This is a genomic window from Microbacterium sp. Leaf288 (genome assembly GCF_001422925.1).
In the GTDB taxonomy this organism is placed as follows: domain Bacteria; phylum Actinomycetota; class Actinomycetes; order Actinomycetales; family Microbacteriaceae; genus Microbacterium.
In genome coordinates, this window is record NZ_LMNI01000011.1 from 456,606 (window position 1) to 569,153 (window position 112,548).

The following is a 112,548-nucleotide window of genomic DNA, read 5'->3' on the forward strand; positions in this document are numbered from 1 at the left end:
GGATCCGCGGCGCGACCCAGCGTCGGTTCGCGCGTGCGGAAGCCCCGCACATCCTGACGGCCGAGGCGCTCGGTCGCCGCCTCGCTGTCTTCGGGATCACCCCGCCGCGCCGGTGACCCTGCCGTTCACATCGGGTGCTCTCACCGAGATCACCCGTCGTGTGCGTTCATAACGCGTGCGCTCGGTGAGAGCACGTGATGTGAACGAGCGATGTGGGGCGGATGCTGCGGCCGGCGGCATCCTTCTCAGGAAGGGTGGGCGGCGCGCTCGGCGGAGCGGATGACCGACTCGACGCCGAGCATGAAGAGCTCGCGGTCTTTCAGGTCCAGCAGCTGCGCGGACATCTGCGCGATGTGGGGGTGCTTGATCGGGTCGACGAGCAGCGGGCCTTCGAACCACGGGCTGGAATCCGCGGAGGCGGTGGTGGTGCGCTCGGCCCGCGCGCGGGCGACGCCGGCGGCGATCGAGAGCACGTGGGTCGCCATGAGTGCGTAGTGCTGCACCAGGGCGTCGCCGGTGAGGCCCGCGCGGGAGAATGCGTCGAGCATGAACTCGATGGCGTCGAGCTCTCCGGGGCCGTGGGTGGTGAGGACGATCGCCTCCTGCCCCACGGCGGGGTAGCGGGCGAACTCGGTCAGCGTCGCCGACGCGAGCTGGCGAAGGCGCTCCTGCCACTCGTCGGGGTCGGCGGTGACGGCGGCGAGGCTCCGCAGGGTGAGCTCGTCCAGCAGTGCGCTCATCAGCTCTTCCTTGCCGCGGAAATGCCGGTAGACGGCGGTCGGGTCGGTGCCGAGCTTCGCGCCGAGGTCGCGGATCGAGAGGGAGGCGGAGCCCGTTGTCTCGGCGAGCTCGAGGCCCGCCGCGATGATCGTGGACCGGTCCAGGCGCTTCGCGCCCGGCTTCTCGGGCGTCGCCCCGGTGCGTGCCGCCATGATCCCCGCTTTCTGCGTCGCGTCCATCGTGCCACGCGGTCGTGTCTCGGCGTCGTGACGTCCCGAGCATAGTCGGCCTGTCATCGGACGTGTCAACACTGTTGACACATCCGATGACAGCGGTCTATCGTCAAGCGATCCGTTCGACGACGAAGGAGAGGTCCCGTGGCCGCTGCCGTTCCTGCAGATGCAGACACCCCGTTCGCAGACACCGTGTTCATCCGAGGCGCGCTGTTCAGCTCCGACCTCGTGCGGGCGGGAAGCGCCGACGCTCTGAGCGGCGTGGCCGTCGCCGTGCGCGACGGGCGCATCGCGGCGGTGTGCGCCGAGGACGAGGCATCCGTCTTCATCGGTCCTGACACGGAGGTCGTCGACCTCGCGGGCGCGCTGCTCGCGCCGGGATTCCAGGACGCGCACGTGCACCCGATGTCGGGCGGCGTCGAGCTGCTGCAGTGCAACCTCACCGGCTCGGAGGACGCCGCCGACACGCTGGCGACGATCGCGCGCTACGCCGCCGAGAACCCCGACGCCGAGTGGATCGTGGGCGGCGGGTGGTCGATGGACCACTTCGCGGGCGGAGCCCCGCTGCGCGCCGCGCTCGACGCGATCGTGCCCGACCGGCCGGTGCTGCTCGCCAGCCGCGACCACCACTCCGCGTGGGCCAACACCGCGGCGATGCGCGCGGCCGGCGTCGACGCGGCGACGGCCGACCCGGCCGACGGCCGCATCGAGCGCGAGGCCGACGGGTTCCCCGCCGGCACCTTCCACGAGGGCGCGGCCGACCTGTTCGCCGAGGCGCGCCCGAAGGTCTCGGAAGACCTCGCCTACGCGGGCCTGCTGCGCGCACAGGACGACCTCATCGCGCAGGGCATCACGGGCTGGCAGGACGCCCTCGTCGGGAACTTCCCCGGGATCCCCGGCGCGCTCGCCTCGTACCGTCGCGCGCTCGCCGAGGGGACGCTCAAGGCCCACGTCGTCGGGGCCCAGTGGTGGGAGCGCGGTGAGGGGATCGAACAGCTCGAAGGGATGATCCGCACGCGCGACGAGATCGCCGCGCTCGGACGCGAGGACCGCTTCTCGCTGGGCTCGATCAAGTTCATGGTCGACGGCGTCGCAGAGAACCACACGGCCGCCATGCTCGAGCCGTACCGCGACGGGCACGGTCACTCGACCGATAACCGCGGCCTGTCGTTCATCCCGGCCGAGCGGCTGCGCGAGTACGCCATCGCCGCCGACGCCGCGGGTTTCCAGCTGCATTTCCACGCCCTCGGCGACCGGGCCGTGCGCGAGGCGCTCGACGCGGTCGAGGCGGCGGCGGAGGTCAACGGCGCGACCGACGGGCGCCACCACCTCGCCCACATCCAGGTGGTCGACGCGGTCGACGTGCCGCGCTTCGCCGCAGCCGGCGCCGTGGCGAACATGCAGCCGCTGTGGGCGTGCCACGAGGATCAGATGGACGAGCTCACGCTGCCGTTCCTCGCCGAGTCCGCCGCGTCGCGGCAGTACCCGTTCGGCGATCTGCAACGCGCCGGGGCGCGCCTGGCCGGCGGCAGCGACTGGCCGGTCTCGAGCGCGGATCCGCTGGCCGGCGTGCACATCGCCGTCAACCGGGTCGCCCCGCTGTCCGACGACGAGCCGCTCGGCGGCGCCCACCAGCGCCTCGACCTCGCCACCGCGCTCGCCGCCTACACGTCGGGCACGGCGTACGTGAACCACCGCGACCACGACACCGGCTACGTCCGCGCGGGCTACCTCGCGAACCTCGTGATCGTCGAGCCGAACCCGTTCACCGTGCCCGTCGAAGACCTCTACCTCTGCCGCGTGGCCTCGACGTGGATCGACGGCGAGCGCGTCTACGCGCGGGCCGACGCCGAGGGCGAGGCCGAGGCGGGCGCCGCGTCCGAGGCGGGCGCCGCGTCCGAGGCGGGCGCCGCGGCCGCAGCTGGGCCCACGCGACCCGAGGCTCCACGCCCCGCGCCAGCGGCGCGTGGAGAGGTCGTGGGGACCATCCTGTCCTGAGTCCCTCCACCACCCGACACCGCCGTCACACCCGAGGAGCACCATGATCCGCACCCGACGCACCCGTCGCCTGCTCGCGTTCGCGGGCATCGGCGTGGCCGGGGCGCTCGTCCTGTCCGCGTGCAGCGCCGACACGTCGAGCCCCGACGCCACCGCCGCCCCCGAGTGGGAGTACACCGCCCAGACGGCCGCGCCGTCGGGCGACATCGACTCGTACTCGTGGGTGAGCTACTCCGAGCCGTACTCGCTCGACTACGCCTACGCGTTCGACTACGCCGACAACCAGGTGCTCGCGAACGTGTGCGAGTCGCTGCTGCGGCTGAACCCCGACTTCACGCTCTCGCCTGGCCTGGCGGAGGCGTTCGAGCACCCGACGCCCGAGACGTGGGTCTACACGATCCGCGACGGCGTCACCTTCCACGACGGCACGCCGCTGACCGCGGCCGACGCCGTCGCCTCCCTGAGCCGGCACCTCGATCCGGAGGTGGGTTCGTCGTGGTACTCGGTGTACCAGAACGTCGCGTCGATCGAGCAGACCGGCGACCGTGAGGTGACGGTGACCATGAACGGCCCCGACTCGCAGTTCAACCTCGCGATGGGCGGTTCGGCGGGCGTCGTCGAGTCCGCCGCGACACTGACCGAGAAGGGGGCCGACTACGGCAACTCGACGGGGCTCGTCAACTGCACCGGCCCGTTCGCGCTCACCGAGTGGAAGTCGGGCGAGTCGGTCACGCTGACCCGCTACGACGACTACTGGGACGACACGCTGCGGGCTCGCGCCGGCGAGGTCGACATCCTCTTCATGACCGACCCCAACGCGCGCGTCAACGCGCTGAAGTCAGGCGAGGTCGACGGCGGCTGGATGATCCCGGCCGACGCGATCGGGCAGCTGCAGGACTCCGGCAAGGGCGACATGTACTTCGGCCTCAACACCGCGGTCGGCAGCCTCATCGTGAACAACCTGGAGGGTCCGCTCGGCGACGAGCGCGTGCGCCGGGCGCTGCTGATGGCGATGGACCGGCAGGGGATCCTGGATGCTGCGGCCAAGGGCTACGGCGAGGTCACGAACGCGCTCACCACCGAGTCGGTGTGGGTCGGCGCGAGCGGGGCGGGTCTGAATGAGGCGTTCGAGGGGCTCGAGGAGTACCCGTACGACGTCGAAGCGGCGAAGAAGCTCATCGACGAGGCGGGGGTCGCGGGCGAGGAGATCGTGATCGCCACCGCGCCGATCAGCAACGACTTCACCGTCATCTCGCAGGGCGCGGCCGCCGCCGCGCAGTCGATCGGCCTCACGGCGACCATCGAGACGGTGAGCCCGAGCGCGTACACGGCGCTGTTCTCCGACCCGAGCGCGCGCGAGGGCATCGACCTGTTCTACACGTCGTGGTACCTGTCGAGCCCGGATCCGCTCGAGATGTACAGCGTGCTGCGCACGGGTGAGTTCAGCAACTACGGGAACTGGAGCGACCCCGAGTTCGACGCCCTCGTGAACGAGGCCGTCACGATCGACGACCCCGCGGCGCGCAGCGAGGTCACCGCCCAGGCGCAGCGCATCGCGAACGAGCAGCTGCCGTGGCTGCCGCTGTTCCAGGGCCCGATGACGCTGTTCCTCGGCGACCGGGTGACCGGTGTCGCCCCGTCGGTGGCGTTCATGTACTACCCGTGGGCGGCGACCATTGGCTCCCGTTGACGTGAGCGCGGGCCCGGCGGTCGCCGCCGCGCCCGGCCAGGATCGGCGGCGGGCCGGGGGCGGCGCAGGAGCGATGCTCGCCGTCCGCCGGATCGCCGGCAAGCTGGGCGGCCTGCTGCTCACGCTGTTCCTGGCATCCGTGCTCGTATTCTTCTCGCGCTTCCTGGTGCCCGGCGATCCTGTGGCGTTCCTGCTGCGCGGCCGCAAGCCCAGCCCCGAGGCGGTGGCCCAGGTCACCGCGCAGTACGGTCTGGACCTGCCGCCGTGGCAGCAGTACCTCAACTGGGTGGCAGGGCTCCTGCACGGTGACCTGGGGCGGTCGCTGCAGTACCGGCAGGACGTCACGGTGGTGCTCGGCGAGCGGCTGCCCGTCACCCTCGGACTGGTCGTCATGGCGGGCACGATGATCGCGGTCGTCGGCCTCATCGCCGGCGCGATCGCCGCCCTCCACCGGGGCCGCCTCGCGGACCGCTCGATCCTCATCGGACTCACCGTGCTCGGCGCGATCCCGTCGTTCGTCGGATCCATCGTGCTCATCGCGGTGTTCGCGGTGCAGCTCGGATGGTTCCCGTCGTTCGGGTCGGGCGAGGGCTTCTGGGACACGGTCTACCACCTCGTGCTTCCGTCGATCGCCCTCGCGATCGTGTTCGTCGTGCTGGTGGGCAAGGTGACGCGTTCGTCGATGATCGACCAGCTCGATCGCGAGCACGTGGAGGTCGCGATCAGCCGCGGCATCAAGCGCGGCACGGTGATCCGCCGTCACGTGTTCCGCAACGCCGTCGGGCCGATCCTGACGGTGAGCGGGATGCTGGTGGCCGGCCTCCTCGTCGCGAGCTCCATCGTCGAGGCGGCCTTCGGCCTCGCCGGCATGGGCTCGCTGCTCGTGCAGTCGGTCGACCGCCTCGACTTCCCGGTCGTGCAGGCGATCGTCCTCCTCGTCGTGACCGCGTTCGTGCTCGTCAACGCCGTGATCGACGTCCTCGAACCCTGGATCGATCCGCGATCCGCCGCCGGAGCCGGTGCCCGATGATGACCACGACGCCCACCCTCGCCGTCAAAGTGCTGCGCGCACCGCGGCTGCCCCGCACCAGCCTGACGTTCGCGATCGCACTCGCAGTCCTCGCCGCGATGACGCTGGCCGCGATCTTCGCGCCGTTCCTCGCGCCGTACAACCCGGACGCCGTCGACTTCGCCGCGGTGAACGCGCCGCCGAGTGCCGCGCACTGGCTGGGCACCGACGGTCTCGGCCGTGACACCTTGAGCCGCCTCCTCTACGGCGCGCGCACCGCCCTGCTGGGCCCGCTCCTCGTGGTGATCGCGTCGACGGTGCTCGGCATCCTCCTCGGTCTCGTCGCCGGCTGGCGCGGCGGCTGGATCGACTCCGTGCTCGGTCGCCTGTTCGACGTGCTGTTCGCCTTCCCGTCCCTGCTCATCGCGATCATGGCGGTCGCGCTGTTCGGCAAGGGGCTGGTCGCTCCCGTCATCGCGATGAGCATCGCGTACGCGCCGTTCGTCGCGCGCCTCACCCGCTCGCTCATCGCCGCCGAGCGCACGCGACCCTACGTCGCGGCGTATCGCGTGCAGGGCTTCGGCGGCGCGTGGATCGCGCTGCGGCGCGTGCTGCCCAACGTCACCCCGATCGTCGGGGCGCAGTCGACGCTCAACTTCGGGTACGTGCTCGCGGAGCTCGCGGCCCTGTCGTTCCTCGGCCTGGGCGTGCAGCCGCCCACCGCCGACTGGGGCGCGATGATCAACGAGGCGCAGGCCGGGCTCATCGGCGGGCACTTCCTGCCCGCGTTCGTGCCGGCCGTGGCCGTCGTCGTGGTCGTCGTGGCCGTCAACATCATCGGGGAAGAGCTCTCCGACCGCATCGGTGGGGAGATCCCGGCATGAACGCAACCGAGACCTTCGCCGAACCTGCCGTCGCGCCGAATCCGGCCTTGCTCGACATCCGCGACCTCACGCTCGACCTGCCCGACGGCACGCGGCTTCTGCACGGCATCTCGCTGTCGGTGGCCGCGGGCGAGACCGTCGGCCTCGTCGGCGAGTCCGGGTCGGGAAAGTCGCTGACCGCCCGCACCGTGCTGGGGCTCGTTCCCGACCGCTCCACGATCACCGGCGAGGTCGTGCTCGACGGCGCCGGAGTGCTCACCGCCGCCGCGCCCGAACTCCGGCAGCTGCGTCGCCACGGCGCGGCGATGATCTTCCAGGATCCGCGGGCGGGCATCAATCCGATGAGGACGATCGGCGATCACCTCACCGAGGCGCTCCGCCTCGCAGAGGGATGGTCGACGGATGCTGCGCGCGCACGCGCCGTCGAGCTGCTCGAGGCGGTGCGCCTCCCGCGCCCCGAAGACCACCTGCGCCAGTTCCCGCACGAGTTCTCGGGCGGGATGCTGCAACGCGTCATGATCGCGGGAGCCCTGACGACGTCGCCGAAGCTCCTCGTGTGCGATGAGCCCACGACGGCCCTCGATGTGACCACCCAGGCGGAGATCATCGGCGTGCTCACCGAGCAGCGCGCGAGCCGTGGCCTGGGCATGCTCTTCATCACGCACGACCTCAACCTCGCGGCGTCGCTGTGCGACCGCGTGTACGTGATGAGCGGCGGGCAGGTCGTCGAGCAGGGCCGCGCGCACGAGGTGCTGCGCGACCCGCGCGCCGAGTACACGCGGCGCCTCGTCGCCGCGACCCCGACCCTCGTCGGCGCCGCGCCGGGCTCGACCGCGGACCACAGCATCGGAGATTCTGCGGAACACGCCGGGGCGCAGCATCCGTCCGCCGGCGTGTCGTGGATGACGTCCGATTCTGTGCACGACGACAGGGAAACGGATGCTGCGGCCACGGCCGCTCCCGCACGACCGATGCTCGAGGCGGCCGGGGTGTCGAAGACGTACGTCCGCCGGGGCAAGGAGCCGGTGCGTGCGGTGATCGGCGCGTCGGTCGCGGTGACTCGCGGCGGCGCGCTGGGGGTGGTGGGCGAGTCGGGGTCGGGCAAGTCGACGCTCGCCCGCATGATCGTGGGGCTCGAGGCCGCCGACCAGGGCGACATCCGCATCGACGGTCGCGAGCGCACCGCGGTTCCCCGCAACCGGCGCGAGCGGCTCGCGCACGCACGCAGCGTGCAGATGGTGTTCCAGGATCCGTACCTGTCGCTCGACCCGCGCATCACGGCGGGCCGCGCGATCGAAGACGCCCTGCGCCTGCACACCCGAGTGAGCGCGACCGAGGCACGGGCGCAGGTGCTCGAGCTGCTCGCCCAGGTCGGACTGGGGGAGAAGCACGCCGCCGCGCGGCCGCGGACCCTCTCGGGCGGTCAGCGGCAGCGCGTCGCGATCGCCCGCGCCCTCGCGATCGAGCCGGACGTGCTCGTGATGGACGAGGCGACGAGCGCGCTCGACGTCTCGGTGCAGGCGCAGGTGCTCGACCTCGTCGACCGCATCCGACGGGAGCGCGGACTCACCGTGCTCTTCATCAGCCACGACCTCGCCGTCGTCAGGCGCGTGTGCGACGAGACCGTCGTGATGCGCCGCGGCGAGATCGTCGAGCGCGGTCGCACGGCGGAGCTCCTGGCAGCCCCGCAGCACGAGTACACGCGGCTGCTCATCGACTCGGTGCCGAAGCCCGGCTGGGACGCCGAAGCGGCGGGTGCCGAGGTCGAGGCCGCGGGTATCGATGGCGGCGTATCGGACGCGGGTGCGGACGACGGCGATGCGGAGGCCGCAGCAGCGGAGACGGCGAAGGTCGAGGCGGCCAGGCAGGCGCGGTGAGCCGTGTCCGGCGCAGGACGCCGGCGCGCGGGAGGATGGAGGGGTGTTCAGCGTCGAGCTGATTCCGGATGACGAGATCGACCGCGTGGTGCGGGAGGACTGGGACCGGCTCCTCGGCGCGGATCTGCCGAGCTCAGGACGCAACCCGGCGCCCAGCAACCGCCCCCACGTCACGCTCGCGGTGCGGGAGCATCTCGAGCCGCCGGCCTTCGCCGGCATCGCCGAGATGCTTCCCGTTCCCCTCGAGCTCGGAGGAGTGCTGCTCCTCGGCCACCGGGATCGGTACGTGCTCACGCGCCAGGTCGTCGTGACCTCCGCCCTGCTGGAGATCCACCGCGTCGTGGCCGAGCTCGCCGGCAGACCCGAGCCCCGCTACTCGACCACGCGCATCGACCACTGGACGCCGCACATCACCCTCGCGCGTGGGCTGACCGCGGTACGACTGGCGACGGCGATGCGCACGATCAGCGCCCCGCACATCAGCGGGGAAGCCGTCGGTGCGCGGGTGTGGGATGCCGAGAACCGGCGCGTCATCACGATCCGGTGAGTGCGGCGCCGGCTGCGCGAGCGGTCAGTCCGCGAGGGCGAGCGCGCGGAACGGCTCCCGCGGCGCGGCGGGCGGCTGCGGGGTCCGTGCCGGCTGCTGCCGTGCGCGCATGGTGCGCAGGTAGAGCTCGTCGATGAGGGAGGTCGCGAGGCGCACGAGCTTCGCGATCTCGGCGTCGTCGCGATCGACCCACGCGCAGCGGGGCTCGTCGTCGACGGGGACGAAGCCGTCGTGCTGCTCCCACGCGACCAGCGTGCGCTCCGCGCCCAGCACGTGCTGCTGCCACCACACCTGGCGGAGGTAGCCCCGCGGGATGCTGCGCCACGCCTTGTTCGTCGTCTTGATCTCGGCCAGCGTGATGCGACCCGCGCTGTCGACACCGATGCCGTCGGGGGTCGCGAGGTGGCGCTTCTCGACGACCGCGTGGAAGAGCGCGGACGACGGCTGGATGCCGTGGGTCGCCGCGACCCACGCCGCGATCTCGGGCTCGCGGGCGCGTCCGTGCGCGGTGTAGGCGTTCCCCGAGAAGCCCGAGCCGAGGAGCTTCGCATCGGCCGCGCGGGCGATCGCCCTGTCGGAGGTGAGGGTGGCGACGTCCGTCGCGGTGATGCCCCGGGACCGCGCGCGCACCCAGGCCACCCGGTCGCGCGAGTCCGCGACGATGCGGGCGGCGACCTCCGGTGCCTGCGCCGCGAGCCCGGACGGGTGCGCGACGGAGGGAACGGGATTCACCCTTCGAGGCTACGCCGCGAACCCGACATCCGCCGCCTGCGACGCACCGCGGTCGAGGGCCCGCGGCGTGCAAGGGGGGTTGCGGTCGGCGGCCACGGTGGCATCCTCAGGGCATGGACACCATCACTTCAGGCGAGTTCCGCGCGTTCCCCGGTGTCGAGGACTGGCATCCGCGCGTGACCGGGGCGTTCGCGCTGTTCCGCACCGGCACGTTCGCCGCCGGGGCGCAGCTCTTCGGCGCGATCGCCGAACTGGCAGAGGCGGCCGACCACCATCCCGACGTCGACGTGCGATACACCTCCGTGCGCGTGCGGCTCATGACGCACTCGGCGGGCGGACTGACGCAGAAGGACGCGGCGCTCGCCGCGCAGATCTCGCAGGCCGCGCGCGAACTCGACATCCCGGCCGACACCGGGCGAATGCTCGACGTGATGCTCGCGGTCGCCACACCCGACCCCGGCGCCGTCGTGCCGTTCTGGAAGGCGGCGACTGGATTCTCGGAGGTGCGCGACGGCGTCCTGTTCGACAAGGACGGCCGCGGCCCGCTCATCTGGTTCCAGCCGGTCGACAAGCCGCTGCGGGGTCGATCGCACCTCGACGTCAACGGACCACGCGACGTCATCGAGAAGCGGCTCGACGCCGCGCTCGCCGCGGGCGGCGTCATCGTCGACGACTCGCACGCGCCCGAATGGTGGACGCTCGCCGACGCCGACGGTCACAAGGTCGATCTCTGCCCCTGGCGCACCTGACGTCGCCGGGGCGCCGGCCGGCGGCTGAGGCGTCAGAACGCTGCGGCGCCGGCCTCTGCGACGGTCTGGTCCTGCTCGCCCGAGCCGCCGCTGACGCCGACCGCGCCGACGACCTTGCCGTCGCGGCTGAGCGGCACTCCGCCGGCGAAGATCGCGACGCCGCGGCCGTGCGCGTTGGTGGTGTGGATGCCGAAGAACTGCTGCGTCGGCTGCGAGTTGTCGCCGAGGTCCTTGGTCGAGATGTCGAACGCCTTCGACGTCCATGCCTTGCTGATCGAGATCTCGATGCTGCCGATCCAGGCGCCGTCCTGGCGCACGTGCGCGACGAGGTTGCCGCCCGCATCGACGACGGCGATGTTCATGGGCTGGCCGATCTCGTGCTGCCGATCCAGGCGCCGTCCTGGCGCACGTGCGCGACGAGGTTGCCGCCCGCATCGACGACGGCGATGTTCATGGGCTGGCCGATCTCGTCGGCGCGCTTCTCAGCGGCTTCGATCACGCGGCGGGCGTCTGCGAGGGTCACGGACATGGGGAGTTCCTTTCATAGCGGGACGGATGCCTCGGGCCGAGGCGCGGTCAAGCGGTCCGGATGTAGCCGTTGGGGTCGAGCACGTACTTCTTGGCGGCACCCTGGTCGAAGTCGGCATAGCCCTGCGGGGCGTCTTCGAGGCCGATGGGGGTCGCGCCGACGGCGTCGGCGATGTGCACCTTGTCGTGGAGGATCGCCATCATGAGCTGGCGGTTGTACTTCATGACCGGGCACTGGCCGGTGGTGAACGACAGCGACTTCGCCCAGCCGAGGCCGAGACGCAGTGACAGCGATCCCACCTTGGCGGCCTCGTCGATGCCGCCCGGGTCGCCGGTGACGTAGAGGCCGGGGATGCCGAGGGCGCCGCCCGCCGCAGTCAGGTCCATGAGCGAGTTGAGCACCGTCGCGGGCGCCTCGTGCGAGGCATCCGATCCGTGTCCTCTCGCCTCGAAGCCGACGGCGTCGACGCCGCTGTCGACCTCGGGGACGCCCAGGATCTCGGCGATCTGGTCCTTCGGGTCGCCCTTCGACACGTCGACCGTCTCGCAGCCGAACGAACGGGCGCGGGCGAGGCGGTCGGCGTTGAGGTCGCCCACGATGACCACGGCCGCGCCGAGCAGCTGCGCGCCGACCGCCGCCGCGAGACCCACGGGCCCGGCGCCGGCGATGTAGACCGTGGACCCCGGCCGCACACCGGCGGTGTAGGCGCCGTGGAAGCCGGTGGGGAAGATGTCGGAGAGCATCGTCAGGTCGAGGATCTTCTCGAGCGCCTGGTCGCGGTCGGGGAAGACCAAGAGGTTCCAGTCGGCGTAGGGGACGAGGACGTATTCGGCCTGTCCGCCGACCCACCCGCCCATGTCGACGTACCCGTAGGCACTGCCGGGGCGGTCGGGGTTGACGTTGAGGCAGATGCCGGTCTTGCCCTCCTTGCAGTTGCGGCAGCGGCCGCACGCGATGTTGAAGGGGACGGAGACGATGTCGCCGACCTTGACGAACTCGACGTCGGGGCCGACCTCGACGACTTCGCCGGTGATCTCGTGACCGAGCACGAGCCCCGCCGGCGCCGTGGTGCGGCCGCGGACCATGTGCTGATCCGACCCGCAGATGTTCGTCGACACGGTCTTGAGGATTGCGCCGTGCGGCACCTTCCTGCCCACGTTCGCCGGGTTCACGCCCGGCCCGTCCTTCAGCTCGAACGTCGGGTAGTCGGTGTCGATGACCTCGACCTCACCCGGCCCCTTGTACGCCACCGCCCTGTTTCCAGACATCGTCGTCCTCTCCGTCGCTCGGCAGACGTGGTCGTGCGACTCTGTCGTTCTGGGGTTCGCGTCCGAGCATCGTCCTCCCGGGGGATCGGCGCAATGGGTTCCGATGTCGGGGCGCACGCGAAAGCGGGGGTGCCGAATCGGCACCCCCGCCTCGCCCAGCTCATCGACTCAGTCGACGTCGCCGTTCACGTGGTCGTGGTCGGGTGCGAGCCCCCCGCCACCGGGAAGGTTCACGGTGCCCTGGGGGCCGGCGGGAGCCGGGAACGTGAAGTTTCCCGGAACGTTCTTGCCGGGCACGCCGTTCACCGTCTCGGTGGAGTACGCGTACGTCATCACGGCTGCGGCGATCGCATCGGAGTTGACGTCGAGTGCGTCCAGCGCGAGGTTGTCGATGTCGTCGCACGCGAGGTGGTAGCACGGGTCGTACTGCTGGCCCGCCACACCGCCCCAGATCGCCTGCTGCTGCGCGGTCTTCGGCACCTCGGCGCCGGTGAACAGGCCGCCTGCCGGCACGCCGTTCAGGATGAACGCCTGGTAGTCGCTGCGGCCGCTGAACTGCGCGTCGTCGTACGGTACGCCCGCCCACGTGTAGTAGCTCTCGAACAGGTCCTCGATCTGGGTGGAGCCCTCGGGGATCGGCACACCGGCAGGCGCGTCCCAACCCGACTCGTCGCCGTCGTACACCATGAAGATGTAGTTCGGCGATGCCACCATGTCGAAGTTCAGGTAGAGCGCGACCTCGTCGAGGGTGCCCTCCGAGACCTGCTGGTCGACCCACGCGCGCGAGCCGAGCAGGCCGCTCTCCTCGGCACCCCACCACGCGAAGCGGACCGTGTTCTGGGGCTTGAGCTTCGAGATCTGCTGGGCGATCTCGAGGAGTGCCGACGAACCGCTGCCGTTGTCGTTGATGCCGGGACCGGCCAGCACGGAGTCGAGGTGCGCACCTGCCATGACGACGTTCGTGTCGTTGACGCCGGGCAGTTCCGCGATCACGTTGACCTGCGGACGCGACTCGGGCTCATCGACGACGATGTGCGCCGTCGAGCCCGCCTGGGCGAGCGCCGCGCCGTCGGCGAAGCTCGCGCCCACGACCGGGATGCTGAGTGGCGTCTGGTTGATGCCGAACAGCGTGCCCGTCACGAGCCCTTCGCGCAGCGGGGTATTGCCCTGGTTGAAGATGATCACGGCCTCGGCGCCGGCATTCTGCGCGTTGATCGCCTTCACGCCGAACTCGCACGTGCCGCGCTGGATGAGCGCGATGTCGTTCGGCCCCGAGAAGTCGAGACCCACGAAGTCCGACGCGTCGCACGCGCTCGTGACCGGGTCTCGCGGCGGGGTGAGGACGATGTCGACCGGGATGACGTTGCCCGTGACCTCGCCGTACCCGGTTCCGGTGAAGGTGCCGGAGCCGTACCCGGCGGCGACCGGCGTCAGCTGTTCGAGGACGGGCGGCGGCACGAAGGTGAACGGGAACTCGTCGAGCTCGACGTTCCAGCCCGCCGCCTTGAGTGTGTCGACCACGTACTCGACGCTCGCGGTGTAGCCCGCGGTGCCGGCCGCACGAGTCCCGCCGTTGGCACTCGCGATGGTCTGCAGCGCCTGCTCGTGTTCGAGGACCCCGTCGACGGTCACGCATGAGAGGAGCTTCTCGTACGTGTTGTTCGTGCGTGTCTCGCACGCCTGGGCGGGTGCCGCGAAAGCGCCGCCTGCCGGAACCAGCGCCAGGGCGGCGACCGCCGTCGTCGCGATCACCGCCACCTTGGCGCGCTTGGAAAGTGTTCTAGATGGGTACATCGTCTTCCCCTCCAACGCGGGCGTCATCGTTGACACCCGTCGCGAGGGAGCATATGCAAAGCGCTCTCCAGGGGGAAGTGAAGAAAGTGTGAGAATCCGGGCGGAGGCCTGCGCACATCGCCCGGAGACGCCTCTCCGTCTCGATTTGGCATTGGGAGCGGCATCCTCTACGCTTGTGGAAGCCGAAGACCGCCGGTCATCGACGTGCGTGCGAACGCATGAAGATCGAAGCTCTGCAACGCAGGGGCCCGCGCAGGTGTCACGAACGATTCTCCTGGATTCAGGAATCCCGCTCCGTGCGCTTGCGCCGGAGCTTTTTTGTTGCCGCGACGAGGATGACCGGGAGCCTTCGGCCGGCGCCCCGCCACCGCGGAGCGTCTCATTCACACAAGGAGTGGCCATGGCGCAGAAGGAAGCATCGGTCGCCGAGCTCACGAAGCACTTCGAGGACTCGACCGCCGTTCTGCTGACCGAGTACCGCGGTCTGACGGTTGCCCAGCTCAAGGAGCTGCGCAACAGCATCCGTCAGGACGCGGAATACGCCGTGGTGAAGAACACGCTGACCAAGATCGCCGCGAACAACGCGGGGATCTCGTCGCTGGACGACGACCTCAAGGGTCCGTCGGCCATCGCATTCGTGCACGGTGACCCGGTCTCCGTCGCGAAGGGTCTCCGTGCCTTCGCCAAGGCACACCCTCTTCTCGTGATCAAGGGCGGTTTCTTCGACGGAAACCCCCTGAGCGCTGACGAGGTCAACAAGCTCGCCGACCTCGAGAGCCGTGAAGTCCTGCTGGCGAAGCTCGCCGGTGCGATGAAGGCCTCGATGACCAAGGCGGCATACGTCTTCAATGCGCTTCCGTCGAAGGCCGTCCGCACGGTCGACGCGCTGCGCGAGAAGCAGGAGTCCGCGGCCTGACACCGGGCCTCGGCGTAGCAAAACCACAATCAAGGAGAAACATCATGGCAAAGCTCAGCACTGAGGAGCTGCTCGACGCGTTCAAGGAGCTCACGCTCATCGAGCTCAGCGAGTTCGTCAAGGCGTTCGAGGAGACCTTCGACGTCACCGCCGCCGCCCCGGTCGCGGTTGCCGCTGCGGGCGCGCCCGCCGGTGCCGCTCCGGAAGAGGCCGAGGAGAAGGACTCGTTCGACGTCGTCCTCGAGGCCGCCGGCGACAAGAAGATCCAGGTCATCAAGGTCGTCCGCGAGCTCACCTCGCTCGGCCTGGGTGAGGCGAAGGCGGTCGTCGACGGCGCTCCGAAGGCCGTCCTCGAGGGCGCCAACAAGGAGACCGCCGAGAAGGCGAAGGCCGCTCTCGAAGAGGCCGGCGCGACGGTTACCCTCAAGTAATCCCGCGCTGCTTCTGCAGCGAACCCACGAAGGCCCCGGATGCACGGCATCCGGGGCCTTCGTCGTGCTGTCGGCGGTCCGCCGCCGAGTGAGACTGCGCATTCTGCGAAATCCCTTTCTCACGAATCGGTCACGCTCCACCGTTGATTTCACCGCAGGGCTTGCGCTGCAGCATCCGTTCTGACAAGAATGAGAAAGCGCATTCCAGAAAGCGCATTCTCACCCTCGAAGACGAGACCGGAGGATTCGGTGACGACGACGCACCGCCCCAGAACGCGGCCCCCGCGGCGCGCACGCGGAGCATCCGCATGAGCGCGATCAGCGAGCTCGGCAAGCTCAAGACAGCGAAGGGCGACGGCAAGAAGCAGAACAAGGCCGCCTACCTCTTCCTCGCCCCGTGGTTCGTCGGGCTGGCGCTGATCACGATCGGCCCGATGGTGGCATCGTTCGGCCTGTCGTTCACGCGGTACAACCTGCTCAGCCCGCCGAAGTGGATCGGCTTCCAGAACTACGCCCGCATGTGGGAGGACGAGCGGCTGCACTCCGCCCTCCAGGTGACGTTCACGTACGTGTTCGTGTCGCTGCCGCTGCAGCTCGCCGTCGCGCTGTTCCTCGCGATCGTGCTCGACCGGGGCCTGCGCGGGCTCGCCTTCTACCGGTCGGCCTTCTACCTGCCGTCGCTGCTCGGCGCGAGCGTCGCGATCGCGATCCTGTGGCGCCAGATCTTCGGCGTCGACGGTCTCGTCAATCAGGTGCTCGCGGTCTTCGGAATCGAGGGGCAGGGGTGGATCTCGAACCCTGACACCGCCCTCGGCACGCTCATGATCCTGAACGTCTGGACCTTCGGCTCGCCGATGGTGATCTTCCTCGCGGGCCTCCGCCAGATCCCGACGATGTACTACGAAGCGGCCGACGTCGACGGGGCCAGCCGGCGGCAGCAGCTCTTCCGCATCACGATCCCGCTGCTCACGCCGATCATCTTCTTCAACGCCGTGCTGCAGCTGATCGGCACGTTCCAGTCGTTCACCCAGGCGTACATCGTCTCGGGCGGCACCGGCGGGCCGGTCGACTCCACGCTCTTCTACACGCTGTACCTGTACCAGCAGGGCTTCACGAACTACAACATGGGCTACGCATCGGCCATGGCGTGGTTGCTGCTGGTCATCATCGGCATTCTGACCGTCCTGATGTTCTGGACCTCGAGATTCTGGGTTTTCTACGATGACCAAGATTGACGACGCCGCCACGACGGCCCCGCTCGCGACCGAGACGATCGTCACCGGACGCCAGCCGCGCACCCGCCGGCGGAGCCCCTTCCGCAGGCCGATGACGAGCATCGTGCGCCACACCCTGCTCATCGCGCTCGCGCTCGCGATGCTCTATCCCGTAATCTGGATGGTCGTCAGCTCGCTGCGTCCGAACGACGAGATCTTCCGCGATCCGAGCATCATCCCCGACAGCTTCGAGGTCTCGAACTACACCGACGGCTGGAACGCGCTCGCCTACCCGTTCAACGTGTACATGTGGAACTCGGCGCTGATCGTGCTCGGCTGCATCGTCGGCAACCTGGTGTCGTGCTCGATGGCCGCCTACGCCTTCGCGCGGCTGTCGTTCACCGGCAAGCGGTTCTGGTTCGCGGTGATGCTCCTGAGCATCATGCTCCCGATCCACGTGATCATCGTCCCGCAGTACGTGCTGTTCTCCCAGCTGGGATGGGTCAACACCCTCCTGCCGCTGATCGTGCCGAAGCTCCTCGCCACCGACGCGTTCTTCATCTTCCTGATGGTGCAGTTCATCCGCGGCATCCCGAAGGAGCTCGATGAGGCCGCGCGGATCGACGGCGCAGGTCACCCCCGGATCTTCCTCCAGATCATCCTGCCGCTGATGGTCCCGGCGCTTGCGACGACGGCGATCTTCACCTTCATCTGGACGTGGAACGACTTCTTCTCGCAGCTGATCTTCCTCACCAAGCCCGAGCTGTACACCGTGCCCCTGGCGCTGCGGTCCTTCGAGGACGCGCAGAGCTCCACCAACTACGCCCAGATGTTCGCGATGAGCGTCGTCTCGCTCATCCCGATCTTCCTGATCTTCCTGTTCGGCCAGAAGTTCCTCATCAAGGGGATCGCGACGACCGGGATCAAGTGACGCTCGCGTCACGCACCGCTTCGCGGGCCGCCGGGCCCACCCTCATCACAACGCACCAACACCACTCACCGACTTCGGTCGAAAGGATGCAAGACATGCGACGCACCACAACCGCACCGCGCTGGTTGCTGCTGACCTCCGTCGGCGCAGCGACGATGCTGACGCTGACGGCGTGCGCGGGTCAGGCGGAGACCCCCGCCACCGGCCCGACACTGTCCGACGAGCCCGTGACGCTCAGCTTCACCTGGTGGGGCAACGACGTCCGCCACGGGATCACCGAGGAGCTCATCGCGGCCTTCGAGGCCGAGCACGAGAACATCACCATCGAGCCGCAGTACACCGACTGGGCGGGCTACTGGGACAAGCTCGCCACCACGGTGGCGGCCGGCGATGCGCCCGACATCATCCAGATGGACGAGAAGCAGCTCTCGACGTACGCCGCGAACGGCGTGCTGCTCGACCTCGGAACCCTCGGCGACCAGCTGCCCACCGGCGACTTCCCGGAGTCGGTGCTCGGCACCGGAGCGCTCGACGGCACGCAGTACGGCATCCCGGTCGGCATCAACACGTACACATATATGGCGAACGTGGATGTCCTCGAGAGCCTCGGCATCGATGTTCCCGACGACGAGACGTGGTCGTGGGACGACCTCAACGAGATCGCCGAGGAGGTCACCGCCGCCAGCGGCGGCGCGGTCGTCGGCTCGCAGTCGTGGGGCTTCGAGGACGGCGGCCTCAACAACTGGCTGCGTCAGCACGGCGAGTCGCTGTACGCCGAGGACGGATCGCCCGAGGTGACCGCGACCGAGAAGACGCTCGCCGCCTGGTGGCAGAACCTGCTCGATGTCACCGAGGCCGGCGGCACGCCCGTCCCCTCTGCGACGATCGAGCGCGAGTCGGCCGGACTCGCAGAGTCGTTCACGGCGACCAACCAGTCGGCCTTCGGACCGTGGTGGTCGAACCAGGTCGCGGCGCTGCGCGACGCGAGCGGTCAGAACCTCGTGCCGCTCATGGTGCCGACGCCGGACGAGGGCGAAGACGCCGCCGCGTACTACAAGCCGTCGATGTTCTGGTCGGCGTCGGCCAAGACCGAGCACCCCGCCGAGGTCGCGCTGTTCCTCGACTTCCTCGCGAACAGCGAGGAGGCGGCCGACCTGCTGCTCGCCGAGCGCGGCGTGCCGGCCAACGAGAAGATCCGCGAGTACATCACCCCCAAGCTCGACGAGGTCAACCAGGAGGTCGTCGACTTCCTCGACAAGATCGCGCCGCGCGTGGGAGACGCGCCCCCCGCCACCCCGCCGGGCGGTGGAGCCATCGAGACGATCATCGACCAGCACACCCAGCGGGTGCTGTTCGGCGAAGTGACGCCCGAGGACGCCGCGGCGAGCTTCATCGCCGAGCTGCAGCGGGCGCTCGACGACGCCGCCATCTAGCCGACGAGCGGGGTCGCGCCCATTCGAGCGCGCGACCCCGTCGTCCCCAGGACCGCGCGGGGCCGGACCGAAGTGATGAGGGGTCCGGTCCCGGGCGGGCACGCCGCCCGGGGACGGCGGACTGCGGCCCGGGACGAGCGCCCACGGCGGGCAGGTCGCCCGCCTGCATGTCATCGGTCCGAATGCGCCGCACCGGGTCCGAACACGCCCACTATTGAGAGAGGAGGGGATTCCTTGAGCGAGGTCACGTCGCGCCCGATCACGATGGCGCAGGTCGCACAGCACGCCGGTGTGTCGCAGGCATCCGTCTCGCGCGTCCTCAACGGCGTCGCCACCGTCGACCCCGCGATCGTCGCGAAGGTCAACCGCGCGGTCGCCGCACTGAACTACTCGCCGAGCGAGGCGGCGCGCAGCCTCGTGCGGGGGAGCAGCCACACCATCGCGCTGCTGGTGCCCGACCTCGAGAATCCGATGTTCCAGGGCGTGCTCAAGGGCCTCACCGTCGCGGCAGCCCGCGACGGCTACCGCGTGCTCGTCGCCGACAGCGCCGAGGCGGTCGGCGTCGAGGCCGACATCGCGAGCGAGGCCCGCAGCAAGTGCGACGCGCTCGTGCTGGTCTCGCCCCGCATGCCGGACGCCGAGCTGCGCGATCTGATCCAGCGCACCACGCCGGTCGTGGTGGTGAACCGTCGCGTCGACGACACTGCCGCCGCGCAGCTGTCGGTCGACTACGCCACTGCCGTCAAGGAGCTGGGGATGCACCTGCGCGGCTTCGGCCATCGACGTATCGCGTACGTCGCGGGCCCGGCCCTCAGCTACGCGAACGAGCAGCGGGCCCTCGGACTGGGGGAGCTCGCCCGGGAGTACCCCGACCTCGAGTTCCTCACCATTCCGGCGGGATCGAGCATGGAGGCGGGCTACGACGCCGCCGACGCCGTGCTCGAGACCGGGGCGACCGCCGCCATCGCCTTCAACGACCTCGTCGCGCTCGGGCTCATGTCGCGCCTGCGCGAGGTTGGCGTGGAGGTGCCCGAACAACTCTCCATCGTCGGGATCGACGACATCCCGCAGTCTCGTTTCGCCGCCCCTCCGCTGACGACCATGTCGGTCCCGCGGATCGAGATCGGGCGGCAGGCTTGGAATCGCATGCGTCAAGCGCTGGACGGAGAGAGCGCCGACCACCCCCTGTTCTATCGGCCCGTCCTGGTCGCGCGCCACAGCTCCGGTCCGGCGTCCCACGCCAGCGGCTGGGTGGGGCCTGCGCGTCCGGTGCTCCGGCTGGGGTCCACCGTCGTCGCCCAGTACGAGGAGGGCGTGAACGTCGACTCGGTGCTGTCGCCGCGGCCCTATCTCGACGCCGTGATCTCCCGCACGGGCACCCCGCTCACCGTGACCGAGCCTACGGACCACCCCCACCACCTGGGCGTGAGCCTCGCCATCGCCGACGTCAACGGCACGTCGTACTGGGGCGGGCGCACCTACGTGCGCGGCGAGGGATCGGTCATGGTGCCCAACCACGGACGCCAGCGCCGGGACCGCCTCCACATCGAGGGGCACGCGCTCGACGAGCGGCTCAGCTGGGTCGACGAGCACGGCACCACGCAGCTCGTCGAAGTGCGGGAGCTCCGCTCCGCCGAGCTCGCGAACGGCTGGGCGCTCCGCTGGCGCAGCCGTCTCAAGGCGACCCTCGACGCGATCACGTTCGGCTCCCCGGCGACGAACGGGCGCGACGGCGCGGGCTACGGCGGCATCTTCTGGCGTTTCGCCCCCGAGATCGCCCGCGTCTTCAGCCCTGCCGGCGACACCGAGCGCGACGTGCACGGCGCGGCGACTCCGTGGCTCGCCTTCACCTTCCCCGAACGGGGCACGACCGTCGTGCTGACCCAGGGCGACGAGCGCCTGCCGTGGTTCGTGCGGTTCGCCGAGTACCTGGGCGCAGGGCCGTCCGTCGCATGGGACGAGCCCCGGACGATCCCCGAGGGAGGGGAGCTCAGCCTCGAGCTGACGGCGTACGTGCTCGACGAGGAGCTCGCCGACGCTGCGGCCGTCGAGGCGGCCCTTCCCGCGCTGCGCGCCGAGGCGGGGCTGTGACCGGACGCCTCCGCGTCGGCGTCGCCGGCGTCCACGGCCACGGGCGCCGCCACGTCGACGCGGTGCTCGCCGCTTCCGACCTCGAACTCGTCGCCGTCGCCGACCCCCGGGGCGGCGGCGACGTTCCCTCCTCGACGCAGGTGTTCGCCGACGCCGTCGCCATGATCGACGCCGTCCACCTCGACATCGTCGTGCTCAGCACCCCGATCCCGACCCATGCAGGCCTCGCCCGGCTGGCGCTCGCGCGCGGCGCGCATGTGCTGCTCGAGAAGCCCCCGGTGCCGTCCGTCGCCGATCACCACGAGCTCGTGAGCGCGGCGGATGCTGCATCCCGAGCCGTGCAGGTCGGTTTCCAGTCGCTGGGGAGCGCCGGTGTGGCGGCGACGGCCGAGGCCGCAGCATCCGGGATCATCGGCGACGTGCTCCACTACGGGGCGGTGGGGCAATGGGCCCGGTCCGAGGAGTACTGGCGGCGCGCGCCGTGGGCGGGGCACCGCGTTCTCGATGGCCGGCTGGTCGCCGACGGCGTCGCGACCAATCCGCTGGCCCACGCGATCGCGACGGCGCTCGCGATCGCCGGTGCCGCCGCCCCCGAGGACGTCGTCGGGATCGACGCGGACCTCCGTCGCGCGAACGACATCGCGACCGACGACACATCGTCGCTCGTCATCGACCTGCGCGGGGGAGCGCGGGTGGCGGCCGGCCTCGCGGCGACCGCCGGGGAACGGCATGAGCCGTACGTGCTCGTGCGGGGCAGCCGGGGCTTCCTGGTGTACGTCTACACGCTCGACACCCTCCACGTCCATCGCGACGGAGCGGCGCTGCCACGCACCTACGCGTTCGAGCGCACCGAGCTGCTCGACAACCTCGTCCGGCACGTCCGCGGCGCGGAGGGGCTGCTCGCCCCGCTCGAGCGCACCGGTGCTTTCACCCGGGTGCTCGAGGAGATCGTCACCGGTCCGCCCCCGACGCCCATCGCGCCCGCGCTGGTGCGGGTCGAGGCGTCCGCCGGCGAGACCTTCCGCGTCGTGACCGGCGTCGAGGACGCCGTGGAGCGCGTGGCGTGGGAAGCTCGCACCTTCCGGGACCTCGCCGTGCTCTGACGCACGGTCCGAGGTTCAGGCGGTGCCGAGCGGGCCGACGCCGATGATCGCGGACGCGTCGTCGTCGACGGAGGCTGTGGAGTTGCGCACCACGAGCGGTGACGACTCGTACATGCGGTGGGTGGGGGCGTCGGGGTCGTCGAGCTGCCACATGAGCAGCTGCACGGCGGCGCGTCCCTGCTGGTGCGGCCGCTGCTGCAGCGTGGTGAGCGAGAACATCTCGGCGTAGGCGTGGTCGTCGATGCCGACCACGCTGAGCCGCTCCGGAACCCGGATCCCCAGCCGTCGCGCGGCGATGATCGCGCCGACCGCGACCTCGTCGCACACCCCCACGATGGCCGTCGGCCGCGTGCGGCGGTCGCCGAGCAGCTCGACGGCCGCGCCGTACCCGCCGGGCATCGTCACCTCGGACTGGACATGGCGAGCGGATGCCTCGAACCCTGCCTCGCGCATCGCAGAGCGATACCCGTCCAGGCGCCGGCCGTCGCCGAAGCTGGTGCGGCGGCCGTCGGGGTCGCCCCCGAGGAAGACGATCTCGTGGTGCCCCAGGCCGATGAGGTGGTCGGTGGCGATCCGGGCGGCGGCCTCGTCATCGATCGAGACGGCATTGGTGCCGATGTCGTAGCCGCCGACGGCGACGACCGGCTTGCCGAAGGCGACGAGCCGCTCGAGCTCGCGTGCGCTGGGCTCGATGCCGACCGCGATCAGCCCGTCGAACCTCTTGCGGGCGAGGAAGTGCTCGAACATCTCGCGGCGCGCAGCCGACTCGGGTGGCGCGCCGTAGAGGGCGAGGTCGTACCGGCGCTCGAGCAGCGCATCCTGGATGCCTTCGAGAACCTGGGCGAAGAACCACCGGTCCAGCGACGGCATGACGACACCGACGGTCTGGGTGCGTCCCGTCACCAGGCTCACGGCGCTCGTCGTGGGCACGTAGCCCAGGGCGGTCGCGGCATCCCGCACCCGCTGGCGGGTGGCTGCGGAGACGTACCCCGAGCCGGTGAGAGCCCGCGAGGCCGTCGACTTCGAGACGCCTGCCGCCCGCGCAACATCGGCGATGCCCGCCATCGGGTCCTCCTCGCGCGCCCGGGGACGCCGACGTCACCCGGGATCCTGGAACCGGTTCCAGGGGTCATCATGCCGTGATCGCGCACCTCGCACCAGTCCCGGTGGCGGTGTTTACCGAGTTGTGATCCCGGGTCATTGTGCGCTCTGGCGGCATCCCCTAGTTTGAGCATGGAATCGGTTCCCGATCTCACATCTGTGGAGCCCGAGAGGCGTGGCTCCGCGTACTCAAAGAGGAGGCAGACACATGACTGCACTGCGATCACGTCGTCGACACGGCTACATCGCGCTGGGACTGACGGCCGTCGCAGCACTCGCACTCGCCGGATGCGCCGAGGGCGGCGACGACGGCGGCGACAGCGGCTCCGTCGAAGGAGAGACCGTTCAGATCGCCGGCGGCATCACCGGCTCGGAGGCGGAGAACCTCCAGAAGTCGTTCGACCAGTTCACCGAAGACACCGGCATCATCGTCGAGTACACGGGGGACAAGGGCTTCGAGGGCAACATCGTCACGAAGGTCGCGGGTGGCTCCGCGCCCGACATCGCGATCGTGCCGCAGCCCGGCCTCCTGCGCTCTCTCATCGAGACCGGAGAGGTCAAGGAGGGCACCGCGGAGGTCGAAGCGAATGTCGACGAGTACTGGGCTCCGGCGTGGAAGGACTACGGATCGCTCGACGGCACGTTCTACGCCGCGCCGATGCTCGCGAACCTGAAGGGCTACGTGTACTACTCGCCCCAGAGCTTCGCGGAGTGGGGCGTCGAGGTGCCGACGACCTGGGACGAACTCCTCACACTCACCGACACGATCCGGGAGAAGACCGGCCAGCCCCCGTGGTGCGCGGGGTTCTTCTCCGAGGCGGCGTCGGGATGGCCGGGAACGGACTGGGTGGAGGACCTCGTCCTGCGTCAGGCCGGCGCCGACGTCTACGACAGCTGGGCCGCCGGTGACACCCCGTTCACCGACCCCGACATCGAGGCGGCGTTCGACTCGGTCGGCGAGATCCTGCTGAACCCGGACTACGTCAACGCCGGCTTCGGCGATGTCAAGAGCATCAACCCGACGGCGTTCGGTGACCCGATCGCAGCTGCGGTGGCAAACGGAACCTGCGCGCTCACGCACCAGGGCTCGTTCCTCACGGCGAACTTCCTCACCGCGCAGACCGCGGACGGACAGACGCCGACGATCGCACCGGACGGTGACATCTACGCGTTCATCCTCCCCGGCGTGAAGGAAGGGGAGCTCGCGGTCGAGGGCGGTGGCGAGTTCGTCACGCCGTTCTCGGACGACGCCGCCACGCAGCAGGTGCTCGAGTACATGTCGACGCCCGAGTTCGCCGACGCGCGCGTGGCGCTCGGCGGCGCGATCTCGGCCAACACCGGCGCCGATCCGACGCTGGCGTCGAGCGAGTTCCTGACCGAGGCGATGCAGATCGTCCAGGACCCGAACACCGTGTTCCGTTTCGACGCCTCCGACCTGATGCCGGCGACCGTCGGTTCGGGCTCGTTCTGGCGCGGCATGGTCGACTGGATCGACGGCAAGCCGACGCCGCAGGTCCTGAGCGATATCCAGGCGGGATATCAAGACTGATCCACCGCATCCTGGTGCCGGGTCCGCGCGGGCGACGTGCGGCCCCGGCACCGGGGTGATTCATCCGTCGAGGTCGACGGGGGAAGGCAGAACATGTCTCAGGCCACAACATCGGCGGCCGACCAGGAGCAGGGCGCGACGCCACCGGAACGCGGAGGAAGAAAACCTCCCTCGCGGCGGACCACGCGACTCGGCGTCGCGATCGGGTTGATCCTGATCGCAGCGCTGGTGATCTTCCTCCTCCTCAGCCCTCCCAACCCGGACGCGCGTCCGGTCTCGCTGGGCTTCTCGTACAACTCGTTCTTCCAGTGGCTGGGCAATCTCGGTCCGATCGTCCAGATCCCCATCGTCCTGGTCGTCTTCGCCGCGGTGGTCGGCATCCTGCTCGTGCTCATCGAGTTCGCTCCGCGCGCAGGCAGAGGCTACTTCTGGCTGCGGCTCATCTCGTGCTTCGCGATCCCATTCCTCGCGTTCATGCTGCTGCGGCCCTACCAGGGCGCCGTGATCTACGTGATCGCCATCGCCCTCGTCGCCGGAGGCCTGCTCTTCTGGGCGGACTACCGGGCGAGCCAGGGCGCCGGGTACATGTACCAGCTGACGCTGTTCATGGCGCCGGCCGCGATCGCGATCCTCGTGGGTCTGGTGTACCCGAGCATCGCGACCATCGTCCAGTCGTTCTTCGACAAGACCGGCGAGAACTTCGTCGGGCTGGAGAACTACGTGTGGGCCTTCACCAACCCTCAGGGGTTCTGGTCGATCATCAATACGCTCATCTGGGCGATCTTCGCCCCGATCTTCGCGACAGTCGTCGGCCTGGCGTACGCGGCCTTCATGGAGCGGGCGCGTGGTGAGCGGCTGCTGAAGCTGCTCGTCTTCATGCCGTTCGCGATCGCGCCGGTGAGCATCAGCCTCATCTGGAAGTTCGTCTACGACTATCGGCAGGGCGAGCAGATCGGCACCCTCAACGCGATCGTGGTGGCCTTCGGCGGCCAGCCGGTGCCATGGCTCGACATCTGGCCGCTGGTCAACACGTTCTGCCTTCTGTTCGCATTCGTCTGGGCACAGACCGGCTTCGCCATGGTCGTGCTCTCGGCGGCGATGAAGGCGGTGCCGGTGGAGCAGCTGGAGGCTGCACAGCTCGACGGCACGTCGGCCTGGCAGCGGTTCATCAACGTGACGGTGCCGGGCATCCGAACGTCGATCATCGTCGTCCTGACGACCGTCACGATCGCAGCCCTCAAGCTGTACGACATCGTGGCGGTGATGACAGGCGGACGGGCGAACTCGACAGTGCTGGGCTTCGAGATGGTCAACCAGCAGCAGCGGTTCCAGAGCTACGGCCACTCGGCGGCGCTCGCCGTGCTGATCTTCGTGTTCGTGACGCCGCTGATCGTCTACAACGTGTTGCAGCTGCGCAAGCAGAGGGAGGTGCGGTGATGACCGCCGTCGACTCCAAGTCCACGCCGCAGAACACCAAAGCCGAGGCGCGCAGGGTCGCGCGCGAGACGCGGCGCAACGAGGCGCTGGCACACAAGCGGCTGACCTCGCCCCTTGCCACCATCTTCGCCGTCGCGATCGCGTTCCTCTGGACGATCCCGACGCTCGGCCTGCTCATCACGTCGTTCCGGCCGGGCGCGGACTCGGCGACGACGGGCTGGTGGACGGTCTTCACCAACCCCGACTTCACGCTCGGCAACTATCAGGACGCACTGACATCGGGGGGGACCGCCCTGACGCTGGGCGAGTCGTTCCTCAACTCGCTCGCGATCACGATTCCGGTCACGATCTTCGCGCTCGCGGTCGCGTCTCTCGCCGCGTACGCGTTCGCGTGGATGGATTTCAAGGGCCGCGGCTTCTTGTTCGTCGCGGTGTTCGCGCTCCAGATCGTTCCGATCCAGATGGCGCTCGTCCCGCTGCTGAGCCTCTTCTCGAGGGGGCTCGAGATCGGGGACGTGCAGATCTTCCCGGGCCTCGAGATGCGCGAGGTCGATCACAGCTTCGCCACTGTGTGGATCGCCCACGTCATCTTCGCGATGCCGCTGGCGATCTTCCTGCTGCACAACTTCATCGCCGAGATCCCGTCCGACGTCATCGAGGCGGCTCGCGTGGACGGCGCCGGGCACGGGCAGATCTTCTTCCGGATCATCCTGCCGCTCGCGACGCCCGCGCTCGCGTCGTTCGCCATCCTCGAGTTCATCTGGGTGTGGAACGACCTGCTCGTCGCGACGATCTTCGCCCCGACGACATCGCTGCCGATGACGCAGACGCTGAACTCCTTGTCCGGCACCTGGGGCAACCAATGGTTCCTCGTTTCGGCCGGTGCGTTCCTCGTGCTGTTCGTGCCGATCATCGTGTTCCTCGCGCTGCAGCGGTTCTTCGTGCGCGGACTCATGGCCGGCGCGACGAAGGGCTGACATGACGGATGCTGCGACCCGCCGCGTGCGCCGGGTCGCAGCATCCGTTCGTCCGCACTCCGCTCGCTAACCTGATGGCATGGATGCCTCCGCCGACGTCTCCACAACGGTCGCCGTCGAGCGCGGGCTCAGCACAGCCGAGGTCGCCGAGCGCGTGCGGACCGGCCGCACCAACGCGTACGTCGCCGACACGAGCCGCAGCGTCTGGACGATCGTCCGCGCGAACGTGTTCACGCTGTTCAACGGCATCGTCTTCGCGTGCTTCTTCGTGCTCTTCGTGCTCGGGCGCTGGCAGGACGCGCTGTTCGGCCTCGCGGCGTTCGCGAACTCCATCATCGGCTGCGTGCAGGAGTTCCGGGCGAAGGCGGCGCTGGATCGGCTCGCCCTGCTGAACGCCCCCCGCGCGCGGGTGCGCCGCGAGGGGGCCGAGGCCGAGATCGCTCCGCCCGACGTCGTACTGGACGACATCCTGGTGCTGCGGGCCGGAGACCAGGTGCCCGCTGACGCGGTCGTCGTGGAGACGCGCGGGCTGCAGATCGACGAGTCCATGCTCACCGGCGAGTCGGACGCGGTCGACAAGAAGCCCGGCGACGACGCGCTCTCCGGCTCCATCGTCGTCGCGGGGGAGGGAGCCGCGCGAGTCTCGCGGGTCGGCGCCGACTCCTATGCGAACCGGTTCGCCGGCGAGGCGAAGCGGTTCTCGCTCGTCGCCTCCGAAGTGCGCACCTCCGTGAACCGCGTCCTGAAATGGATGAGCTGGATCATCGGGCCCGTCGGCCTGCTCGTGCTCAATGCGCAGATGATGGTCGCAGGCGGCTGGGTGCAGGCCTGGGAGAACGGCGGCTGGGTTCAGGCCGTCGTGAACACGATCGCGGCCCTCACGGCGATGATCCCGCTCGGCCTGGTGCTCATCACCTCGATCACGTTCGCGGTCGGCGCGGCGAAGCTCGCCTCCCGCCAGGTGCTCGTCAACGAGCTGCCGGCGGTGGAAGGGCTCGCGCGCGTCGACATCATCTGCCTCGACAAGACCGGGACCCTGACGGGCGGCGACATCGCCTTCGATGCGATCGACCGAATGCCCGACGGCGCCGGAGGCGGCGACGAGGCGCTCGCCTGGTTCGGTGCGGCGCCGGATGCGAACGCCACGGCCAGGTGTCTTCGGGAGCCCTTCCCCGTCGAGGCCCCGCTCCACGCCGTGGCGTACATCCCGTTCTCGTCCGCACGCAAGTGGAGTGCCGCGTCGTTCGCGACCGGGCCCGAAGGCACGTGGGTGCTGGGGGCGCCGGAGATGCTGTTCTCAGACGCGGCGACGGATGCGGCGACCGGCCTGGGGCGAACCGTCACCGCGCTCGCCTCGTCAGGGCGCCGTATGCTCGTGCTCGCGCACGCCGCGTCGCGGATCAGCGCGGAGGACGTCGAGGCCGAGCGCCTGCCGGAGGCGCTCACGCCCGTCGCCGTGGTGACCTTTCGAGAGCAGGTGCGCCCGGATGCCGCGGAGACCCTGGCGTACTTCGCGCGGCAAGGCGTGGGCATCCGCGTCATCTCGGGCGACAATCCGCGCACGGTCGCCGCGATCGCCCGCGCCGTCGGACTCGACGTCACCGACGGCTTCGACGCCCGTGGTCTCCCGGAGGACGACGCGGAGCTCGGCGAGGTGCTGGAGCAGAACATCGTCTTCGGGAGGGTGACGCCGGAGCAGAAGAAGCGGATGGTCATCGCGCTCCAGGCACGTGGGCACACGGTGGCGATGACCGGCGACGGCGTCAACGACGCCCTGGCCATCAAGACCGCCGACCTCGGTATCGCGATGAACTCCGGCGCCGCCGCAACCAAGGCCGTCGCGCGCATCGTCCTCCTCGACGGCCGGTTCTCCCATCTGCCCGATGTCGTGGCGGAGGGGCGTCAGGTCATCGCGAACATCGAGCGGGTCTCGATGCTGTTCCTCAACAAGACCGTCTACGCGACGGTGCTCGCGGTGCTGTTCGGCGTCCTCGTCCTCGAGTTCCCGTTCCTGCCACGGCAGCTGTCGATCACCGACGGCCTCACGATCGGCATCCCGGCGTTCTTCCTCGCACTGCTTCCCAACACGCAGCGCTATGTGCCGGGGTTCCTCCGACGCTCGCTGGCGTTCGCCATTCCGGCCGGCTCGATCATCGCCGTCGCGCTGACCCTCTACACGCTGGGCGCCATGCAGCTCGGCGTGAGCGAGCCGCAGCTGCGGACGGGGTCGACGATCATCCTCGCGATCGTCGGAATCTGGGTGCTGACGGTGCTCTCACGCCCGATCACGCGGTTCAAAGCTCTGGTGATCGGCGGGATGTTCATCGCCCTCGTCGCTGTGTTCACGGTGCCGGTCCTGACCGCGTTCTTCCAGCTCGTAGACCCGGGGGAAGAGGCAGCGTGGCTGGTGACGATCGTGACCGTGCTCACGATCGGCGCGATCGAGATCGTGCGGTTCTTCCACCGCCGCTACGTCGCTCGGTCGCTGGCCGCCGCCTGATCAGCCGGGTCCGCCGCTTGCGGGCGGCGGAAGTGGCGAGCGCCCGGCGGGAGCCAGAGCGCGAGGACGATCAGCACCTCGACGGCGAATTGCGCGGCCGCACTCCAGTCCCACTTGTCGGTCGTCGCGATCGTCACAGCGTTCAGGAGGATCAGAATCGCGAGGTAGACGGTCGCGAGGGTGCGCGACAGCCGGCTGCCCCGTGCGATGCCCGATGCGACGGCCACCAGCAGGAGGCCGAAGAGGATGATCCCGGCCCCGAGCAGGGAGACGGGGAGGACGTCCGAGCCTGCGACCTCGTAGCGGCTGAGGAGGACGAGGATTCCCAGCAGAACCGCCGCGAATGCGCTGATGTAGACCAGGACGACGGCGATCGTGACCACGACGGGGCGATGCTCAGGGGCAGGCTCGGCGCCTGCGGGCGCGGGCTCGGCGGACGGGTCGGCGGTCACGCGACCACTGTAACGACTCGCGGAGCGGTCAGCCGGTGCAGCCGAGGCGGGTCTGGATCGATGTCATCGCGTCGATCTCGGCTGTCTGGCCGTTCTTGATCGCGGTGGCGACCTCGAGGGCGCGCGGGTCGGTGCCGAGCTCGAGAAGGGCCTCCGCCATCGGGATGGCGCCCTCGTGGTGGCGGATCATCAGCGTGAGGAACTGACAGTCCGCCGCCATACCGGTCGCCGCCTCGAGTGCGGCGATCTCGTCGTCCGACGCCATTCCCATCGCGGCGTGGGCCTCATCGTCGGTCATCGGCTCGGCGGACGAGCCACCGTGCGCGTGGCCCGCGGCGGAGGCATCCATCCACTGCATCATCGGTCCGCCGGACTGGGGGAGCCCCCACCGCACGAGCCAGTCGAACATCTCGCCGCGCTGGCCGGCCTGACCGGTGGCGATGTCGTATGACAGCACACGCAGCTCGTCGTCGTCGGTCTTGCGATAGATCTCCATCGCCATCTCGATCGCCTGCGCGTGATGCACCTGCATGTCTCGCGAGAACCCGGCCTCAGGCGAGCTGGTTCCCGGACTGGACGCAGTCGCCTGTGAGCCGAACGTCGAGAAGCGCCCCACCGCGAACGCGAGGCCCGCGATGAGGATCAGTGCGACGGCGACGACGAACCATCGCCGGGAACCTCCCGCCGATGGCTCGTCCGACACGCCGCGGCCTACTTCTTGCCGGGAGCGTCGTACGCGCCGGTGCAGGCGGCGTTCGGCTCGGGGGCGTTGGTGCTCCTCCAGTACGCCTTGATGAATTCCTCGATGCGCTCGTCGACGGCGGAGTCGACCTTGAGCTGCGCGTTCCAGGCGCTGAGGGCGATGGGGGTGTCCATGTCGTTGTAGGGCGAGAGCACCGTGTAGGTCGAGGGCAGTTCGGCCTCGAGCTTCGCGATGTCGTCGTCGGACACCTGCGCGGGGTCGTAGGTGACCCACACCGCACCGTGCTCGAGCGCGTGGACGGCGTTCTCGTTCGGCACCGGCTCCGTGTACACGCCGCAGTTGAGCCACATGGCGTTGTGGTCGCCGCCGGCCGGGGGAGTCTGCGGGTACTCGACGGCGCCCTCGACGTGGTTGGCCGTGTTCGTGAAGGTCTCGACGCCCTCGATGCCGCTGCCGTCGCTGTCGCCGCGGGCGTACGACGGGGCCGGGGTCGGCGCGAAGACGATCGATGCGACGATCGCCGCGACGACCAGCACGGCGGCGGTCGAGCCGACGATCCACCACACGAGCTTGCCGCGCTTGCGCTTGGCGAGCTGCTTCTGGTACTCGGCGAGCTTCTCCTGGCGCTTCTGCTCGCGCTGCTGCTTGACGGTGAGGTCGATCTTCGCCTGGGTGGCGGGGTTGCCGCTCTGGCGCTTGTCGTCGGGGGTCGGGGTCATGCTCGTGATCTCTGCCAATCGATGAACAGGGGTCTGGGCGCCCGGCGCGAACCGCTCGAGGGCGGTTGACGGGTTGCCCTCATCCTATGCGAGTGCATGAGTCCGCCCCCTGGGAAGGAGCCGACAGCGGTGGTGCGAGAGGTGGGCCTGCGCAGCCGCGGGATTCCGCTTGCGGGGAGGCTGGAGGCATCCGTTATCATGGGTACTCGAATCGATTCGACCTCCACGGTCGATCGCGGACCCCGGTGCCGATCGGCAGCGCCGGACGACCCGCGTCATCTCGGTCCGTTGCTCCCTGCGCGCCCAGACCGGCTCAGCCGGTGTCGACGCCGTTCCGCCTCGCTCGCCGCCCGTCGAACCCCTTGCCACGAAACGAAGTCCACTGTTGCTCGACACCGCCTCCATCCCCACGCAGAAGCCCGAAGCCCACCTCCCCGCCGCGTCCAAGCCCCAGCCGACGTCGACGGGTGCCATCCGCACCCTCGGCAGCAACCCGGCCACCGCGCCGATCGTCCTCCACCCGGGCGACTCGATCCCGCACCGCCGCCGCGTCCTCTACATCGTGCTGCTCGGCGCGCTCACCGCGCTCGGCCCGTTCACGATCGACCTCTACCTTCCGGCGTTCCCGGTGCTCGAGGCGGACTTCCAGACCACGGCCGCGATGATCCAGCTGACCCTCACGGGCACGATGATCGGCTTCGCCCTGGGGCAGCTCATCGTCGGCCCGCTGAGCGACAAGGTCGGCCGGCGCATCCCGCTGCTGTCGGTGACCGCGCTGCACGTCGTGGCCAGCGTGGGGGCAGCGCTCGCGCCCACGCTCGAGCTGCTGTCGGTGGCCCGCGTGCTGCAGGGCGCCGGCGCCGCGGCCGGTGGCGTCGTCGCCGCCGCGATCGTCCGCGACCTGTTCGGCGGGCGCCGCCTGGTGGTCATGCTCTCGCGGCTCGCCCTCGTGTCGGGTGTCGCCCCCGTGCTCGCGCCGCTCGTCGGCTCGGCGCTCCTCGCGGTCATGCCGTGGCGCGGGATCTTCGTCGTCCTCGCGGTGTACGGCGCGGTCATGCTCGTCGCATCGATCGTCCTGCTCCCCGAGACGCTGCCGCCCGCACGCCGCCACGACAAGGGCGCCACGACGGTCTGGCAGCGCTACCGGAGCGTCTTCGGCGACCGCGTCTTCATCGGGGTGCTCATCATCGGCGGCATGACCTTCTCGGGCCTGTTCTCGTACCTGTCGAGCTCGTCGTTCCTCTTCCAGCTGAGCTACGGCCTCTCGGCGCAGCAGTACGGGCTGATGTTCGCCGTCAACTCCCTCGGCGTCGTCGTCGGCGTGCAGACCGCGTCGCGGCTGGCGGCGCGGTTCGGCCCGCAGTGGGTCATGGCCTGGTCGACCGCGGTGCTCGTGGTCGCAGCATCCGCCATCATCGTGACCGACCAGCTCGGCCTGGGCCTGTGGGGCACGATCGTGCCGCTCTTCGTCTTCATGACCGCGTGCGGATTCACGTTCCCGTGCGTGCAGGTGCTCGCGCTCGACCGCCACGGCAAGGCCGCGGGCACCGCGCAGTCGATCATCGGCGCGACGAACTTCGGCGTCGCCGGCCTCATCTCGCCGCTCGTGGGCTGGATCGCGAAGGACGCCGGCATCACCGCCACGACGATGGCCGCCGTCATGGTCGGGTGCGCCGTCGTCGGCGTGCTGGCGCTCTGGTTCGTCGTGCGCCCGCGCACGGTGGAGCGCCTCGCGCCCTGAGCCCGCGTCCGGCCGGCGGCCGCACGCGCCGACGAGACCGCACGATAGCACCGGGCTGCGTTCGAACCCGGTGCTATCGTGCGGTCCCGCGCGGACCGGCGGCGCCTTCGGACCGGTCACGGCGACGTGGTGCGGGGGGTGCCATGCGGCGCGCCCGGTCCGCAAGGGGGTGGCGGCGACGAGCCTTCCGGGCAGAATGGGGCGATGACGACAGTCCAGCGCCGCGTGGCCACGCCGGTCATCGCCTACCTCGCGGTGGGATCGACCCTGGTGGTGCTGTCGTGCCTCCTGGGCTGGTGGATCTTCGCACGCGGCGATGAGCCGTTCGCCATCGACACGGCGTGGAATCTGCTCGTGGCAGAGCTGTGGCATCCGGTCCTGACCGGGTTCTCGCAGGTCCTGGACTTCGTGGGCGGCGGATGGTTCAGCGTGCTCGCGGTGCCGATCGGCGGCGCGATCGCCCTCATCGTGCTGCGGCGGCCGTGGGCGGCCGCGTACTTCCTCGCCGCCGAGGCGGTTTCGGCGGCGGGGGTGCAGGTGCTGAAGCACCTCTTCGGCCGCGTGCGCCCCGAAGACATCCTCGTCATCTCGGATTACGGTTCATACCCGTCGGGGCATGTGGCCAACGCCGCCACGATCGCCGTCGCAGCGGTGGTCATCTTCCCGCGCGTCTGGGTGGGTGTCGTGGGTGCCGCGTGGGTCGTGCTCATGGCCTTCAGCCGCACCTACCTCCACGCGCACTGGCTGAGCGACACGGTCGGCGGGGCGCTCCTCGGCGCCGGCGCGGCGCTGCTCGTGGCCGCGGCGTTCGCCGTTCCGATGGCGCGGGAGGGGATGGATGCCTCGGCCAAACGCCGTAACTAGGCTGAGCGCATGACCGCCTCCGCGCCCGATTCGCCCCCGCCCGATCCGGCCGTCGCCGCCGCCGAGGCCGAACTCGCGCGACTTCGCGCCGAGGCCGAGGCCGCAGAGGCCCAGTTGAAGGCCGCCCAGGCCAAGGCCGCGCTCGCCGCCGCCGAGGCGGCGGCGGCGAAGGCCAGGGCCACTGCCGCACCCGCGCCCACCGCATCCTCATCTGAGGGCGAGAGCCGAGATGCGGAGACTTCGGGTGGAACTGCTCCTCAACTCGGCGCAGATCCTCAATTGAGGACAGCGGAGGCGGCGGAGGCTTCGCAGGCGCAGGGGCCCGCGCGAGCGCCCGCCTCGGACTCGACCGCGCGGGAACAGAATCCGAACGGATCAGCGACGCAGCCGACGCACGACGGCCCTCTCGCCGCATCAGAGGTCGAGAAGGTCACCGCCGGGTACACCTTCGACGCCGCCACCGCGACCCTCGATCTCGGCGCCCTTCTCAACGGGGACCCCGTCCCCTCGGCGCAGATCCGCATCCCGCTGCCGATGATGAACCGCCACGGGCTCGTCGCGGGTGCGACCGGCACGGGCAAGACCCGCACCCTGCAGGGCCTCGCCGAGCAGCTCGCGGCGAAGGGCGTGCCCGTGTTCGCCGCCGACATCAAGGGCGACCTGTCGGGCGTCGCGACGCCGGGGGAGCCGAGCGAGAAGCTGCTCGCACGCACCCGGGCGATCGGTCAGGACTGGAGGCCGGAGGCATCCGTCACCGAGTACTTCGCGCTGGGCGGCGTCGGCAAGGGCGTGCCGGTGCGCGCGACCGTGTCGGGCTTCGGCCCTCTGCTTCTCAGCAAGGTGCTCGGCCTGAACGACACGCAGGAGTCGAGCCTCGGCCTCGTGTTCCACTACGCCGATGCGAACGGCCTGGCGCTCGTCGACCTGTCGGATCTCCGCGCCGTGCTCACACACCTCACGAGCGACGAGGGCAAGGCCGAGCTCAAGGAGCTCGGCGGCCTGTCGGCGGCGACGGCGGGCGTGATCCTGCGCGAGCTCATCACCTTCGCGGATGCCGGAGCCGACGTGTTCTTCGGCGAGCCCGAGTTCGACGTGGCCGACTTCATCCGCACGGCGCCTGACGGCCGGGGCGTCATCAGCCTGCTCGAGGTGCCCGGTGTCATCGACAAGCCGGCGCTGTTCTCGACCTTCCTGATGTACCTGCTGGCGGAGCTGTTCGAGATCCTCCCCGAGGTGGGGGACGCCGACAAGCCGAAGCTGGTCTTCTTCTTCGACGAGGCGCACCTGCTGTTCAAGGACGCCTCGAAGGACTTCCTCGCGGCGATCGTGCAGACGGTGCGCCTCATCCGCTCGAAGGGCGTCGGCGTGTTCTTCGTGACGCAGACCCCGAAGGACGTGCCCTCCGACGTGCTCGGCCAGCTCGGCTCGCGCGTGCAGCACGCCCTGCGCGCCTTCACGCCGGACGACGCCAAGGCGCTGCGCGCGACGGTCGGCACCTACCCGAAGTCGGGCTACGACCTCGAGCGCGTGCTGCAGGAGCTCGGCACCGGCGAGGCGATCGTCACGGTGATGAGCGAGAAGGGCGCCCCGACGCCGGTCGCCTGGACGCGGCTGCGCGCGCCGCAGGGCCTGATGTCGCCGACGCCGGAGCCGGCGATCGTCGCGGCCGTGAACGCGTCGCCGCTCCTGGCCAAGTACGGCACGGCCATCGACCGCGAGTCGGCGCGTGAGATCCTCGCGAAGAAGATGCAGGCCGCCGACGACGCGGCCGCCGCCGAGGACGCCGCACTCGCCAAGGCGAAGGCCGATGCCGAGTACGCGAAGCAGAAGGCCGCGATCGACAAGCAGCAGGCCGCGGCCGACAAGGCGAGCGCCGCGGCCGAGAAGAAGGCCCAACAGGAGTACGAGCGCCTGCTCAAGAAGACGGCCGGCACGAGCCGCACGTCGCGGTCGGCCCAGAAATCGCCGATCGAGCAGATTCTCAACTCGAAGTCCACCCAGACGATACTGGGTGGGGTGATCCGCGGGATCTTCGGCACCGGCAAGCGCTGACGCATCCCGACCCCGGCGGATCGCTCCCGATCCGGAAGGTCTCGCGTGCGCCGCAGAGTGGTTCTCGTCGTCGCGCTGACGCTCGCCCTGGCGACGGCGGCGGTCGGCGTCTGGCTCGCGATCGCCGCGACGGCGGGGAACACGGTCCCCACGGCCACTCCACCCGCAGCTGGCGCGTCGGGCGGAGCCTCCGGCCGCGTGGGCCCAGCCGCCCCCTCGGCGTCGGCGTCGCCCGCGGCACCGGTGACGGCCGACGACTACTGCTACGTCGAAGCGATGATCTACTACCGGGTCAAGGAGCAGGAACTCGCGGAGACCCTGCTGCGCGCGCAGGGGATCGACGCCGGGGCGAGCGGATTCGCCACCGGCATCGCGGCGCGCGACGAGGACGAGCTCGAACGGCTGCGGGCGTGGTACCTCTCCTGGGCGGATGCGCGCCCGGCCGAGCCGCCGTCCGACGGCCCGTGCGGCGGGCATGGCACCGATCATGCGCAGATGCCCGGCATGCCGTCGTGGAGCACGCTCCAGGGTTTCGTCGACGCGGAGCACCCCGACGCCGAGCGCCGCTTCGCCGAGATCCTCCAGGTGCAGAATGCCGGGATGATCGCTCTGGTCACGCTCATCCTCGAGGGAGACCAGCATCCGTCGGTGGCGGAATCGGCCGAAGAGGTGCTGAAGCAGGCAGAGGCCGATCAGGAGACCCTTCAGGGCATCCTCGACTCGCTGCCGTGATCACCTCCGCTCGGGTTCGCGCGGATGCAGCGGTCCACAGCATCCGTGTTCCCCCTCCTCCGACAGGTCAACCGGGCTTCTGCATGACCGGGGAACGCGTTCCGGTCCTGTGCAAGCCCGGTTGACCTGTTGAAGGCGGTGAGGCGCAGCGTCACCAGCCGCTGAGGGAGCCGAGAGGAGCCAGCGCACGCGCCGCGTCGCGCAGCGCGCCGACGTGGCGGGCCGCAACGGAGAGGCGCGAGATCGACGTCGACAGCGTGACGGCGCCGACGGGTCGCGCCGCGTCGTCGTGGATCGGCACCGCAAGGCAGCCTCGATCGGAGGTGAGCAGGGCGACCTGCTCGGTGTAGCCGCGGACGGCGTACGCCTCATGGATCGCGCGCACCTCGTCCGCGGGCGGCGCGACGCGCCAGTTCGGCGCCTGCGGCAGCCGGCGGTCCGGGTGCGCGACCAGCCAGAGGTGACCGATCGCCGAGTGCGTCGGGTCAGCGAGGAGGGCGTCGGGGTCCGACAGGGGCCGCGTGGCGTCCTCATCGAGCACCATGAGGCCCGAGCGGTGGAACGCGAACAGATGCACGGCCTCGCCGGTGTCGTCGCGCAGCCGGTCGACGACGGCGGCGTGCTCGGGCCGGGTGCGCGCGCCCACGATCGCGGCGAGCTCCAGCACGCGCGTGCCGAGGAGGAACCCCGAGAAGTCGCCGCGGCGCACGAGGTACTCGTCGCGCACGAGCGAGTTGACGACGCGGTAGACCGTCGCGCGGGGCGCACCGACGGCACGGGCGATCTCGGCCGCCGAGGCGCCGCGATCGTCGCGCGCGACCTGCTCGAGGATCTCCAGGGCCAGGCCCAGGCCCTTCTCCGGCAGGCGGGTGTCACCCGCGAGGCCCGCGCCGCTCACGTTCGCGCCGGCCCGTCGATGCAGTCGGCGTCGGTCGGCCAGTCGTGCACGCCGACTCTGGCGGCGACACGCGGATGGCGCGCCATTCGGACCGACCCGGCCACCACGACCGCGGCGAGGATGCCCACGGACCACAGCAGACCCGCCGGGTTGTCGCGCAGCGTCGCAGCGAGGTAGAAGCCCAGCACGCACAGGAGCCCGGCGAGCGGCACGACGCTGAGCAGGACGGCCCGGACGGTGAGCTCGCCGATCCGTGCGAGGAACACCGGAGCCGCCGCACAGACCAGTGCATACGCGAGCACGAACCCGAGGATGGACGCGGGCGAGGTGACGATGCGCATGTCCTGCCGGCTGCCGCCCCACGCGAGGATCGCGACCGGCACCAGCGTGACCGCAGAAGCAAGCAGCACTCCGCCGATCGCCGGCACCCCGCGCCGCGACACACGTCCGAACGCCGCGGGCATCAGCCCCTCGCGGCTCATCGCGAAGACCAAGCGCGTCGCGGCGTTGGTCATCGCGAGCGCGCACGCGAGGAACGAGATCGCCACGATCACGTCGATGAGGGTCGCCATTCCGGTGACGGAGGCGAGGGATGCTGCACCCGGCCGCTCCGCGACGATCGACAGCTGTGCCGCGGTGCCGACGAGCATCACGAGCCCCGTGGCTCCGACGCTCACCATGATCGCGCGCGGGACGGCGGCGAAGGGGCGACGGGTCTCGGGGCCGAGCGCGGCGCCGCTCTCGAAGCCGACGAAGCCGATCAGGGCGAAGGCGACGCCCGTGATGATCGCCTCGAGCGACACGTCCGGGGCGCGGGGGATGAGCAGACCGATGTCCCAGCGGGTGAGGCTGAGCGCGGCGATGGAGAGCCCGAGCACCGTCACGACGGCGATCGATTCGAGCACGAGCAGAACGCGCGTCGACATGCGCAGCCCACGGGCCACGACGAGGGCGATCACCGCCCCGAACCCGGCGATGAGGGCGATCACGAGCCACGGGGGCGCGTCGCCTCCGCTCAGGATGTTCGCCAGTCGCGTCGACCCGGAGGCGAGCGTGTTCATCGCCACGGCGAGGTAGCCGATGCCCAGCGCCGCACCGGTGATGAGACCGGCGTGCGAGCCGAGCCCCCTCACCGCGAACGTGTAGAGGGAGCCCGTGCTCGCGATGCGTCGCGCGAACATGCCGATCACGAGGCCCACGCCCACCACGAGGGTGATCGTGATCGCGATGTCGAGGAAGGCGAAGGACCCGCTGCGCGCGAAGGCGGCGGCGGGATGGATCAGCAGCACGCCCGCGGGAGCGGTGGCGGCCACGGACTGCGCGATCACGTCGATCGTGTGCGCGTGGCGTCGATGGAGTCCTGCGAACGGAGAGCTGGCTCCGAGATCGTTGCGCGGGCGAGCCCGTTCGATCGCGTCCGCGAGTGCACTGCTCACGCGACCTCCTCACTTCCGGCGCTCGCCGCCGTGCGGCTGGCCGTGACGCTACCGGGTGCGCGTTGCCGGGAAAGACGGGGCATGTTTCGGCCTCGTGACGAGCCGTGGGACCGAAGGACGCCAGGCGCGCGCCCGCGTCTCACCAGGTTTTCGCCTGGCGTTCGCAGCACCGAATCATCGGGAAACGGCGGCGTCCAAGAATCGGCCTCGATGCGGGTGCGAGCCGCGTCATCGCCGTCGAAAGGAACCCTGTGACCGAACAACAGCTCTCCACCGAGGGGGACTCGCCGCCCTCGGACCCGCGGCCCTCGAGGCGGGGCCGCTTCCTCACTCCCCGCACGCTGGGCATCGGCTCGGCGCTCGCCGCGACCGCCGCGGCTGTCGCGCTGGTCTTCGCGACGCAGACCGCGGTTCAGGCGACCTCGTCACCTGAATCGCCGGCGTCCACCCCGATCGCCGCCGACAGCACCGACGAGGACGCCCCCGAGAAGGCGACGGAGGTTCCGAAGCCGACCACCGTCGCCGCCGCGTACGACGGCCTCACCGGTGCCGAGGTCGAGTACGTGCGCTTCCTCGGCGCCCAGGACGCCGCCTTCGCCGCGGGCAAGGACCTGTTCGGCGAGCCCGGCCTGCAGTTCCTCTCGACCGACGTCGCCGACCCGCAGGCGTACTCGGACGGGCACCGCCGGCTGCTCTCGCTGTACTACGACTACGCCACCAACGAGCTGGTGAGCATGATCGTCAACGTCACCAACGGCGCGATCGAATCGGTCGACCGTGCGTCGGGCACGCAGCCCGCGCCGACAGACGCCGAGACCTCGTTCGCGTGGGAGCTGCTGCTCGACGACGACGCGGCGCAGCCCGTGGTCGACGAGTTCGCCGCCCTCACCGGTGGCTCCGTCCTGACCCCGGCGTCCGCCGAGGTGCTCCTCACCGCCCACTCGTTCGTGACGGACGCCGGATCCTTCGGCGCCGAATCGTGCGGCATCGACCGGTGCGTGCAGGTGCTCGCCCAGGTCGACGGCGGCGCCTTCCTCACCACCAGCACGTACGTCGTCAACCTGTCGACGCGTGCCGTCCTGTCCATCTCATGACCATGGAGACACCCCCGATGAAACGAACCTCCCTCCGCCGGCTTCTCGGCGCGGGCACCGCGATGGCCCTCCTCGCGGGCGGCCTCGTGCTGTCGGCGCCGGCCGCGGCATCTGCGCAGACCGTCACCGAGGCATCCTGCTCCGGCGAATCCCTCGTCTCGGAGACGCTGGAGTCCGGCTCGAGCTGGCAGATGTGCTGGCGCCTCGACACCTATCGCGGCCTCGTCCTCGACAAGATCGCCTACCAGCCGCGCGATGACGCGGCGCCGATCCTCGTGCTCGACTCGATCGCGCTCGCGCAGCTCAACGTGCCGTACGACACCGGCGCCACCGAGTACAACGACGTCACCACCTACCAGGTCGGCGGTCGTCGTCTGCAGGCGATCGAGGCGGTCGACTGCCCGGTCGGCGAGGTCTTCAACGCGTGGGCCGACCCGACCCGCGGCGCCATCCCCGCGCTCTGCATCGGCGAGGAGGACTCGGGCCTCGCGTACCGCTCGAACATCGCCCGCGACGCGCTCTACGCGGCGCAGGGCACCGACCTCGTGCTGCACACGGTGTCGCGCATCGGCTGGTACGAGTACCAGACCGAGTACCGGTTCCACGACGACGGCGAGATCTCGGTGCGCCTCGGCGCGACCGGTGACCTGTCGCCCAACGACTACGTGAACGTCGTCAACCAGGGCTGGCCGATCGCGCCGGGCCAGGAGGACTTCGCCGTCAACCACTACCACTCGGCCTTCTGGCGCGTGGACTTCGGCATCGACTCGGGCGCGAACCAGGTCGTCGAGAAGTTCGCCACCACCCCGACGGGCGAGTACGGCACGACGGGCGACACCGGCCACACCGCGATCCTGGAGACGCAGCTCACCCAGATCACGAACGAGACCAAGACGATGGGCGCGAACCGCGAGGCGTACCGGGTCGTGAACCCGGAGAGCCTCAACGCGGACGGCCACGCCCGCTCGTACGAGATCATCGTGCCGCGCGACCAGGCCTACAACCTCAACCCCGAGACCGACTTCGACATCGCGTTCACGTCGGCGAAGTCGGACGAGGTCCACGCGAGCCACAACCTCATCCCGTCGAAGGCGGGCCAGATGGTCACCGACTACATCGCCGACGGCGAGTCGCTCGAGGACCCGGTGGCGTGGGTGAACGTCGGCTTCCACCACATCAACCGCGACGAGGACCAGAGCCCCATGCCGATCCACTGGCAGGGCTTCACCCTCTACCCGCGCGACTTCGCCGCGCAGAACCCCAACATCCCCGAGGGCCGCAAGTGGGTCAACGGCGACATGCGGGGCGTTCCGAACCCCAACATCACGCCGACGCCGACGGCGTCGCCCACGCCCACCCCGACGACCGAGCCGACGGGTGAGCCCACCCCGACCGCGACGCCGACCACGCCGGGCAACGGCAACGGCAACGGCAACGGCAACGGCAACGGCAACGGGAACGGGAACGGCAACGGGAACGGGAACGGCAACGGCAACGGGAACGGGGCTACGCCGGCCGCCGCGCCCGTGACGTTCGGCTCGGGCGAGGTCGCTCCGGGGGCCGCGCAGACGGCCACAGCCGGCGGCTTCACCCCGGGAGAGACCGTGAGCGCCGTGCTGCACTCCGACCCCGTCGACGTCGGCACGTTCGTCGCCGACAGCGAGGGCGTCGTGAGCGCGCAGTTCGTCGTCCCGTCGGCCACGCCGGCCGGCGAGCACACCCTCGTGCTGACCGGACAGACCTCGTCGGCGGTGGCGCAGGGCACGTTCACGGTGGCGTCCGCGTCGCCCGCGGCGGTGTTCGGCGCTCTCGCCACCACAGGAACCGACGCGAACCGCTGGGCGCTCTCGGGGCTCGTGCTCCTGGTCGCCGGGGCGGGCCTCGCCGGCACCTCGTGGTACCTGCGGCGTCAGCAGAGCCTGAAGGCTCACGCCTGACCCGCTCCCGCGGGGCGGCGCCCGGCGCCGTCCCGCGGGACCCTCCCTCGGCGCACCTCGCCGGGGACGAGGCATCCGACAGAAAGGGACCACTGTTGCGCAACCGCATCGCCGCACTCGGCGTCGTGCTGGCCCTGTCGACCGTGATCGTCGGCGGTGCCGCGGTCGCGCTCGCGCTGACGACGCCGAAGGACTCGGCTCCGCAGGCGGCAGCGTCAGGTGCGATGACGGATGCCGCCACCGCCGCCTACCCGACGCTCGAGGACCACTGCTACATCGAGGGCATGATCCCGCACCACGAGCAGGCGCTCGAACTGAGCGGCCTGGTGCTCGAGGCCGCCGGCGTGCGCGAGCGCACACGGGCGCTCGCCGAGTTCATCGTCGCGGACCAGACCGCCGAGATCGACACGATGCGCGCGTGGCAGACCGCGTGGCGCGGCGCCATCCCCGCCGACGGCGCGGCCGTCGGCCACCAGGGTCACGGCGGTGCCCCGGCCGCCGCCGGTGCGATCCCGACCGGCTGCGGCGACCACGCACACTCGGAGATGAAGGGCATGGCGACCGCCGAGCAGCTGGCCGCGCTGGCCGCGGCCGACGGGGCCGCCGCCGACCGGATGTTCCTCGAGCTGATGATCGCGCACCACGAGGGCGCGCTCGAGATGGCCGAGAGCGCAGTCCGCGAGGGGTCGAACGCGTTCGTCCGGAACTCCGGCAAGCATGTGCTCGTCGAACAGGAACGCGAGATCGCCGCGATGACGGCGCTGCTCGCCGAGGCGCCGTGATCTCGGTCGCTCAACAGGTCAACCGGGCTTCGACAGGCGATTCGCGCCGGGTCGGATCCTGCGAGACCGCGGTTGACCTGTCGAAGCGTGGCGGCGGCGCGCGGGGCGGCCGCAGGCGGGGCATGCTCGTGGCCATCGGAGCGGTTGCGGCTCCCGTCGTCTCCGCGCTCGTGGTCGCCGCCGCCTTCGGCGTCGCAACGGTGCGCCACGACTCGATGAGCCCGACCCTGCACAGCGGCGCCACCGTCGTGTTCGATCGCTGGAGCGCGCCCGCCCGCGGCGATGTCGTCCTCCTCGTCGACCGCGAGGGCTGGTCGGGCACGCCCGACACGCTCATCGTGAAGCGGATCGTCGGCGTCGGCGGAGACATCGTGGTCTGCTGCGAAGCGGGCAGCGGTCGGCTGCTCGTCAACGACCATCCGCTCGACGAGCCGTACGCCGGCGAGGTGCGTCCGGGTGGCGCCATCCCGTTCCGCGTCACCGTGCCCGAGGGGTCCGTCTGGGTCATGGGCGACAACCGCGCCGGCTCGGCGGACTCGCGCCTCTCGGTGTCCGAGCCCGGCCAGGGCGCCGTGCCGCTCGGCGACCTCCGGGGGACGGTGCGTCTCTGGTGGGGTGCCTGATCCCTTCACCTTTCGGACGACGGTGAAACGTGGGGCGCAGCATCCGTCATCCAAAGTCGAACCGGCTGCGAGGCGGGTGCTCGGCCCTCGAGAGCCGAGCGAGGCATAGCCTGGAGGCATGGCGACGAAGCCCCCGACAGCCGACATCGACGAGACCCGCGTGCACGTGTCGCGACCCAAGAAGGTCGCGGTGGGTGTGCCGGCGGTGCTGCACGCGCTCGGGATCGCGAACGAGCAGATGGGGGTCGCGCGCTCGGTGCAGACGCTGATGCGCGTCAACCAGAAGGACGGCTTCGACTGCCCCGGCTGCGCGTGGCCCGAGGAGGACAAGCGCCACATCGCGGAGTTCTGCGAGAACGGCGCGAAGGCGGTCGCCGAGGAGGCGACGCTGCGCCGCGTCGGTCCGGAGTTCTTCGCGGCGCACTCGCTCGACGAGCTGCGCGCCCACGACGACTGGTGGCTCGGGCAGCAGGGGCGCCTGACGCACCCGATGGTGCTCGAGGACGGCGCGACGCACTACCGCCCGATCTCGTGGGACGACGCGCTCGCCCTCGTCGCCGACGAGCTCAAGGCCCTCGACGACCCCGACGAGGCGGTCTTCTACACGTCCGGCCGCACCTCGAACGAGGCGGCGTTCCTCTACCAGCTGCTCGTGCGCGGCCTCGGCACCAACAACCTCCCCGACTGCTCGAACATGTGCCACGAGTCGTCGGGCTCGGCGCTGACCGAGACGATCGGCATCGGCAAGGGCACCGTGTCGATCGAGGACGTCCACGAGGCCGACCTGCTCATCGTCGCCGGTCAGAACCCCGGCACGAACCACCCGCGCATGCTGTCGGCCCTCGAGAAGGCCAAGCAGCGCGGCGCGACGATCATCGCGGTCAACCCGCTGCCCGAGGCCGGGCTCATGCGGTTCGAGAACCCGCAGACGGTGCGCGGCGTCGCATTCGGAGGCACGAAGCTCGCCGACGAGTTCGTGCAGATCCGGCTGGGCGGCGACCAGGCGCTGTTCCAGGCCATCGGCAAGCACCTCCTCGAGGCCGAGGCTGCCGAGGGCGGCGTTCTCGACCACGCCTTCATCGCGGAGCACACCAGCGGTTTCGACGCCTACCGTCAGGCGATGACGGATGCTGCGTGGCGCGACCTCGTCGTCGCCACGGGGCTGCCCGAGAAGGCGCTGCGACGGGTCGGCGAGGCCGTGCGCACGTCGAAGGCCACGATCGTCTGCTGGGCGATGGGTCTGACTCAGCACAAGCACTCCGTCCCGACGCTGCGCGAGGTCGTCAACGTGCTGCTGCTGCAGGGCAACATCGGACGCCCGGGCGCCGGCGTGTGCCCTGTCCGCGGGCACTCGAACGTGCAGGGCGACCGCACCGTGGGCATCTATGAGAAGCCGTCGACGGCGTTCCTCGACGCGCTCGACGCCGAGTTCGGGTTCGCCGCGCCGCGCGAGCACGGCTTCGACACGGTGCAGGCGATCCGGGCGATGCGCGACGGGCAGGCGCGGTTCTTCATGAGCATGGGCGGCAACTTCGTCTCGGCCACGCCCGACACCGCCGTCGTCGAGGCGGGGATGACGAGGGTGGGGCTCACCGTGCACGTGTCGACGAAGCTCAACCGATCGCACGTGGTCACCGGCCGCCGCGCCCTCATCCTCCCGACGCTCGGGCGCACCGACCGCGACCGCCGCGGCGGACGCGAGCAGCGGGTCACGGTGGAGGACTCGATGGGCGCGGTCCACTCCTCGCGCGGGCGACTCGCCCCGCCCTCGGAGGAGCTGCTCAGCGAGGTGGCGATCGTGGCACGGCTGAGCGCACTGGTCTTCGGGTCCGCGGAAGCCTCGGCAACGCCGTCACGAGCGGAGGAGATGTCGCGAGCGGAGGACGGCTTCGCAGCATCCGCTCCTCCGATCCCCGCATCCCCTCCGCTCGTCACCACCGAGCGGGGCAGTGGCAGGCCGCAGTCCGACCACGGGCTTCCCGAGCACGGCGCGGCGGAGGCCGAGCGTCCGGATCCGGCCGGGGTGCAGCATCCGTCCAACGTCCCTCAGGCGGACTGGGCGGCGCTCGAGGCCGACTATGCGCTCATCCGCGCGCACATCGAGCGGGTCGTGCCGGGCTTCGACGACTACGAGGAGCGCATCGACAAGGGGCGCACGCTGCACCTGCCGAACGGTCCGCGCGACGCGCGCCGTTTCGCGACCGTCGACGGCAAGGCGCGGTTCACGGTGAACCGGCTGGAGTATCCGGTGATCCCGCGCGGTCGGGTCCTGCTGCAGACCCTCCGCTCGCACGACCAGTACAACACCACGATCTACGGCAAGGACGACCGGTACCGCGGCATCCACGGGGGTCGTCGCGTGGTGCTCGTGAACGCGAAGGACATCGTGTCGCTCGGCTTCGCTGAGAACGACGTCGTCGACCTCGTCTCGGAGTGGACGCGCCCCGACGGCACGATCGAGGAGCGCCGCGCCGAGGAGTTCCGCATCGTCGCCTACCGCACGCCGCGGGGGAACGCCGCCGCGTACTATCCCGAGACGAACGTGCTCGTGCCCCTCGACTCGGTCGCCGACGTCTCGGGCACACCCACGTCGAAGTCGGTGATCGTGCGGCTCGAGCGCCGCGCGTGATCTGCGCGCCCGCGCCTAGGCTGGACGCATGACCCGAGCCGCTGTCGTCACCGTGTCGGACCGCTCGGCCGCGGGTTCGCGGACGGACGCGAGCGGACCGCTCGCCGTCGCCGCGCTCCGTGAGGCCGGCTTCGACTGCGCAGATGCCGTCGTCGTCCCCGACGGCGCCGACAGCGTCGAGCGTGCTCTCACCGCGGAGGTCGTCGCGGGCGTCAAGCTCATCGTCACGACCGGCGGGACGGGGGTCTCGCCGCGCGATCAGACGCCCGAGGGCACGGCGCGCGTGGTGACCCGTCAGATCCCCGGCATCTCCGAGGAGCTGCGTCGCCGCGGTGCCGCCGAGAAGCCCGTGGGCATGCTCACGCGCGGAGTGGCCGGCGTCGTCGACCCCCACGGGGCGCTCGTGGTGAACCTTCCGGGATCGCCCGGGGGCGTGGCATCCGGTATGCCCGTCGTCGTCTCGGTCGCCCGCCACGTGCTCGACCAGCTCGGCGGGAGCGACCACTGATGGCCGTGTCGACCGATGCCGTCCGGGTCGCGGCGATCAGCGCCGAGCCGCTCGACCTCGACGCCCACCTGCGCGCCGTCGACGACGCGCACATGGGCGCCGTCACGACGTTCGTGGGGCGCGTGCGCGATCACGATCCGGATGCCGCCACCGCCGTCGTCGCCCTCGAATACTCCGCTCACCCCGACGCCGCGGTGACGCTCTCCCGGCTGGCGGCGGCCGCCATCGGCTCGACCGGCGCCCTCGTCGCGGTGTCGCACCGGGTCGGAACCCTCCAGGTCGGCGATGCCGCCGTCGTGATCGCGGTCGCCTCGGCGCACCGGGCGGAGGCCTTCGCGGTCTGCCGCACACTCATCGAGACGATCAAGACCGACCTCCCGGTGTGGAAGCGTCAGGTCGAGTCCGACGGCACCGCGACCTGGCTCGGCCTCGGCGGCTGATCGCGCACGCCGGCGCCGCCCGCGTTCATCGTCGGATCCGCAGCAGCGGATGCGGGCGTCGACACGCCGGTGCGCGGCAGGCGGTGTCGGCGTGTCGCGTGCTCGGTCCGCAGGCGCGGATCCGCAGCAGCGGATGCGGGCGTCGGCACCCCGGCACCGCTCGCGCCCATCGTCGGATCCGCAGCAGCGGATGCGGGCGTCGGCACCCCGGCACCGCTCGCGCCCATCGCCGGATCCGCAGCAGCGGATGCGGGGGCCGACACGCCGGTGCGCGGCAGGCGGTGTCGGCGTGTCGCATGCTCGGTCCGCAGGCGCGGATCCGATTGTGTGTGCGAGGGTGCGAGGCTGCGTGGGCCGGAGGGTTGCTGGGGCGTAGCGGCTCGTCAGCCGCCGGCGAAGGGCGGCAGCACGTCGACGAGCTCGTCGGCGCTGAGAGGGCTGTCGTCGTCGACGCGCGAACCGCCGACGAGCACGGCGCAGCGGGGGAGGATCCCGCCGAGGCCCGGGTGGGCCGCCGAAACCGCGTCGCGCAGCGCGCCCAGCGTGGCCTCGGAGCGGCGCTCGGTGTCGAGGCCGGTCGCCTCCTGGGCGGCGGCGAAGTAGCGGACGACGGCCACTAGACCTCCCACTCGTTCGCCATCGCGGTGATCGCGGCGACCGCGGCCGCCGTGTCTTCGGGCGAGCCGCCCGCGCGACCGGCGACGAGTCCGGCGGCGAACGCGCTGAACGGGGCTGCCGGGCGTGCGACCCCGAGCGCGACGTCGCGTGCCAGATCGAGGATCAGCGCCACGGGAAGCTCTTCCGGCGCGAGGTCGAACCGCTCGCGCAGCGCGTCGGCCCACGCGTCGAGGGCCTCGGGCGGAAGGGTGCGGGACTGCTCGCTCATGACGGCTCCTCCGATGCGTGCTCGGCCCTCCTGCGGGCCTCCTCCAGATCCTCCCACGTGTCGACGTCGCGGGTCAGGTCGTCGGGCGCTGCGACGACCGTGATCGCGAGATCGTCGAGCAGCGCGCGGACGGGGGCGTCACGACCGGCATCGGGAAGAACGGATGCCGCGGCCCGCAGCGCGCTCGTGCGATAGGCGCCGATCAGCCACTGCGGCCGGCTCGACGCGTCGGCCAGGCAGAGGCCGTCGCTGTCGGCGGGGAGGAGCAGGATGTCGTCAACCAGCCGCCGCACCGCGGCGCCGACGCCGGGGAGGTCGCATGCGAGCAGGAGCGTCCACGTCGGGTCGTCCTCCTCCCGCCAGGAGGCGAGTGCCGCGACCACGGCCGCCGCCGGTCCGGTGAACGGCGGGTCCTCGCGCACCCAGGTGACGGGCAGCGTCTCATCGAGGACAGGTGCCACCACCGTGAGCGGCCGGGCTGCCGCATCCGCCGCTGCTGCCACCGCTGCCGCCAACAGGGTGCGTCCGCCCACATCGAACAGCGGCTTCGCCGCACCGTCGACGCGAGACGCGCGGCCGCCGGCCAGCAGGATCGCGCCAAGGCCGCCGAGAGTCGGGGTCATGCCTCGCCCGGGCGGTGCCAGTCGCCGCTCTTGCCGCCGGTCTTCGTCACGATGCGCACGTTCTCGATCGAGGTGCCCTTGTCGAGGCCCTTCACCATGTCGACGACCGCCAGCGCGGCGACCGAGACCGCGGTGAGCGCCTCCATCTCGACGCCGGTGCGGTCGGCGGTGCGTACCGTCGCCTCGATGCTCACCCCGTCGTCGACGATCGCGAGGTCGACCGTGGCGCCGTGCACGCCGATGACGTGCGCGAGGGGCAGGAGCTCGGGGGTGCGCTTGGCGGCCTGGATCCCCGAGATGCGGGCGACGGCGAGCACGTCGCCCTTCGGCACCGAACCGTCACGCAGCGCGGCGACGACGTCGGGAGCGCACCGGACGAACCCGCGCGCGGTGGCGGAGCGCACCGTCGGCTGCTTGAGGGTCACGTCCACCATGCGGGCGTGTCCCGCCTCGTCGAGGTGCGTGAACGTCGGCTGCTCGGTGCTCATGAGATCAGCATGACATCGACGAGGTCGCCCGCCGCGACGGCGTCCACCTCCGCCGGCACGACGGCGTACGCCTCGGCGCGGCCGAGTCCGCCGGCGAGGTGGGATCCGCCGGAGGTCGCGGGGATCACGCGCCACGCGCTGGGGTCGGTGCGGTCGATGATGACGGGAAGGTACTGCCGCCGCCCGGGCGGCGTGCGCCACTCGGTGGCCGCGGGCAGCGTGAGAACGCGGTGGTCCCGCACGAGCCGACCCTGCATGAGCAGCAGGGCGGGCCGCACGAAGACCTCGAACGACACGGCGGCGCTGACCGGGTTTCCGGGCAGACCGAACAGCAGCGCGCCCGAGGGCAGGCGGCCGAAGCCCTGGGGCTTGCCGGGCTGCATCGCGACTTTCGAGAACGTCATCGTGCGCGCGAGCGTCGTCTTCACGACCTCGTAGGCGCCCGCGCTCACACCGCCCGAGAAGACGACGACGTCGGCAGGGTGCGCTGACCGCGGATCGGTCACCTCCGACAGCACCGCGTCGAGGTCGCCCGGCTCGTCGGGAACGCTGGCGCGCCGCACGACCTCGGCGCCCGCGTCGGTGGCGAGGGCGGCGAGCAGCACGCTGTTCGACTCGGGGATCTGCCCGCGGCGCAGCGGCGCCCCGGGCTCGACCAGCTCGCTGCCGGTCGAGATGACCGCCACACGAGGTCGCCGCGAGACGGCCACCTCCGCGACGCCGCACGCCGCGACTGCCGCGACCTGCAGCGCGCCGAGCACGACGCCCGCGGGGAGCACCTCGTCGCCGGTACGCGCGTCTTCTCCTGCACGGCGCACGTGCGCGCCGACCGCGCGCGGCGCGCGCAGCACCGAGATCGACCCCAGTGAGTCGGCGAGTCCGCCGACCGTATCCTCGAAGGGCACGATGGCATCGGCGTCGGACGGGACGGGCGATCCCGTCATGATGCGGGCGGCCTCACCGGATGCGAGCGGGGGATCGGCGGCGGTCCCGGCAGGCAGGTCGGCGACGACCTGGAGGCTGACCGGGGCGTCGGGGGCGGCATCCATGACATCCGCGAAGCGCACGGCGAAGCCGTCCATGGCGGAGTTGTCGAACACGGGGATGTCGACGGCCGCCCGCACCGGCTCGCTGAGCGTGCGGCCGTGGGCGTCCGCGAGAAGGATGCGCTCGGCGGGCAGCGGCCGGGCGGCGGCCAGCACGTCGGCGAGCTGCTCCTCGACGGCGCGGAGCCCGCTCACGCGCCCACCGCGCTGATGTCACGGCTGTACGCGTCGATGCCTCCGGCGAGGACGGATGCCTCGACCCCGGCGTCACGCAGAGCCGCCGCTGCGCGCTGCGCGCGCATGCCCACCTGGCAGACGACGACAACGGCCGGCGCGCCGACCCGCGACGGGTCGGCGAGCACGTCGCCGAGGGGCAGCAGCATCGAGCCCGGGATGACGCCCCGCTCGGTCTCGAAGGGCTCGCGCACGTCGAGCAGCACGGTGCCGGCGCGTTGGGCGGCCAGCGCCTCCGCAGGGGAGAGCTGCGGGATGGCGGGGCGCGGTGCCGCATCGCCGTGGCTCGATGCCGGTGCCGTGGGTGCAGCCGCAGTGCCATTCGACGCCGGTCGCAGCGGCACCTCGTCGGTGCGCCCGCGGAGTGCGTCGATCACGAGCACCCGGCCCAGGAGCGGCTCGCCGACCCCGGTGATGAGCTTCACGGTCTCGGTCGCGAGGATCGACCCCACCTGCAGGCACAGGGAGCCGAGCACGCCGACCTGCGCGCACGACGGGGCTTCGCGCCCGGCGTCCGGCGGGTACAGATCCGCGAGTCCGACCGGTCGCTCACCCTCGGGCGGGGCCGACCAGAAGACGGTGACCTGCGCGTGGAACTCCTGCACGACACCCCACACGAGCGGCACGCCCAGCTGCTCGCAGGCTGCGGCGACAGCCTCGCGAGTCTCGAACGTGTCGGTGCCGTCGACCACGATGTGCGCGTCCGACAGGAGCTGCGCGGCGTTGCCGGGCGTGAGCAGCGCCCGCACCGGACGCACCACGGTAGTGGGTGAGAGGTCTGCGGCGATGCGCACCGCGGAGTCGACCTTCGGTGCCCCCACATCGCTCACCCGATGCATGACCTGGCGCTGGAGATTGGATGCCTCGACCAGGTCGTCGTCGATGACGGTGATGGTGCCGACCCCCGCGGCCGCGAGGGCGAGCACGACGGGGGAGCCGAGACCGCCGGCCCCGACGACCGCGACGTGCGCCGCGGCGAGCCGGCGCTGGGCGATCTCGCCGAAGCCGGCCAGCACACGGTGACGGGCGGTGCGCGTGCGTTCGGCGTCGGTCAGCTCGGCGACCGGCTCGACGAGCGGGGGAAATGCCATGTCCTCAGGCTAGCCGCGCCCGTCGCCCGAAGGCCGGTCGTCCGGCAGCTCCGATCTGTCCTTCGCCGGTCGGCCGGCCCGCCGGCGGGGCGCAGCTCAGCGGTGTTCGCAGGCGTCGAGCATCTCGAGCGACCAGTCGTCGACGATGCCGAGTCTCGCCGCGAACGCCGGGTTGACCTGCGCTGTGCCGGTGTACCAGAGCCCGAAGCCGACCTGACGGACGGCGATGTAGTCGTCGACGCGCGAGAGGTCGACCGAGCGGCGCGTCTCGTACCCCGTGCGCAGCGCGTCGACGTAGGCGGGGTAGTCGTCCTCGAGGCGGTACTCCCAGAGCGCGACCGCCAGCTCGTACAGCCGCGGGCCGGTGCCGCAGTCGTCGAAGTCGATCAGCTTGACGCGCCCGCCTTCGAAGAGCGCGTTGCCGAGGTGGAGGTCGGCGTGGATGAGGCCGACGCCGTCGCCGGCCGCGAAGACGTCTGCCATGCGCTCGGCGACGGCCTCGAACCGTACGCGGACGGGCGTCGGCAGCAGCCGCCAGCACTCCGCCGCGGGGATGCCGCCGTAGATCATGCCGTCGCCGAAGAACGTGTCGTGGTCCCACACGATCCGCACGAAATCGCTCGGTGGCTCCCACCCGTCGGCCTGGTCGTGCAGCGCCGCCATCGCCGCACCCAGCCGCCGCAGGTGCACAGGGCGCGCGGAGTCCTCGTGGATGCGGCCGTCCATCCAGCGCAGCACCGAGCAGACCCGCGTCTTGCCCGCCGCGGTGGCGGTGACGGTGACCGCCCCGTCGTCCGCCGGCAGCACCTCCGGCACCTCCAGGTCTGTTTCGTCACGGATGCTGCGCAGCCACGCGATCTCGGAGGCGATGGCACTCGCCGAATCAACGCCATCGCCGTGGCGCTGGGGTCGATGCACCCGGACGAGGTGGCGGCCTGCCGTGCTGTCGTGCCGGAACGTCGTGTTCTCGCCATGCGTGACGAAGGTCAGCCGCCCTTCGGGCAGCGGGTACTCGCGAAGCGCCGCCAGCGCGACCTGCCGCATCGCGGCGATCTGCTGACGGCGGGAGAGCATGGCACCTACTGTGCTCCGCGACGGTTTCGCCGGCAAGCACGTCATGGGGCGACGCGCGGGGCCGCGCGACGTCATGTTCCGTCGCGGGGGACGGGAGCGCGGCCTAGCCTGCGTTCATGGGTGACGTGGTGGGTGTCGTGTCGCGGACGGGCCGGGCGGTCACGCGGGTCGACCAGCGAGAGCCGCCGGTGCTGGAACGAGTCTGGGCCGAGGCCCTCCCGGAACTCTCCCGCCCGGTCGCTCCCGTCCGCACCCCGCAGCCGCGGGTGCTCGTCCTGAACGACGATGTCGCCGGCGAACTCGGCCTCGATCCCGACGACCTGCGAACGCCCGAAGGGGTGCGCTTCCTGACCGGTGAGTCGCTCGGGTCGGGATCCGTCCCCGTGGCTCAGGTGTACGCGGGACATCAGTGGGGCGTCTTCAAGCCGATCCTCGGCGACGGTCGCGCGGCGCTCCTCGGTGAGCGGCGTGACCGCGCGGGACGACTGCGCGATGTGCACGTGAAGGGGATCGGCCCCACGTCGATGTCGCGGGTCGACGGGTTCGCCGTCGTCGGGCCGATGCTTCGCGAGTTCCTCATGACCGAGGCGATGCACGCGCTGCGCGTTCCCACCACGCGGGCGCTCGCCGTGATCGCCACCGGTGCGCCTCGCGACCACGACGCTCGCGTGCTGCCCGGCGCCGTGCTCGCACGCACCGCGGCCAGCCACGTGCGGTTCGGCTCGTTCGAATACGTGCACGCGCAGGGCGACTCCGAGCTGTTGCGCCGGCTCGCGGATCACGTCATCGCACGCCACCACCCGGCGGCGGCCGACGCCGATCATCCGTATCGAGCGCTGCTCGACGGGATCGTGGACGCGGTCGCCGCCCTCACGGCGGACTGGATGCGCACCGGCTTCGTGCACGGCGTGCTCAGCACCGACAACGTGCTGGTGTCCGCGGAGACCATCGACTACGGACCCTGCGCCTTCCTCGACGCGTACGACCCCGGTGCGTACTTCAGCTCCATCGACGAGTTCGGCCGCTACGCCTACGACAGGCAGCCCTCGATCATGCGATGGAACCTCGAGCGGCTCGGCGACGCCCTGGCGCCGCTGCTTGCCGACGATCCCGTGGCCGGGAATCTCGTCGGCGCGGAGATGGTCGACACGTTCGACGCGCGCTATCGGTCGCACTGGGCCGCGGCGTTCCGGCGGAAGCTCGGCTTCGACGATCGGATCGACGCGCACCTCGCCGCCGAGCTCGCGCAGGCGGCGCTGGACCTGCTCGCCGACCACGAGGTCGACTTCACCGGGTTCTGGCGCGATCTCGCGGCGGCTGCCGAGCAGGATCAGCAGCCGCTGCGCGATCGCTTCCTCGGTCGGGTGCCCGCGCTGGACGCGTGGCTCGCCCAATGGTCGGCGCTGGCGCCGGATGCCGCCCTCATCCGGGCGACGAACCCGCTGTACATCGCCCGCAACCACATCGTCGAGGAGGCGCTGGAGGCAGCGACGGACGGGGATCTCACGCCCTTCCAGCGGTTGCTCGACCTGCTGCGCGACCCGTACACCGAGCGATCCGGGAGCGCCTACCGCCGCTTCGCGCGGCCCGCACCCGACGGCACACCGCGGCACCGCACCTTCTGCGGCACGTGACCTCCGGCTCGACCCCGCCGAGACTGTTCGGCGGCCGGCCCGCGCCGGAGCCGCATGTGCGGAGATACTGAAGGGCTGTATCCGCATCTGCGGTGCTAGCGTGAGAGCGTGAGCAGCTACAAGATCGCCGAAGCGGCGCGCCTTCTCGGCGTGAGCGACGACACCGTCAGGCGGTGGGTCGACGCGGCGACGCTGCCGACGACCGGGGCATCGCCGATCGAGATCCCCGGCGACGCCCTCGCGGCGCACGCGGTGGGGCTGGCCGCGACGCCGAAGGACCCGGCCGACGTGCTCTCCAGTGCCCGCAACCGGTTCGTCGGACTCGTCACGCGTGTGCAGATCGACGGCGTCATGGCGCAGGTCGACATCCAGTCCGGACCGCATCGCGTGGTCTCGCTCATGTCGTCCGAGGCGGTGCGCGAGCTGGAGCTCGAGCCCGGCTCCCTCGCCGTCGCCGTGGTCAAGGCCACGAACGTCATCGTCGAAATCCCGAAAGGCTGACATGCCGCGCTCCGCGCTTCGGCGCACCGCCGTCGTCCTCGCCTGGCTCGCGCTGGTGCTCACGGGCTGCGCGACCGGCGCCGATCAGGGTCCGGCGGCGACGTCCGCACCGACGACCTCGGCCGAGCCCGAGCTCGCCGGAGATCTCACGGTGTACGCGGCGGCATCGCTGAAGGCCGCGTTCGATGAGCTGGCGACCCAGTTCGAGGCGCAGCATCCGTCCGTCGACGTCCAGCCGATCACGTACGACGGCTCGTCGACGCTCGCGACCCAGATCATCGAGGGTGCTCCGGTCGACGTGTTCGCGTCGGCCGACGAGAAGAACATGCAGAAGGTCGTCGACGAGAAGCTGGCGTCCGGCCCGCAGCTGTTCGCGACCAACACGCTCGTACTGGTGGTGCCTGCCGGCAACCCGGGCGGCGTGGAGAGCCTCGACGACCTCGCGAACGCCGAGCTCACCATCGTGCTGTGCGCCGCGGAGGTGCCGTGCGGGGCGGCGGCCGCGACGCTGCTCTCGAACGCGGGCGTCGCGGCGAGCGTCGACAGCTACGAGCAGAACGTGACGGCGGTGCTCACCAAGGTCGCCGCCGGTGAGGCGGATGCGGGTCTTGTCTACGTGACGGATGCGGCGACCACCGCTGATGTCGACGCGATCGAGGTCGACGGCGCCGACGACATCGTGAACCGCTACCCGATCGTGGCTCTCTCCGCCGCGGCGGACCCCGAGGTCGCCGACGCCTTCGTCGCGTTCGTGCGGGGAGACAAGGGCCAGGAGGTGCTCGGGGCCCTCGGATTCGGGGCCCCGTGACCACCACCGAAGCGGCGCACGCGCCCGCACGCGAGGAGCGCGCGGGGTTCGTGCCGCGTGTGCTCGCCGTACCCGCGGTGATCGGGCTCGCACTGCTGATCCTGCCGCTGGGCGCGCTCGTGCTGCGGGTCGAGTGGGGGACGCTGTGGAGCGACGTCACCTCGCCCGAGGCGCTGTCGGCCCTGGGACTCTCGCTCGCGACCGGCGCGGCGGCCACGGTGGTGTGCGTCGTGCTGGGGGTGCCGCTCGCGCTCCTCATCGCCCGGAGCACGGTGCGCACGGCAGCCGTACTGCGGGCCCTGGTGACGGTGCCGCTGGTGCTGCCGCCCATGGTCGGCGGTGTGGCGATGCTGTTCCTGTTCGGCCGGACGAGCTGGCTCGGCGGGATCCTCGCGGAGTGGGGCATCCGCATCCCGTTCACGACGACCGCCGTCGTGATGGCTCAGACCTTCGTCGCGCTGCCCTTCCTCGTGCTCGCACTCGAAGGAGCATTGCGGTCGACGGGGGTCGGCTTCGAGCAGGCGGCGGCAGGCATCGGGGCGGGGCGCTGGACGATCCTCGCCCGCGTGACGCTCCCGCTCGCCGCCCCGGGGCTGGTCGCCGGCATCGTGCTGTGCTTCGCGCGTGCGATCGGCGAGTTCGGGGCGACCGCGCTGTTCGCGGGGAACGCCCCCGGCGTGACGCAGACCATGCCGCTCGCGATCTACACCGCCTTCAACGGCGCGGGCGTCTCGCAGGGCACGGCCGTCGCGCTGTCGCTGCTGCTGCTCGTGACCGCCGTCGGCGTGCTGCTCCTCGTGCGCGCTTGGCGAGCAGAGGCGCCGCGATGAGCGCGGTCGTATCGGAGCGAGGGAGGGATGCCGCGCCCGGCGCCGCAGCGGGCCTCGACGCCCGCGTGGTCGTGCGTCGCGGCGGCTTCGCGCTCGAGGCCGTTGTGCAGGTGCCGGGCGGATCCGTGGTCGCCCTCATGGGTCCGAGCGGCGCCGGCAAGTCGACGCTGCTCGGGGTGCTCGCGGGGCTGACGGGGTTCGACGAAGGTCACGTGCGTCTCGGCGGTCGCACGCTCGACGAGTCTCCCGCACGCCGCACACCGCCCGCCTCGCGCGGCGTGGTGCTGCTCGGGCAGGATCCGCGCCTGTTCCCGCACCTCAGCGCGCGCGACAACGTCGCGTTCGGGCTGCGCGTGCACGGCGCGACCAAAGCCGCCGCCGCGGACGGAGCCGTCGACTGGCTCCGGCGCGTCGGCCTCGAGGATCTCGGTGGGCGCCGTCCCGCGCAGCTGTCGGGGGGCCAGCAGCAGCGCGTCGCGCTCGCGCGTGCACTCGCGACGGCGCCGGCCGCGATCCTCCTCGACGAGCCGCTGACGTCGCTCGACACCGAGACCGCGGGCGACGTGCGCGCCCTCCTGCATCAGCAGCTCGCCGCGACCGGTACCACGGCGGTCGTCGCGACCCACGACGCGGTCGACGCGGTGGCGCTTGCAAGCCGCCTCGTCGTGCTCGAGGACGGCCGCGTCACGCAGTCCGGTCCCGTCCGCGAGGTGCTCGCGTCGCCGGCGACGCGGTTCGCCGCGGCGGTGGCGGGGCTGAACCGGGTGGTCGGAACGGTGGATGCTGCGGACTGGCGTGCGGGGAACCTCGTGCTGCCGCTACCCGCGGGGGCGCAGCATCCTTCGCTCGCGGCCGTCTTCCGGCCGAGCGACGTGCGGGTCGTCGACGGGGCGCCGAGCGGTGCGGCGGAGTGGACCGCGCACATCGTGCGGCTCGAGCAGACGCCCGCGGGCGTGCGGGTGCGCACCGCCGATCCCGACGTCGCGGTGGACGTCACCGCCGACCGCGCGGCGGGGCTCGCGCCCGGGGATCCGATCACTCTGCGGGTGGACCCGGCCGACGTGCGATTCGTGGTCGAGGCCTGAGCCGTAGACTCGGCCGGTGATGCGAATCCGTCCCTTCCGGCCGGGTGACGAGCCCGCCCTCGCCGAGATCTGCCTCAAGACCGCGGACGCCGGCGCCGACGCCACCGGCCTGCTCGACGACGACGATCTCTGGGCCGAGATCTTCGTGCTCCCGTACGCGGCGCGTCACCCCGAGTTCGCGTTCGTCGTCGAGACGGACGACGAGCGCGTCGTGGGCTACGTCGTCGGCGCGCCGGACTCCGCAGCCTTCGAGGATTGGTTCCAGACCGAGTGGTGGCCGCGGTTCGCCGAGCGGTGGCCGAAGCCGCAGGGGGACCCCCTGCCGGCAGGCGTCTCCCGGCAGGACGGCATCGTCCGCTACGCGTACGCGCGCCGCGGCGGCGCGCAGCCGTTCGGCGACGCGTACCCGGCGCACCTGCACATCGATCTGCTGCCCGAGACCCAGGGGCAGGGGCTCGGCCGCCGCCTCATCGAGACGCTCGAGGCGGCTCTCCGTGACGCAGGCGTGCGTGGCCTCCACCTCGTCGCGTCGTCCGACAACACGGGTGCCATCGCGTTCTATCCGCGCGTCGGCTTCGACCCGCTGCCGTCGCCGGAGGGCACGCAGGTCTTCGCGACGCGTCTCTGACCTACGCCCTCGGCACCCCGCCGTCAAGCCATTGGGGAGGCCGGAGGGCTCCCGTAGTCTGCGGGCGTGGACGATGTCTCGGCGCCGACCGGCCGTGAGCCGGAACTGATCGCTGTGCCGCGTGCGGACGGCTCCGCGCCGCGCGCGCTCGTGCTCGGGGCCACCGGCTACATCGGCGGGCGTCTGGTGCCGCGGCTGCTGAACGCCGGGTACGAGGTCCGCGTGCTGGCGCGCGACCCTGCCCGCGCCGCGGCCTTCCCCTGGGGCGACCGCGTCGAGATCGTCCGCGGAGACGCCACCGACGCGGCATCCGTCGGTGAAGCGGTTCGCGACGTCGACGTGCTGTACTACCTCGTCCACTCGATGTCGGGCGGCACGAAGTTCGCCGACGCCGATCGTCGCGCTGCCCAGACGGTCGCGCAGGCGGCGACCGAGGGGACGGTGGGCCGGATCGTGTATCTCGGCGGGCTGCACCCCGACGACGTCACGCTGTCGCCGCACCTGCGGTCGCGCGTCGAAGTCGGCGAGACGTTCCTCTCGAGCGGGGCGCCGACGATCGTGCTGCAGGCGGGCGTCGTGATCGGGTCGGGATCGGCGTCGTTCGAGATGGTGCGCCACTTGACCGAGGTGCTGCCGTACATGCCGGCGCCGAAGTGGGTGCGCAACCGCATCCAGCCGATCGCCGTGCGCGACGTGCTGCACTACCTGCTGGGCGCTGCGCGTCTGCCCGCCGACGTGAACCGGGCAGTCGACATCGGCGGGCCGGATGTGCTGCGGTACGGCCAGATGATGAACGGCTACGCGGTCGAGGCGGGGCTGCGGCAACGGCCCATCGCCGCGCTGCCGGTGCTGACGCCACGGCTGGCGTCGCACTGGGTGAACCTCGTGACGCCGATTCCCCGCTCGATCGCGCGCCCGCTCGTCGAGTCGCTGCAGAACGAATGCATCGTGAAGGACCACGCGGTCGACGCGCTGATCCCGCCACCCGAAGGCGGACTCACGCCCTACCGGACGGCGGTGCGGCTCGCGCTCGGCCGGGTCGAGGCCGACGCGATCGAGACCAGCTGGCAGGACGCCGAGGTGCTGGGCGCGCCGAGCGACCCGCTGCCGAACGACCCCGACTGGGCGGGACGCGTCGCATTCACCGATGTACGCACCGCGCACACTCCCGCATCGCCCGCTGCGCTGTGGGCCGTGATCGAGGGGATCGGCGGCGAGAACGGCTGGTACTCGTCGCCCCTGCTGTGGGCGATCCGCGGATGGATGGACCGCCTCGTCGGCGGCATCGGACTCGCGCGCGGACGACGCAGCAAGGGGCGGCTCGCCGTCGGCGACGCCCTCGACTTCTGGCGCGTGGAGGCTCTCGACCCGGGACGGATGCTGCGCCTGCGCGCCGAGATGAAGGTGCCGGGGCTCGCCTGGCTCGAACTGAAGGCGTCGCCCGACGGCGATCGCGGCGGCTCACGCTACGATCAGCGCGCCGTGTTCTTCCCGCGCGGGCTGGCGGGGCGCCTCTACTGGCTCGCGGTGGTGCCGTTCCACGGGTTCATCTTCGCCGGGATGGCGCGGCGCATCACCGCGACGGCGGAGGCCGCGGCCGAGTCCGCCCAGCCATGACCGCGTCGGTTCAGCCGACGAGGAGCGGTTCGCCCGACACCAGCCTCTCCAGCACCGAACCCGTCGGCACGTCGTCGTACTTGTAACTGAGCTTCTGCACGATCGAAGCTCCGGCGACGAAGCGGAGGGGATCGGGATCCCACGGCTGCATCATCCCGAGCTGCAGAAGGTGGCTCGCGGCGCTCGACAGCGTGGGCGCAGCATCCCACTGCCCGTGGAACTCGGGGACGAGGTCGAGGAGCACCTCGAAGATGCGGTGGTACAGGAAGTAGTCGGGGATGCCGCCGTCCTGCTCCCACCACGCCTCGAGCGCGAGCCGCTGCAGCCGGATCAGCGGCGTCGCGGGCACGGCGGCGATGAACCAGTTGCCGATCTGCCGGTGCGTCCAGCGCGGGTAGAGCGCACCGGCGGTGAGAAGAGGAGCCACCGCGTCAGGCAGGGGCGCCGGCGCCCAGCACGTCGCGTCCACCCAGATGCCGCCGAGTCGGTCCAGCACGCTGATGCGGACGAAGTCGGAGAAGTGCGCGGGGTGGTCCTTCTCGAGGGCGTCGGCGACCGCATCGGGGATCTCCACGAGCCCCCGCGCGGAGCGGCCGTCCAGCACCGTAAGCGGCGTCGGGAGATCGGCGTGCACGCGCGTCATCTCGCCGACGCACGCCTGCACCAGCGGTGGGGCGGTGTCGAGGGATGTGTTCCAGAACGTGTAGAGGTCGAGCGCGGACGGATCGACGCGCTCGCCGTCGCTCTGGGCGATGAGGCGGCCGTCCCTGCGGGTGCCGGGCTGTTCGGGGAGCCCCGCCGCCACGCGCAGCTCGGGCAGGCGCGGGCGCAGGAAGTCGGTGAACGTGCGGTATGCCGCGATCGCGGCGACGGGGTCGACCGAGTCGCGGAACCTGTCCGCGCGCCGCAGCTGCGCCTCGAGCCCCTGCAGCGGGTTCGGGATGCCGTCGCTCACGGTGCGAGCCTATGCGCCGGCGCCCGCGGAAGCCGGGATCACGCGACCAGGCGTCCGTCCTCGATCCGCACGACGCGGTCGACCTGGCCGTCGGGTACCGCCACGTGCGAGATCAGCACCACGGCCTGGTCATCACGGACGGCGCCGAGCAGATCGGTGAGCAGGCGATCGGAGGCATCCGGGTCGACGCCCGCCGTCGGCTCGTCGAGCACCAGCACGGGGAAGCCTCGCAGGAGCGCCCGCGCCAGCGCGATCCGCTGCGCCTGCCCTCCTGACACGAGCGCGCCGCGCTCGCCGACGCGCGCTCCGAGACCCCCACGCTCGCGCAGCCACGGTCCGAGGCCGACGCGATCGAGCGCGGCCTCGAGCTCGGCGTCCGTCGCGGTGTCGCGCGCGAACAGCAGGTTCTGGCGGATGTCCTCGTCGAAGAGCATCGGATGCTGCTCGCACAGGCCGACGGTGAGCCGCACGTCGTCGGGCGAGAGGTCGTGCACCGAGCGGGCGCCGATGTCGTAGCCGCCCTCGGTCTCGAGGAACCGCACGAGCGCGTGCGCGAGGGTGCTCTTGCCGGCGCCGCTCGATCCCATGACGAGGACGCGCTCGCCGGGCCGGATGGTGAGGTCGATCTCGTGCAGCGCGGGCTCGGCGGCGGCGGGCCACCGCACGCTCGCGGCCTGCAAGCGCATGCCGTCGCCGAGCGCCGGGGCGTCGCCGGTGGGCTCGACGGTCTCGGGAGCGAGCTCGGCGGGCGGGGCCGCCGGCAGCGAGTCGGCGATGCGCTCGGCCGACGCGCGCACCTGGCGCCACGCCGACGCCGCCATCGGCACGGATGCGAACACCTCGAACACCGCCATCGGCACGAGCACGGCGACCGCGAGCGACGGGCCGGTCAGCGAACCCGACGCCGCACCCGGCGCGGTGACGAGCACCGCGGCGATCGACGCGGCACCGGCGAGCAGCGACACCAGGGCGGCGGTGCCGGCCTGCGCTCCCGAGCGGCGGACGACGGCGCGCCGCAGGTCGGCGTCGGCCCGGGCGATGCGATCCCGGCTCTGCGCCTCGGCGCCGAACGCCGTGAGCACGTCGAGGCTGCCGATGTGGTCGAGCACCGCGTCGGCGAGGCGGGCGCGCAGCGGCGCGATGGCGCGCTCGGCGCGGGCTCCCGACATCCATCCCCACAGCGTCGCGATCGCGGCGGCGACCACGAGGCACGCGAGCAGGGTCAGGGCGGCCGGCCACCACACGAACGCCACCAGCACGACGGCGCCGAGCGCGACGAGCGCCGACGAGACGAGCGGCTGCACGACCCGCAGCGGGAGGTTCTGCAGCTCGTCGACGTCGTCGACGAGGGCCCCGAGCACCGAGCCACGGCGGGTGCGGGCCAGTCCGTCCGGGGCCAGGGGGACGAGTCGGCGGACGAGGTCGGCGCGCGTCGAGGCGAGCTGCCGCAGGGCGGCGTCGTGGCCCGTGAGTCGCTCGAGGTAGCGGAACGAGGCCCGAGAGATCGCGAAGAACCGCACGCCCACGACCGCGGCAGACAGGTACAGCACCGGCGGCTGCTCGCTCGCGCGCACGATGAGCCAGGCGCTCACCGCGAGGAGGGCGACCGCCGAGGCCTCCGACGCGAAGCCGGCGGCGAGTGCCCACCAGAACCGCCGCGCGGGAGGCATCGCGCCCCTCAGCACCGACCCTGACGTCGCGGCCCGCGCGATCATGCGAGCACCTCGCTCGACTCGAGCCGCACGACGTGGTCGGCGATGGCGCGCGCCGACGTGCGGTGCGAGACCAGCAGGACCGTCGCGCCCTCGTCGGCGAGGAGACGGATGCCTCGCCACAGCCGGCCCTCCGTCTCGGGGTCGAGCGCCGAGCTGGGTTCGTCGAGCGCGATCACCGGGGCGTTCCCGCGCAGGTGCCGGTAGAACGCGCGGGCCACCGCGACGCGCTGGGCCTGGCCGCCCGACAGCCCCGCGCCCTGCACCCCCAGCTCCTGGGCGGGGTCGAGCGCGCCGGCGCACGCGAGGTCGAGCGCACGCCGGATCGCCGCCGGATCGGGTGCCGCGTCGCCGAGCGTGACGTTGTCGGCGATGCTCCCGGTGAGGAGCCCCGGCCGCTGGCCCGCCCATGCGAGCCACGCGGACGGCGCGAGGGCGCGCACGTCAGCGCCGTCCCAGGAGGCATCCCCGTCGAACATCGCGGCGCCGCGCAGTGCGGCGAAAAGGCTGGACTTGCCGGCGCCGCTCGGTCCCTCGATGAGCGTGACGGTGCCCGGCCCGGCCGTCAGGTCGACGGGCGGCAGCATCCGCTCTCCGCGCGTGACGCGGACGCCGTCTAGTACGAGGTGTGCGCCGGGTGCAGGCGTTTCGTCTCGCGCGTTCCTCGCTCGCTCAACGACCGGGGGGAGGGGCGCCGCAGAAACGGCCCGGGCCGCATCCAGCACGTCGAACACGTCGTCGGTCGCGGCGACGCCCTCGGACGCGGCGTGGAACTGCACGCCGACCTGGCGCAAGGGCAGGTACGCCTCGGGCGCGAGCAGCAGCACGAAGAGGCCTACGGCGAGCGTCAGTGCTCCGTCGATGAGCCGGAAGCCGATCGACACGGCGACGATCGCGACGGCGATCGACGCGAGGAACTCGAGCGCGAACCCCGACAGGAACGAGACCCTCAGCACCCGCATCGTCTCACGGCGGTACTCGCCGGTGACCCGTTCGATGGATGCCGCGGCCCGGTGCTGCCGACCGAACACCTTGAGCGTCGAGAGCCCCTGCACGGTGTCGGCGAACCGCGAGGCGAGACGCTGGAGCGTGCGCCACTGCCGGTGCTGCACCGAGCGCGTGGCGAGGCCGATGAGCACCATGAAGATGGGGATCAGGGGGAGCGTGAGCAGGACGGTCAGCCCGGAGATCCAGTCCTGCCACCACATCACCGCGAGGATCAGCGGTGTCGCGACGACAGTCTGCACGAGCTGCGGAAGGTAGCGGCCGAAGTACGCCTCGAGCGCGTCGAGGCCTCGTCCCGCGGTCACCGCGAGGGCGGCAGAGTTTCGGGCGCTGAGCCACTCGGGACCGAGCACGCCGATCGCCTCGACGAGCCCTGAGCGCAGCTGTCCCTGCACCCGAGCGGCCGCGCGGGCGGCGACGGCCTCGCGCGCCCAGAGCAGTGCGGCACGGAGAGCGACCGTGATCGCGAGCGCGCCGAGCGTCGCGGCGAGCTCGGCCGACGGCATCCCGTCGATGGCTCCGGTGACGGCACGCGTCAGCAGCCACGCGAACGCGACGATCACCGCGGTCTGCGCCGCCGCGATCGCGGCGATGGCGACGAAGAAACCGCGAGAGGCGCTCGCGTACCTCAGCAGCCGCGGGTCGACGGGCTTGCCGTTCACGCGAGGCGGGGCATCCGTCTCACTCATTCCTCTTCGACCCTACCCATCCGTCGCCCTGTCGCCGACGCGCTCGCCGGTGGCGCCGGTCGGCGAGCTGACGCGGGAGGACGGATGCCTCGGCCCGAGGCATCCGTCACCCGCACGTCAGTGCGCGGGCGCCGCAGCCGCCTTCTCGATGCGGGAGCGTGTGACGCGCTTGCGGAAGATCCAGTACGTCCAGCCCTGGTAGGCGAGCACCAGCGGCAGGAAGACGAGGGCCGCCCACGACATGATCGTCAGCGTGTAGTCGGTGCTCGACGCGTTCTCGATCGTGAGAGAGCCCGCGGGGTCGCCGGTCGAGGGCATCACGTACGGGAACAGCGCGAACCACACCGCGAGCACCGCGGTCACGATCGTGAAGGCGCCGAACCCGAAGGCCCAGCCCTCGCGCCCGCGGGCGTTCGAGATCCAGGAGGCGATGAGGAGCACCGCCGCCACCGCCGACAGGATCGCGGTGACCATCGCGAAGTCGCGGCTCTCGGAGAACGCCATGACGACGGTCCACACCAGGAACGCCGCGGCGACGACGATCGTGAGGAGCCCCGCGCGTCCGGCGAGCCGGCGTGCGTCGGCCGCGACCTGGCCGTCGGTCTTCAGCGCGACGAAGTACACGCCGTGCGTGAAGAACAGCAGCAGCGTCGTGAGGCCGCCCAAGAGCCCGTAGGGGTTGAGCAGGGTCAGCAGCGAACCGGTGAATTCGTGGTCCACGTCCAGCGGCACACCCTGCACGATGTTCGCGACGGCGACGCCCCAGAGGAACGCCGGCACCGCGGAGCCGACCACGATCATCGTGTCGAAGCCCTTCTTCCAGCGGAGCGAATCGCGCTGGTGACGGTACTCGAACGAGACGCCGCGCAGGATGAGCGCGAGCAGGATCAGCAGCAGCGCGAGGTAGAAGCCGCTGAAGAGCGTCGCGTACCACTCGGGGAACGCGGCGAACAGGCAGGCGCCGGCGACGATGACCCAGGTCTCGTTGAGGTCCCACACGGGGCCGATCGTGTTGATGACCTGGCGGCGGCTGATGTCGTTCCTGCCGAGGAACGGCAGCGACATGCCGACGCCGAAGTCGAACCCATCGAGCACGAAGTAGCCGACGAAGAGGAAGCCGACGATCCAGAACCAGAGGTAGGCGAGATCCATGATGTGCTCCTGCAGCCCTTAGTAGACCGTCGTCGGGGTGTCTTCGACCGCCAGGTCGCGCGCATCGGGCGCTCCGGGCTCGGGGAGGGGCTCCGGGCCCTTCTTGGTGGTCTTCAGGATGAGGCCGAACTCGACCACCGCCAGCGCCGCGTAGATGAGGGTGAACGCGGTCAGCGAGATGAGCACGGTCCATCCGGGCACCGAGGGTGAGACGCCGTCCTCGGTGAGCATGAGGCTGAACACGATCCAGGGCTGGCGGCCCATCTCGGTGAAGACCCAGCCCACGAGGATCGCGAGGAGTGAGGCCGGCCAGGCCCAGATCGCGAGGCGCCAGGCCCACGCGGGAACCTCGCGCTTGGCCTTCTTGCGGGTGAGCCAGAGGCCCACGACCGCGACGAGCGCCGCGACGCCGCCGAGGCCGATCATCCAGCGGAACGCCCAGTACGTGACCCAGAGGATCGGCGCGAAGTTGCCGTCGACCTGGTCGGCGAACTGCGGGAACAGCTCGGTCGTGTAGAGGTTGTTGAGGTCGTTGATGCCCTCGACGCAGCCGTCGATCGAATGCGTCGACAGCAGCGCCAGCAGGTACGGCACGCGGATCGAGAAGAGCTCGCTCGTGCCGTCGGGCGTGCCGAGCGTGAAGATCGAGAACGAGGCGTCCGCCCCGCAGGCGCTGTCGAACATCGCCTCGGCGGCCGCCATCTTCATCGGCTGCGTCGCCACCATCACGAGGCTGAGCTGGTCGCCCGAGATCGCGACGCCGGCGAAGGCGGCGATCAGGCCCCAGAGGCCGAACTTGAGCGACGAGCGCATCATCTCGACGTTCTGCTTGCGCAGCAGGTGCCAGGCCGAGATCGAGACGATCACGCCCGCGGTCATCATGAACGCCGCGAAGAGGGTGTGGGGCAATGCAGCGAGCGCCACCGGGTTCGTCAGCACGGCCCAGAAGTCCGTCATCTCGGCGCGCGAGCCGTCCTCGGCCATCTTGAAGCCGACCGGGTTCTGCATGAAGGCGTTCGCGGCGAGGATGAAGTACGCCGAGAACCATGCGCCGATCGTCGCGATCCAGATGCTCGCCAGGTGCAGGGCCTTGGGCAGCTTGTCCCAGCCGAAGATCCACAGCCCGATGAAGGTCGCTTCGAAGAAGAAGGCCATGAGTCCTTCGAAGGCGAGCGGGGCGCCGAACACGTCGCCGACGAACCGCGAGTAGGACGACCAGTTCATGCCGAACTGGAACTCCTGCACGATGCCCGTGACGACGCCCATGGCGAAGTTGATCAGGAAGATCTTCCCGAAGAACCTCGTCAGGTGCAGCCACTTCACGTTGCCGGTGCGGAACCAGGCGGTCTGGAAGATCGCGACCGTCAGCGCCATGCCGAGCGTGAGGGGGACGAAGAGGAAGTGGTACAGCGTCGTGAGGCCGAACTGCCAGCGCGCCAGCAGCAGAGGGTCCAGCAGATCCACGATGCGATTCTCCGATCGTTCCGGACTGGGTCTGATCACCGTAGCATGTGGTCAGACCACACGGGCGACGAATCCCCAGGGGCGCCCGGTCGTCCCAGATTCCCAGGAATCCGGGACGGAGGCGAGCGTCCCCGCCGTGAATAATGAGGTTGCAGCGGCGCCCGTCGTCCGCGGCGCGACTACCCTCGGAGACATGGCGAGCCGGGCACAGCGATCGGAGCCGGACGCGTGAGTGCGATCCCGGTGACGATCGGGCGACGGATGCCTCTTCCCGCGGCATCCGCGGACCTCGGCGCGTTCGAGGGAACGGCGCCGGTGGCTGCGATCGGTGCACCACTGGTCGACACGCACGGGCGTGTGCATCGCGACCTGCGGATCTCGCTGACGGATCGCTGTTCGCTGCGGTGCACGTACTGCATGCCCGAGCAGGGCAACGAGTGGCTCGCGAAGACGAGCATCCTGACGTTGGACGAGATCGTGCGCATCGCGCGGGTGGCCGCGGCCGACGGCATCACGACGTTCCGGCTCACCGGCGGCGAACCGCTGCTGCGCACCGACATCGTCGACGTGGTCCGCCGGCTGTCGGCGATCACGGGACCGGACGGCAGGCCCGTCGAGATCGCGATGACCACGAACGGCATCCGGCTGCCCGAGCTGCTGCCGGGACTGGTGGAGGCCGGGCTGACCCGGCTCAACATCTCGATCGACACGCTGCGCCGTGATCGGTTCCACGCCCTGACCCGCCGGGACCGGCTGGACGATGTGCTGGACGGGATCGCGGCGGCCGGAGCATCCGGTCTGCGGCCTCTCAAGCTGAACGCGGTGGCGATGCGCGACGTCAACGACGACGAGCTCGTCGACCTCGTCGAGTTCGCGATCGCGCATGATGCGCAGATGCGGTTCATCGAGCAGATGCCGTTGGACGCCGGCCACACGTGGGATCGGTCGCGCATGGTGACGCAGGACGAGATCCTCGCCGCGCTGTCCGCGCGGTGGACACTGACGCCGGTGCCGGGTCGGGGTGGGGCGCCCGCGGCGCGGTGGACGCTTGACGGCGGTCCGCATTCGGTAGGGGTGATCGCGTCGGTGACGGCCCCGTTCTGCGGCGACTGCGACCGACTGCGGCTGACCGCGGACGGGCAGCTGCGCAACTGCCTGTTCTCGACAACGGAGTACGACCTGCTGCCGCTCCTCCGCGCGGGCGGTGATGACGGCGAGGTCGATGGGATGCTGCGCTCCTGCGTGCACGGCAAGCTGCCGGGGCATGCGATCAACGACCCGTCGTTCCTGCAGCCTGCGCGGGGCATGAACGCGATCGGCGGCTGAGATGGGCCGCATCACCACGCGCACCCCCGTCACCCGCATCGTGCTGAACGACGGAGACGTCGCGGTGCGCCGCCGCGCCGACACGCTCGTCGTGGAGGAGCCGCTCGAGATCCGCATCGCCGGTGAGCCGCTCACCGTCACGATGCGCACGCCCGGAAACGACCTCGACCTCGCCGCCGGATTCCTGGTCTCGGAGGGCGTGATCTCGGCTGCTGCAGACCTGCGTTCGGCGATCCACTGCGGCGGGCCGGGCACCGCGGCTGTGCCGTCCACCCCTCTGCTCACGATCGGCGTCGGTCCCACGCAGCCGACGACCTCGAGCGAGAACACGTACAACGTCCTCGACGTCGCGCTCGCGCCCGAGCTCGCACCGCTCGTCACCGACATCGCCCGCAACTTCTACACGACGAGTTCGTGCGGCGTGTGCGGCACGGCATCCATCGAGGCCATCGAGAAGCAGTCGCGCTACGACGTCGGGACGGATGCCGCAGCCGTCGACGCGACCATGCTCGCCGGTCTTCCCGACGCTCTGCGCGCCGGACAGACGGTGTTCGACAAGACCGGAGGTCTGCACGCCGCCGCGCTGTTCGACGCCGCGTCCGGTGAGCTGCTCGTGCTGCGCGAGGACGTGGGCCGGCACAACGCCGTCGACAAGGTGATCGGGTGGGCGCTGCTCGAAGACCGCCTGCCGCTGAGCGCAACGGTGCTGCAGGTGTCGGGTCGGGCGAGCTTCGAGCTCGTGCAGAAGGCCGTGATGGCCGGCATCCCGATCCTGTCCGCCGTGTCGGCACCGTCGTCACTGGCCGTCGAGCTGGCCGCGGCCTCGGGGCTCACGCTCGTCGGGTTCGTGCGCGGGTCGTCGATGAACGTCTACGCGCGGCCCGACCGGGTGCGGGTCACTGCCGCGGTGCGCTGACCGCGCCGGGCATCAGCCGCGCGAAGCGGCGAGCTGCACGACGCACTGCGTCGGGTCGCACGACGGTGCGATGCCCTCGACGCGCAGCGGGCCGCCGGCCTGGGCGAGCACGCTGTCCATGAGTCCGATGTGCACGCTGCACAGCACGCCGCGGTGCTCGGCGGCCGGCACGTGCGGGCAGGGCGTGAGATCGACCGTGAGGTCGCGCTGGTCGACGAGAGGGTCGAAGCCGGCATCGCCGAGGTCCTCCACCAGCGCGTCGAGCTGGTGCAGCGCGTCTGCGCCGAGTTCGGCATCCGTGTCGGATCCGTACACGCGACGCAGCAGATCCCCGCGACGAGCCGCTTCCTCCGCCCGGCGGACGGCGACAGGGCTCGATGCCTCGTCAGAGCCGGTGGCCGCTGAGTACAGCACGCGCGGGCGTCCGCGCGTGGTGCGGTGCTCGGTCTCGGCGATCACGTACCCGGCGTCGATGAGGCGCTGCACGTGCTCGCGCACGGTGTTGGCGTGCAGACCGGTTGCCTCGACCAGCTCGGAGATCGCCCGCTGCGGGCGCTCCTGCAGCAGGTGCATGATCTCGACGCGGGAGTAGCTCGAGATCATGCTGTACCCGGTCGTCATGGACCCATTATCGCGGGGCGCCACCACGACCGGGTGCCCGCAGGCTCACCCGTGTCGGATCAGAACAGCTGGCCGAGGATGAGGATCGCGATGAAGAACACCGCGACGATGCCGACGATGATCGCGAGCGTGCGGCCGGAGAGCTTCGCGACGCCCCAGCCGACCAGCACGGGGATGGCGAAGAGGAACAGCGCGACGATCCACCAGAACGCGGAGTAGGCGCCGCTGGTCGCGTCCTCGAGGCGTCCGCCGAACAGCGACTGCGTCGCCGGGTGCGTCGCGAAGCGGACCGCGATCGAGATGGGAACCGCCACGAACACGAAGACGACGAGTCCGATGAGCCAGCCCCAGAGGGTGGAGCTTCCGCCGCCCGAGAGGACGCCGCCGTGGAGCTCGGGTTCGGGCTTCTGCTGCTGCTTGCCTGATGCCATGGGCATGACTCTAGTGGCGCGCGGTGGCGGGGCATCGCATGATTCGCATGATGATGTCGCCCGGACATGGCGCTGTCCGCCGGCGGGGAGGGGCGGACAGCGTCGGGGCGCCGGGGAGAACCGCCATGGGGGGAGCGATCTCCGCGCTCACCATCCACGATCGCCGTCCGTCAGGGGGTGAAGCGTCGGGGCGCGCGGTCGCGGGGTCTGAGAGAGAAGCTACGCCCGCCGCCGGTGTTCGCAAGGGGGATTGCCTGTGCGTCCCCTGAGTGCTACTCGGCCGCGCCGATCGCGGGTGTTCGCGCGCTCGTGGTGGGATGGGACCGACATGAGCGAGCCGCCTCCTCCCCTCGATTCCGCCACCGCGATCGCCGCTGCCGTGCGGCAGGGGGAGGTGACCGCGCAGGAGGTCGTGGAGGAGCATCTGGCCCGCATCACGAGGGTCGATCCCGCACTCAACGCGCTCACCGTGGTCTTCGCCGACCGTGCGCGGACCGCGGCCGCTGAAGTGGATGCCGCGGTCAAGGCGGGTCGCGACCCCGGGCCTCTCGCGGGCGTGCCGATCTCGGTGAAGGAGAACATCGACCTCACCTGGTCGGCGACGACGAACGGCTGGCGAGGACTGACCGACGCCGTGCCGGCGCGAGACGCCACCGTCGTGAGGCGGTTGCGGGGTGCCGGGGCGGTGCCCGTCGCGCGGGGCAACATGCCCGACTTCGGGATGCGGTGGGACACGGACAACGACGTGTTCGGTCGCACCCTGAACCCGTGGAACCGCGCTCGCAGTGCCGGCGGGTCCAGCGGAGGAGACGCCGTCGCCGTGGCGACCGGGATGAGCGCCATCGGCCTCGGCAACGACTTCGGCGGCTCGCTCCGCCTCCCCGCCTACGCGGCAGGCGTGGTCGGACTCCGCCCGTCGCAAGGGCGTGTGCCGCGCGCGGCGGTGCGTGAGCAGCCGGTGGCGCTCACGCTCCAGCAGTTCTCCGTGAACGGGCCCCTGGCGCGTCGCGTCGACGACGTCGCGCTCGCACTCGGGGTCCTGCAGGGAGGGGATGCCGACGACCCGGTGTCGCTCGCCGCGCCCGCGGTGCACCCCGACGCGGTGCCGCGCCGCGTCGGCGTGGTGCGCGATCCGGCGGGCCACGAGGTGGACCCGGAGGTGGCGGCCGGAATCGACCGGGCCGCGGCATCCCTCGCGCGTGGAGGCTGGGAGGTCGTCGACGTCGGCGTCCCTCTGCTCGAGGAGGCGGCCGTGCTGTGGCGGCGGCTGTCGTGCACCGACATGCTCATCTCGCTCGACCCCGCGGCCCTCGGTCTGCCGCTCGGGCGTTCCGCCACGGCATTCCTGCGCGACAGCACGGCGGCGGCGCGCCCGTACGAGTCGGCGCGCGAGTACGCGCAGGCGTGGGCACGGCGAGCCGCGATCGCGGCGGAGTGGCGACGGCTGCAGGTCGACGTGCCCGTGATCTTGGGACCCGTGTCGACCTCGCGGATGCGCGAACCCGACTACGACCTGGGTGGTCAGGAGGCCGCGGACCGCGCGTGGCGCGATCTGTGGCTGACGGTGGTCGTCAACTTCCTCGGACTGCCCGCGCTGGCCTTGCCCACGGGTCTCGGCGCCGACGGCATGCCCACCGGCGTGCAGCTCGTCGGCCCCGCGTTCGGCGAGGAGGTGCTGTTCGAGGCGGGGCGTGCGGTCGAGGCCGGAGTGCCGGCGCTTCCTCCGATTCCTTCGCCGGTCTGACGCGACCTCTGGCGCCCGCAGGCGCCCCTGCGCCAGGCTGAGGCAGGCCCGCCGGGGTGCGGGCCGGTATCAGCGGCATCCGTCCGTCCTCCTCCGAGACGGAGCCGAACGGAGGACCCATGTCTCGCACGCAGGCGTCGCCGGTCACGCTGCCCGATCTGCGGGGGCGCACCGCACTGGTCACGGGCGCGAGCGACGGCGTCGGCGTCGAGATCGCGCGCGGCCTTGCAGCGGCGGGCGCCGATCTCGTGCTGCCGGTGCGCAATCGCGTCAAGGGAGAGCGGGCTGTCGAACGCATCCGGGAGAGCGCGCCCGACGCGCGCGCCGAGCTGGTCGACCTCGACCTCGCGCGGCTGGACTCGGTGCGCGCGCTCGCCGCCGCGGTCCTGGCCGAGCGGACGCCCCTCGATCTGGTCGTGCTCAACGCCGGCATCGTGCTGCTCGGCGACCGTGTGCGCCATATGAGCGCCGATGGTTTCGAACTGCACTTCCAGACGAACTTCCTGGGGCACTTCGCGCTCACGACGGCGCTGCTGCCGCTGCTGCAGCAGCGGGGAGCGCGCGTCGTCGTGCAGCTGAGTCTGGCCGCCGGCGTGTCGCGCCTCGCCTGGGACGATCTGCAATGCGAGCGACGCTACTCCCCGCTGCGCGCCTACGGCGCGTCGAAGGTGGCGCTGGGACTGTTCGGCTGCGAACTCGCCCGACGCGCGGCGGCGGGAGACGGGGGCGTGACGGTGCACCTCAGTCATCCCGGCGTGGTTCCCGACACCGGGATCGCGCCGGCCATGCGCGCCCGCGATCGCGGCGGTCTCGGACGCCGACTCGCCGACGGCCTCGGCAATACGCCCGCGCAGGCCGCGCAGCCGGCGCTGCTGGCCGCGGTGACGAATGCGCCGGCCCCAGGCTTCTTCGGCCCTACGGGAGCGCTGCACTTCGGTGGGGCGGCCGGCCCCGTGCGCCCGTATCGACGGCTCGCCGACCCTGTCGACGGTGCGCGGATGTGGGCGGTGGCCGAACAGCTGCTGCAGGACCGCAGCGACGCCGTGCGCGCCTGACCCGGAGCGTCGCCTACGGTCCGGGCGTCTCGGGCGTCTGCGGGAACGGCGGTTCCTCCGGGTGGGGCGCCAGCGGCTCATCGGGCCAGGGCGCCAGCGGCTCATCCGGCGGCAAGGGGATGCTGGGGCCGGGACCCGGGTCAGGGCTGCCCGGTCCGGGAGAGCCCGGTCCGGGAGGCATCTCACCCGGAGGGGTCTGGCCCGGCAGCGGCTCGGGGGTGGTGGGGTCGGTCATGAGGTCTCCTGGGAGGAACGAGGGCCGCGCATCGTGCCCTGCATCGACCCCAGCCTGCGGCGCGGACGACGACGCGGCGAGGCCCTTGACCGCGAGGCGATGCGGGTCTACGGATCAGCGGCCGGGATCGAACCGCGCGTGCGCCAGCCGGTGCAGCATGAGCGCGACGTCGAGGCGTGTGCGCCCGCGCGCTGTCGACGGGTCGTACCCGAGCCGCGTCGGAAGCTCGTGCAGCCGTGCGCCCATCGTGGAATGGTGCACGCCGGCGTCGGCGGCCAGCGAGCGCTGAGAAGCGCCGTTCGCCAGGGCGCGCAGCATCCGTTCGCTCCACGCGGTCGCGAGCAGCGCGTCGATCCCGAGCACGTCGGGATGCGGCGATGCGCGCAGGTCCTCGGTCTCGGCGAGCTGCAGCAGCGGGCCGAGGTCGGCGGCGCGCACGACGGGCTCGTCGTCGTCGGCGAGGCGCAGCGCGACGAGGGCGGAGCGCCACGACTCGCGCAGGTCGGACAGCCCGGAGGCTGCCGTCCCGATGCCCGCTCGGGGTGCGGGCGCGCGATCGTCGGGCGAGAGAGCGGCGCGCGCGAGGCCGAATCGCGTCGCGACCACCGCGTGGGCGAGAGGACGGTCGAGGCGCACCGTCGGCGGCACGGCGACCGCGTGGATCGCGGTGTGGGCGCCCAGCGACAGCCGGGCGGCCGCCTGCTCGCGCTCCTGTTCCGAGGCGTCGCCCGCCAGCAGCACCTCGACCGCGCGACGCGTGGGCGCGCTGGTGTCGAGCCGCACCGACTGGATCGACAGCGCGATCGCCAGCCGTTCGAGCACCATGGCGTCGTTCGCGTGAGCGGCCCCGGCGCGCTCGAGCCACACCGTCGAGCCGTCGGCGGAAGGGACAGCCGGCCAGTCGTCGGGACGGCCCGGCGCCAACTCGGCACCATCCACGCCGAAGCGGCGCCCCTCCGCCTGACCGGCGCGCACGTGCCCGATCGGCGCGCCGCTGAGCACGGCGGCTCCGCGCAGCATCCCCTCGGGGCCGACGCGGCCGTCGACCAGCGCATCGAAGTACGCGATGACCTTGAGCGTCTCGCTCGCCTCGGGATCGAGGGCGCTGAGCCTGCCCACGAGTTCCTTCATCGGCATCCCCCTCGACGCTGCTGAGCCCCACCCTACGCGGGCGGGGGTTCAGCAGCGTGGCTCAGGCGTCGAGCATGCGGGTGAGCCAGCGGTTGCGCGTCTCGATCATCGCCATCGAGATCTGGGCCTGCGGGGCGAACCCGTCGAACCCGTGGAAGCCGCCCGGCCACACGTGCAGCTCGGCGATCCCGCCGGCCGCCCAGATGCGCGACGCGTACGCGACGTCCTCGTCCCGGAACACCTCGGCGCTGCCGACGTCGATGAAGGTGGGTGGCAGATCCGAGAGGTCTTCGGCGCGGCCGGGAGCGGCGTAGATCGACACGGCGTCGGTGCCGCGGCGGTCGCCGAGCAGCGCGTTCCATCCGGTGAAATTGCTCGTGCGGTCCCACACGCCGATTCCCTGGATCTGCAGGGCCGACACCGACTCGTTGCGATCGTCGAGCATGGGGTAGATGAGCAGCGAGGCGCGCAGCGGCGGGCCCTGGCGGTCGCGGGCCAGCAGCGTCACTCCGGCCGACAGGCCGCCCCCCGCGCTCGCCCCGCCGACGATCAGCCGCGTCGGGTCGATGCCGAGCTCGTCGGCGTGCTCCGCCGTCCACACCAGGCCCGCGTAGCAGTCCTCCACCGGCACCGGGTCGGGGAATTCCGGCGCGAGGCGGTACTCGACGCTCACCACGACGGCGTCGTGGCTGGCGATATAGGGCAGGAAGGCCTGCACGCCCATGAAGCGGTTGCCGATCACCATGCCGCCGCCGTGGATGTGGTAGATCCCCGGCCCCGTCGTGGTCTGGCCGGGGCGACGGTAGATCGACAGCACGATCTCGCCGCCGTCGTGGCCGGCGATCGTGCGCTCCTCGTGGACGGCGCCGACGGCAGCGACCTGCTCATCGAGCGTCGGGTCGGCGGGCATCTCGCGCATCAGCGGGATCATGTCGGGCGTCAGTGTGGGCTTGATGACCTCGGCGATGAGGTCGAGCGCGGCGTGGAGCTCGGGATCGAAGGGTGGTGCGGTCAGTTCGGGCATGGGGTCTCCGTCGTTCTGGTCCGCCGCGGCGCTGCGGCGTACGTCGATCCTCACTTCATGGTGACGGATGCCGCGACCGCCGTGTGCGGCGGTTTCAGGGCGCTGAACCCGCCAGGTGCGCGGCCGCTCCTGCGCAGGACGCCGCGGGGGCTCCTTAGGCTGGAGGGGTGGCATCCGTTCTCAACATCTCGGCGTACCTCTTCACGCGCATCGACGACACCGGCGAGCTGCGCCCGCTGCTGCGAGAGCGCGCGGTCGCTGCCGGATTGAAGGGCACGATCCTGCTCGCCGAGGAGGGGATCAACCTCTTCCTCGCGGGTGACGCCCAGGGGGTGCGCGGCTTCGTCGCTGAGCTGCGGGCGGATCCGCGCTTCGCCGCGCTCACGACGAAGGACAGCTGGTCGGACGCGCAGCCGTTCGGCAAGATGCTCGTCAAGGTCAAGCGCGAGATCATCCGCATGGACCACCCCACCATTCGCCCCGAGGGCGATCGCGCGCCCGCCGTCGCTCCCGCCACGCTGCGCCGTTGGCTCGACAGCGGTCACGACGATGACGGCCGCGAGGTCGTGCTGCTCGACACCCGCAACGCCTTCGAGGTCGACTACGGCGCCTTCGACGGCGCTCTCGACTGGCGCATCGAGAGGTTCACGCAGTTCCCGGATGCCGCGGCCGCCGCAGCGCCCGACCTCGCAGGCAAGACCGTCGTGAGCTACTGCACCGGTGGCATCCGATGTGAGAAGGCCGCGATCTACCTGCGCGAGGCGGGCGTCGAGGCCTACCAGCTGGACGGTGGCATCCTCGGCTACTTCGAGCACGTGGGCGGCGACCACTGGAGCGGCGACTGCTTCGTCTTCGACGAGCGGGAGGCCCTGACGCCGGGGCTGGCGCCGCGAAGGGGAGCCGTCGCGTGACCGCGCAGGAACCGGTGGCCGCTGCTCGTCCCGTCAGTCGCGCCGCGGTCCTGGTCGCGCTCGGGGTCGACGTCGTGCTGGTGATCGCGTTCGCCGCCATCGGTCGCGCGAGCCATGACTCCGACGTCTGGACCGGCCTCGGGCAGACCGCCTGGCCGTTCCTCGCCGGCCTGGGCGTCGGCTGGCTCGTCACGCGAGCGTGGCGTGCACCGGCGGCGCCGGTGCGCACCGGCTTGGGCGTCTGGGGGATCACCGTCGCCGGTGGGATGCTGCTGCGCTGGGTGTCGGGTCAGGGCACAGCGCTCGCGTTCATCATCGTGGCGGCGCTCACGCTGCTGGTTGCGCTCGTGGGCTGGCGGGTCATCGTCGCGATCGTGCGTCGCGTGCGCCGGCGCTGATCGGAGCGGTCTCAGGCGGTCTTGCGGAGGCCGGTCTCGATCACGATCCGGTTGCCCTCGATCACGCCGGGGCCGTCGCCGGGGAGAGGGGCGGGTGCCGGCGTGATCTGCTCCGCCTCCCACACCGCGCGGGCGTTCTCCGCCGTCGGGTAGAAGAACTCTTCGACCCCGAGCAGTCCGCCCGACGAGTGCGACGGCGTCTCACCGCGCCGGCGACGGCGGTGCGTGTCGAACGCGAACCACAGGAAGTACACCGGCAGCGCGATGACCGCGGAGACGAATCCCCACACCATCGCGTCGCCCACGGTCATGACGACAGCGTACGTCGCGTCAGCGGTGAGCGGAGGCCTGGAGGGTCACGTCGGGAGGGAACTCGGCGAACCACGCCTCGAACGGCACCGGGGTGCCGTCGCCGGGCACCTCGTCGACATACGCGGTGGCAGCGCGCACGATGCGGCCGTCGGTCGCCCGCGCGACCACGGTGACGGCGACGTAGCGCTGGTCGTCTGCGAACCGCCCGCTCACGGTGCCGGTCGCGGCGCCCGGCGGTGTTCGTGTCGATGTGCCGCCGGGATCGGGCGCGCCGGTGAGCCCGTCGACGCTGAACGAGCCCGTCTCGTCCCCCGGCGAGAGCGTCGCTTCCGGGGCCTCGGGCACGGTCACCTCGATGGCGTCGATCAGCGCTTCGCCCTCGATGGTGAAGTAGCCGACGACCGCGGTCTGACCCGACAGGAGGGTTGCGACGGCGGTCGAGGAGCCGATGACGGTGCCGTCCTCGGCGTACGCCTGTGCGTCGAGGAAGGCGTCGAACACATAGTCGGCATTCGGGTTGTCGACCACGACGACGTACCACCAGATGTCGCCGAAGTCGTGCCCGAACGCGGTCTCCGTCACCGTCGGCCGCTGGGGCGTCGGGAACTGCGCGCCGGGGTCGGGCTGGCCATCCGTGCCCGGCGCGGCGACGCCGGGGATGGCGTAATCGTCGTAGTAGCCGTCGCCTGGGTTCGAAACGACGTCATCGCCGGAGGAGGTGCCGAACGGTCCGAGCCACGCGACCGCGATCACGATGGACACCAGGCCGCCGAGGACCGAGGTCACCAGCGCGCCGACGCCGAAGCCTTTGCCTCCCTGGTGCCGGCTGAGGAGAGCGACCAGCGACAGTACGAACGCCGCGAGGAGCAGCAGGGGAGCGAGCAAGCCGGAGCTCGACCCGAGCCCTGCACCGGCGAAGAGCAGGAGCACGCCGGCGCCGGCGAGGACCAGCGCGACGATGGCGAGCGCCTTCGGTCGGCTGTCACGGACTCCGGGCACAGGGTACCCGGCTCCACCGGGTGCCGTCGGAGAGCCTGGCGCGGCAGGGTACGCCGAGGTGGTGGGGTAGCCGGGCCCGACGGGGTGCCCGGATGCCTGGGCCGCGCCGTCCCGCGCGTAGGGCGGGAGCAGGTGCTCGGCTCCGCGCGGATCCGTGCCGGCGAGCGCGTAGCCGTGCGGCGCCGCGTAGCGGCCCGGGGTGCCCGACGCCGTGGGCGGGGGTGCGGCGTCGCCGGGTTCCGGCGCCGCGTACGCCGGGACCGCGTACTGCGGGGCGTCGAGGTCGGGTGTGCGATAGCGCCGCGGGGTGGGTGCGCCGTCCGGAGTCGACGCGTCGGCGGGCGCGCCCGGAGTCGCCGTGTCGGCGTCGCCCGGAGGCAGGGGATCGGGCATGAAGCTCCTGTTCGCGGTCTCCTGGGTGCCCAACCTAGCGAAGGTGCGTGCCCGTGGTCGGGCGCCTGAGCGCGCCGGCACGACGACAGCGCCCCCTGCGCAGCCCTGGACGGGCGACGCCGGAGGCGCTGTCGGTGGCTTCGCGGTGTCAGCTCAGGCCGTTGTCGGCGAGCCAATCCTTGGCGATGTCTTCGGACGAGCGCTGGTCGACCGTCGATTCGACATTCAACGCGACGAGGCCCTCGGGCGTCAGCGCGGCGCTCACCGCGTTGATCACGTCGGCGATCTCGTCGGCGATATCGGCGTTCACGACGGGCACGACGTTGGACGCCAGGAAGAGGCCCTTCGGGTCTTCGAGCGTCACCAGCTCGTCGGTCTTGATGCGGGGGTCGGCGCTGTAGACGTTCGCGACTTGAATGTTGCCGGCGACCAGCTCGTCGACGGTGGTGTCGGCGGTGGCGCTGAAGGTGACGTCCACGTCGTACAGATCCTTGAGACCCTTGGGGCCGTAGGGACGCTCCTCGAGCTCGGGCGCACCGCCGAGCACCAGGCCGTCGATGCCGGCGAGGTCGGCGATCGAGGTGATTCCGTTCTCCTCGGCGAAGGCGGCCGTGACGTTGTACGAGTCCTGATCGGTGGCAGGCGACTGGTCGAGGACCGTCAGCCCGTCCGGCAGGGCGCCCTCGAGGGCTGCGTAGACGTCATCGGGAGTAGTCGCGGTCGTGTCGGGCTCGAAGTACTGCAGCAGGTTGCCGGTGTACTCGGGGAACAGGTCGATCGAGCCGTCCTCGAGCGAGGGGATGTATACGTCGCGCTGTCCGGTGTTGAAGTTTCGCTCGACGGTGAAGCCGGCGCCCTCGAGCGCCTGCGCGTAGATCTCGGCGATGATCTCGTTCGAGTAGTACGCCTGCGAGCCGATGACGATGGTCGACGAGTCAGCGGTGTCGCCGCTGTCGCTGTCGTCGCCGAGGGGGTCGCTCGAGGCGCAGCCCGCGAGGGCGAGCGCCGCGATCGCGGTTCCGGCCAGGGCGACCGCGAGGCGGGTTCGTGCTGTGGACATTGTCGTACCTCCGGTGTGGTGGGGGATCAGTGGGAGACCTGCAGCGAGCGGACCGTGTCGGTGCGGGCGGCTCGTGACGGCCGACGGCGAGGGCCGTCGGTGTGAGGGACGGCGAAGCGGGCGAGCAGGGCGAAGAGCCCGTCGAGAACGAGGGCGAGGACGACGACGATGATCGAGGCCCCGAGGATCTCGGCGAAGTCGCGCAGCGCGATGCCCTGGAGGATGTAGAACCCGAGGCCGCCCACCCCGATGTACGCCCCGATGGTCACCGTGGCGACCACCTGCAGCGTTGCGGAGCGGAAACCACCGATGAGAAGAGAGAGTCCGAGCGGCACTTCGATCCGGAACAGGATCTGCCGCTGGGTCATTCCCATCGCGCGCCCGGCGTCGATCACCGATCGGTCGATCGCCTCGATGCCGGCATACGCTCCGGCGAGGATCGACGGGATGGCGAGCACCACGAAAGCGGCGACGGCGGCCTCGGTCTTGAGCGAGACCCCGAACAGCAGGTAGAGAAGCACGACGAGCCCGAGCGCGGGCAGCGCGCGGGCGGCCCCCGACAGGAACACCGCTACCTCGCGACCCTTGCCCGTATGACCGATCATCCAGCCGACGGGGACGGCGATCACGGCCGCGATCGCCACCGAGCCGAACGTGTACGCGAGGTGCTGGGCGATCGCGGTCGGCAGTGGCAGGGAGCCCGCCAGCCGCGCGGGGGAGAAGATCCAGGCGAACGCCTCGGCGAGCAGGTTCATGCGGTCACCGCCCGGGGCCGGGCGCGGCGCGGCGCGGCGATGCGCCGGGTCCACGGCATGAGGGCGCGCCCCGCCAGCATGAGCAGGAGGTCGATGACGACCGCGATCACGACGACCGCGACGACCCCGGCGAACACCTCGGCGATGATGCGTCGCTGCGACCCGTTCGTGAACAGGTAGCCCAGGTTCTGAACGCCGATGAGCGCTCCGACGGTCGCCAGCGAGATCGTGGACATCGCCGTCACGCGCAACCCTGCGAGCACCACAGGGCCGGCGAGGGGGAAGTCCACCGTCCAGAAGCGTCGCCAGGCGCCGAAACCGACCGCGACCGCGGCGGACCTCGTGCCGGTGTCGACCGAGGCGAGCCCGTCCGTGACGGATCGGGTCAAGATCGCGACGGCGTAGATAGTGAGCCCCACCACGAGGTTCAGCTCGGATTGGTAGGGGATGCCGAACAGTGTGGTGAGCAGCGCGAAGAGCGCGAACGACGGGATCGTGTACAGCAGGCCGACGACGGTGAGCACGGTGCCCCGCAGCCTCGTGTACCGGAAGGCCAGCCACCCCAGAGGCACCGACAGCACGAAGCCCGCGATGATCGCGATGGCGCTCTGCCGCAGATGATCGAGCGTCAGCGCCCAGATCAGGTCGACGTTGTCGGCGACCCAGCTCACGGCTCGTCCTCCACGAGCACGCCCTGTGTGCGGCCGGCGTCGTCGACGAGCACCGTGCCGCGTGCGGTGCGCTTGGCGGGCAGCGCCCGCGTGCCGCGCTCGACGCCGATGAAGTCGGCGACGAAGTCGCTCGCCGGGTTGTCGATGATCTCGCTGGGGCTGCCGATCTGTGCGATGCGCGCGCCCTTCTCGAGGATCACCACCTGATCGCCGAGCAGGAACGCCTCGTCGATGTCGTGGGTGACGAAGACGATCGTCTTGTCGAGCTCCTTCTGCAGGCGGAGCGTCTCTGTCTGCAGTTCGCGGCGGACGATGGGGTCGACGGCACCGAACGGCTCGTCCATCAGCAGGATGTTCGGGTCGACGGCGAGGGCGCGCGCGACGCCGACGCGCTGCTGCTGACCGCCCGAGAGCTGGCTCGGATACCGCTTGGCCAGACCGCGCTCGAGGCCGACGACATCCATGAGCTCCAGGGCCCGCTCGCGCGCCTTCGCCTTCGGGACGCCGTTCAGCACCGGCACCGTCGCGATGTTGTCGACGACCGAGAAGTGGGGGAGGAGGCCGGCGTTCTGCAGCACGTAGCCGATGCCCCGGCGCAGCGCGACGGGGTCGCGCTCCGAGATCGGCTCGTCGTCGATCGTGATGACGCCGCCGGTGGGGTCGACGAGCCGGTTGATCATGCGCAGCAACGTGGTCTTGCCGCTGCCGGACGAACCGACGAGCACCGTGGTCTTGTGTGCGGGAATGAGCACACTGAAGTCCTCGACGGCGGCCGTGCCATCGGGGTACCGCTTCGAGACCCCACGGAATTCGATCGCCATGCTGCCCTTTCGGCCGGGGTTCCCAGATAACCACAGGCCGCGGACATGGCGGCTCGGACTGGACAGACGCCGTAACCTGCGCCATCCTTCCGTCTGCAGGCGCCGCAGGCAATGGCTTCGCCGCTGTCACCGGCGGCCGCTACCGTGGGGCGCATGACTGCTCGGGAGTACGACCTCATCGTCATCGGCGGCGGTCCTGTCGGCGAGAACGTCGCCGACAGGGCGACCCAGGGCGGCCTGTCGGTCGTCGTGGTCGAGAGCGAGCTCGTCGGCGGCGAGTGTTCGTACTGGGCCTGCATCCCTTCGAAGGCGATGCTGCGCGCGGGCGACGCGGTGCGTGCCGCGCAGCGCGTGAAGGGCGCCGCCGAGGCGGTGACCGGAGACGTCGACGTGGCCAGGACCCTGGTGCGCCGCGACGAGCTGGTGCACAACTGGGACGACACGTCGCAGGTCGAGTGGCTCCAGGGTGCGGGCATCGATCTCGTCCGCGGGCACGGGCGCCTGACCGGCGAGCGCGAGGTCACCGTCACCGGTGCCGACGGTGGTGAGACCGAGCTCGTCGCCCGCCACGCGGTCGTGGTGTCGACCGGTTCGGCGGCGCTCCTGCCCGACATCCCGGGGCTGCGCGGGGTCGCACCGTGGACCAGCCGCGAAGCCACTGGCGTCCACGACGTCCCGGCCTCGTTGGCGGTGCTCGGCGGCGGCACCGTCGGAACCGAGATGGCGACCCTGTACGCGTCGTTCGGCTCCACCGTGACCGTGATCGCCCGTTCCGGCCTGCTGCGAGGCGTCGAGGCCTTCGCGGGCGAGGCCGTCGAGAAGGCACTGACGGAGGCCGGGACCACCGTCAAGACGGGCGTCGAGGTCGAGCAGGTCTCGCGTGACGACGCCGGCGATGTGGTGCTGGCGCTGTCGGACGGGTCCGAAGTGCGGGCGGCCGAAGTGCTGGTCGCCACGGGCCGGGTGCCGCGGACCGAGGATCTCGGGCTCGAGGCGGTCGGGCTCGAGCCCGGTTCCTGGCTCGACGTCGACGACACGCTGCGCGTGCGCGGCGTGGACTGGCTCTACGCCGTCGGCGACGTCAACCACCGGGCGCTGCTGACGCATCAGGGCAAGTACCAGGGCCGCGCTGCGGGCGATGTCATCGCCGCGCGCGCGAAGGCCGCCGACGTCGACGACGCCCCGTGGGGCAGGCACGTCGCCACGGCCGATCACACGGCGGTCCCACAGGTGATCTTCACCGACCCCGAGGTCGCCGCGGTGGGGCACACCGAGAAGTCGGCGCGCGAGGCAGGCCTCCGCATCCGTGTCATCGATTACGACCTGTACTGGATCGCAGGTGCGAGCGAGGTCGCCGACGACTACCAGGGGCGAGCGCGGGCGATCGTCGACGAGGAGCGCCGTGTGCTCGTCGGCGCCACGTTCGTCGGGCAGGACGTCGGCGAGATGCTGCATGCGGCCACGATCGCGATCGTCGGCGAGGTGCCGATCGAGCGCCTGTGGCACGCCGTGCCGTCGTATCCGACGATCAGTGAGGTGTGGCTGCGCTGGCTCGAAGAGTACGGCCGCTGATCCCGTGAGGAGGACCGCCATGCGACCCGAGCCACTGCCCGCCGGTCCCGGCCAGGAATCGGTCTGGGACTACCCGCGCCCGCCGCGTCTGGAGCGGGTCGGGCGCCGCGTGCAGATCCGGCTGGGCGGCGAGGTCATCGTCGACACCGACGACGTCATCCGTGTCCTCGAGACGAGCCATCCACCGGTCTACTACCTGCCGATCCAGGCGTTCGCCCAGGGGGCGCTCAAGCCCGGCGAGGGGTCGTCGTACTGCGAGTTCAAAGGTGGCGCCGCCTACTTCGATGTGCACGGAGGCGACCAGGTGCGCCCGCGCGCGGCGTGGACGTACCCGCGCCCCTCCGCGGGGTTCGAGCAGCTCGCGGGTCGGGTCGCGGTGTACCCGCGTGAGATGGACGGCTGCACGCTCGACGGCATGGAGGTCGTGCCCCAGCCCGGGCGCTTCTACGGCGGGTGGATCACTCCCGACGTCGTCGGTCCCTTCAAGGGTGAGCCGGGCTCGCTGGGCTCGTGAGACACCCGGATGCGGCGACATCCGTCCTGAGAACTGCACAGCGAACGCTCAGGCCGGACTCTTGTTCACCGATATATCGCTAGGTATCGTCAGGGTGTCGGCACACGCTCGTTCAGGAGGTCGTCATGAGCGGTTCGTTCCAGGGATTCGGTTCGCGTCCATCAGGGCAGGGCTCGGGGCTTCCGAGCAGCTTCTGGGATGCGATGGACCAGTTGAAAGACACATTCGAGAAGAGCTTCTCGCCGCGGGCCACGAAGGGAGACGTGCGCGCAGCGGTGCTCGCGATCCTCGCCGAGAAGCCCATGCACGGGTACCAGATCATCCAGGAGATCGAGGAGCGCAGCGACGGCGCGTGGAAGCCGAGCCCCGGCTCGGTGTACCCGACGCTGCAGATGCTCGCCGACGAAGGACTCGTCGCCGCGGAGGAATCGAACGGCAAGAAGACCTACTCGCTCACCGAGGCGGGTCGTGCGGAGGCGTCGGCCGCCGAGGGGCAGTCGGCCCCGTGGGAGGCGGCCGGGTCGCGCGACGCCGGACGCACCGCGCTTCCGAAGGCCGGCGCGAAGCTCGCGCAGGCGGCGGCGACGGTCGGTCGCAGCGGCACGTCCGAGCAGGTGGCCAAGGCCGTCGAAGTGCTCGACGACGCGCGGCGTAAGCTCTACTCGATCCTGGCTCAGGACTGACGGCCGGCGTGCGGGAAGACGGCGTCGGCCCGGGTCCGCGGGTTCGGCGGGGCACGCGATCCCGGGAGACCGGGATCGCAGGCACCCCTAACCGCTGAACAGCACCGTCCGAGGAGCTTCGATGGCCGACGTCGGGAACCCGCGCGCCCGCTACCGTCGGATCCTGCGCTTCGCCGGCCGGTACATCGCGCAGGCGTGGTGGTACGAGCTCGTCCTGCCCCGGTTCGGCTTCGGCGCGCTCGCCGCGCGCGGCCGCACGCAGCGCCTCCAGAACATCGCCCGCCGGTTCCACGTGCTGGCCGTCCAATACGGCGGGCTCATGATCAAGGTGGGCCAGTTCCTCTCGTCGCGGCTCGACGTCCTGCCGCCCGAGATCACGAAGGAGCTGGAGGGGCTGCAGGACGAGGTCCCGCCGGTGGCCTTCCCGGCGATCCGCGCCCTCGCGGAGGCGGAGCTGGGCATCCCGCTCGGCCGGGCGTTCGAATGGGTCGACGAGACACCCGTGGCCGCAGCATCTCTCGGCCAGGTGCATCGTGCGCGACTGACGCCGGCCGACGCGGCCGAGACCGGGTTCGCCGGCGTCGTCGTCAAGGTGCAGCGGCCCGGGATCGAGGAGATCGTCGACGTCGACCTGGCGGCGCTGCGCCGCGTGGCCGGCTGGCTCACCCGTGTGCGGATCGTGCGCGATCACGTCGACCTGCCCGCGCTGGTGGAGGAGTTCGCGCACACCAGCCGTCAGGAGATCGATTACCTTCACGAGGCGCAGAACGCGGAGCGCTTCGCGACGGACTTCGCGGGCGACCCGCGCGTCACGGTCCCCGAGATCGCGTGGGAGCGCACGACGCGCCGCGTGCTGACGCTCGCCGACGTCACCGCGATCAAGATCAACGACGTCGACGGACTGCGGGCCGCGGGCATCGATCCGGCGGAGGTCGCCGTCGAGTTCGCGAACGTGATGTTCGACCAGCTCTTCCTGCGCGGCTTCTTCCACGCCGATCCCCACCCCGGGAACATCTTCGTGACGCCGGTCACGAGGGCCGCCGGCGACACCCGGCACTCGTGGACTCTCACCTTCATCGACTTCGGCATGATGGGCGAGGTCCCCGACAAGCTGCGCCACAACCTGCAGCGGCTCATGATCGCGGTCGCCTCGCGCAACAGCGCGCAGATGATCGACAGCATCCGTGCCGTCGGCGTGCTCCTCCCGTCGGCGGACACGGTCGAGCTCGAGCGCGCCATGACCGCGCTGTTCGGACGCTTCGGGGGCATGGGGTTCGCGGAGCTTCAGGAGGTCGACCCGCGCGAGTTCCGCCAGTTCGCCAAGGAGTTCGGCGACGTGATGCGGTCACTGCCGTTCCAGCTGCCCGAGAACTTCCTGCTCATCATCCGCGCGGTCTCGCTCACCAGCGGCATGTGCAGCTCGCTCGACCCCGCTTTCAACGTGTGGGACGCCGTCGAGCCGTATGCCGCGCGCCTGCTCCGCGACGAGCGCGGCAACGCAGCGAAGGCGATCGCGCAGGAGGCAGTATCGACCGCCGGCGTCATGGCCCGGCTGCCGCGTCGCCTGGACGACATGGTGACGCGCATAGAGGACGGGCGCCTGGTCGCCGACGTCCCCAAGCTCGACCGGTGGCTGCGCCGTCTCGAGCGCCTGATCCGGCGCGTCGTGGCGGCCGTGCTGTTCGCCGGGCTGCTGATCAGCGGGGCGGTGCTGCGCGCGGAGGACCTCACGATCGGCACTGTGCTCATGATCGGCTCGCTCGTGCCGCTGCTGTACGCACTGTTCGCAGGCTTCTCCGGCAGGCGCGGCCCGCAGGGCTGAGCGCGCATCGGCAGGTCGAGAAGTCGGGCGACGGATGCTGCGCCCCGGCGTGTCAGCGGCCGTCGAGGTCTGCGATCGCCGACTCGACCTGCGCCAGCCGAGAGTTCGGGTCGCCGGTGACCTCGATCACGCGAGCGCCACCGAGCAGGTCGGGGTCGTCGGAGAGCTCGAGCAGCGCGTCGTCCATGGCCTCGCGCAGCTCCGGGTCCTCGTCCTCGGGCACCCGGATGTCTCCGCCGAGCGGCAGGAGCACGAGCAGGTCCACGTGCGCCATCGCGGCCACGGTGAGGTCGACGGCTCGGGCCGGGTGACCGCCGGGGCGCGACGGGCGGCCGAGCTCGTCGAGGGCGGTGAGGTACGCGAGGAAGTCGAGCGGGCCCCGCTCGGCGATGACCTTCGCGCCGTGCTCGAACTCGGTGAGGCGCCGGGCCGAGATGCCGAGCTGGGCGAGGAACATTCCCGCATCGGGCTCGTCGCCTGCCTCATCCAGGAGTTCGTAGGGGTCCGACAGGACCTCGTACTCGGGGTGCGTCGCCGAGAAGGCGCCGATGAGGGTGCTCTTCCCGCTGGCATGGGTGCCCGAGACCACGATCCGCATGATCGGAGCATACGGGTGGCGCGCGTCCGGCTGGGCAGGCTCCCCACCCGCTACGGTGGCACGCAGGAACTCGTCCTCGGGGGTGCGTGTGGTCTGGGCGGTGGTCGTGCGGGTCGCAGATCTGTTGGTGCAGCTCGCCCTGATCTGGCTCGGGCTCCAGATCCTCCTCGTGGATGACATCGAGCCCACCCTTGACGCGCTCGCCGCATGGTGCGCGCTCGGCGGGCTCTACTGGCTGGCATCCGTGATCGCCGTCGGCGTGAGTGCGAAGCGATCGCGGATCGCCGCCCCGCGGTGGATCGGTCGGTTCGACGCCCATCCGGTCGTCGCGGCGATCACCGTGTCTGCGACCTTCCTCGCGAGCATCGTCGGAATCGTGGCGGCCATCGAGATCGTCGTGCTGCGGGGCGACCCGGACTGGGCCGGCTGGGTGGAGCCGGTCGGCGTCCTCGCGATGCTGCTGTCGTGGGGGCTGTACCACTGGGGCTTCGCGCGCATCTACGACCGCCGCTACCGCCTCGCCGCCAGTCCGCCGCTGATCTTCCCCGGCACCCCGAACCCGCGCCTGGCCGACTTCGTGTACTTCTCGTTCACGAACGCGACCACGTTCTCGGTGTCGGACGTGCAGGTGGTGACGACGCGGATGAGGTGGACCGTGGTGTGGCACACCACGACCAGCTTCTTCCTCAATGCGCTCATCATCGTCCTCGCGTTCAGCACCATCATCAACGCCGACCTGACGGCTCCCTAGACTTTCGAGCACGGGCGCCCGCGCACGGCGCCCTCGACAGGTGAGCAGAGGAGCGGCGATGCAGCTGGGAATGGTGGGCCTCGGCCGGATGGGCGGCAACATCGTCCGGCGTCTGATGCGGGACGGTCACGAATGCGTCGTGTACGACGTCAGCCCGGATGCGGTGTCCGCTCTCGCGGGTGAGGGCGCGGTCGGATCCGAGAGCCTCGCTGACCTCGTGTCGAAGCTGGAGGCACCGCGCGCCGTCTGGCTCATGATCCCCGCAGGGCTCACGGGCAAAGTCGTGGACGAGGTCGCCGCGCTGCTCGATCCTGGAGACATCGTCATCGACGGCGGCAACTCGAACTACCGTGACGACGTGCGCCGCGCGGCCGCGCTGCGCGAGAGCGGCATCCACTACGTCGACGTCGGCACGAGCGGCGGAGTGTTCGGCCTCGAACGCGGGTACTGCCTCATGGTCGGCGGGCCCGACGAGGCGTTCGCCCGCATCGAGCCGATCCTGCGAACGATCGCTCCGGGGAACGGCGACGTCGAGCGCACGCCCGGCCGCGCCGGAGGCTTCGCCCCCGAGGAGCTGGGGTACCTCCACTGCGGGCCGTCCGGCGCCGGCCACTTCGTCAAGATGGTGCACAACGGCATCGAGTACGGGGTGATGGCGGCGCTCGCCGAAGGCCTCAACATCCTCGAGCACGCGGATGCCGGCGTCCAGGAAGCCGAGCACTCCGCCGAGGTCGCACCGCTCGAGGAGCCCGAGTTCTACCAGTTCACGATCGACACCCCGAAGGTCGCGGAGCTGTGGCGCCGGGGTTCGGTGATCTCGTCGTGGCTTCTCGACCTGACCGCGGCGGCGCTCCAGGGCAACCCCACCCTCGACGGCCTCGCGGGACGCGTCTCGGACTCCGGCGAGGGCCGCTGGACGGTTAAGGCAGCCGTCGACACGGGGGTGCCGGCGCCGGTGCTCGCAGCATCCCTGTTCGAAAGATTCGCCTCGCGCGGCGAGGACCATTTCGCCAACCAGGTGCTCTCGGCCATGCGGCTGCAGTTCGGCGGCCACCAGGAGCTGCCCGCCGGCGACGTGCTCGAGGCGGGCTCGCGCAAGTCGGAGTCGTCGAGCGGCGGTCAGCCCGAGACCGGCGGTGCTTCGTGACGAAGGCCGACCTCAAGAGGTCGATCGCGGCGTACACCGCCCCCCGCGGGTCGTTCGAGATCGTCGACGTTCCACCGATGCAGTACCTCCTGGTCGACGGTCACGGCGACCCCAACACCTCGGACGAGTACGGCGAGGCGGTGGCGGCGGTGTTCGGGGTCGCCTACAAGCTGAAGTTCCTGAGCAAGGCCGAACTCGGCCGCGACTACGTCGTGATGCCGCTCGAGGGCTTGTGGTGGTCCGACGACATGGCGGCGTTCACGTCGGAGCGCGACAAGTCCCGGTGGAGCTGGACGATGATGAGCCTCGTCCCGGAGTGGCTCGACGGCAGCCATTTCGAACGCGCGCGGGATGCGGCCGTCGCCAAGGGCACGTCACCCGCCCTGGAGCGGCTGCGCCTGGCGGAGCTCGCCGAGGGCCGGTGCGTGCAGACGCTCCATGTCGGGTCGTACGACGACGAAGCGCCGGTGCTCGCCGAGATGCACGAGCGCTTCATCCCCGACGCAGGGCTGCGCATGCGTGGGCTGCACCACGAGATCTACCTCGCCGACCCCCGCCGCACGGCCTCCGAGAAGCTCCGCACGATCCTGCGTCAGCCCGTCGACCCCTCGCGCTGACGTTCAGGCGGTCGGCGGCTTCGCGGCGTCGGGCGCGTCCTGCGCCGAGTGGCCGTGGGCGCCCTCCGCCGTGCTGCCCGGACCGCGCGAGATGAGGTTCGTCGCCCATCGTTCGTTGAACCCTGCCAGGAATCCGACGGCGCCCCAGAAGAACCAGCTCGCGATGTGATCATCGGGGACGGTGAAGATGCCCGCGAGCAGGCCGCTCTTCAAGAAGAACACCACGGCCGCGGCGAAGAACCAGCCGAGGAAGATGCGGTAGATCGCCGCACCCCGGGCGGCCGACTCGATTGTCAGATTGTGCATCCGGTGCATGCGCAGCATGACGCTCACGCAGGCGCCCGCCGCGCCTGCTCCGACGGCGACCAGCACATCGCGCAGAGCCTCGCTCTGGTCCGCCGGCATCGGCCCATGGCGCCACAGCGTGATGACCGCCACGCCGCCCGCGCCGATGAGCAGGAGGAGGAAGAACGTCATCGTGACGCCGCCGAGCAGGCCTCGCGCGTACCGTCGGCGGGCGATCTCGCCCTCTCTGCGCTGGAGGAAGTCTGCCGCGTAGATGATGCGGCCGTTCAGCGCGGTGAGCTCCGAGGTGTGTGGGCCCGGTCCGTCGAGGCCGATCGCGGCGATTCTCACCGCTTCGTGCACGAGTTCGTCGAGCGTGGCGACGTCTTCACCGCGCAGGACGAAACGGCCGCGCAGGATGATCTCGTCCAGCCTGCCGAACTGCTGCGGGGCGCTCACGGCGACGATCAGGGCCGCCTTCTGGAACTGCGCGTCGTCGACGTGGAGGAGCCCGATCGGCTTCTTCCGCGAAGTCGCTCTCTTGCGTGCGGCCGCGCGTGAACGCGCAGCCTCCCGCATCCGTCCGATCTCGAGGGCGATCCACGACCTGCCCTCGGGGATCTTGATGCCGACGGTGGGTGGCGCCGGCAGCGTCGCATCAGCCACGATCGCTCTCCCTTGGCCTCGCGGCGCGGGTTGCGCCGCATGCTGTGAGGAGAGCGCTCACGCACCTCGTGATACCCCGACGGATAAACGGATGCCGCGACCCGGCCGGTCGCGGCATCCGTTTCTCGTCTTGATTACGCCGTGGCGCCGGCGCGCTTGGGAAGCACCCAGCCGGCCCGCGGGAAATGGCACGTATAGCCGTTGGGGATGCGGATCAGGTAGTCCTGGTGCTCGGGCTCGGCCTCCCAGAACGGGCCCTCGGGCTCGATCGTGGTGACGGCCTTGCCGGGCCAGAGACCCGACGCGTCGACGTCTGCGATGGTGTCGCGCGCGACCTCGGCCTGCTCGGGGGAGAGCGGGAAGATCGCGGAGCGGTAGCTCGAGCCGATGTCGTTGCCCTGACGGTTCAGGGTAGACGGGTCGTGGATCTGGAAGAAGAACGCAAGGATGTCGCGGTACGAGGTCTTCGTGGGGTCGAAGACGATCTCGACCGCCTCCGCGTGACCGGGGTGCTTGCGGTAGGTCGCGTGCGCGTTCTCGCCTCCGGTGTAGCCGACACGGGTGTCGAGCACGCCGGGCTGGCGGCGGATGAGGTCCTCCATGCCCCAGAAACAGCCGCCGGCGAGGACCGCCGTCTCGGTGCCGGGGGTGCGGGTGATCTCGCCGGTGTCGAAGGGACCGCTGGTCATGATGCGTGCTCCTGGTTCTCGGTGGTGAAGAGGTGTCGGTAGGCGCCGTAGCCCTCGTCCTCGAGCGACGAGGCGGGCACGAAGCGCAGTGCGGCCGAATTCATGCAGTATCTCAGGCCTCCCGCCTGGCGTGGGCCGTCCGGGAAGACGTGCCCCAGATGGCTGTCGGCGCCCGACGAGCGCACCTCGGTGCGCGGCAGGAGCAGCTTCCAGTCCTTCTTGGTCGAGACGGCGTCGGGCTCGATCGGCTTGGTGAAGCTCGGCCATCCGGTTCCGCTGTCGTACTTGTCGGTCGACGAGAAGAGCGGCTGGCCCGAGACGACGTCGACGTAGATGCCGGGCTCGTGGTTGTTCCAGTAGGCGTTGCGGAAGGCGGGCTCAGTGCCCTCCTCCTGCGTGACGCGGTACTGGGTGTCGGTGAGGCGGCTCAGCGCCTCGGCGGTCTTGCGGTACTCGTTGCTCACGATTCCTCCAGGTTCGACGCGGCTGGCTGCGGCGTCACAGAGGAGAACGGATGCCTCACGGGTTTTGGTCCCGCGAACCTGGGAGCGCGCCGTGAGTTCCGTTGCACGCCCCCAGCTGCGATCGAATGCGGGCGATCGGGAAACGAATGCATCCTGACCTTTCGACCTACGACGCCGGCTACGTCGCGCTCGCCGAGCGGCTCGGTGGGACTCTTCTCACCGGGGATCGGCGCATCGCCTCGGCCCGCGTCGCGGGCTGCCCCATCGAGGTCGTCGGCATCTGAACCGGGCTCAGGCCGAGCCGAGCTCGCCGCTGAGGCGGCGGTGGAAGCGCGCCGCAGCATCCGTCATCCCGTGCAGCTCGACGGTCGTTCCGCGCGCCTCGTACTTCGTGACGATGGCGTCGAGGGCGGCGACCGTCGAGGCGTCCCAGACGTGGGTGCGCGAGAGGTCGATGACGACGTGGGGCGGGTCGGCGGCGTACTCGAACTGCGTGGTGAGGTCGTTGCTCGAGGCGAAGAAGAGCTCGCCGTCCACGCGGTAGCGGGCGGTGTCGCCGTCGACCTCGCGCGTCACGGTCGTGAAGTGCGCGACGCGGCGGGCGAACAGCACCATGGCGGCGAGCACGCCGAGGATCACGCCGACGGCGAGATTGTGCGTCCACACCGTGGCCACGACGGTGACGAGCATGACGAGGGTCTCGCTGAGCGGCATCCGCTTCAGCGTCGACGGACGGATGCTGTGCCAGTCGAACGTCATGACCGACACCACGATCATCACGGCGACGAGCGCGGCCATCGGGATGAGCCCGACGATGTCGCCCAGAGCGACGACCAGGATCAGCACCCACACGCCCGCCATGAACGTCGAGATCCGCGTGCGACCGCCGGACGTCTTCACGTTGATCATCGTCTGGCCGATCATCGCGCAGCCGCCGGTGCCGCCGAAGAACGCCGAGGCGATGTTGGCGACGCCGAGTCCCCACGCCTCACGGGTCTTGCGCGAGTGGGTGTCGGTGATGTCGTCGACGAGCTTCGCGGTCATCAGCGACTCGAGGAGCCCCACCAGCGCGGCGGCGAACGCGTAGGGCGCGACGATCTGCAGCGTCTCCCACGTCAGCGGGACGTTCGGGATGAGGAGCTCCGGAAGGCTCCGGGGCAGCTCGCCCTGGTCGGCGACGTTCGGCACCGCCGAGAGGCCGAACACCACGACGACCACCGTCAGCACCGCGATCGCGATGAGCGGTGCGGGGATCGCGCGCGTGATGCGCGGCCAGACGAACAGGATGCCGAGACCGGCGGCGACGAGCACGTACACCGCCCAGGGCACGTCGACGAGCTGCGGCACCTGCGACAGGAAGATCAGGATCGCGAGGGCGTTCACGAAGCCGACCATGACGCTGCGGGGGATGAACCTCATGAGCCGGGCGACGCCCAGCACCGCGAACAGCACCTGGATGAGGCCGGCCAGTGCGATCGTGACGATGAGGTAGTCCGAGCCGTACTCGCGCGCGACGGGTGCGATCACCAGCGCGACCGCGCCCGCGGCGGCCGTGATCATCGCCGGGCGCCCGCCGGTGAACGCGATGACGACGGCGAGCACGAACGATGAGAACAGTCCCACCCGCGGGTCGACGCCCGCGACGACCGAGAACGCGATCGCCTCGGGGATGAGGGCGAGCGCGACGACGAGGCCGGCGATGACCTCGCGGGTGACGAGGCGAGGGCGCCTCAGCGCCTGCAGCACGGTCGGCTCGCTGCGGTAGCGATCGGCGGAATCGGCGACGGCGGACACGGGCGCTCCTCGGGTTTCGCGCGCACCGTTGCGCCCGCACGGGGTGGATGAGGGGAGGGATGCCGCGACCCGCGCGGCCCTTCGACTCTAGCCGCGCACCCGACGACGCCAGCGATCTCAGGGGTCTCCCCGTCGGTCGCGCAGAGTAACGTGGAGACCGATGTCGGCCTCCGTGTTCACAGGGCATCTGCCCGGTGATCGGGCGTACCGCCGGCTCATCGCGGGACTGTTCTTCGCCGGCGTCGCGACGTTCGCGCAGCTGTACTCGCCGCAGGCGGTGCTGCCGCTGATCGCCGCCGAGTTCGCCGTCCCGCCCGCGACCGCGGCGCTCACGGTGTCGGTGACGACGCTCGCGCTCGCCGTCACGGTCATTCCTTGGTCGGCCGTTGCCGACCGCGTGGGCAGGATCCCCGCGATGACGGTCGGAATCATCGCCGCGACGGTGTTCGGCCTGCTCGCCCCGTTCAGTCCGGACTTCGGCACGCTGCTCGCGCTGCGCCTGCTCGAGGGTGTGGGTCTCGGCGCGGTTCCGGCGATCGCGCTCGCCTACCTGAGCGAGGAGGTGGATGCTGCGCACACGGCGGCCGCCGCGGGCAGCTACATCGCCGGCACGACGATCGGCGGGCTCGCGGGCCGGATCGTGGCGGGACCGGTCGGCGACTTCGCAGGCTGGGAGATCGGGGTCCTCGTCGTGGCCGTCGTGTGCGCGGTCTCGGCGGTCGCGTTCCTGATGCTGGTGCCGAAGGCGCGCGGATTCATCGCGCTGCGGCATCGCCCGCACCCTGGGTCGTCGCTGCTGCACCGGCTGACAGAGAACCTGCGGTCGCGGCGGCAGCTCGCGCTCTACGCGCAGGGATTCCTGTTGATGGGCGGCTTCGTCGCGCTCTACAACTACCTCGGCTTCGCGCTCGCCGAGCCGCCGTACTCGATGCCGCACTGGGCGGTCAGCCTGCTGTTCCTCGCGTACCTCGCCGGCACGGTCGCGTCGCCGGTCGCGGGAACGCTCGCGTCGCGCTTCGGGCGCCTCCCTGTGCTGCTGGTCTCGAGCACCGTGATGGCGGCGGGAGCGGCCCTCACGCTCGTGCCGGCCGTCCACGTCGTCCTGGCGGGCCTCCTCGTCTTCACCGCCGGCTTCTTCGCCGCGCACGCCGTCGCGTCGGGCTGGGCGCCGGTCGCGAGCACCCCGGACGCGAGGGCGCAGGCCTCGTCGCTGTACTACCTCGGCTATTACGGCGGCTCCAGTCTGTTCGGCTGGGCGTTGGGCCTCGTGTTCGTCGCGGCGGGATGGGACGGCGTCGCGGTGGCGGTGCTCGCCCTGATCGCGACGGCCGTGCTCCTGGCGGTGGCGTGGCTGCGGCCGACGCCGTGACGCGTGCAATGAGGGAACAGCGGATGCCGCGGGCCGAGGCATCCGTGGCCGGATGGTGGAGTGCTGCCGCGGTCCCGTCAAGGGGGTGTCAGCTGTTCACCTCGCCGACCTAGAGTCGCTCGAGTGGTGGACCGAGCCCGCGCCCAGCCCGACCACTCGGGCTTTCGCGCCGATATCCAAGGACTGCGTGCGATCGCAGTCGGGTCTGTCCTGCTCTATCACGCGGGCCTGCCGTTCCTGCCGGGCGGCTACGTCGGAGTGGACGTGTTCTTCGTCATCTCGGGCTTCCTCATCACGTCCCACCTCCTGGGACAGCTCGAGAGCCACGGCACGCTGAGATTCGGGGAGTTCTACGCGCGACGTGCGCGTCGGATCCTCCCGGCGTCGTTCGTCGTGCTCGCGCTCTCGGTGGCCGCCGCGCTCATCTGGTACCCGCCGCTGCTTATGAAGGACCTCTGGGCGGCGGCCGTCGCCACGGCGCTGTACGTGCCGAACTACTTCTTCGCCTCCGCGAACTCCGACTACCTCGCCGAGTCATCGAACCCGTCGCTGTTCCAGCACTACTGGTCGCTCGGCGTCGAGGAGCAGTTCTATCTCCTGTGGCCGGTGCTGCTCGCGCTGGTGTGGGTGCTGGTCCGGTCGCGACGAGCGCTCGTGGGTGTGCTCATGGCGGTGGTGGCCGCGTCGTTCGCGCTCTGCGTGTGGCTCACGTTCGCCGCGCAGCCGTGGGCGTTCTTCTCGCTCCCCTCGCGCGCGTGGGAGCTCGGCGTCGGGGGACTCGTCGCCGTGCTGCTGCAGCGGCGGCCCGGGATCGTGGGGGAGCGATGGGCGGCACCCCTGGGCTGGGCGGGCATCGCGGCGATGGCGGCATCCGTCTTCCTCTTCTCGTCCGAGACGCTCTTCCCGGGCGCGGCGGCCGCGCTCCCTGTGCTCGGCACGGCTGCCGTGATCGCGGCGGGCGAGTCGCGCCGCGGACCGACACGGATGCTGTCGGCCCGGGGCATGGTCTTCCTTGGAACGATCTCGTACTCGCTGTACCTCGTGCATTGGCCGGCACTCGTGCTTGCCGGAACCGCGCTTCCGGGGGAGCAGCCGCTGTGGACGACGCTCGGCATCGCCATCGCGTGCGTGCCCGCGGCGTGGCTGCTGTACCGGTTCGTGGAGGATCCGGTGCGCCGGACGCCGCTGCTCACGAAGCGGCGGGCCCGCGTCACGCTGGTGGGCGCGCTGGCCGGCTCGCTAGCGTGCCTGGGGCTCGCCAGCGCCGCGTATGCGGTGGCAGACACCCGGTCGCTGCACGCCGAGCGCGCGGCGTCGAGCACCGTCATCGCCGACGCTCCGCGCGGCACCGACTTCGTGCCCGACAACCTCGCGCCCGCGCTGCGGGACGCGCGCGACAGTCTTCCCGAGGTCTACGACGACGGCTGCATGCTGGGCATCGCCTCGATGGACGCCGAGGGCTGCGTCTACGGGGATCCCGCGGCGCCACGCATCGTGCTCTTCGGCGACTCGCACGCCGCGCAGTGGTTCCCGGCGCTCGAGGGCTTCGCGAGACCGGCGGGGTACTCCGTCGAGGTGCACACGAAGAGCTCCTGCCCCGTCGCCGACATCGCGTCGCTGCGCCGGGGTGCACCGTACCCGCAGTGCCCCGAATGGCGCGATGCCGTGATCGACCGCATCAACGCCTCGCCGCCCGCCCTGGTGCTCGTGGCCACGTACACCGACCCCGAGCTCGCCCCGGGCGTCGACGACGACGCCGAGACGTGGGCGGCGGCGTTCGGCCGCACGCTCGACGCGATCGACGCGCCCGTCGCGATGATGGCAGACACCCCCGACATGCGGGAGGATCCGGCGCCCTGCCTGTCGGCGCATCTCTCCGACGCCGCGGCCTGCGCGCAACCGCGGAGTGTCGCGCTCGAGGGGCCCGCGCGTGAGGGCGAGGCGGCCGCGGCCGCGGAGCGCGGCATCCCGCTCGTCGATCTCAACGAGTACCTCTGCGACGCCGACGCCTGCCCGCCGATCATCGGCAACACCCTCGTGTACCGCGACTCGCACCACCTCACCGCCGCCATCAGCGGCGACTTGGCCGGCGTGCTCGGCCGGGCGCTGCAGCCGCTGCTGCCCCCCGCTTCCGGCGGCTGATCGGCGCGACCCCCAGCCGCCGGCAGGACGGCCGTTGCGCGCGGCCCCTCGCGCCGGGAACGATGGGGGACATGCGCGCGGTCGTGTATGAGCGATACGGGTCGCCCGAGCGGCTCGAGCTGCGCGACGTCCCCCGGCCGGTGCCCGGCGCCGGCGAGGTGCTCGTGGAGGTCGTCGCGACGTCGATCAATCTGTCGGACTGGGAAGGGCTGCACGGCAGTCCCGCCTATGCCCGGCTCGGCGGACTGCTCCGTCCCCGCCGGGGGATCCTCGGCTCCGACATCGCCGGCCGGATTGCCGCCGTCGGCGACGGCGCGACCCGCTTCGCGGTCGGCGACGCGGTGTTCGGCGACATCATGCCCCGCTATGGCGGGTTCGCCGAGTTCGTCGCCGTGCCCGAGTCGATGCTCGCTCCGAAGCCCGCCGAGCTGTCGTTCACCGAGGCGGCCGCTCTTCCGCAGGCGGCGGCGATCGCGACCCATGCCGTCGCGCTGGCGAAGCCGGGAGCACGGATGCTGCTCAACGGCGCCGGCGGAGGCTCGGGGAGCCTCGCGATCCAGCTCGCGGTCCAGCAGGGCGTGCAGGTGACCGCGGTCGACAACGCGGGCAAGCTCGACTTCCTTCGCGCACTCGGTGCGGACGAGGTGATCGACTACCGCCGCGACGACTTCACCCGGCACGGGCCGTACGACCTCATCGTCGACCTGGTCGCCCGCCGTTCGGTGTTCGCCTACGCCCGCGCGCTCGCGAAGGGCGGCCGGTGCGTGATGGTGGGCGGAACGGCGAGGACGCTGATACGGATGCTGACCGCCGGCGCGCTTCTCGGGGTCCTCACCCGCAGGCACCTGGGTGTGCTCTTCGTGCGCCAAGGGCCCTCTGCGTTCGTGCCGGTCGCCGAACGCTGCGCGGCGGGAGAGATGCAGGTGCACATCGATCGCGTGTTCCCGCTCGACCAGGTGCCCGAGGCGCTCGCGTGGCACGGCGAGGGCCATGCCCTCGGCAAGGTCGTGGTGGCGGTGCGCGGGGAGTGACCTCTCAGGGGCGCCAGGCTGCGGTTATCAGTCCGGCGCGGAGCATGTCAACGGGCAGACGGATCCGGGTGTCGATGCATAACCTGGCGGAGCAACACAAGCAGTTCAACGCGTTGCGGTCGAGCTTCGGCGTTCGGGTCGCCGTACCGTCTCCCGTCGACGCGTGATGGTCCCGGTGGGAGGGCAACCCACCGGGACCGTCTTCTTCGTCGGGGCCTCCGGATGCCGGGTGCCGAGGCATCCGTCCGGCATTAGCCTGTCGGCATGCACCGGATCTTCACGATCAGCTTCGCCTCGGTCTACCCGCTCTACGTCACGAAGGTCGAGAAGAAGGGACGCACGACCGCGGAGCTCGACGAGGTCATCGAGTGGCTCACGGGATTCGACGACGCGGAGCTGAAGCAGCACATCGACGAGCACACGACCTTCGAGGACTTCTTCGCGGACGCCGACCTCAACCCGAACGCCTCGCTCATCACGGGCGTCATCTGCGGCATGCGCGTCGAGGAGATCGAGGACCCGCTGATGCAGAAGATCCGCTACCTCGACAAGCTCGTCGACGAACTCGCCCGCGGCAAGTCGATGGAGAAGATCCTCCGCGCCGGCTGATCGACCGGGTCGACGCCCACCTCGACGCCGTCGAGCCAACGGCGGACGCGCCCGGCGTCGTCGACGATCAGGCCGGTCGTCGGGCCCGCGCGTCCGATCCACCCGAGGTCGTCGGATCCGGCCACGACAGCCGCGGTGGCCCAGACATCGGCGTGGGCGAGGCTTGCCGACACCACCGTCGCCGACGCGGCTCCCGTCGCCGCGCGGCCGGATCGCGGATCGATGATGTGCGCGCCGCGCTCCGCGCTCCCCGAGGTCGCGACGGCTCCATCGCGCACGGGCACGGTGGCGAGCATCCGGGTGCGGTCGAAGGGATCGACGATCGCGACGTTCCAGGTCCAGTCCGCTCCCGGCGCGGTGAACAGCTGGAGGTCGCCGCCCGCGTTGATCCCCGCGGCGATCACGCCCGGGCACTCGAGCAGCGGGGCGAGGTGCGCGCGGGCGGTCCGCTCCGCGGCCCATCCTTTGACGTACCCGGTCGGATCGAACACCCCGGCCCACGTCGCGGTGAACAGGCCGCCGGTGTCGGACTCTGCCTGCGCGCATGCCTGGGCGACCTCGGCGACCCAGGGCGAGGCATCCACCATCGCGAGCTCGCCGCGCGCCACGCGCAGCAGGTCGGAGTCGTCGCGATACGGCGAGAACACCCGATCCACGAGGCGCAGCTCGTCGAAGAGGGCGGCGGTGGCGGCGACGAACACGTGAGAGTCGACGTCACCGATCACGTGCACGCTGATCGCCGTGCCCATGATGTCGGCGACCTCCACGTGCCGGGGCGGACGTCTCATGCCCGGGCCTGGTCGATCGCGCTCTGCAGCGACTGCAGGTAGCCCTGGCTGGTGTACGTCGCGCCCGACACCATGTCGATGTCGGAGGACTGGGCGGCGGTGGTCTCGGCGACGAGCACCGGCAGTGCGCGCTGGTTGATCTGGCGGTCGCGAGGGTTGCCCGACGGGTACTCCGGGACCTGGACGTCGGTGATCTGCCCGCCCGAGACCGTGATCTGCACCTGGACCGGGCCGAAGCGGGTGTTCGCCGAAGAGCCGGTGTAGGTGCCGTCGGAGAGTCCGGTCGACGACCCGGCGCCCGCGTCCGAGTCCGTCGCCCCGGAGGCCGGATCGCTCGAGTCGCTCGAGCTCGCGTCGGTCTGGGCGCCGCTGCCGGTCTGAGTGCCGTTGTCGGTTTCGCTGCCCGTCGAGCCGGACGAGCCGGACGAGCCGGATGAGCTCGACGAGGTGCTCGCGGTGTCTGCGGCGACCGGTTGGATCGCGTCGATGTGCGAGGTCCGGTAGCTGAACAGCAGCACCAGGCCGCTGACGGTGGCGAGGACGGCGTAGACGATCTTCTTCATCGCGGACTCCTGGAACGGTGCATGACGGCCTCAGATCGTGAAGGACTCGGTGTGGATGCGGGCCGGTGCGACGCCGGCCGCACGCAGGTCGCGGGTGACGGCATCCATCCACGGCTGCGGACCGCAGACGAACACGTCGTACTCGGCGAGGTCGGGCGCGAGGTGGCGGAGGGCCTGGGCGCCGTTCCATGCGGCGTGCGACGCGGGCAGCCACGGCGTCGCGGACGACGCGCGCGGCCCGTCGAGCCGAACGTGCCGCACCCCGCGATCACGCACGAGCGCGGCGATGGCGGCGCCTCGCAGCGCGGCGTGAGGGGTCGAATCGCGGGTGACGAGCGTCGCCTCGCCCGGGGCGTAGGGCTCGGACTCGAGCAGCGACACGAGTGGGGCCACCCCTGCGCCGGCGCCGACCAGGAGCAGCTTGCGCCCGCGGCGCTCCTCTCCGGTCATCCGGCCGTACGGACCCTCGATGAGCACCCGCGTGCCGGGGCGCAGCGTGGCGAGCCGCGCGGTGCCGTCCCCGACGATCCGTGCCGAGATGGCGAGCTCGTCGCCGCGGGGTGCCGCGGAGAGGGAGAGCGGATGGCCGCGCGACCACCCCGCGCCGTCGAGGAAGCGCCAGACGAAGAACTGGCCGCCGCGTGGGGCGAGGCGATCGAGCCGGCGTCCGCTCATCCGCACTGTCACACCGCCCGACCCGTCGGCTTCGACGGCGGCGACCCGCAGACCGTGCCGCCACGACCGCACCGCCGGGACGCCGAGCCGGAACACGACCACGGCGGCGGCCGCGAGCGCCCACAGGGTCCACCAGTAGACGGTCGCCCACGCGGACGCCGTGAAGTCGGCGCCGGCCCACAGCTGGTGCGGCAGCGCGATGCCGACGCCGACATACCCGTACAGGTGGAGCAGGTGCCACGACTCGTACCGCAGCCGGCGCCGTGCCCGCCGGATCGACGTGACCGCGACGAGCACGATGAGCACGGCGCCCGCCGTCGCGAGCAGCATGCCGGGGTAGTCCCACACGAACTCCCACAGCTGCACGAACGGGTTGATCTGTGCGACCGCAGCGTAGCCTGCGACGAGCAGCGCGATGTGCGCGAGCATGAGCCAGAACGACCAGAATCCGACGACGCGGTGCATCCTCGTGATGCCGTCGCGACCGAATCCCCGCTCGAACAGCGGCACCCGCGCCATGAGCAGCACCTGGTACAGCAGGAGGTTCGCCGCGACCAGGCCGCACAGGCGCCCGACCGCGTTGAGCGCCTCCGCGCCGCCTCCAAGGACCGCGTCGACTCCGCCGCCCGACACCCACAGCGCCGCCACGAACAGGCTCGTCAGCCAGATGACGACGATCGCGCCCGCATTCCACGCGGCCGCACGGCGCGGGCCCGTCGAGACGGCCGGATGCCGCAGGCCGACCGGTGCGGTCGGTGACGCGATCGTCGCCATGACTGCTCCTCAGGATTCGGGTGGGTGGGGAAGGGTCAGGACCCGTCGGAATCGGTGCCGGAGTCGGAGTCGTCGCCGGAGTCGTCGCCGCGCGGGTCGCCCTGACCGGGACCGCCGTTCTGCCAGCCGTCGTCGGGGCCGCCGCGCTGCCCGGACCCGTCTCCGGGCCGGCCCGGCGCGTTGCCGTCCTGGTTCCAGCCGACCGGGCCGCCGGCGGGTCCGCGAGAGCTGCCCGCCGCCCAACCGGTGCCGAAGCCGACGCCGAGGAGCAGGACGGCGGCGACCGCGGCGCCGGTGACCTTGACCCACGTGCGCCGCAGGAACGGCGCCTTCTCCTCATCGGGTGCGGGGGCGGTCGCTTCGGCCGGAACGGCCGGAGCGGCGTGGGCCGGCTCGTGCGCGGCGGGCGCAGACGCGACGGGGGGCTGTGGCGGGAGGGGTGTCGCCGGCGGGGTGGGCGCCGCAGGTGCGGGAGGGGCGGGCTCGGGCGTGACCGGCTCGGTGGGTGCGGCCTCGTCGGGCGTGCCGGCGGGCTTCTCAGGGGTGCTGTCGGACATGACCACACTGTCCCGCCGCGGTTCCAAGAATGCTCAAAGAGTCGGTCGATCTGGGCATTCTCATAAGTTCCCGCGTCGGAAGGCTCAGCGTTCCCGCGTGTGCCGGCCGCCCGAGGGCAGATCCAGCAGGAACGTCGTCCCGGCGGGCGACGTGTTCTCCACGCGCACGCTGCCGTCGAAGCGCGTGACGATGTCGCGCACGAGAGCGAGGCCCAGCCCGAAGCCACGTCGCCCGTCACCGCCCGGCGCGTCGTTCGAACGGGCGAAGCGGGCGAACAGTCGATCGGGATCGATGCCGGCGATGCCGCTGCCCTCATCGACGACCCTGATCTCGACGCGGCGGCCGGCGGGTCGTGCGCGGACCGTGATCGTCGAGCCGGCGGGGGAGTAGCGCACCGCATTGTCGAGCAGCGCCATCACCGCGCGCGTCAGCGACGTGTGGTCGGCGGCGACGTGCAGATCCGCGGATGCCTCGGCGACGAGTGCGACGCCGCGCTCGACCGCTCTCGGCTCGATGACGGCGATCGCGTCGTGCGCGGCGGCGGCGACCGATGCCACGCCGTCGTCGTCGCCGGCGCGGGCGCCGGCGGTCTCGGCCGTGAGCAGCAGGTCGGTGAGCACCGCGTCCATCACCGCCGCGTCGCGGCGCAGATCGGCGAGGACGGCGTCGACGTCGCCACCGCGTTCAACCCGATACTGCGCGAGCTGGATGCGGCTGGTCAGGGTGGTGAGGGGAGTGCGCAGTTCGTGGCTGGCATCGGCGACGAAGGTGCGCTGGACCTCGAGGGCGTCCGCCAGCGGCTGCGCCGCCCGTTTGGAGGCCCACCACGCGACGAACCCCAGCGCGACGACGCCGATCAGCCCGATCAGGATCGCGAGCGGAACGACGTCGTCGAGGTCGATCACCCGATCGCCCGGTCCGTCCCATCCTCCACCGCCCGGTCCGGGGTGCGGCGGACCGTGTTCAGGGCGTGAGGTCGCGAACATCACGGCGACGATGACGGTCGTGATGATGGCGACGACCGCCGCCGCGGCGACGGCCACCCAGACCCCGGCACGCAGGGCAGCCTGCTGCACGCGCCGCCGGTCGGCGGCGGTGGCAGCATCCGTCCGCTCGCTCATCGGGGCGTCCCGCTGCGATAACCGCGCGCGCGGACGGTCTCGATGATCTCGGGCGTCGACTTGCGGCGTACGTAGTGCACGTAGGTGTCGACGGTGGTGGCCGAGCCGCCGGGGAACACGTGGGCGAGGATCTCGTCGCGCGAGAACACGTGCTCGGGGCTCGAGGTGAGGAGCTCCAGCAGCTCGGACTCGGCCTGCGTGAGCGGGATGCGGCCGTCGGCGGGGGAGTAGAGCGCCTGCGAGGCGGGGGTGAACACCCAGTCGCCGAGCTCGCGGCGATCCCCGGCTCCGCGCCCGCGGCGCAGCGCCCGCAGCCGCGCGCGCAGCTCGGCGAAGTCGAACGGCTTCACGAGGTAGTCGTCGGCGCCGGCGTCGAGCCCGGTCACACGGTCGTCGACCGCGCCGAGCGCCGTGAGCATGAGGGCGGGCGTCGCAATGCGGGCCGTGCGGACCGCGCCGACGAGATCGACGCCCGACATCCCGGGCAAGCGGCGATCGACGACGATCACGTCGTAGCGGCGCCCGAGTGCAAGGCGCAGGCCCTCCTCGCCCGTCGACGCGTGGTCGACGTCGTACTCGTCGCCCAGCATCTCGACGACGATGCCGGCGATCTCGGCCTCGTCCTCGACGTACAGCAGGCGCGGCGCGACCGACGGCGGAGACGACGAAGAGGGCACGTCCACAGTCTGGACGTGCCCTCTTCGAGGCTGTCAGGCGAGCGCTATGGATCGCCTATGAGCTTGGTGGGCTGCGATCAGTACCAGCCGGTCGACTGCGAGTGGCTCCACGCGCCGCAGGGGCTGCCGTAACGGCCCGAGATGTATCCGAGGCCCCAGGCGATCTGCGTCGCCGGGTTGGTCTGCCAGTCGGCGCCGGCGCTGCCCATCTTGCTGCCGGGCAGTGCCTGCGGGATGCCGTACGCGCCGCTGGAGCGGTTGTAGGCCTGGTAGTTCCAGCCCGACTCCTTGTTCCACAGCGACACGAGGCAGCCGAACTGGTCGTCGCCCCAGCCGTAGCCTCCGAGCATCGATCGGGCGGTCGCCTGCGCGTCGGCCGGGCTGGTGCCGCCCACGGCGCCGCCGGTGGCGAACACGGGCGCACCGCCGCCGGACGAACGCGGCGCCGACGACTTCTTCGCCGCGGCTGCCGCGGCGGCCTCCTCGGCGGCCTTGGCGGCTGCGGCGGCCTCGGCCTCCTTGCGGGCCTTCTCCTCCGCCTCGCGCTGCGCCTTGAGGGCGATCGCGGCGTCGAGCTTGCCGCGCAGTCCCTGCGCCTGCTCGTTGACCGAAGCGGAGAGGGAGGTCACAGCATCCGTGACCTCCGTCGTGTACTCGGCCGGGAGCGACTGTGCGCGCTTCAGCTGAGCGACGGCGCCCTCGAGCTCGGTGGTGTCGACGGTCGTGTCGGCCGTGCCGACGTCCAGACCCGACGCAGCGATGTCGGCGGCGACGGTGGTCGCGGCGGTCACCGCGGCGTCCGCGTCGGCGAGCGACTTCTCGAAAGCGCTCGGGGCGGCGGCGGTCTCGGCCGTGACGGACGCGGTGGAGTACGACGCCAGCGCGAAATCGGTCAGCGAACCGGACGCCTCGGCCTGCGATGCGGGGGTCGCCGTGCTGAACGCGGCGGTAGCCAGCACGCCTACTGCGAGCGTCGCGGCGACGAGCACCGGGCGGCGGCGGAGGCGGCGTTCGGCGCGGCGGAGAGTGCGACGTGCGGGCAGAAGAGACGTGTGGGAGCGCATATAAGACCGGGTTCCGTATCAGCGAAATGCGCCATCGGGAGGCGCGTCGTGACCGTTCGGGCGGGCACAAGTCCCCGAGTCTCCCGGGCCTTTCTGGATGCTTCCGGTGCGTTACCTGAACGTTACATGTGAGTGGAATGTTCGAAAAGGCCAGATCAAGGGGTCGGATCCTGGGTTGCAGGGCCGCCTGGGAAGGTCCTCCGAACTACGATCGAAGCACCCGCCGCACGTCTACAGGAGGCTCATCCGTGCCCTCGTCCACTGTTCCCACCCGCCCCGCAGCACTCGCGCACGCCGACGATCTCGCCGCGTTCGTGGCGGCGTCGCCGTCGAGCTTCCACGCCGCTGCCGAGGTCGCGAGCCGACTCGAGAACGCGGGGTTCACGCGTCTCGACGAGGCTGCCGAATGGCAGGCTCCCGCCGGTGGGAAGTTCGTCGTGGTGCGCGACGGCGCGGCGATCGCGTGGGTCGTGCCGCAGGGCGCGTCGGCGTCGACGGGTGTGCGCATCTTCGGCGCCCACAGCGACTCGCCGGGGTTCAAGCTCAAGCCCAAGCCGACCACCGGCAGGCTCGGCTGGCTGCAGGCCGGCGTCGAGATCTACGGCGGCCCTCTCCTCAACTCGTGGCTCGATCGCGAACTGCGGCTGGCGGGTCGCCTCGTGCTCGACGACGGCACGGACGTGCTCGCCGCGACCGGCCCGCTGCTGCGGCTGCCGCAGCTCGCCATCCACCTCGATCGCGAGGTCAACGACCACCTCGCCCTCGACAAGCAGTCGCAGACCCAGCCAGTGTGGGGTCTGGGTGAGGCCGAGTCCGCCGACATCCTCGGCGAGCTCGCGCGTGAGGCGGGCGTCGACGCCGCGCGCATCCGCGGCTACGACATCGTCACCGCCGACGCCGCGCGCGGTGCGACCTTCGGGCTCGACGACGTCTTCTTCGCCTCCGGCCGCCTGGACGACCTGGCATCGGTGCACGCGGGCGTCGTCGCGCTCGAGAACGCGGCCGACGGCCACGACGCCGACCACATCGCGATGCTCGCCGTCTTCGATCACGAAGAGGTCGGCTCGGGCACCCGGTCGGGTGCGGCGGGTCCCTTCCTGTCGGACGTGCTCGAGCGGCTGTGGCTGTCGCTGGGCGCCGATCGCGAGCAGCAGCTGCGTGCGCTCGCCGCGTCCTGGTGCGTCTCGAGCGACGTGGGCCACTCGGTGCACCCCAACTACGCCGACAAGCACGACCCCGTCGTGCAGCCGGTGCTCGGCTCCGGCCCGATCCTCAAGATCAACGCCAACCAGCGGTACGCCACGGATGCCGCGGGCGCGGCCGCCTGGAACGGGTGGTGCGCCGCGGCGGGCGTCACCAGCCAGGAGTTCGTCTCGAACAACGCAGTGCCGTGCGGATCGACGATCGGCCCGATCACGGCGACCCGCCTCGGCATCCGCACCGTGGACGTCGGCATCCCGATCCTCTCCATGCACTCGGCCCGCGAGCTCGCCGGCGTGAGCGACCTGTGGGACCTCGCCCGCGTCGCGGAGACCTACTTCCGCGGCTGAGTCCGCGCCAGTGGCGGTGGCACAGCGTCGGAGGTCTTCGGCGACATGACGGGGGACGGATGCCGCCACCCGGCGTGTCGCGCGAATCCTCCGATGCTGTGCACGGCGTCAGGTACCGGCCGCGCCGAGGGCGAGGTACTGGTGCGTGAACGCGATCGCGGCGCCGCCCTCGCCGACGCCGGCGACGACGCGCTTCACCGAACCCGACCGCACGTCGCCGATCGCGAAGACGCCGGGCACGGTCGTCTCGAGGGCGAACGGACGGCGCGCCTCGCGCCACGAACCAGACTCCGCCGCATCCGCTCCGGTGAGTACGAATCCGCGCGCGTCGCGCGCGATCCCGGCCGGCAGCCACGCGGTCTCGGCGTCGGCCCCGATCATGACGAAGAGCACGTCGACGTCGCGTTCCACGACGGCGCCCGTGCGCCGGTCGGCGATGTCGGCGGAGCGCAGCGCATCGCCGCCGTGCAGTCCGACCACCTCGCTGCGCGTATCGACGCGGATGGCCGGGATCGCCGCGATCTGGTCGATGAGGTAGCGCGACATGCTCGCCTCGAGCGACTCGCCGCGCACGAGCATCGTGACCGACCGTGCGTGCCGGCTGAAGAACAGCGCCGCCTGCCCGGCCGAGTTCCCGGCGCCGACGATGCAGACGTCCGCGCCCTGCGCCACGGCCGAGTCGCTGCGGGCGGCGCCGTAGTAGACGCCGCTGCCGAGGAACCGGTCGACGCCCGCGACCGGGAGCGTCCGCCACACCACGCCCGTCGCGAGGATGACGACCTCGGCGCGCACGACGTCGCCGCCGTCGAGTGTCAGCTTGCGCGTCTCGGGGTCCAGCGCCTCCACCGTGCGGGTGACCACGATCTCGGCGCCCAGCCGCTGGGCCTGGGTGAACGCCCGTCTCGCGAGGTCGTCTCCCGAGATGCCGAAAGGGAAGCCGGTGTAGTTCTCGATCCGCGTCGAGGTGCCCGCCTGTCCGCCGGGAGCGAAGGTCTCGACGACGAGCGTCCGCAGACCCTCGGCGGCGGCGTTCACGGCGGCGGTGAGACCGGCGGGGCCGGCACCCAGGATCACGACGTCGTAGCGGCCGGCTGCGGGCGTCACATCGAGCCCGACCGCCTCGGCGATCTCGCGCATCGTCGGATTCTCGAACCGCGCGCCGCTCGCGAGCTCCAGCACCGGGTATTGGGCGGCGTCGGCGGCGGCATCCACGTCCACGCGCTCGAAGTCGACCTGGTTGCGCGTGAGGAACCCGATCACGCGATGCGCGCGGGCGCTGCGCCGTGGCTGGATGAGCCGCACCTCGTACTCGTGCTGCTCGGCGGCCATGGTCTGCAACGAGTCCAGGTAGCGCCGCGCGAGCCCCGCGACCCGGTCGGGCACCGACGGCGCGGCCGCGGCGAGGGAGTAGTAGACCGCGGGCTCGAGTTTGAGCACGCGCGTCGGCTCCCCGGCGCGGCCGCTCGCCGGAAAGGGCGTGCTGAGGGTCATCGGGACCTCGCCGAAGAACTGACCCGGCCGGCGTGTGCCGATGACGCGCTCCTCGGCGCCCACCACCTTCGTGATCTCGGCCAGCCCTTCGATCACGACGAAGAGGGCGCGGGTGTCGCCCTCGTGCGCGAAGTACTCGCCCGTCACGAGCCGGATGTCTTCCACCGCACCGGCGAGGGAGGCGAGGGCCGCGTCGGGCACCTCGGCGAAGACGTGCAGCGCCCGAAGGCCTTCGACGGTGATCATGCGGCTCCCCAGCAGCGCAGGCACACGCGGCGCGGTGAGCCCGATGGCGCTGGTGCGCCACGGGGCGAACGTAGCGGCACGGCCGAGCGGCGGTCAACAGCAGGTTCCCTCAGCAGCAACCGCGTGTCGGTGATGCGGCGTAGCCTGAACGGATGCCGCAGCCGTCGACTCCGCAGACCGGCGAGGCACGTCCCGGTCTCGCCCTCGGCGCGCGTGCCCAGCTCTCCGCGCTCGCCGACGCGTCCGCGACCGGCGCGGGCGCGCTGCTCGATCTGCCCTCACCGGCCGATCCGCGCCCGGCGGCGGTGCTCATGCTCTTCGGGGTGCTCGACACGCTCCCCAGCGACCACGACGCGCAGGCTCACGCGGTGTCGCGAGACCTCGACGTCCTGCTCCTGTCGCGCGCCACGACGCTGCGCGCGCACCCGGGCCAGGTCGCCTTCCCCGGCGGCCGTATCGATCCGGGCGACGACGGCCCCGTGGCCGCGGCGCTGCGCGAGGCCCGTGAAGAGACCGGCCTCGACCCCGCCGGCGTGGAGGTGCTCGGCGAGCTCGTCGACATCCCCCTCGCGTTCTCGCAGCACGTGGTGACCCCGGTGCTGGCGTGGTGGCGGCATCCGTCACCGGTCCGCGTCGTCGACGAGGCGGAGTCCGCCGACGTCTTCCGCGCGCCCGTCGCCGATCTGCTGAACCCGGGGAACCGGGGTGTCACGGTGATCCGCCGCGGCGGCCAGGAGTGGCGGGGCCCGGGATTCCTGGTGCGGCATGCGACCGGCGAGCACCTGGTGTGGGGGTTCACGGGCATGGTGCTCGACGCGCTGTTCGGCCGCCTCGGGTGGACCGAGCCGTGGGACGAGGAGCGGGAGCTCCCACTCACGGTTCCCGACTGATGCGTCAGCGGTAGCGGTAGTGGTCGGCGCTGCTGTTCACCCAGGTGATGAAGCGGCGGGCCTCGGTATCGCGCGCCGGCGGGAACGGCACGACCCACAGTTGCGGGCCCGCGATCACGAGGTGCGGGGCGACGCGCGTGATCGCCCGGTTGAGCGTGCGCGGCGTGATGGGACCGGCGGGCCCGAACATCCGCCGCTCGACCGCCGCCTTCGTGAACTCCGCGCGTCGCAGCAGCGCATCGCCCGAGTCCGCCGAGGCGGCGACCTCGCTCACCGGCTGGCTCAGGTCGCCGAAGTGGATCCATCGGCCGTCGATCACCACGCCGGCGAAGTCCTGCTCCTGGCCGCTGTATCGCACCTCGCCGGTCCAGCGGCGGCCGTCCCACCACCGCGTGCGTCCGCGCTGGTCGTCGTACCAGCCCGCCTGCGCCGGCCGGGAGGCGGCGGGGCCGGCGTCCGTCCGCAGCGCGGTGTCGCGCTCGCGCAGGTCGATGTACTGGTCGGTCCAGTGCGTGCCGTCCCACCAGCGCTGCTTGCCGGAGCCGTCGTCGTACCACCCCGGTGCGGGCTGCGTCGCCATGGTCCGAGCGTAGTTCGTGCCCGGGCGGTGTCCAGCCGGGGCGGCTATGCTCGACCCGTGCATTTCTACTTCTTCATCTGATCCGACGGCGCGGCCACGCCCGCACGTCGCTCGTCGAGTCATCCGAGCGACGCGTGCCCGCAGCATCCGGCCCCTTCGGGCCCTCCGTCAGATCATCCGCACGCGCGCGCCCCCGGGCCCGGCGTGCCCGCAGAGACCTCGGTCTCGGAAGTGGACCCGCCACATGCCTTCCCTCACGCACACTCCTGCGCGCGACCGCGCGCAGCTCACCGCCGCGCGCGTCTCGTTCTCGCGTGCGGGTCACCGGATCCTGAACGACGTCGACCTCGTGGTCACGCCCTCCGCGCGCATGGCGATCGTCGGCGAGAACGGCCGTGGCAAGTCCACACTGCTGCACCTGCTCGCCGGCCTGCTCGTGCCCGACGCGGGCGACATCGCGCGCGTGGGCACCCTCGCGCTCGCCGAGCAGGAGATGCCGAAGGGCGATCGCCGCACGGTGGGCGACGCGGTGGCCGAGGCGATCGCGGACGCCCTTGCGGCTCTCGATGCGTTGGACGAGGCATCCGTCGCCCTGAGCACGGATCACCCGACAGGCGCTGCTGCCGACGCGTACGCGGAGGCGCTCGACCGCGCCGTCGTGCTGGACGCCTGGGATGCCGAGCGGCGTGTCGAGGTCGCGCTCGAAGCGCTCGGGGCCGAGACGGACCGCACGAGGCCGCTGGCGGAACTCTCCGTGGGGCAGCGCTATCGCGTGCGTCTCGCGTGCCTGCTGGGCGCGGACCACGACTTCCTGCTGCTGGACGAGCCGACCAACCACCTCGACCGGCAGAGCCTCGACTTCCTCACGGCGCGGCTGCGCGCGCGGGCAGGCGGCGTCGTCGTCGTCAGCCACGATCGTGCGCTGCTCGCCGATGTGGCCGACACGTTCCTCGACCTCGACCCGACGTCCGACGATCGTCCGCGCGTGTACGGCGGCTTCGACGCCTACCGAGAAGGGCGCGAGGCCGAACGTGAGCGCTGGGAGCAGCTGTACGACCGCGAGCAGGCCGAGCGGACACGGCTGCAGGACGACCTGAGCGCGGCGCAGAACCGGCTCGTGACCGGCTGGCGACCGGAGAAGGGATCGCCGAAGCACGGGCGGGCCACCCGCGCCGCGGGCATCACGCAGACGGTGCACCGCCGCCGCGCCGCGCTCGAGGCGCACGCCGTCACCGTGCCCCCGCCGCCGATGCGGTTCGCATTCCCGGCGCTGCCGTCCCGCGGCGCGGCGGCGCTGCTGGTCGCCGAGGACGTGCACCTGGACGGACGGATGCCGCGGCCTGTCTCGCTGGTGCTCCACAGCGGCGCGCGGGTCGTCGTCACCGGCCCCAACGGCGCCGGCAAGTCGACGCTGCTGGCGGCGCTGGCCGGCGCCGTCCACTCCGACCACGCGAACGCTGCGGCCCCGGAAGCGGGTGCCCTGGGGGGCGCGGTGCGCCGGGGCGGCAGCATCCGTCTCTCCCTGCTGCGTCAGGAGTCCGTGCTCGATCCCGACCGGCGTGCGTCCGAGCTCTACGACGAGCGGATCGGCAAGGCAGTCGCGTCCGGCGCGCTCGCGGCGTCGCAGGCGACCGGTCTGAGTGGGCTCGGGCTGCTCACGTCGCGGGAGACCGGGCGCCGCGTCGGAGAGCTGTCGATGGGGCAGGTGCGCAGGCTCGATCTCGCGCTCGCCCTCGCGGTGCGCCCGCACGTGCTGCTCCTCGACGAGCCCACGAACCACCTCTCATTCACGCTCGTCGACGAGCTGACGGCGGCGCTGCAGGCGACGGATGCAGCCGTGGTCGTGTCCACCCACGACCGGCAGCTGCTTCGCGACGTCGTCGAGTGGGACCGCATCGACCTGGGGGTGCGCGTGTGACGCCGTTCGACCCTCGCCCGCGGGGGCCACGGCAGACTGGAGCCATGCCCCACGTCGACGACATCGTCCCCGCTGACCGCCGCCACCTGCTCGAGCTCCCGGTGTACGCGCACCTCGGGACCATCCGGCCCAACGACACCGTGCAGGTCAACCCGATGTGGTTCGAGTTCGACGGCGAGCACGTCCGGTTCACGCACACGAACTACCGGCAGAAGTACCGCAACCTGCAGCACAACCCGTCGATGTCGCTGTCGATCCTCGACCCCGACTCGCCGTTCCGGTACCTCGAGGTCGCGGGCAAGCTCGTCGACGTCGTCCCCGACCCCGAGGGTGCGTTCTACGTGCGGCTCCAGAACCGGTACGGCAACCCGAGCTCCACCCCGCCCCGCGACAAGGAGGACCGCGTGATCCTCGTCATGGCGATCGATCGCGCGACCCGGCAGTAGGGCCGACGGCGAAGGGGAGGGATGCTGCGGCTGCGGCATCCCTCCCCTTCGCTGTCGGCGGTCAGGCGTTGACGCGCGACGCCTCCACGGCGGCGCGCAGGCCCTCGCCGACCGGCGTGGTGGGGCGGCCGAGGAGGCGCGCGAGCGTCGGGTCGGCGCCGGCCAGGACGCCGCGCGCGATGCCGGCCTCCATCTCGGCGACGAAGCCGACGGTGCCCGCATCGAGGCCCGCCTCGGCGAGCGCCGCCTCGAGCTGTTCGCGAGAGACCGGCACATAGGCGACCTCGCGGCCGAGCACCTCGGCGGCGGCCGCGGCGAGGTCGGCGTACGACACGGCGGTGTCGCCCGAGAGCTCGTAGGTGCGGCCCAGGTGGCCGTCGTCGGTGAGCACGACGGCCGCAGCCTCGGCGTAGTCGGCACGGCTCGCGGCGGCGACGGTCGCGTCACCGACGGACGCGGCGATCGCACCGGACTCGGCGGCGCGCAGCACATCGGGCGTGTAGTTCTCGGTGTACCAGTTGTTGCGGAGCACGACGGCGGGGACGCCGCTGGCGGCGAGGTACTCCTCGGTCGCCTTGTGATCCGGCGCGAGCACGAAGTCGACGGAGTCGGCGTGCGCGAGGCTCGTGTACACGACCTTCGCGGTGCCCGCGGCCTTGGCCGCGTCGATCACGTTCACGTGGCCCTCGTAGCGCCGGCCGGGCTCGGACCCCGAGATGAGCAGCAGGGCGTCGACACCCTCGAGCGCGGCGGCGACGGACTCGGGAGCGTTGTAGTCGAGCGGGACGACACGGATGCCGCGGTCC

At 71.3% G+C, this 112,548-nt stretch carries 110 protein-coding genes (2 of these 110 running past the window's edge); 59 read left to right on the forward strand and 51 right to left on the reverse strand.

Annotated features, from left to right (window positions below; translation table 11 throughout):
- A protein-coding gene (locus ASF40_RS11390) for a hypothetical protein (protein WP_157549633.1) crosses the window boundary here: on the forward strand, nt 1–116 show its 3' portion. The gene continues 874 nt to the left of window position 1, outside the view; 116 of the gene's 990 nt are visible here — the last part of the coding sequence; its start codon lies off the left edge, out of view; it ends in the stop codon at nt 114–116.
- Between the two features lie 129 nt (nt 117–245).
- On the opposite strand, the gene ASF40_RS11395 is transcribed toward ASF40_RS11390, so the two are convergent.
- Nucleotides 246–932: a TetR/AcrR family transcriptional regulator gene (locus tag ASF40_RS11395; RefSeq protein ID WP_056369907.1), complete on the reverse strand. Its 687-nt coding sequence runs from the start codon at nt 930–932 to the stop codon at nt 246–248.
- A 165-nt stretch (nt 933–1,097) separates the two neighbouring features.
- Here ASF40_RS11395 and ASF40_RS11400 point away from each other — a divergent pair, with 165 nt between their 5' ends.
- The 6 genes from ASF40_RS11400 to ASF40_RS11425 all read left to right on the forward strand — a co-directional run bounded on the left by ASF40_RS11400 (nt 1,098) and on the right by ASF40_RS11425 (nt 8,958).
- Entirely contained in the window at nt 1,098–2,951 is a 1,854-nt protein-coding gene (locus ASF40_RS11400) for an amidohydrolase (RefSeq protein WP_082497014.1), read from the forward strand.
- 43 nt (nt 2,952–2,994) lie between these two features.
- Entirely contained in the window at nt 2,995–4,641 is a 1,647-nt protein-coding gene (locus ASF40_RS11405; RefSeq protein WP_056369096.1) for an ABC transporter substrate-binding protein, read from the forward strand.
- A 73-nt stretch (nt 4,642–4,714) separates the two neighbouring features.
- Nucleotides 4,715–5,671 carry an ABC transporter permease gene (locus tag ASF40_RS11410; RefSeq protein WP_056369098.1) on the forward strand — a complete coding sequence of 319 codons (957 nt, stop codon included), beginning with the start codon at nt 4,715–4,717 and terminating at the stop codon, nt 5,669–5,671.
- Complete coding sequence (locus tag ASF40_RS11415) at nt 5,668–6,534, forward strand: ABC transporter permease (RefSeq protein WP_235560213.1); 867 nt, start codon at nt 5,668–5,670, stop codon at nt 6,532–6,534. The genes ASF40_RS11410 and ASF40_RS11415 overlap by 4 nt, the downstream gene beginning before the upstream one ends.
- A complete protein-coding gene (locus ASF40_RS11420) occupies nt 6,531–8,411 on the forward strand; it encodes a dipeptide ABC transporter ATP-binding protein (RefSeq protein WP_056369103.1) in 1,881 nt (626 codons plus the stop codon). The genes ASF40_RS11415 and ASF40_RS11420 overlap by 4 nt, the downstream gene beginning before the upstream one ends.
- Nucleotides 8,412–8,454: 43 nt before the next feature.
- Nucleotides 8,455–8,958 (forward strand): 2'-5' RNA ligase family protein, encoded by a 504-nt coding sequence (locus ASF40_RS11425; protein ID WP_056369105.1) that lies wholly within the window; start codon nt 8,455–8,457, stop codon nt 8,956–8,958.
- A 24-nt stretch (nt 8,959–8,982) separates the two neighbouring features.
- Here the strand turns inward: ASF40_RS11425 and ASF40_RS11430 are convergent, their stop codons facing one another.
- Nucleotides 8,983–9,690 carry a YqaJ viral recombinase family protein gene (locus ASF40_RS11430; protein WP_056369107.1) on the reverse strand — a complete coding sequence of 236 codons (708 nt, stop codon included), beginning with the start codon at nt 9,688–9,690 and terminating at the stop codon, nt 8,983–8,985.
- Between the two features lie 113 nt (nt 9,691–9,803).
- Between ASF40_RS11430 and ASF40_RS11435 the strand changes: the two genes are divergently transcribed.
- Nucleotides 9,804–10,439 carry a 4a-hydroxytetrahydrobiopterin dehydratase gene (locus tag ASF40_RS11435; protein WP_056369109.1) on the forward strand — a complete coding sequence of 212 codons (636 nt, stop codon included), beginning with the start codon at nt 9,804–9,806 and terminating at the stop codon, nt 10,437–10,439.
- 32 nt (nt 10,440–10,471) lie between these two features.
- Here ASF40_RS11435 and ASF40_RS11440 read toward each other — a convergent pair whose 3' ends face one another.
- The 4 genes from ASF40_RS11440 to ASF40_RS11450 all read right to left on the reverse strand — a co-directional run bounded on the left by ASF40_RS11440 (nt 10,472) and on the right by ASF40_RS11450 (nt 14,057).
- On the reverse strand, nt 10,472–10,801 hold the full coding sequence (locus ASF40_RS11440) for a GlcG/HbpS family heme-binding protein (RefSeq protein WP_082497015.1): 330 nt from the start codon (nt 10,799–10,801) through the stop codon (nt 10,472–10,474).
- Entirely contained in the window at nt 10,798–10,968 is a 171-nt protein-coding gene (locus tag ASF40_RS20870) for a GlcG/HbpS family heme-binding protein (protein ID WP_082497016.1), read from the reverse strand. The genes ASF40_RS11440 and ASF40_RS20870 overlap by 4 nt, the downstream gene beginning before the upstream one ends.
- Before the next feature lie 47 nt (nt 10,969–11,015).
- Nucleotides 11,016–12,236, reverse strand: a complete 1,221-nt coding sequence (gene fdhA / locus ASF40_RS11445) for a formaldehyde dehydrogenase, glutathione-independent (protein WP_056369112.1) — start codon at nt 12,234–12,236, stop codon at nt 11,016–11,018.
- A gap of 168 nt (nt 12,237–12,404) precedes the next feature.
- The gene (locus ASF40_RS11450; protein ID WP_056369118.1) at nt 12,405–14,057 is read right to left on the reverse strand and encodes a M28 family peptidase; all 1,653 of its coding nucleotides are present in this window, start codon (nt 14,055–14,057) and stop codon (nt 12,405–12,407) included.
- 373 nt (nt 14,058–14,430) lie between these two features.
- Here ASF40_RS11450 and rplJ point away from each other — a divergent pair, with 373 nt between their 5' ends.
- From rplJ to ASF40_RS11485, 7 genes are all read left to right on the forward strand, one after another.
- Entirely contained in the window at nt 14,431–14,946 is a 516-nt protein-coding gene (gene rplJ / locus ASF40_RS11455) for a 50S ribosomal protein L10 (protein WP_056369120.1), read from the forward strand.
- A 44-nt stretch (nt 14,947–14,990) separates the two neighbouring features.
- The gene (gene rplL / locus ASF40_RS11460) at nt 14,991–15,377 is read left to right on the forward strand and encodes a 50S ribosomal protein L7/L12 (protein ID WP_056369123.1); all 387 of its coding nucleotides are present in this window, start codon (nt 14,991–14,993) and stop codon (nt 15,375–15,377) included.
- Between the two features lie 308 nt (nt 15,378–15,685).
- Nucleotides 15,686–16,612 (forward strand): carbohydrate ABC transporter permease, encoded by a 927-nt coding sequence (locus tag ASF40_RS11465; RefSeq protein ID WP_056369125.1) that lies wholly within the window; start codon nt 15,686–15,688, stop codon nt 16,610–16,612.
- Nucleotides 16,599–17,522: a carbohydrate ABC transporter permease gene (locus ASF40_RS11470; RefSeq protein WP_056369126.1), complete on the forward strand. Its 924-nt coding sequence runs from the start codon at nt 16,599–16,601 to the stop codon at nt 17,520–17,522. The genes ASF40_RS11465 and ASF40_RS11470 overlap by 14 nt, the downstream gene beginning before the upstream one ends.
- Nucleotides 17,523–17,617: 95 nt before the next feature.
- A complete protein-coding gene (locus ASF40_RS11475) occupies nt 17,618–18,955 on the forward strand; it encodes an ABC transporter substrate-binding protein (protein ID WP_056369127.1) in 1,338 nt (445 codons plus the stop codon).
- Nucleotides 18,956–19,189: 234 nt separating this feature from the next.
- On the forward strand, nt 19,190–21,046 hold the full coding sequence (locus ASF40_RS21115; RefSeq protein ID WP_056369128.1) for a DUF6807 family protein: 1,857 nt from the start codon (nt 19,190–19,192) through the stop codon (nt 21,044–21,046).
- On the forward strand, nt 21,043–22,149 hold the full coding sequence (locus tag ASF40_RS11485) for a Gfo/Idh/MocA family protein (RefSeq protein WP_056369130.1): 1,107 nt from the start codon (nt 21,043–21,045) through the stop codon (nt 22,147–22,149). Before ASF40_RS21115 ends, ASF40_RS11485 begins: the two co-directional genes overlap by 4 nt.
- Nucleotides 22,150–22,164: 15 nt before the next feature.
- Here the strand turns inward: ASF40_RS11485 and ASF40_RS11490 are convergent, their stop codons facing one another.
- The gene (locus ASF40_RS11490; RefSeq protein ID WP_056369132.1) at nt 22,165–23,214 is read right to left on the reverse strand and encodes a LacI family DNA-binding transcriptional regulator; all 1,050 of its coding nucleotides are present in this window, start codon (nt 23,212–23,214) and stop codon (nt 22,165–22,167) included.
- A gap of 244 nt (nt 23,215–23,458) precedes the next feature.
- Here ASF40_RS11490 and ASF40_RS11495 point away from each other — a divergent pair, with 244 nt between their 5' ends.
- The 4 genes from ASF40_RS11495 to ASF40_RS11510 all read left to right on the forward strand — a co-directional run bounded on the left by ASF40_RS11495 (nt 23,459) and on the right by ASF40_RS11510 (nt 29,713).
- A complete protein-coding gene (locus tag ASF40_RS11495; RefSeq protein WP_056369134.1) occupies nt 23,459–24,799 on the forward strand; it encodes an ABC transporter substrate-binding protein in 1,341 nt (446 codons plus the stop codon).
- 93 nt (nt 24,800–24,892) lie between these two features.
- On the forward strand, nt 24,893–26,236 hold the full coding sequence (locus tag ASF40_RS11500; protein WP_056369139.1) for a carbohydrate ABC transporter permease: 1,344 nt from the start codon (nt 24,893–24,895) through the stop codon (nt 26,234–26,236).
- Nucleotides 26,236–27,213, forward strand: a complete 978-nt coding sequence (locus ASF40_RS11505) for a carbohydrate ABC transporter permease (protein WP_056369141.1) — start codon at nt 26,236–26,238, stop codon at nt 27,211–27,213. Before ASF40_RS11500 ends, ASF40_RS11505 begins: the two co-directional genes overlap by 1 nt.
- A gap of 79 nt (nt 27,214–27,292) precedes the next feature.
- Complete coding sequence (locus tag ASF40_RS11510) at nt 27,293–29,713, forward strand: HAD-IC family P-type ATPase (protein WP_056369143.1); 2,421 nt, start codon at nt 27,293–27,295, stop codon at nt 29,711–29,713.
- Here ASF40_RS11510 and ASF40_RS11515 read toward each other — a convergent pair.
- From ASF40_RS11515 to ASF40_RS11525, 3 genes are read right to left on the reverse strand one after another with little or no spacing between them, the layout of a single operon-like run.
- Nucleotides 29,683–30,165: a hypothetical protein gene (locus ASF40_RS11515; RefSeq protein WP_056369145.1), complete on the reverse strand. Its 483-nt coding sequence runs from the start codon at nt 30,163–30,165 to the stop codon at nt 29,683–29,685. The genes ASF40_RS11510 and ASF40_RS11515 overlap by 31 nt on opposite strands.
- Before the next feature lie 28 nt (nt 30,166–30,193).
- A complete protein-coding gene (locus tag ASF40_RS11520) occupies nt 30,194–30,868 on the reverse strand; it encodes a DUF305 domain-containing protein (protein WP_056369147.1) in 675 nt (224 codons plus the stop codon).
- Nucleotides 30,869–30,876: 8 nt separating this feature from the next.
- The gene (locus tag ASF40_RS11525; RefSeq protein ID WP_056369149.1) at nt 30,877–31,587 is read right to left on the reverse strand and encodes a DUF3105 domain-containing protein; all 711 of its coding nucleotides are present in this window, start codon (nt 31,585–31,587) and stop codon (nt 30,877–30,879) included.
- Between the two features lie 385 nt (nt 31,588–31,972).
- Between ASF40_RS11525 and ASF40_RS11530 the strand changes: the two genes are divergently transcribed.
- From ASF40_RS11530 to ASF40_RS11545, 4 genes are all read left to right on the forward strand, one after another.
- Nucleotides 31,973–33,328 (forward strand): multidrug effflux MFS transporter, encoded by a 1,356-nt coding sequence (locus ASF40_RS11530; RefSeq protein WP_200919481.1) that lies wholly within the window; start codon nt 31,973–31,975, stop codon nt 33,326–33,328.
- A gap of 204 nt (nt 33,329–33,532) precedes the next feature.
- Nucleotides 33,533–34,192 carry a phosphatase PAP2 family protein gene (locus ASF40_RS11535; RefSeq protein WP_056369152.1) on the forward strand — a complete coding sequence of 220 codons (660 nt, stop codon included), beginning with the start codon at nt 33,533–33,535 and terminating at the stop codon, nt 34,190–34,192.
- Between the two features lie 9 nt (nt 34,193–34,201).
- A complete protein-coding gene (locus tag ASF40_RS11540; RefSeq protein WP_056369153.1) occupies nt 34,202–36,244 on the forward strand; it encodes a helicase HerA-like domain-containing protein in 2,043 nt (680 codons plus the stop codon).
- Between the two features lie 45 nt (nt 36,245–36,289).
- A complete protein-coding gene (locus ASF40_RS11545) occupies nt 36,290–36,976 on the forward strand; it encodes a DUF305 domain-containing protein (protein WP_157549638.1) in 687 nt (228 codons plus the stop codon).
- Between the two features lie 151 nt (nt 36,977–37,127).
- On the opposite strand, the gene ASF40_RS11550 is transcribed toward ASF40_RS11545, so the two are convergent.
- Together ASF40_RS11550 and ASF40_RS11555 are read right to left on the reverse strand one after the other, a co-directional pair.
- The gene (locus ASF40_RS11550; protein WP_056369157.1) at nt 37,128–37,874 is read right to left on the reverse strand and encodes an IclR family transcriptional regulator; all 747 of its coding nucleotides are present in this window, start codon (nt 37,872–37,874) and stop codon (nt 37,128–37,130) included.
- Complete coding sequence (locus tag ASF40_RS11555; protein WP_056369158.1) at nt 37,871–39,310, reverse strand: APC family permease; 1,440 nt, start codon at nt 39,308–39,310, stop codon at nt 37,871–37,873. The genes ASF40_RS11550 and ASF40_RS11555 overlap by 4 nt, the downstream gene beginning before the upstream one ends.
- A gap of 251 nt (nt 39,311–39,561) precedes the next feature.
- Between ASF40_RS11555 and ASF40_RS11560 the strand changes: the two genes are divergently transcribed.
- The 7 genes from ASF40_RS11560 (at nt 39,562) to ASF40_RS11590 (ending at nt 47,323) form a co-directional block, all read left to right on the forward strand.
- The gene (locus tag ASF40_RS11560; RefSeq protein WP_056369161.1) at nt 39,562–40,404 is read left to right on the forward strand and encodes a hypothetical protein; all 843 of its coding nucleotides are present in this window, start codon (nt 39,562–39,564) and stop codon (nt 40,402–40,404) included.
- Between the two features lie 17 nt (nt 40,405–40,421).
- A complete protein-coding gene (locus tag ASF40_RS11565) occupies nt 40,422–42,341 on the forward strand; it encodes a copper amine oxidase (RefSeq protein WP_056369163.1) in 1,920 nt (639 codons plus the stop codon).
- Between the two features lie 95 nt (nt 42,342–42,436).
- Complete coding sequence (locus tag ASF40_RS11570; RefSeq protein WP_056369165.1) at nt 42,437–43,123, forward strand: DUF305 domain-containing protein; 687 nt, start codon at nt 42,437–42,439, stop codon at nt 43,121–43,123.
- A 122-nt stretch (nt 43,124–43,245) separates the two neighbouring features.
- Nucleotides 43,246–43,746 carry a signal peptidase I gene (gene lepB / locus ASF40_RS11575; protein WP_056369167.1) on the forward strand — a complete coding sequence of 167 codons (501 nt, stop codon included), beginning with the start codon at nt 43,246–43,248 and terminating at the stop codon, nt 43,744–43,746.
- A 118-nt stretch (nt 43,747–43,864) separates the two neighbouring features.
- Nucleotides 43,865–46,375 (forward strand): FdhF/YdeP family oxidoreductase, encoded by a 2,511-nt coding sequence (locus ASF40_RS11580; protein ID WP_056369168.1) that lies wholly within the window; start codon nt 43,865–43,867, stop codon nt 46,373–46,375.
- A gap of 28 nt (nt 46,376–46,403) precedes the next feature.
- On the forward strand, nt 46,404–46,883 hold the full coding sequence (locus ASF40_RS11585; protein ID WP_056369170.1) for a MogA/MoaB family molybdenum cofactor biosynthesis protein: 480 nt from the start codon (nt 46,404–46,406) through the stop codon (nt 46,881–46,883).
- Nucleotides 46,883–47,323, forward strand: coding sequence for a molybdenum cofactor biosynthesis protein MoaE (locus ASF40_RS11590; protein WP_056369172.1), 441 nt, complete (start codon nt 46,883–46,885; stop codon nt 47,321–47,323). Before ASF40_RS11585 ends, ASF40_RS11590 begins: the two co-directional genes overlap by 1 nt.
- On the opposite strand, the gene ASF40_RS11595 is transcribed toward ASF40_RS11590, so the two are convergent.
- The 8 genes from ASF40_RS11595 to ASF40_RS11630 all read right to left on the reverse strand — a co-directional run bounded on the left by ASF40_RS11595 (nt 47,275) and on the right by ASF40_RS11630 (nt 52,765).
- Nucleotides 47,275–47,550: a hypothetical protein gene (locus tag ASF40_RS11595; protein ID WP_056369175.1), complete on the reverse strand. Its 276-nt coding sequence runs from the start codon at nt 47,548–47,550 to the stop codon at nt 47,275–47,277. The two genes, ASF40_RS11590 and ASF40_RS11595, sit on opposite strands and share 49 nt — an antisense overlap.
- Nucleotides 47,551–47,706: 156 nt before the next feature.
- Complete coding sequence (locus ASF40_RS11600) at nt 47,707–47,940, reverse strand: MoaD/ThiS family protein (RefSeq protein ID WP_056369177.1); 234 nt, start codon at nt 47,938–47,940, stop codon at nt 47,707–47,709.
- Nucleotides 47,940–48,209: a DUF6457 domain-containing protein gene (locus tag ASF40_RS11605; RefSeq protein WP_056369179.1), complete on the reverse strand. Its 270-nt coding sequence runs from the start codon at nt 48,207–48,209 to the stop codon at nt 47,940–47,942. Before ASF40_RS11605 ends, ASF40_RS11600 begins: the two co-directional genes overlap by 1 nt.
- Nucleotides 48,206–48,832 carry a molybdenum cofactor guanylyltransferase gene (gene mobA / locus ASF40_RS11610; protein ID WP_056369181.1) on the reverse strand — a complete coding sequence of 209 codons (627 nt, stop codon included), beginning with the start codon at nt 48,830–48,832 and terminating at the stop codon, nt 48,206–48,208. Before mobA ends, ASF40_RS11605 begins: the two co-directional genes overlap by 4 nt.
- Nucleotides 48,829–49,320, reverse strand: coding sequence for a cyclic pyranopterin monophosphate synthase MoaC (gene moaC / locus ASF40_RS11615; RefSeq protein WP_056369182.1), 492 nt, complete (start codon nt 49,318–49,320; stop codon nt 48,829–48,831). The genes mobA and moaC overlap by 4 nt, the downstream gene beginning before the upstream one ends.
- Nucleotides 49,317–50,561, reverse strand: coding sequence for a molybdopterin molybdotransferase MoeA (locus ASF40_RS11620; protein ID WP_056369184.1), 1,245 nt, complete (start codon nt 50,559–50,561; stop codon nt 49,317–49,319). The genes moaC and ASF40_RS11620 overlap by 4 nt, the downstream gene beginning before the upstream one ends.
- On the reverse strand, nt 50,558–51,691 hold the full coding sequence (locus ASF40_RS11625; protein WP_056369186.1) for a ThiF family adenylyltransferase: 1,134 nt from the start codon (nt 51,689–51,691) through the stop codon (nt 50,558–50,560). The genes ASF40_RS11620 and ASF40_RS11625 overlap by 4 nt, the downstream gene beginning before the upstream one ends.
- Before the next feature lie 96 nt (nt 51,692–51,787).
- A complete protein-coding gene (locus ASF40_RS11630) occupies nt 51,788–52,765 on the reverse strand; it encodes a phosphotransferase enzyme family protein (protein WP_056369188.1) in 978 nt (325 codons plus the stop codon).
- Between the two features lie 116 nt (nt 52,766–52,881).
- On the opposite strand from ASF40_RS11630, the gene ASF40_RS11635 reads away from it, so the two are divergent.
- From ASF40_RS11635 to ASF40_RS11665, 7 genes are all read left to right on the forward strand, one after another.
- Nucleotides 52,882–54,399, forward strand: coding sequence for a protein adenylyltransferase SelO (locus ASF40_RS11635; RefSeq protein WP_082497020.1), 1,518 nt, complete (start codon nt 52,882–52,884; stop codon nt 54,397–54,399).
- 108 nt (nt 54,400–54,507) lie between these two features.
- Nucleotides 54,508–54,900 carry a TOBE domain-containing protein gene (locus ASF40_RS11640; RefSeq protein ID WP_056369190.1) on the forward strand — a complete coding sequence of 131 codons (393 nt, stop codon included), beginning with the start codon at nt 54,508–54,510 and terminating at the stop codon, nt 54,898–54,900.
- Nucleotide 54,901: 1 nt separating this feature from the next.
- Entirely contained in the window at nt 54,902–55,708 is an 807-nt protein-coding gene (modA, locus tag ASF40_RS11645; RefSeq protein ID WP_056369193.1) for a molybdate ABC transporter substrate-binding protein, read from the forward strand.
- Nucleotides 55,705–56,538 (forward strand): ABC transporter permease, encoded by an 834-nt coding sequence (locus ASF40_RS11650; protein ID WP_056369195.1) that lies wholly within the window; start codon nt 55,705–55,707, stop codon nt 56,536–56,538. Before modA ends, ASF40_RS11650 begins: the two co-directional genes overlap by 4 nt.
- Nucleotides 56,535–57,623 carry a sulfate/molybdate ABC transporter ATP-binding protein gene (locus tag ASF40_RS11655; RefSeq protein ID WP_056369198.1) on the forward strand — a complete coding sequence of 363 codons (1,089 nt, stop codon included), beginning with the start codon at nt 56,535–56,537 and terminating at the stop codon, nt 57,621–57,623. The genes ASF40_RS11650 and ASF40_RS11655 overlap by 4 nt, the downstream gene beginning before the upstream one ends.
- Before the next feature lie 16 nt (nt 57,624–57,639).
- A complete protein-coding gene (locus ASF40_RS11660; protein ID WP_200919482.1) occupies nt 57,640–58,251 on the forward strand; it encodes a GNAT family N-acetyltransferase in 612 nt (203 codons plus the stop codon).
- A gap of 66 nt (nt 58,252–58,317) precedes the next feature.
- A complete protein-coding gene (locus tag ASF40_RS11665; protein ID WP_056369200.1) occupies nt 58,318–59,868 on the forward strand; it encodes an SDR family oxidoreductase in 1,551 nt (516 codons plus the stop codon).
- Nucleotides 59,869–59,878: 10 nt separating this feature from the next.
- Here the strand turns inward: ASF40_RS11665 and ASF40_RS11670 are convergent, their stop codons facing one another.
- The 5 genes from ASF40_RS11670 to ASF40_RS11690 form a co-directional block, all read right to left on the reverse strand.
- The gene (locus tag ASF40_RS11670) at nt 59,879–60,823 is read right to left on the reverse strand and encodes a capsular polysaccharide synthesis protein (RefSeq protein WP_056369202.1); all 945 of its coding nucleotides are present in this window, start codon (nt 60,821–60,823) and stop codon (nt 59,879–59,881) included.
- 38 nt (nt 60,824–60,861) lie between these two features.
- Nucleotides 60,862–62,538: a thiol reductant ABC exporter subunit CydC gene (gene cydC / locus ASF40_RS11675; RefSeq protein WP_056369204.1), complete on the reverse strand. Its 1,677-nt coding sequence runs from the start codon at nt 62,536–62,538 to the stop codon at nt 60,862–60,864.
- Nucleotides 62,535–64,229, reverse strand: coding sequence for a thiol reductant ABC exporter subunit CydD (gene cydD, locus ASF40_RS11680; protein WP_056369206.1), 1,695 nt, complete (start codon nt 64,227–64,229; stop codon nt 62,535–62,537). Before cydD ends, cydC begins: the two co-directional genes overlap by 4 nt.
- Nucleotides 64,230–64,346: 117 nt before the next feature.
- Nucleotides 64,347–65,381 carry a cytochrome d ubiquinol oxidase subunit II gene (gene cydB / locus ASF40_RS11685; protein ID WP_056369208.1) on the reverse strand — a complete coding sequence of 345 codons (1,035 nt, stop codon included), beginning with the start codon at nt 65,379–65,381 and terminating at the stop codon, nt 64,347–64,349.
- 18 nt (nt 65,382–65,399) lie between these two features.
- Nucleotides 65,400–66,845 carry a cytochrome ubiquinol oxidase subunit I gene (locus ASF40_RS11690; protein WP_056369209.1) on the reverse strand — a complete coding sequence of 482 codons (1,446 nt, stop codon included), beginning with the start codon at nt 66,843–66,845 and terminating at the stop codon, nt 65,400–65,402.
- A gap of 228 nt (nt 66,846–67,073) precedes the next feature.
- Here ASF40_RS11690 and moaA point away from each other — a divergent pair, with 228 nt between their 5' ends.
- A complete protein-coding gene (moaA, locus tag ASF40_RS11695) occupies nt 67,074–68,171 on the forward strand; it encodes a GTP 3',8-cyclase MoaA (protein ID WP_200919483.1) in 1,098 nt (365 codons plus the stop codon).
- A 1-nt stretch (nt 68,172) separates the two neighbouring features.
- Nucleotides 68,173–69,087, forward strand: coding sequence for a formate dehydrogenase accessory sulfurtransferase FdhD (fdhD, locus tag ASF40_RS11700; RefSeq protein WP_056369213.1), 915 nt, complete (start codon nt 68,173–68,175; stop codon nt 69,085–69,087).
- A 12-nt stretch (nt 69,088–69,099) separates the two neighbouring features.
- Here the strand turns inward: fdhD and ASF40_RS11705 are convergent, their stop codons facing one another.
- Together ASF40_RS11705 and ASF40_RS11710 are read right to left on the reverse strand one after the other, a co-directional pair.
- A complete protein-coding gene (locus ASF40_RS11705) occupies nt 69,100–69,708 on the reverse strand; it encodes an ArsR family transcriptional regulator (protein ID WP_056369215.1) in 609 nt (202 codons plus the stop codon).
- 59 nt (nt 69,709–69,767) lie between these two features.
- Nucleotides 69,768–70,139, reverse strand: a complete 372-nt coding sequence (locus ASF40_RS11710; RefSeq protein ID WP_235560214.1) for a hypothetical protein — start codon at nt 70,137–70,139, stop codon at nt 69,768–69,770.
- Nucleotides 70,140–70,467: 328 nt separating this feature from the next.
- Here ASF40_RS11710 and ASF40_RS11715 point away from each other — a divergent pair, with 328 nt between their 5' ends.
- A complete protein-coding gene (locus tag ASF40_RS11715; RefSeq protein WP_056369915.1) occupies nt 70,468–71,883 on the forward strand; it encodes an amidase in 1,416 nt (471 codons plus the stop codon).
- A 119-nt stretch (nt 71,884–72,002) separates the two neighbouring features.
- Entirely contained in the window at nt 72,003–72,938 is a 936-nt protein-coding gene (locus tag ASF40_RS11720; RefSeq protein ID WP_056369219.1) for an SDR family oxidoreductase, read from the forward strand.
- A 13-nt stretch (nt 72,939–72,951) separates the two neighbouring features.
- On the opposite strand, the gene ASF40_RS21120 is transcribed toward ASF40_RS11720, so the two are convergent.
- The 3 genes from ASF40_RS21120 to ASF40_RS11730 form a co-directional block, all read right to left on the reverse strand.
- Nucleotides 72,952–73,173 (reverse strand): hypothetical protein, encoded by a 222-nt coding sequence (locus ASF40_RS21120; protein ID WP_157549640.1) that lies wholly within the window; start codon nt 73,171–73,173, stop codon nt 72,952–72,954.
- 114 nt (nt 73,174–73,287) lie between these two features.
- Nucleotides 73,288–74,304 (reverse strand): hypothetical protein, encoded by a 1,017-nt coding sequence (locus ASF40_RS11725; RefSeq protein WP_157549642.1) that lies wholly within the window; start codon nt 74,302–74,304, stop codon nt 73,288–73,290.
- A 61-nt stretch (nt 74,305–74,365) separates the two neighbouring features.
- Nucleotides 74,366–75,328: an alpha/beta hydrolase gene (locus ASF40_RS11730; RefSeq protein WP_056369222.1), complete on the reverse strand. Its 963-nt coding sequence runs from the start codon at nt 75,326–75,328 to the stop codon at nt 74,366–74,368.
- A 167-nt stretch (nt 75,329–75,495) separates the two neighbouring features.
- Here ASF40_RS11730 and ASF40_RS11735 point away from each other — a divergent pair, with 167 nt between their 5' ends.
- On the forward strand, nt 75,496–76,239 hold the full coding sequence (locus ASF40_RS11735; protein ID WP_056369223.1) for a sulfurtransferase: 744 nt from the start codon (nt 75,496–75,498) through the stop codon (nt 76,237–76,239).
- Nucleotides 76,236–76,637 carry a DUF3054 domain-containing protein gene (locus ASF40_RS11740; protein WP_235560215.1) on the forward strand — a complete coding sequence of 134 codons (402 nt, stop codon included), beginning with the start codon at nt 76,236–76,238 and terminating at the stop codon, nt 76,635–76,637. Before ASF40_RS11735 ends, ASF40_RS11740 begins: the two co-directional genes overlap by 4 nt.
- A gap of 11 nt (nt 76,638–76,648) precedes the next feature.
- On the opposite strand, the gene ASF40_RS11745 is transcribed toward ASF40_RS11740, so the two are convergent.
- The 6 genes from ASF40_RS11745 to ASF40_RS11770 all read right to left on the reverse strand — a co-directional run bounded on the left by ASF40_RS11745 (nt 76,649) and on the right by ASF40_RS11770 (nt 81,648).
- The gene (locus tag ASF40_RS11745) at nt 76,649–76,948 is read right to left on the reverse strand and encodes a hypothetical protein (RefSeq protein WP_056369225.1); all 300 of its coding nucleotides are present in this window, start codon (nt 76,946–76,948) and stop codon (nt 76,649–76,651) included.
- A gap of 19 nt (nt 76,949–76,967) precedes the next feature.
- A complete protein-coding gene (locus ASF40_RS11750; protein ID WP_056369227.1) occupies nt 76,968–78,341 on the reverse strand; it encodes a hypothetical protein in 1,374 nt (457 codons plus the stop codon).
- 148 nt (nt 78,342–78,489) lie between these two features.
- Complete coding sequence (locus ASF40_RS11755) at nt 78,490–79,401, reverse strand: ABC transporter substrate-binding protein (protein ID WP_056369229.1); 912 nt, start codon at nt 79,399–79,401, stop codon at nt 78,490–78,492.
- 26 nt (nt 79,402–79,427) lie between these two features.
- Nucleotides 79,428–80,156 carry an ABC transporter permease gene (locus tag ASF40_RS11760; RefSeq protein ID WP_056369918.1) on the reverse strand — a complete coding sequence of 243 codons (729 nt, stop codon included), beginning with the start codon at nt 80,154–80,156 and terminating at the stop codon, nt 79,428–79,430.
- Nucleotides 80,153–80,827 (reverse strand): ABC transporter permease, encoded by a 675-nt coding sequence (locus tag ASF40_RS11765; protein WP_056369231.1) that lies wholly within the window; start codon nt 80,825–80,827, stop codon nt 80,153–80,155. The genes ASF40_RS11760 and ASF40_RS11765 overlap by 4 nt, the downstream gene beginning before the upstream one ends.
- Complete coding sequence (locus ASF40_RS11770) at nt 80,824–81,648, reverse strand: ABC transporter ATP-binding protein (RefSeq protein ID WP_056369232.1); 825 nt, start codon at nt 81,646–81,648, stop codon at nt 80,824–80,826. Before ASF40_RS11770 ends, ASF40_RS11765 begins: the two co-directional genes overlap by 4 nt.
- A 153-nt stretch (nt 81,649–81,801) precedes the next feature.
- On the opposite strand from ASF40_RS11770, the gene ASF40_RS11775 reads away from it, so the two are divergent.
- The 4 genes from ASF40_RS11775 to ASF40_RS11790 all read left to right on the forward strand — a co-directional run bounded on the left by ASF40_RS11775 (nt 81,802) and on the right by ASF40_RS11790 (nt 86,239).
- Nucleotides 81,802–83,220 (forward strand): dihydrolipoyl dehydrogenase family protein, encoded by a 1,419-nt coding sequence (locus tag ASF40_RS11775; RefSeq protein ID WP_056369234.1) that lies wholly within the window; start codon nt 81,802–81,804, stop codon nt 83,218–83,220.
- Between the two features lie 19 nt (nt 83,221–83,239).
- Nucleotides 83,240–83,734: a DUF427 domain-containing protein gene (locus tag ASF40_RS11780; RefSeq protein WP_056369235.1), complete on the forward strand. Its 495-nt coding sequence runs from the start codon at nt 83,240–83,242 to the stop codon at nt 83,732–83,734.
- A 125-nt stretch (nt 83,735–83,859) separates the two neighbouring features.
- The gene (locus ASF40_RS11785; RefSeq protein ID WP_056369237.1) at nt 83,860–84,417 is read left to right on the forward strand and encodes a PadR family transcriptional regulator; all 558 of its coding nucleotides are present in this window, start codon (nt 83,860–83,862) and stop codon (nt 84,415–84,417) included.
- Between the two features lie 121 nt (nt 84,418–84,538).
- Nucleotides 84,539–86,239: an ABC1 kinase family protein gene (locus tag ASF40_RS11790; protein WP_056369239.1), complete on the forward strand. Its 1,701-nt coding sequence runs from the start codon at nt 84,539–84,541 to the stop codon at nt 86,237–86,239.
- Between the two features lie 52 nt (nt 86,240–86,291).
- Here the strand turns inward: ASF40_RS11790 and ASF40_RS11795 are convergent, their stop codons facing one another.
- A complete protein-coding gene (locus ASF40_RS11795; protein WP_056369241.1) occupies nt 86,292–86,837 on the reverse strand; it encodes an AAA family ATPase in 546 nt (181 codons plus the stop codon).
- 55 nt (nt 86,838–86,892) lie between these two features.
- Here ASF40_RS11795 and ASF40_RS11800 point away from each other — a divergent pair, with 55 nt between their 5' ends.
- From ASF40_RS11800 to ASF40_RS11810, 3 genes are read left to right on the forward strand one after another with little or no spacing between them, the layout of a single operon-like run.
- Nucleotides 86,893–87,588 carry a DUF1345 domain-containing protein gene (locus tag ASF40_RS11800; protein ID WP_162239860.1) on the forward strand — a complete coding sequence of 232 codons (696 nt, stop codon included), beginning with the start codon at nt 86,893–86,895 and terminating at the stop codon, nt 87,586–87,588.
- A gap of 58 nt (nt 87,589–87,646) precedes the next feature.
- Nucleotides 87,647–88,735 (forward strand): phosphogluconate dehydrogenase (NAD(+)-dependent, decarboxylating), encoded by a 1,089-nt coding sequence (gnd, locus tag ASF40_RS11805; protein ID WP_056369244.1) that lies wholly within the window; start codon nt 87,647–87,649, stop codon nt 88,733–88,735.
- Nucleotides 88,732–89,352, forward strand: a complete 621-nt coding sequence (locus ASF40_RS11810; protein WP_056369246.1) for a GyrI-like domain-containing protein — start codon at nt 88,732–88,734, stop codon at nt 89,350–89,352. The genes gnd and ASF40_RS11810 overlap by 4 nt, the downstream gene beginning before the upstream one ends.
- A gap of 3 nt (nt 89,353–89,355) precedes the next feature.
- On the opposite strand, the gene ASF40_RS11815 is transcribed toward ASF40_RS11810, so the two are convergent.
- The 3 genes from ASF40_RS11815 to msrB all read right to left on the reverse strand — a co-directional run bounded on the left by ASF40_RS11815 (nt 89,356) and on the right by msrB (nt 91,456).
- Nucleotides 89,356–90,303, reverse strand: a complete 948-nt coding sequence (locus tag ASF40_RS11815; RefSeq protein ID WP_056369248.1) for a hypothetical protein — start codon at nt 90,301–90,303, stop codon at nt 89,356–89,358.
- A gap of 134 nt (nt 90,304–90,437) precedes the next feature.
- Nucleotides 90,438–90,992, reverse strand: a complete 555-nt coding sequence (gene msrA, locus ASF40_RS11820; protein WP_056369249.1) for a peptide-methionine (S)-S-oxide reductase MsrA — start codon at nt 90,990–90,992, stop codon at nt 90,438–90,440.
- Nucleotides 90,989–91,456: a peptide-methionine (R)-S-oxide reductase MsrB gene (gene msrB / locus ASF40_RS11825; protein ID WP_056369251.1), complete on the reverse strand. Its 468-nt coding sequence runs from the start codon at nt 91,454–91,456 to the stop codon at nt 90,989–90,991. Before msrB ends, msrA begins: the two co-directional genes overlap by 4 nt.
- A gap of 146 nt (nt 91,457–91,602) precedes the next feature.
- Between msrB and ASF40_RS21125 the strand changes: the two genes are divergently transcribed.
- Complete coding sequence (locus ASF40_RS21125) at nt 91,603–91,740, forward strand: hypothetical protein (RefSeq protein WP_200919484.1); 138 nt, start codon at nt 91,603–91,605, stop codon at nt 91,738–91,740.
- Nucleotides 91,741–91,747: 7 nt separating this feature from the next.
- Here the strand turns inward: ASF40_RS21125 and ASF40_RS11830 are convergent, their stop codons facing one another.
- Nucleotides 91,748–93,250, reverse strand: coding sequence for a SulP family inorganic anion transporter (locus ASF40_RS11830; protein WP_056369253.1), 1,503 nt, complete (start codon nt 93,248–93,250; stop codon nt 91,748–91,750).
- A gap of 160 nt (nt 93,251–93,410) precedes the next feature.
- On the opposite strand from ASF40_RS11830, the gene ASF40_RS11835 reads away from it, so the two are divergent.
- The 4 genes from ASF40_RS11835 (at nt 93,411) to ASF40_RS11850 (ending at nt 98,401) form a co-directional block, all read left to right on the forward strand.
- Nucleotides 93,411–94,619: an MFS transporter gene (locus ASF40_RS11835; protein ID WP_056369255.1), complete on the forward strand. Its 1,209-nt coding sequence runs from the start codon at nt 93,411–93,413 to the stop codon at nt 94,617–94,619.
- 123 nt (nt 94,620–94,742) lie between these two features.
- A complete protein-coding gene (locus tag ASF40_RS11840; protein ID WP_235560216.1) occupies nt 94,743–96,761 on the forward strand; it encodes an acyltransferase family protein in 2,019 nt (672 codons plus the stop codon).
- A gap of 71 nt (nt 96,762–96,832) precedes the next feature.
- A complete protein-coding gene (locus ASF40_RS11845; RefSeq protein WP_056369259.1) occupies nt 96,833–97,792 on the forward strand; it encodes an NAD(P)-dependent alcohol dehydrogenase in 960 nt (319 codons plus the stop codon).
- Nucleotides 97,793–98,056: 264 nt separating this feature from the next.
- Nucleotides 98,057–98,401: a DUF2200 domain-containing protein gene (locus tag ASF40_RS11850; protein WP_056369261.1), complete on the forward strand. Its 345-nt coding sequence runs from the start codon at nt 98,057–98,059 to the stop codon at nt 98,399–98,401.
- Here ASF40_RS11850 and ASF40_RS11855 read toward each other — a convergent pair.
- The 7 genes from ASF40_RS11855 to ASF40_RS11885 form a co-directional block, all read right to left on the reverse strand.
- On the reverse strand, nt 98,332–99,189 hold the full coding sequence (locus tag ASF40_RS11855) for an FAD:protein FMN transferase (protein ID WP_082497021.1): 858 nt from the start codon (nt 99,187–99,189) through the stop codon (nt 98,332–98,334). The genes ASF40_RS11850 and ASF40_RS11855 overlap by 70 nt on opposite strands.
- Nucleotides 99,186–99,752, reverse strand: coding sequence for an FMN-binding protein (locus tag ASF40_RS11860; RefSeq protein WP_056369263.1), 567 nt, complete (start codon nt 99,750–99,752; stop codon nt 99,186–99,188). The genes ASF40_RS11855 and ASF40_RS11860 overlap by 4 nt, the downstream gene beginning before the upstream one ends.
- Before the next feature lie 30 nt (nt 99,753–99,782).
- Entirely contained in the window at nt 99,783–101,201 is a 1,419-nt protein-coding gene (locus ASF40_RS11865; protein ID WP_082497022.1) for a ferredoxin reductase family protein, read from the reverse strand.
- A 35-nt stretch (nt 101,202–101,236) separates the two neighbouring features.
- Nucleotides 101,237–101,758, reverse strand: a complete 522-nt coding sequence (locus tag ASF40_RS11870; RefSeq protein ID WP_157549644.1) for a hypothetical protein — start codon at nt 101,756–101,758, stop codon at nt 101,237–101,239.
- 84 nt (nt 101,759–101,842) lie between these two features.
- The gene (locus tag ASF40_RS11875) at nt 101,843–102,880 is read right to left on the reverse strand and encodes a sensor histidine kinase (RefSeq protein ID WP_056369267.1); all 1,038 of its coding nucleotides are present in this window, start codon (nt 102,878–102,880) and stop codon (nt 101,843–101,845) included.
- Entirely contained in the window at nt 102,877–103,557 is a 681-nt protein-coding gene (locus tag ASF40_RS11880; RefSeq protein WP_056369922.1) for a response regulator transcription factor, read from the reverse strand. The genes ASF40_RS11875 and ASF40_RS11880 overlap by 4 nt, the downstream gene beginning before the upstream one ends.
- Before the next feature lie 77 nt (nt 103,558–103,634).
- Nucleotides 103,635–104,621, reverse strand: coding sequence for a lytic transglycosylase domain-containing protein (locus ASF40_RS11885; protein ID WP_056369269.1), 987 nt, complete (start codon nt 104,619–104,621; stop codon nt 103,635–103,637).
- Nucleotides 104,622–104,869: 248 nt separating this feature from the next.
- Between ASF40_RS11885 and ASF40_RS11890 the strand changes: the two genes are divergently transcribed.
- Nucleotides 104,870–106,171: a M18 family aminopeptidase gene (locus ASF40_RS11890; RefSeq protein ID WP_056369271.1), complete on the forward strand. Its 1,302-nt coding sequence runs from the start codon at nt 104,870–104,872 to the stop codon at nt 106,169–106,171.
- A gap of 108 nt (nt 106,172–106,279) precedes the next feature.
- On the opposite strand, the gene ASF40_RS11895 is transcribed toward ASF40_RS11890, so the two are convergent.
- Nucleotides 106,280–107,908 carry an FAD-dependent oxidoreductase gene (locus ASF40_RS11895; RefSeq protein ID WP_056369273.1) on the reverse strand — a complete coding sequence of 543 codons (1,629 nt, stop codon included), beginning with the start codon at nt 107,906–107,908 and terminating at the stop codon, nt 106,280–106,282.
- A 152-nt stretch (nt 107,909–108,060) separates the two neighbouring features.
- On the opposite strand from ASF40_RS11895, the gene ASF40_RS11900 reads away from it, so the two are divergent.
- Nucleotides 108,061–108,798: an NUDIX hydrolase gene (locus ASF40_RS11900; protein WP_056369275.1), complete on the forward strand. Its 738-nt coding sequence runs from the start codon at nt 108,061–108,063 to the stop codon at nt 108,796–108,798.
- 4 nt (nt 108,799–108,802) lie between these two features.
- On the opposite strand, the gene ASF40_RS21485 is transcribed toward ASF40_RS11900, so the two are convergent.
- Entirely contained in the window at nt 108,803–109,378 is a 576-nt protein-coding gene (locus ASF40_RS21485; protein ID WP_056369276.1) for a DUF2510 domain-containing protein, read from the reverse strand.
- Nucleotides 109,379–109,622: 244 nt separating this feature from the next.
- Between ASF40_RS21485 and ASF40_RS11910 the strand changes: the two genes are divergently transcribed.
- Together ASF40_RS11910 and ASF40_RS11915 are read left to right on the forward strand one after the other, a co-directional pair.
- Nucleotides 109,623–111,296 carry an ATP-binding cassette domain-containing protein gene (locus ASF40_RS11910; RefSeq protein ID WP_056369279.1) on the forward strand — a complete coding sequence of 558 codons (1,674 nt, stop codon included), beginning with the start codon at nt 109,623–109,625 and terminating at the stop codon, nt 111,294–111,296.
- Between the two features lie 44 nt (nt 111,297–111,340).
- On the forward strand, nt 111,341–111,742 hold the full coding sequence (locus tag ASF40_RS11915; RefSeq protein ID WP_056369280.1) for a PPOX class F420-dependent oxidoreductase: 402 nt from the start codon (nt 111,341–111,343) through the stop codon (nt 111,740–111,742).
- A gap of 61 nt (nt 111,743–111,803) precedes the next feature.
- On the opposite strand, the gene ASF40_RS11920 is transcribed toward ASF40_RS11915, so the two are convergent.
- A protein-coding gene (locus ASF40_RS11920) for an SDR family oxidoreductase (RefSeq protein ID WP_056369282.1) crosses the window boundary here: on the reverse strand, nt 111,804–112,548 show its 3' portion. The gene runs 131 nt beyond the window's last position; only the last 745 of its 876 coding nucleotides appear in the window; the start codon falls outside the window, past its right edge — the gene reads right to left on this strand; its stop codon occupies nt 111,804–111,806.

Coding starts and splice junctions, on each gene's coding strand:
- ASF40_RS11395 (WP_056369907.1), bottom strand. CDS start 932: ATGGCGGCACGCACCGGGGCGACGCCCGAGAAGCCGGGCGCGAAGCGC.
- ASF40_RS11405 (WP_056369096.1), top strand. CDS start 2,995: ATGATCCGCACCCGACGCACCCGTCGCCTGCTCGCGTTCGCGGGCATC.
- ASF40_RS11410 (WP_056369098.1), top strand. CDS start 4,715: ATGCTCGCCGTCCGCCGGATCGCCGGCAAGCTGGGCGGCCTGCTGCTC.
- ASF40_RS11415 (WP_235560213.1), top strand. CDS start 5,668: ATGATGACCACGACGCCCACCCTCGCCGTCAAAGTGCTGCGCGCACCG.
- ASF40_RS11420 (WP_056369103.1), top strand. CDS start 6,531: ATGAACGCAACCGAGACCTTCGCCGAACCTGCCGTCGCGCCGAATCCG.
- ASF40_RS11435 (WP_056369109.1), top strand. CDS start 9,804: ATGGACACCATCACTTCAGGCGAGTTCCGCGCGTTCCCCGGTGTCGAG.
- ASF40_RS11440 (WP_082497015.1), bottom strand. CDS start 10,801: ATGAACATCGCCGTCGTCGATGCGGGCGGCAACCTCGTCGCGCACGTG.
- ASF40_RS20870 (WP_082497016.1), bottom strand. CDS start 10,968: ATGTCCGTGACCCTCGCAGACGCCCGCCGCGTGATCGAAGCCGCTGAG.
- fdhA (WP_056369112.1), bottom strand. CDS start 12,236: ATGTCTGGAAACAGGGCGGTGGCGTACAAGGGGCCGGGTGAGGTCGAG.
- ASF40_RS11450 (WP_056369118.1), bottom strand. CDS start 14,057: ATGACGCCCGCGTTGGAGGGGAAGACGATGTACCCATCTAGAACACTT.
- rplJ (WP_056369120.1), top strand. CDS start 14,431: ATGGCGCAGAAGGAAGCATCGGTCGCCGAGCTCACGAAGCACTTCGAG.
- rplL (WP_056369123.1), top strand. CDS start 14,991: ATGGCAAAGCTCAGCACTGAGGAGCTGCTCGACGCGTTCAAGGAGCTC.
- ASF40_RS11465 (WP_056369125.1), top strand. CDS start 15,686: ATGAGCGCGATCAGCGAGCTCGGCAAGCTCAAGACAGCGAAGGGCGAC.
- ASF40_RS11470 (WP_056369126.1), top strand. CDS start 16,599: ATGACCAAGATTGACGACGCCGCCACGACGGCCCCGCTCGCGACCGAG.
- ASF40_RS11475 (WP_056369127.1), top strand. CDS start 17,618: ATGCGACGCACCACAACCGCACCGCGCTGGTTGCTGCTGACCTCCGTC.
- ASF40_RS11490 (WP_056369132.1), bottom strand. CDS start 23,214: ATGGCGGGCATCGCCGATGTTGCGCGGGCGGCAGGCGTCTCGAAGTCG.
- ASF40_RS11495 (WP_056369134.1), top strand. CDS start 23,459: ATGACTGCACTGCGATCACGTCGTCGACACGGCTACATCGCGCTGGGA.
- ASF40_RS11500 (WP_056369139.1), top strand. CDS start 24,893: ATGTCTCAGGCCACAACATCGGCGGCCGACCAGGAGCAGGGCGCGACG.
- ASF40_RS11505 (WP_056369141.1), top strand. CDS start 26,236: ATGACCGCCGTCGACTCCAAGTCCACGCCGCAGAACACCAAAGCCGAG.
- ASF40_RS11510 (WP_056369143.1), top strand. CDS start 27,293: ATGGATGCCTCCGCCGACGTCTCCACAACGGTCGCCGTCGAGCGCGGG.
- ASF40_RS11525 (WP_056369149.1), bottom strand. CDS start 31,587: ATGACCCCGACCCCCGACGACAAGCGCCAGAGCGGCAACCCCGCCACC.
- ASF40_RS11535 (WP_056369152.1), top strand. CDS start 33,533: ATGACGACAGTCCAGCGCCGCGTGGCCACGCCGGTCATCGCCTACCTC.
- ASF40_RS11540 (WP_056369153.1), top strand. CDS start 34,202: ATGACCGCCTCCGCGCCCGATTCGCCCCCGCCCGATCCGGCCGTCGCC.
- ASF40_RS11565 (WP_056369163.1), top strand. CDS start 40,422: ATGAAACGAACCTCCCTCCGCCGGCTTCTCGGCGCGGGCACCGCGATG.
- lepB (WP_056369167.1), top strand. CDS start 43,246: ATGCTCGTGGCCATCGGAGCGGTTGCGGCTCCCGTCGTCTCCGCGCTC.
- ASF40_RS11580 (WP_056369168.1), top strand. CDS start 43,865: ATGGCGACGAAGCCCCCGACAGCCGACATCGACGAGACCCGCGTGCAC.
- ASF40_RS11585 (WP_056369170.1), top strand. CDS start 46,404: ATGACCCGAGCCGCTGTCGTCACCGTGTCGGACCGCTCGGCCGCGGGT.
- ASF40_RS11590 (WP_056369172.1), top strand. CDS start 46,883: ATGGCCGTGTCGACCGATGCCGTCCGGGTCGCGGCGATCAGCGCCGAG.
- ASF40_RS11595 (WP_056369175.1), bottom strand. CDS start 47,550: ATGGGCGCGAGCGGTGCCGGGGTGCCGACGCCCGCATCCGCTGCTGCG.
- ASF40_RS11605 (WP_056369179.1), bottom strand. CDS start 48,209: ATGAGCGAGCAGTCCCGCACCCTTCCGCCCGAGGCCCTCGACGCGTGG.
- mobA (WP_056369181.1), bottom strand. CDS start 48,832: ATGACCCCGACTCTCGGCGGCCTTGGCGCGATCCTGCTGGCCGGCGGC.
- moaC (WP_056369182.1), bottom strand. CDS start 49,320: ATGAGCACCGAGCAGCCGACGTTCACGCACCTCGACGAGGCGGGACAC.
- ASF40_RS11625 (WP_056369186.1), bottom strand. CDS start 51,691: ATGGCATTTCCCCCGCTCGTCGAGCCGGTCGCCGAGCTGACCGACGCC.
- ASF40_RS11630 (WP_056369188.1), bottom strand. CDS start 52,765: ATGCTCTCCCGCCGTCAGCAGATCGCCGCGATGCGGCAGGTCGCGCTG.
- ASF40_RS11635 (WP_082497020.1), top strand. CDS start 52,882: ATGGGTGACGTGGTGGGTGTCGTGTCGCGGACGGGCCGGGCGGTCACG.
- modA (WP_056369193.1), top strand. CDS start 54,902: ATGCCGCGCTCCGCGCTTCGGCGCACCGCCGTCGTCCTCGCCTGGCTC.
- ASF40_RS11655 (WP_056369198.1), top strand. CDS start 56,535: ATGAGCGCGGTCGTATCGGAGCGAGGGAGGGATGCCGCGCCCGGCGCC.
- cydC (WP_056369204.1), bottom strand. CDS start 62,538: ATGATCGCGCGGGCCGCGACGTCAGGGTCGGTGCTGAGGGGCGCGATG.
- cydD (WP_056369206.1), bottom strand. CDS start 64,229: ATGAGTGAGACGGATGCCCCGCCTCGCGTGAACGGCAAGCCCGTCGAC.
- cydB (WP_056369208.1), bottom strand. CDS start 65,381: ATGGATCTCGCCTACCTCTGGTTCTGGATCGTCGGCTTCCTCTTCGTC.
- fdhD (WP_056369213.1), top strand. CDS start 68,173: ATGGGCCGCATCACCACGCGCACCCCCGTCACCCGCATCGTGCTGAAC.
- ASF40_RS11705 (WP_056369215.1), bottom strand. CDS start 69,708: ATGACGACCGGGTACAGCATGATCTCGAGCTACTCCCGCGTCGAGATC.
- ASF40_RS11710 (WP_235560214.1), bottom strand. CDS start 70,139: ATGGCATCAGGCAAGCAGCAGCAGAAGCCCGAACCCGAGCTCCACGGC.
- ASF40_RS11715 (WP_056369915.1), top strand. CDS start 70,468: ATGAGCGAGCCGCCTCCTCCCCTCGATTCCGCCACCGCGATCGCCGCT.
- ASF40_RS11720 (WP_056369219.1), top strand. CDS start 72,003: ATGTCTCGCACGCAGGCGTCGCCGGTCACGCTGCCCGATCTGCGGGGG.
- ASF40_RS21120 (WP_157549640.1), bottom strand. CDS start 73,173: ATGACCGACCCCACCACCCCCGAGCCGCTGCCGGGCCAGACCCCTCCG.
- ASF40_RS11725 (WP_157549642.1), bottom strand. CDS start 74,304: ATGAAGGAACTCGTGGGCAGGCTCAGCGCCCTCGATCCCGAGGCGAGC.
- ASF40_RS11730 (WP_056369222.1), bottom strand. CDS start 75,328: ATGCCCGAACTGACCGCACCACCCTTCGATCCCGAGCTCCACGCCGCG.
- ASF40_RS11745 (WP_056369225.1), bottom strand. CDS start 76,948: ATGACCGTGGGCGACGCGATGGTGTGGGGATTCGTCTCCGCGGTCATC.
- ASF40_RS11750 (WP_056369227.1), bottom strand. CDS start 78,341: ATGCCCGATCCCCTGCCTCCGGGCGACGCCGACACGGCGACTCCGGGC.
- ASF40_RS11755 (WP_056369229.1), bottom strand. CDS start 79,401: ATGTCCACAGCACGAACCCGCCTCGCGGTCGCCCTGGCCGGAACCGCG.
- ASF40_RS11760 (WP_056369918.1), bottom strand. CDS start 80,156: ATGAACCTGCTCGCCGAGGCGTTCGCCTGGATCTTCTCCCCCGCGCGG.
- ASF40_RS11770 (WP_056369232.1), bottom strand. CDS start 81,648: ATGGCGATCGAATTCCGTGGGGTCTCGAAGCGGTACCCCGATGGCACG.
- ASF40_RS11775 (WP_056369234.1), top strand. CDS start 81,802: ATGACTGCTCGGGAGTACGACCTCATCGTCATCGGCGGCGGTCCTGTC.
- ASF40_RS11780 (WP_056369235.1), top strand. CDS start 83,240: ATGCGACCCGAGCCACTGCCCGCCGGTCCCGGCCAGGAATCGGTCTGG.
- ASF40_RS11785 (WP_056369237.1), top strand. CDS start 83,860: ATGAGCGGTTCGTTCCAGGGATTCGGTTCGCGTCCATCAGGGCAGGGC.
- ASF40_RS11790 (WP_056369239.1), top strand. CDS start 84,539: ATGGCCGACGTCGGGAACCCGCGCGCCCGCTACCGTCGGATCCTGCGC.
- ASF40_RS11795 (WP_056369241.1), bottom strand. CDS start 86,837: ATGCGGATCGTGGTCTCGGGCACCCATGCCAGCGGGAAGAGCACCCTC.
- gnd (WP_056369244.1), top strand. CDS start 87,647: ATGCAGCTGGGAATGGTGGGCCTCGGCCGGATGGGCGGCAACATCGTC.
- msrA (WP_056369249.1), bottom strand. CDS start 90,992: ATGACCAGCGGTCCCTTCGACACCGGCGAGATCACCCGCACCCCCGGC.
- ASF40_RS21125 (WP_200919484.1), top strand. CDS start 91,603: ATGCATCCTGACCTTTCGACCTACGACGCCGGCTACGTCGCGCTCGCC.
- ASF40_RS11835 (WP_056369255.1), top strand. CDS start 93,411: ATGTCGGCCTCCGTGTTCACAGGGCATCTGCCCGGTGATCGGGCGTAC.
- ASF40_RS11845 (WP_056369259.1), top strand. CDS start 96,833: ATGCGCGCGGTCGTGTATGAGCGATACGGGTCGCCCGAGCGGCTCGAG.
- ASF40_RS11850 (WP_056369261.1), top strand. CDS start 98,057: ATGCACCGGATCTTCACGATCAGCTTCGCCTCGGTCTACCCGCTCTAC.
- ASF40_RS11855 (WP_082497021.1), bottom strand. CDS start 99,189: ATGAGACGTCCGCCCCGGCACGTGGAGGTCGCCGACATCATGGGCACG.
- ASF40_RS11860 (WP_056369263.1), bottom strand. CDS start 99,752: ATGAAGAAGATCGTCTACGCCGTCCTCGCCACCGTCAGCGGCCTGGTG.
- ASF40_RS11865 (WP_082497022.1), bottom strand. CDS start 101,201: ATGGCGACGATCGCGTCACCGACCGCACCGGTCGGCCTGCGGCATCCG.
- ASF40_RS11870 (WP_157549644.1), bottom strand. CDS start 101,758: ATGTCCGACAGCACCCCTGAGAAGCCCGCCGGCACGCCCGACGAGGCC.
- ASF40_RS11875 (WP_056369267.1), bottom strand. CDS start 102,880: ATGAGCGAGCGGACGGATGCTGCCACCGCCGCCGACCGGCGGCGCGTG.
- ASF40_RS11885 (WP_056369269.1), bottom strand. CDS start 104,621: ATGCGCTCCCACACGTCTCTTCTGCCCGCACGTCGCACTCTCCGCCGC.
- ASF40_RS11895 (WP_056369273.1), bottom strand. CDS start 107,908: ATGATCACCGTCGAAGGCCTTCGGGCGCTGCACGTCTTCGCCGAGGTG.
- ASF40_RS11900 (WP_056369275.1), top strand. CDS start 108,061: ATGCCGCAGCCGTCGACTCCGCAGACCGGCGAGGCACGTCCCGGTCTC.
- ASF40_RS21485 (WP_056369276.1), bottom strand. CDS start 109,378: ATGGCGACGCAGCCCGCACCGGGGTGGTACGACGACGGCTCCGGCAAG.
- ASF40_RS11910 (WP_056369279.1), top strand. CDS start 109,623: ATGCCTTCCCTCACGCACACTCCTGCGCGCGACCGCGCGCAGCTCACC.
- ASF40_RS11915 (WP_056369280.1), top strand. CDS start 111,341: ATGCCCCACGTCGACGACATCGTCCCCGCTGACCGCCGCCACCTGCTC.